Source organism: Kribbella sp. NPDC050820 (assembly GCF_040653975.1).
Lineage (GTDB): Bacteria > Actinomycetota > Actinomycetes > Propionibacteriales > Kribbellaceae > Kribbella.
The window spans coordinates 1-91,115 of sequence record NZ_JBFAHB010000037.1 but is presented as its reverse complement, the minus strand read 5'-3'; the positions used below and the strand labels follow the sequence as shown (position 1 = coordinate 91,115).

At 67.8% G+C, this 91,115-nt stretch carries 91 protein-coding genes; 53 read left to right on the top strand and 38 right to left on the bottom strand.

Annotation, left to right across the window (positions count from 1 at the left end):
• Nucleotides 1-60: 60 nt before the first annotated feature.
• Nucleotides 61-549, bottom strand: a complete 489-nt coding sequence (locus AB0H36_RS27940) for a hypothetical protein (protein WP_360529624.1) — start codon at nucleotides 547-549, stop codon at nucleotides 61-63.
• A 3-nt stretch (nucleotides 550-552) separates the two neighbouring features.
• Nucleotides 553-882, bottom strand: coding sequence for an Lsr2 family protein (locus tag AB0H36_RS27935; RefSeq protein WP_360529621.1), 330 nt, complete (start codon nucleotides 880-882; stop codon nucleotides 553-555).
• Nucleotides 883-1,227: 345 nt separating this feature from the next.
• Between AB0H36_RS27935 and AB0H36_RS27930 the strand changes: the two genes are divergently transcribed.
• The 3 genes from AB0H36_RS27930 to AB0H36_RS27920 are packed head-to-tail and all read left to right on the top strand — an operon-like array spanning nucleotide 1,228 to nucleotide 2,138.
• The gene (locus tag AB0H36_RS27930) at nucleotides 1,228-1,476 is read left to right on the top strand and encodes a hypothetical protein (protein WP_360529618.1); all 249 of its coding nucleotides are present in this window, start codon (nucleotides 1,228-1,230) and stop codon (nucleotides 1,474-1,476) included.
• Nucleotides 1,473-1,607, top strand: a complete 135-nt coding sequence (locus tag AB0H36_RS27925) for a hypothetical protein (RefSeq protein ID WP_360529615.1) — start codon at nucleotides 1,473-1,475, stop codon at nucleotides 1,605-1,607. Before AB0H36_RS27930 ends, AB0H36_RS27925 begins: the two co-directional genes overlap by 4 nt.
• Before the next feature lie 6 nt (nucleotides 1,608-1,613).
• Nucleotides 1,614-2,138 carry a hypothetical protein gene (locus tag AB0H36_RS27920; protein WP_360529612.1) on the top strand — a complete coding sequence of 175 codons (525 nt, stop codon included), beginning with the start codon at nucleotides 1,614-1,616 and terminating at the stop codon, nucleotides 2,136-2,138.
• Between the two features lie 165 nt (nucleotides 2,139-2,303).
• Here AB0H36_RS27920 and AB0H36_RS27915 read toward each other — a convergent pair whose 3' ends face one another.
• Nucleotides 2,304-2,732 (bottom strand): hypothetical protein, encoded by a 429-nt coding sequence (locus AB0H36_RS27915; RefSeq protein WP_360529609.1) that lies wholly within the window; start codon nucleotides 2,730-2,732, stop codon nucleotides 2,304-2,306.
• 541 nt (nucleotides 2,733-3,273) lie between these two features.
• Nucleotides 3,274-3,474 carry a hypothetical protein gene (locus AB0H36_RS27910; RefSeq protein WP_360529606.1) on the bottom strand — a complete coding sequence of 67 codons (201 nt, stop codon included), beginning with the start codon at nucleotides 3,472-3,474 and terminating at the stop codon, nucleotides 3,274-3,276.
• Between the two features lie 99 nt (nucleotides 3,475-3,573).
• Between AB0H36_RS27910 and AB0H36_RS27905 the strand changes: the two genes are divergently transcribed.
• From AB0H36_RS27905 to AB0H36_RS27885, 5 genes are all read left to right on the top strand, one after another.
• The gene (locus tag AB0H36_RS27905) at nucleotides 3,574-4,482 is read left to right on the top strand and encodes a PDDEXK nuclease domain-containing protein (RefSeq protein ID WP_360529603.1); all 909 of its coding nucleotides are present in this window, start codon (nucleotides 3,574-3,576) and stop codon (nucleotides 4,480-4,482) included.
• Nucleotides 4,483-4,750: 268 nt separating this feature from the next.
• Complete coding sequence (locus AB0H36_RS27900) at nucleotides 4,751-5,149, top strand: hypothetical protein (protein WP_360529600.1); 399 nt, start codon at nucleotides 4,751-4,753, stop codon at nucleotides 5,147-5,149.
• A 70-nt stretch (nucleotides 5,150-5,219) separates the two neighbouring features.
• Complete coding sequence (locus AB0H36_RS27895; RefSeq protein WP_360529597.1) at nucleotides 5,220-6,650, top strand: DnaB-like helicase C-terminal domain-containing protein; 1,431 nt, start codon at nucleotides 5,220-5,222, stop codon at nucleotides 6,648-6,650.
• Nucleotides 6,651-6,717: 67 nt separating this feature from the next.
• Nucleotides 6,718-6,933, top strand: coding sequence for a hypothetical protein (locus tag AB0H36_RS27890; RefSeq protein ID WP_360529594.1), 216 nt, complete (start codon nucleotides 6,718-6,720; stop codon nucleotides 6,931-6,933).
• On the top strand, nucleotides 6,930-7,679 hold the full coding sequence (locus tag AB0H36_RS27885; protein ID WP_360529591.1) for a hypothetical protein: 750 nt from the start codon (nucleotides 6,930-6,932) through the stop codon (nucleotides 7,677-7,679). Before AB0H36_RS27890 ends, AB0H36_RS27885 begins: the two co-directional genes overlap by 4 nt.
• 192 nt (nucleotides 7,680-7,871) lie before the next feature.
• Here the strand turns inward: AB0H36_RS27885 and AB0H36_RS27880 are convergent, their stop codons facing one another.
• Nucleotides 7,872-8,624: a nucleotidyl transferase AbiEii/AbiGii toxin family protein gene (locus AB0H36_RS27880; protein ID WP_360529588.1), complete on the bottom strand. Its 753-nt coding sequence runs from the start codon at nucleotides 8,622-8,624 to the stop codon at nucleotides 7,872-7,874.
• Entirely contained in the window at nucleotides 8,621-9,307 is a 687-nt protein-coding gene (locus AB0H36_RS27875) for a helix-turn-helix domain-containing protein (RefSeq protein ID WP_360529585.1), read from the bottom strand. Before AB0H36_RS27875 ends, AB0H36_RS27880 begins: the two co-directional genes overlap by 4 nt.
• A 435-nt stretch (nucleotides 9,308-9,742) precedes the next feature.
• On the opposite strand from AB0H36_RS27875, the gene AB0H36_RS27870 reads away from it, so the two are divergent.
• Complete coding sequence (locus tag AB0H36_RS27870) at nucleotides 9,743-10,585, top strand: hypothetical protein (RefSeq protein ID WP_360529582.1); 843 nt, start codon at nucleotides 9,743-9,745, stop codon at nucleotides 10,583-10,585.
• Nucleotides 10,582-11,760, top strand: a complete 1,179-nt coding sequence (locus tag AB0H36_RS27865) for an XRE family transcriptional regulator (protein WP_360529579.1) — start codon at nucleotides 10,582-10,584, stop codon at nucleotides 11,758-11,760. The genes AB0H36_RS27870 and AB0H36_RS27865 overlap by 4 nt, the downstream gene beginning before the upstream one ends.
• A gap of 37 nt (nucleotides 11,761-11,797) precedes the next feature.
• On the opposite strand, the gene AB0H36_RS27860 is transcribed toward AB0H36_RS27865, so the two are convergent.
• Nucleotides 11,798-12,550, bottom strand: coding sequence for an SOS response-associated peptidase (locus tag AB0H36_RS27860; protein ID WP_360529576.1), 753 nt, complete (start codon nucleotides 12,548-12,550; stop codon nucleotides 11,798-11,800).
• A 91-nt stretch (nucleotides 12,551-12,641) separates the two neighbouring features.
• Here AB0H36_RS27860 and AB0H36_RS27855 point away from each other — a divergent pair, with 91 nt between their 5' ends.
• The 4 genes from AB0H36_RS27855 to AB0H36_RS27840 all read left to right on the top strand — a co-directional run bounded on the left by AB0H36_RS27855 (nucleotide 12,642) and on the right by AB0H36_RS27840 (nucleotide 14,780).
• Entirely contained in the window at nucleotides 12,642-13,022 is a 381-nt protein-coding gene (locus AB0H36_RS27855; protein ID WP_360529573.1) for a hypothetical protein, read from the top strand.
• Nucleotides 13,022-13,309, top strand: coding sequence for a hypothetical protein (locus tag AB0H36_RS27850; protein ID WP_360529570.1), 288 nt, complete (start codon nucleotides 13,022-13,024; stop codon nucleotides 13,307-13,309). Before AB0H36_RS27855 ends, AB0H36_RS27850 begins: the two co-directional genes overlap by 1 nt.
• 62 nt (nucleotides 13,310-13,371) lie before the next feature.
• Entirely contained in the window at nucleotides 13,372-13,566 is a 195-nt protein-coding gene (locus AB0H36_RS27845) for a hypothetical protein (protein ID WP_360529567.1), read from the top strand.
• A gap of 179 nt (nucleotides 13,567-13,745) precedes the next feature.
• Nucleotides 13,746-14,780, top strand: a complete 1,035-nt coding sequence (locus AB0H36_RS27840; protein WP_360529564.1) for an ATP-dependent DNA ligase — start codon at nucleotides 13,746-13,748, stop codon at nucleotides 14,778-14,780.
• Between the two features lie 250 nt (nucleotides 14,781-15,030).
• Here the strand turns inward: AB0H36_RS27840 and AB0H36_RS27835 are convergent, their stop codons facing one another.
• Nucleotides 15,031-15,213: a hypothetical protein gene (locus tag AB0H36_RS27835; RefSeq protein ID WP_360529561.1), complete on the bottom strand. Its 183-nt coding sequence runs from the start codon at nucleotides 15,211-15,213 to the stop codon at nucleotides 15,031-15,033.
• A gap of 442 nt (nucleotides 15,214-15,655) precedes the next feature.
• Here AB0H36_RS27835 and AB0H36_RS27830 point away from each other — a divergent pair, with 442 nt between their 5' ends.
• Nucleotides 15,656-16,588: a hypothetical protein gene (locus AB0H36_RS27830; RefSeq protein ID WP_360529558.1), complete on the top strand. Its 933-nt coding sequence runs from the start codon at nucleotides 15,656-15,658 to the stop codon at nucleotides 16,586-16,588.
• A 3-nt stretch (nucleotides 16,589-16,591) separates the two neighbouring features.
• Here the strand turns inward: AB0H36_RS27830 and AB0H36_RS27825 are convergent, their stop codons facing one another.
• The 12 genes from AB0H36_RS27825 to AB0H36_RS27770 form a co-directional block, all read right to left on the bottom strand.
• Nucleotides 16,592-17,227: a hypothetical protein gene (locus tag AB0H36_RS27825; protein ID WP_360529555.1), complete on the bottom strand. Its 636-nt coding sequence runs from the start codon at nucleotides 17,225-17,227 to the stop codon at nucleotides 16,592-16,594.
• A gap of 236 nt (nucleotides 17,228-17,463) precedes the next feature.
• The gene (locus tag AB0H36_RS27820) at nucleotides 17,464-19,446 is read right to left on the bottom strand and encodes a TniQ family protein (RefSeq protein ID WP_360529552.1); all 1,983 of its coding nucleotides are present in this window, start codon (nucleotides 19,444-19,446) and stop codon (nucleotides 17,464-17,466) included.
• The gene (locus tag AB0H36_RS27815; RefSeq protein WP_360529549.1) at nucleotides 19,443-20,579 is read right to left on the bottom strand and encodes an ATP-binding protein; all 1,137 of its coding nucleotides are present in this window, start codon (nucleotides 20,577-20,579) and stop codon (nucleotides 19,443-19,445) included. Before AB0H36_RS27815 ends, AB0H36_RS27820 begins: the two co-directional genes overlap by 4 nt.
• Entirely contained in the window at nucleotides 20,576-22,756 is a 2,181-nt protein-coding gene (locus AB0H36_RS27810) for a helix-turn-helix domain-containing protein (protein WP_360529546.1), read from the bottom strand. Before AB0H36_RS27810 ends, AB0H36_RS27815 begins: the two co-directional genes overlap by 4 nt.
• Nucleotides 22,744-23,514 (bottom strand): TnsA-like heteromeric transposase endonuclease subunit, encoded by a 771-nt coding sequence (locus tag AB0H36_RS27805; protein ID WP_360529543.1) that lies wholly within the window; start codon nucleotides 23,512-23,514, stop codon nucleotides 22,744-22,746. The genes AB0H36_RS27810 and AB0H36_RS27805 overlap by 13 nt, the downstream gene beginning before the upstream one ends.
• Before the next feature lie 75 nt (nucleotides 23,515-23,589).
• The gene (locus AB0H36_RS27800) at nucleotides 23,590-24,636 is read right to left on the bottom strand and encodes an ABC transporter substrate-binding protein (RefSeq protein ID WP_360529540.1); all 1,047 of its coding nucleotides are present in this window, start codon (nucleotides 24,634-24,636) and stop codon (nucleotides 23,590-23,592) included.
• Between the two features lie 24 nt (nucleotides 24,637-24,660).
• Nucleotides 24,661-25,491, bottom strand: a complete 831-nt coding sequence (locus tag AB0H36_RS27795) for an ABC transporter permease (protein ID WP_360529537.1) — start codon at nucleotides 25,489-25,491, stop codon at nucleotides 24,661-24,663.
• 28 nt (nucleotides 25,492-25,519) lie between these two features.
• Nucleotides 25,520-26,353, bottom strand: coding sequence for an ABC transporter ATP-binding protein (locus AB0H36_RS27790; RefSeq protein ID WP_360529534.1), 834 nt, complete (start codon nucleotides 26,351-26,353; stop codon nucleotides 25,520-25,522).
• A gap of 52 nt (nucleotides 26,354-26,405) precedes the next feature.
• Complete coding sequence (locus tag AB0H36_RS27785; RefSeq protein WP_360529531.1) at nucleotides 26,406-27,722, bottom strand: MFS transporter; 1,317 nt, start codon at nucleotides 27,720-27,722, stop codon at nucleotides 26,406-26,408.
• Between the two features lie 127 nt (nucleotides 27,723-27,849).
• On the bottom strand, nucleotides 27,850-29,280 hold the full coding sequence (locus AB0H36_RS27780; protein WP_360529528.1) for an FAD-binding protein: 1,431 nt from the start codon (nucleotides 29,278-29,280) through the stop codon (nucleotides 27,850-27,852).
• 38 nt (nucleotides 29,281-29,318) lie between these two features.
• A complete protein-coding gene (locus tag AB0H36_RS27775) occupies nucleotides 29,319-30,794 on the bottom strand; it encodes an aldehyde dehydrogenase (RefSeq protein WP_360529525.1) in 1,476 nt (491 codons plus the stop codon).
• Nucleotides 30,791-31,807 (bottom strand): NAD(P)-dependent oxidoreductase, encoded by a 1,017-nt coding sequence (locus tag AB0H36_RS27770; protein WP_360529522.1) that lies wholly within the window; start codon nucleotides 31,805-31,807, stop codon nucleotides 30,791-30,793. The genes AB0H36_RS27775 and AB0H36_RS27770 overlap by 4 nt, the downstream gene beginning before the upstream one ends.
• 213 nt (nucleotides 31,808-32,020) lie before the next feature.
• On the opposite strand from AB0H36_RS27770, the gene AB0H36_RS27765 reads away from it, so the two are divergent.
• The 6 genes from AB0H36_RS27765 to AB0H36_RS27740 are packed head-to-tail and all read left to right on the top strand — an operon-like array spanning nucleotide 32,021 to nucleotide 37,025.
• On the top strand, nucleotides 32,021-33,247 hold the full coding sequence (locus tag AB0H36_RS27765) for a CoA transferase (protein ID WP_360529519.1): 1,227 nt from the start codon (nucleotides 32,021-32,023) through the stop codon (nucleotides 33,245-33,247).
• The gene (locus tag AB0H36_RS27760) at nucleotides 33,247-34,050 is read left to right on the top strand and encodes an enoyl-CoA hydratase-related protein (RefSeq protein ID WP_360529516.1); all 804 of its coding nucleotides are present in this window, start codon (nucleotides 33,247-33,249) and stop codon (nucleotides 34,048-34,050) included. Before AB0H36_RS27765 ends, AB0H36_RS27760 begins: the two co-directional genes overlap by 1 nt.
• 28 nt (nucleotides 34,051-34,078) lie before the next feature.
• Nucleotides 34,079-34,519: an OB-fold domain-containing protein gene (locus AB0H36_RS27755; protein WP_360529513.1), complete on the top strand. Its 441-nt coding sequence runs from the start codon at nucleotides 34,079-34,081 to the stop codon at nucleotides 34,517-34,519.
• Nucleotides 34,516-35,661 (top strand): thiolase family protein, encoded by a 1,146-nt coding sequence (locus AB0H36_RS27750; protein WP_360529510.1) that lies wholly within the window; start codon nucleotides 34,516-34,518, stop codon nucleotides 35,659-35,661. The genes AB0H36_RS27755 and AB0H36_RS27750 overlap by 4 nt, the downstream gene beginning before the upstream one ends.
• Nucleotides 35,658-36,248 (top strand): SDR family oxidoreductase, encoded by a 591-nt coding sequence (locus AB0H36_RS27745; protein WP_360529507.1) that lies wholly within the window; start codon nucleotides 35,658-35,660, stop codon nucleotides 36,246-36,248. Before AB0H36_RS27750 ends, AB0H36_RS27745 begins: the two co-directional genes overlap by 4 nt.
• An 18-nt stretch (nucleotides 36,249-36,266) precedes the next feature.
• Nucleotides 36,267-37,025 carry an SDR family NAD(P)-dependent oxidoreductase gene (locus AB0H36_RS27740; protein ID WP_360529504.1) on the top strand — a complete coding sequence of 253 codons (759 nt, stop codon included), beginning with the start codon at nucleotides 36,267-36,269 and terminating at the stop codon, nucleotides 37,023-37,025.
• Here AB0H36_RS27740 and AB0H36_RS27735 read toward each other — a convergent pair.
• Complete coding sequence (locus AB0H36_RS27735; protein WP_360529501.1) at nucleotides 37,004-38,179, bottom strand: CoA transferase; 1,176 nt, start codon at nucleotides 38,177-38,179, stop codon at nucleotides 37,004-37,006. The genes AB0H36_RS27740 and AB0H36_RS27735 overlap by 22 nt on opposite strands.
• A 102-nt stretch (nucleotides 38,180-38,281) precedes the next feature.
• Between AB0H36_RS27735 and AB0H36_RS27730 the strand changes: the two genes are divergently transcribed.
• A complete protein-coding gene (locus AB0H36_RS27730) occupies nucleotides 38,282-39,064 on the top strand; it encodes an IclR family transcriptional regulator (RefSeq protein ID WP_360529498.1) in 783 nt (260 codons plus the stop codon).
• 240 nt (nucleotides 39,065-39,304) lie between these two features.
• Here AB0H36_RS27730 and AB0H36_RS27725 read toward each other — a convergent pair whose 3' ends face one another.
• A complete protein-coding gene (locus AB0H36_RS27725) occupies nucleotides 39,305-40,507 on the bottom strand; it encodes an MFS transporter (protein ID WP_360529495.1) in 1,203 nt (400 codons plus the stop codon).
• An 81-nt stretch (nucleotides 40,508-40,588) separates the two neighbouring features.
• On the opposite strand from AB0H36_RS27725, the gene AB0H36_RS27720 reads away from it, so the two are divergent.
• Together AB0H36_RS27720 and AB0H36_RS27715 are read left to right on the top strand one after the other, a co-directional pair.
• Complete coding sequence (locus AB0H36_RS27720) at nucleotides 40,589-40,930, top strand: helix-turn-helix domain-containing protein (protein WP_360529492.1); 342 nt, start codon at nucleotides 40,589-40,591, stop codon at nucleotides 40,928-40,930.
• Between the two features lie 158 nt (nucleotides 40,931-41,088).
• A complete protein-coding gene (locus AB0H36_RS27715) occupies nucleotides 41,089-41,352 on the top strand; it encodes a GNAT family N-acetyltransferase (protein ID WP_360529489.1) in 264 nt (87 codons plus the stop codon).
• A 127-nt stretch (nucleotides 41,353-41,479) separates the two neighbouring features.
• Here the strand turns inward: AB0H36_RS27715 and AB0H36_RS27710 are convergent, their stop codons facing one another.
• The 3 genes from AB0H36_RS27710 to AB0H36_RS27700 form a co-directional block, all read right to left on the bottom strand.
• Nucleotides 41,480-41,689, bottom strand: a complete 210-nt coding sequence (locus tag AB0H36_RS27710) for a DUF397 domain-containing protein (protein WP_360529486.1) — start codon at nucleotides 41,687-41,689, stop codon at nucleotides 41,480-41,482.
• Nucleotides 41,690-42,037: 348 nt separating this feature from the next.
• Nucleotides 42,038-42,238, bottom strand: a complete 201-nt coding sequence (locus AB0H36_RS27705; RefSeq protein WP_360529483.1) for a hypothetical protein — start codon at nucleotides 42,236-42,238, stop codon at nucleotides 42,038-42,040.
• Between the two features lie 416 nt (nucleotides 42,239-42,654).
• Complete coding sequence (locus AB0H36_RS27700; RefSeq protein ID WP_360529480.1) at nucleotides 42,655-44,013, bottom strand: hypothetical protein; 1,359 nt, start codon at nucleotides 44,011-44,013, stop codon at nucleotides 42,655-42,657.
• Nucleotides 44,014-44,214: 201 nt separating this feature from the next.
• Between AB0H36_RS27700 and AB0H36_RS27695 the strand changes: the two genes are divergently transcribed.
• Nucleotides 44,215-45,417, top strand: coding sequence for a helix-turn-helix transcriptional regulator (locus AB0H36_RS27695; RefSeq protein WP_360529477.1), 1,203 nt, complete (start codon nucleotides 44,215-44,217; stop codon nucleotides 45,415-45,417).
• Between the two features lie 36 nt (nucleotides 45,418-45,453).
• On the opposite strand, the gene AB0H36_RS27690 is transcribed toward AB0H36_RS27695, so the two are convergent.
• A complete protein-coding gene (locus tag AB0H36_RS27690) occupies nucleotides 45,454-46,356 on the bottom strand; it encodes a helix-turn-helix transcriptional regulator (protein ID WP_360529474.1) in 903 nt (300 codons plus the stop codon).
• A gap of 326 nt (nucleotides 46,357-46,682) precedes the next feature.
• On the opposite strand from AB0H36_RS27690, the gene AB0H36_RS27685 reads away from it, so the two are divergent.
• From AB0H36_RS27685 to AB0H36_RS27660, 6 genes are all read left to right on the top strand, one after another.
• Nucleotides 46,683-47,801: an SAM-dependent methyltransferase gene (locus AB0H36_RS27685; RefSeq protein WP_360529471.1), complete on the top strand. Its 1,119-nt coding sequence runs from the start codon at nucleotides 46,683-46,685 to the stop codon at nucleotides 47,799-47,801.
• A complete protein-coding gene (locus AB0H36_RS27680) occupies nucleotides 47,798-47,998 on the top strand; it encodes a hypothetical protein (RefSeq protein ID WP_360529468.1) in 201 nt (66 codons plus the stop codon). Before AB0H36_RS27685 ends, AB0H36_RS27680 begins: the two co-directional genes overlap by 4 nt.
• 145 nt (nucleotides 47,999-48,143) lie before the next feature.
• Nucleotides 48,144-48,509, top strand: coding sequence for a hypothetical protein (locus AB0H36_RS27675; protein ID WP_360529465.1), 366 nt, complete (start codon nucleotides 48,144-48,146; stop codon nucleotides 48,507-48,509).
• Between the two features lie 90 nt (nucleotides 48,510-48,599).
• Nucleotides 48,600-48,803 carry an antitoxin VbhA family protein gene (locus AB0H36_RS27670; RefSeq protein ID WP_360529462.1) on the top strand — a complete coding sequence of 68 codons (204 nt, stop codon included), beginning with the start codon at nucleotides 48,600-48,602 and terminating at the stop codon, nucleotides 48,801-48,803.
• Nucleotides 48,796-49,680: a Fic family protein gene (locus tag AB0H36_RS27665; protein ID WP_360529459.1), complete on the top strand. Its 885-nt coding sequence runs from the start codon at nucleotides 48,796-48,798 to the stop codon at nucleotides 49,678-49,680. Before AB0H36_RS27670 ends, AB0H36_RS27665 begins: the two co-directional genes overlap by 8 nt.
• Nucleotides 49,681-49,765: 85 nt before the next feature.
• Complete coding sequence (locus AB0H36_RS27660; protein ID WP_360529456.1) at nucleotides 49,766-50,101, top strand: hypothetical protein; 336 nt, start codon at nucleotides 49,766-49,768, stop codon at nucleotides 50,099-50,101.
• A gap of 159 nt (nucleotides 50,102-50,260) precedes the next feature.
• Here the strand turns inward: AB0H36_RS27660 and AB0H36_RS27655 are convergent, their stop codons facing one another.
• Genes AB0H36_RS27655 through AB0H36_RS27615 form a run of 9 tightly spaced genes read right to left on the bottom strand, consistent with a single transcriptional unit; the run spans nucleotide 50,261 to nucleotide 59,830 of the window.
• Nucleotides 50,261-50,872: a hypothetical protein gene (locus tag AB0H36_RS27655; RefSeq protein ID WP_360529453.1), complete on the bottom strand. Its 612-nt coding sequence runs from the start codon at nucleotides 50,870-50,872 to the stop codon at nucleotides 50,261-50,263.
• A complete protein-coding gene (locus AB0H36_RS27650; RefSeq protein ID WP_360529450.1) occupies nucleotides 50,869-51,369 on the bottom strand; it encodes a hypothetical protein in 501 nt (166 codons plus the stop codon). The genes AB0H36_RS27655 and AB0H36_RS27650 overlap by 4 nt, the downstream gene beginning before the upstream one ends.
• Nucleotides 51,366-52,895, bottom strand: a complete 1,530-nt coding sequence (locus AB0H36_RS27645) for a TraM recognition domain-containing protein (RefSeq protein WP_360529630.1) — start codon at nucleotides 52,893-52,895, stop codon at nucleotides 51,366-51,368. Before AB0H36_RS27645 ends, AB0H36_RS27650 begins: the two co-directional genes overlap by 4 nt.
• Nucleotides 52,896-52,900: 5 nt before the next feature.
• Nucleotides 52,901-54,331 carry a hypothetical protein gene (locus AB0H36_RS27640; protein WP_360529447.1) on the bottom strand — a complete coding sequence of 477 codons (1,431 nt, stop codon included), beginning with the start codon at nucleotides 54,329-54,331 and terminating at the stop codon, nucleotides 52,901-52,903.
• 53 nt (nucleotides 54,332-54,384) lie between these two features.
• Entirely contained in the window at nucleotides 54,385-55,953 is a 1,569-nt protein-coding gene (locus tag AB0H36_RS27635; RefSeq protein WP_360529444.1) for an SCO6880 family protein, read from the bottom strand.
• Nucleotides 55,950-57,677: a hypothetical protein gene (locus tag AB0H36_RS27630; RefSeq protein ID WP_360529441.1), complete on the bottom strand. Its 1,728-nt coding sequence runs from the start codon at nucleotides 57,675-57,677 to the stop codon at nucleotides 55,950-55,952. The genes AB0H36_RS27635 and AB0H36_RS27630 overlap by 4 nt, the downstream gene beginning before the upstream one ends.
• Nucleotides 57,664-58,413 carry a hypothetical protein gene (locus AB0H36_RS27625; protein ID WP_360529438.1) on the bottom strand — a complete coding sequence of 250 codons (750 nt, stop codon included), beginning with the start codon at nucleotides 58,411-58,413 and terminating at the stop codon, nucleotides 57,664-57,666. The genes AB0H36_RS27630 and AB0H36_RS27625 overlap by 14 nt, the downstream gene beginning before the upstream one ends.
• A gap of 2 nt (nucleotides 58,414-58,415) precedes the next feature.
• The gene (locus AB0H36_RS27620) at nucleotides 58,416-58,757 is read right to left on the bottom strand and encodes a hypothetical protein (protein ID WP_360529435.1); all 342 of its coding nucleotides are present in this window, start codon (nucleotides 58,755-58,757) and stop codon (nucleotides 58,416-58,418) included.
• Nucleotides 58,754-59,830, bottom strand: coding sequence for a hypothetical protein (locus AB0H36_RS27615; protein ID WP_360529432.1), 1,077 nt, complete (start codon nucleotides 59,828-59,830; stop codon nucleotides 58,754-58,756). Before AB0H36_RS27615 ends, AB0H36_RS27620 begins: the two co-directional genes overlap by 4 nt.
• Before the next feature lie 118 nt (nucleotides 59,831-59,948).
• Between AB0H36_RS27615 and AB0H36_RS27610 the strand changes: the two genes are divergently transcribed.
• The 9 genes from AB0H36_RS27610 (at nucleotide 59,949) to AB0H36_RS27570 (ending at nucleotide 70,184) form a co-directional block, all read left to right on the top strand.
• Complete coding sequence (locus AB0H36_RS27610; protein ID WP_360529429.1) at nucleotides 59,949-60,131, top strand: helix-turn-helix domain-containing protein; 183 nt, start codon at nucleotides 59,949-59,951, stop codon at nucleotides 60,129-60,131.
• Nucleotides 60,132-60,950: 819 nt separating this feature from the next.
• Nucleotides 60,951-61,676: a GntR family transcriptional regulator gene (locus AB0H36_RS27605; protein ID WP_360529426.1), complete on the top strand. Its 726-nt coding sequence runs from the start codon at nucleotides 60,951-60,953 to the stop codon at nucleotides 61,674-61,676.
• 130 nt (nucleotides 61,677-61,806) lie between these two features.
• Nucleotides 61,807-63,207, top strand: coding sequence for a peptidoglycan DD-metalloendopeptidase family protein (locus tag AB0H36_RS27600; RefSeq protein WP_360529423.1), 1,401 nt, complete (start codon nucleotides 61,807-61,809; stop codon nucleotides 63,205-63,207).
• A gap of 787 nt (nucleotides 63,208-63,994) precedes the next feature.
• On the top strand, nucleotides 63,995-64,459 hold the full coding sequence (locus tag AB0H36_RS27595) for a hypothetical protein (protein ID WP_360529420.1): 465 nt from the start codon (nucleotides 63,995-63,997) through the stop codon (nucleotides 64,457-64,459).
• Between the two features lie 387 nt (nucleotides 64,460-64,846).
• Entirely contained in the window at nucleotides 64,847-66,550 is a 1,704-nt protein-coding gene (locus AB0H36_RS27590) for a hypothetical protein (RefSeq protein WP_360529417.1), read from the top strand.
• 145 nt (nucleotides 66,551-66,695) lie between these two features.
• A complete protein-coding gene (locus tag AB0H36_RS27585) occupies nucleotides 66,696-68,186 on the top strand; it encodes a ParB/RepB/Spo0J family partition protein (RefSeq protein WP_360529414.1) in 1,491 nt (496 codons plus the stop codon).
• A complete protein-coding gene (locus AB0H36_RS27580) occupies nucleotides 68,179-69,003 on the top strand; it encodes a ParA family protein (RefSeq protein WP_360529412.1) in 825 nt (274 codons plus the stop codon). Before AB0H36_RS27585 ends, AB0H36_RS27580 begins: the two co-directional genes overlap by 8 nt.
• 83 nt (nucleotides 69,004-69,086) lie before the next feature.
• Nucleotides 69,087-69,242 (top strand): hypothetical protein, encoded by a 156-nt coding sequence (locus AB0H36_RS27575; protein ID WP_360529409.1) that lies wholly within the window; start codon nucleotides 69,087-69,089, stop codon nucleotides 69,240-69,242.
• A gap of 285 nt (nucleotides 69,243-69,527) precedes the next feature.
• Nucleotides 69,528-70,184, top strand: coding sequence for a hypothetical protein (locus AB0H36_RS27570; RefSeq protein WP_360529406.1), 657 nt, complete (start codon nucleotides 69,528-69,530; stop codon nucleotides 70,182-70,184).
• A gap of 27 nt (nucleotides 70,185-70,211) precedes the next feature.
• Here the strand turns inward: AB0H36_RS27570 and AB0H36_RS27565 are convergent, their stop codons facing one another.
• The gene (locus AB0H36_RS27565; protein ID WP_360529403.1) at nucleotides 70,212-70,598 is read right to left on the bottom strand and encodes a transposase; all 387 of its coding nucleotides are present in this window, start codon (nucleotides 70,596-70,598) and stop codon (nucleotides 70,212-70,214) included.
• Nucleotides 70,599-70,779: 181 nt separating this feature from the next.
• On the opposite strand from AB0H36_RS27565, the gene AB0H36_RS27560 reads away from it, so the two are divergent.
• The 9 genes from AB0H36_RS27560 (at nucleotide 70,780) to AB0H36_RS27520 (ending at nucleotide 77,845) form a co-directional block, all read left to right on the top strand.
• Nucleotides 70,780-71,703: a DNA cytosine methyltransferase gene (locus AB0H36_RS27560; RefSeq protein ID WP_360529400.1), complete on the top strand. Its 924-nt coding sequence runs from the start codon at nucleotides 70,780-70,782 to the stop codon at nucleotides 71,701-71,703.
• Nucleotides 71,704-71,727: 24 nt separating this feature from the next.
• A complete protein-coding gene (locus tag AB0H36_RS27555) occupies nucleotides 71,728-72,402 on the top strand; it encodes a DNA cytosine methyltransferase (RefSeq protein WP_360529397.1) in 675 nt (224 codons plus the stop codon).
• A gap of 122 nt (nucleotides 72,403-72,524) precedes the next feature.
• Nucleotides 72,525-72,782 (top strand): hypothetical protein, encoded by a 258-nt coding sequence (locus AB0H36_RS27550; protein ID WP_360529394.1) that lies wholly within the window; start codon nucleotides 72,525-72,527, stop codon nucleotides 72,780-72,782.
• Between the two features lie 40 nt (nucleotides 72,783-72,822).
• Nucleotides 72,823-73,257, top strand: a complete 435-nt coding sequence (locus tag AB0H36_RS27545) for a hypothetical protein (RefSeq protein WP_360529391.1) — start codon at nucleotides 72,823-72,825, stop codon at nucleotides 73,255-73,257.
• Between the two features lie 151 nt (nucleotides 73,258-73,408).
• On the top strand, nucleotides 73,409-73,966 hold the full coding sequence (locus AB0H36_RS27540; RefSeq protein ID WP_360529388.1) for a hypothetical protein: 558 nt from the start codon (nucleotides 73,409-73,411) through the stop codon (nucleotides 73,964-73,966).
• Nucleotides 73,967-74,086: 120 nt separating this feature from the next.
• Nucleotides 74,087-74,431, top strand: a complete 345-nt coding sequence (locus AB0H36_RS27535; protein ID WP_360529385.1) for a hypothetical protein — start codon at nucleotides 74,087-74,089, stop codon at nucleotides 74,429-74,431.
• A 42-nt stretch (nucleotides 74,432-74,473) separates the two neighbouring features.
• Nucleotides 74,474-75,094, top strand: a complete 621-nt coding sequence (locus tag AB0H36_RS27530; protein WP_360529382.1) for a hypothetical protein — start codon at nucleotides 74,474-74,476, stop codon at nucleotides 75,092-75,094.
• A gap of 132 nt (nucleotides 75,095-75,226) precedes the next feature.
• Entirely contained in the window at nucleotides 75,227-75,805 is a 579-nt protein-coding gene (locus AB0H36_RS27525) for a hypothetical protein (protein WP_360529379.1), read from the top strand.
• Between the two features lie 225 nt (nucleotides 75,806-76,030).
• Nucleotides 76,031-77,845: a hypothetical protein gene (locus tag AB0H36_RS27520; protein ID WP_360529376.1), complete on the top strand. Its 1,815-nt coding sequence runs from the start codon at nucleotides 76,031-76,033 to the stop codon at nucleotides 77,843-77,845.
• A gap of 346 nt (nucleotides 77,846-78,191) precedes the next feature.
• Here AB0H36_RS27520 and AB0H36_RS27515 read toward each other — a convergent pair whose 3' ends face one another.
• Entirely contained in the window at nucleotides 78,192-78,380 is a 189-nt protein-coding gene (locus AB0H36_RS27515) for a hypothetical protein (RefSeq protein ID WP_360529373.1), read from the bottom strand.
• Nucleotides 78,381-78,652: 272 nt separating this feature from the next.
• On the opposite strand from AB0H36_RS27515, the gene mobF reads away from it, so the two are divergent.
• The 4 genes from mobF to AB0H36_RS27495 all read left to right on the top strand — a co-directional run bounded on the left by mobF (nucleotide 78,653) and on the right by AB0H36_RS27495 (nucleotide 89,632).
• On the top strand, nucleotides 78,653-83,536 hold the full coding sequence (mobF, locus tag AB0H36_RS27510; protein ID WP_360529627.1) for a MobF family relaxase: 4,884 nt from the start codon (nucleotides 78,653-78,655) through the stop codon (nucleotides 83,534-83,536).
• An 81-nt stretch (nucleotides 83,537-83,617) separates the two neighbouring features.
• Complete coding sequence (locus AB0H36_RS27505; protein ID WP_360529370.1) at nucleotides 83,618-84,031, top strand: hypothetical protein; 414 nt, start codon at nucleotides 83,618-83,620, stop codon at nucleotides 84,029-84,031.
• Nucleotides 84,032-84,200: 169 nt separating this feature from the next.
• On the top strand, nucleotides 84,201-84,620 hold the full coding sequence (locus AB0H36_RS27500) for a hypothetical protein (RefSeq protein ID WP_360529368.1): 420 nt from the start codon (nucleotides 84,201-84,203) through the stop codon (nucleotides 84,618-84,620).
• Between the two features lie 299 nt (nucleotides 84,621-84,919).
• Entirely contained in the window at nucleotides 84,920-89,632 is a 4,713-nt protein-coding gene (locus AB0H36_RS27495; RefSeq protein WP_360529365.1) for a helicase-related protein, read from the top strand.
• A gap of 878 nt (nucleotides 89,633-90,510) precedes the next feature.
• Here AB0H36_RS27495 and AB0H36_RS27490 read toward each other — a convergent pair.
• Nucleotides 90,511-90,756, bottom strand: coding sequence for a hypothetical protein (locus AB0H36_RS27490; protein ID WP_360529363.1), 246 nt, complete (start codon nucleotides 90,754-90,756; stop codon nucleotides 90,511-90,513).
• Between the last annotated feature and the right edge of the window lie 359 nt (nucleotides 90,757-91,115).

The following is a 91,115-nucleotide window of genomic DNA, read 5'->3' as shown; positions in this document are numbered from 1 at the left end:
CCGCTGGCGGTTCGACGATCCTGGCGTCGATCCCCCCGACCAGTGCCTGTGCAGACGACTTCAGTCATGTGTGCAGACGACTACGAACATTGACAGCTGCTCCTGGTCTTCATGTAAGGCGTCAGCTGCGGAGTTGTAGTCGTCTGCCGCGCGAACCTCGAGGCACGCGTTGTGGTGATAGAGAGCCCTCTCCACCAGGGCCAGCTCGTACGTGCCGTTCAGCAAGTGCTGTAGCTCCACGAACGCCGTGCGGCACTCACCCGAGGCGTACGCCTCGACGACCGGTCCGACCTCCTCCAGCTCGAGCACCACTCGGTGTACGACGCGCGCCAGCGCCGGGTCGTCGCTCTGGATCGAGTCGATCAGGAGTCGACCGGCAGCGATGACGCCGAACAGGGCCTCTGACTTCCGCTCCCATGCCCGGGCCTCGTAGGCGAGGCCGGACTCGTGCTTCCGCTGCTCGCGACCGGATCGGTATGTGACCAACAGCCCACCGAGGGCGACAGCCCCGGACGAGACGACCGACACAAGCGCGACGTGATCAGCCATGAGTCAGTGCGCTGCGTTGTATGCGTCGCGGATCCGGCTCGGGATGCGGCCGCGGTCGGCGACCTCGTATCCGTTCGCGCGTGCCCAGGCTTTGATCTGGCGAGCATCCGGCTCGGTTGCTCGGCGCCTGCGGGCACCACGGGATGGCTTCACCGGCCGTGCTGCTGCGACGTACGCGGCGAGCGTTTTGCGCAGTGCGGCCGCATTCCTGCCGTGTAGGTCGATCTCGTACGACGTCCCGTCGATCGCGAACAACACGGTTTCACCCTTGCCAGCGGGGATCTCCTTGCCATCCAGGTCATCGATGAGCTGGACCTCGGTGCGCTGGGCCATGGCAGATGCTCCTGACGGGGTTCGTGGATGTTGCACACAGCATCGGACAAGACGAGCCTCGAGGCGATCAGACGCGCGAGCGGGTGGTCCCCGGGCGGCTTCCTGACGTCAACCACGATGACCCGACTGAGCGGCAACCGACATCCGGCGTACCGCGCGAGCCTCGGCAGATCCACCTTCCGCCGTACGGCTGGGCGTGTCGCACGCGCGATCGGGCCGCCTGCGGGCGGGTTCTGCTTAGCTGGTCCGGCCCGGTTGTCGGTGGTGAGGGCTAGCCTCGCGATGCGGGTTGCTGGGGGCAGCTAGCTAGCGAGCGGAATGCCACACAACCCACGGAAGGTAGAAATGAGCGACGAAGTCATCTGGGGAGAGGCCAGGGTGACGCACCCCGACTGGTCTGGGACCGCGCAACTCGACCAACGCATGACCGGCCCGGACGCTCTGCTGGAAGAGGTCGTCGGCCTCGATCCGGCGAAGTGGCTAGTGATCGGCCTCGACTTCGGCGGCGGGGAGTCAGGCCACGACCTCAAGGTCATCGCAGTGGACCGTGATCAGGTCCCGGACGACAGCGACATCTTCCCGAAGATCGTTTGATTCACGACGTCGACCCGTACGACGTACTGCGAAGGATCACGCACTACTTCGAGCTGCGTCTTCGACACCGCGGTACCGATGACCTCCCAATCCGGATCGTCGCCCTGGCCGACGTTCCCGAACAGGCCTGACTGAGCATGGTCGAGATCATCGCCCTGGCGATCTCCGTGTTCGCGCTGATCGCATCCGGACTGTCCTGGCGCGCCACCCACCAGCAGGCCGTCGAAGCACGACGGTCCCGCGAACTGATGGAGGAACAGCACCACCACCAGTCGAAGCCGGACATGCGCCTGACGATCGGGGATCCCCCTGAGCAGGGCTGGATCCCCGTCGAGCTGTGGTGCCCGGTCGGGTTCGACTCAGCCACGCTCAGCTTGCCGCGGGAGTACGTCAACGAGATGTTCGCCGGCTTCGGTCCCGGGCCGGACGACCCGGATCGCCAGGAGTACAGCCCGACGTTCGAGTTCCCAGCCACCGTGGCCGGCACCACCGTCAGATGCGGCCTATGGGTTTACCAAGCCAGCGAAGTCGTCGGGCGCCCGATCCGGCTGCTGTGCGAGATCCGGTCCAACGGCCGACCGTGGAACTACACCATCGACCACACCTTTCCCAACCCAGGGGCGGAATTCGCGAGGGCGATCATGCACCGGCCGGGTCGCTAGCCGCCGGCAGATTCCGCAGAATCACCGCGGCCAGCCGTACGACGGACCTCATCAGCTTCCTCGCTCCGAATCGCTCACGGGAATAACCATTTCCGCAAGCTATCCGGCCGCACCGACAAGTTGGGGTTCACCAGCCGCCAGAGTCCGTCGGGGCTGGTTCGCTCCTCAGAATCCAGTGGTCCCGAGGTCGAGTTCGTCGGGGCCGCGGAGCAGGTCGGCCGCGCCCGCCGCGAGCCGCGGGAAGGTCACCGGTTTGACCACCGGCCAGCTCACGCCGTCGATGGTGACCGTGCAGCGGATCTGAACGGTGAGGCCGTTGGCACGGCGGGGGTCGCCGGTCCAGATCCCCTTGACGGCGGCGGTGCCGGCCTCGACGGCGCCCAGCGAGACCGACCTGCCGTAGGTGAAGACCTGTTCGTCCGGGCTCGCACCGAGGCCGGCGATGGCCTTCTCGTCGTACCCGGCGGCCAGCGTGAGCTCGCCTGCGTCGATGTCCCGGTCGCAGCTGAACCGGAGCGCGTAGCCCCCGAACTCGTCCCGTTCCTTACCCAGCTCCAAGACGACGTTCGGGGTCGGCGTTGTTGGACGAGACACCCATGAAGGTGGGACACGGCAGGCCACCGATCATCATGTCGCGAACCGTCGATGGTGCCTCTTAGGCTGGTGGGGCCGGGTTCCTGCGCCAACAGGACCCGGCCCGCGGTGAGGCGGCTACGTCAGCAGTCGTCGCGCCAGTGGTGCAGCAGAGAGCAGAGGGCCAGGATCACGCGCACAGCGGTCCACAAACCGCGCAGTGTCCTGGCCCTCTCGCCGTCAGGGGGATGATCGGTCCGTTCGGGCATGGTGTTGACCTCCGGTTGGGTCGGGCTCGACGGGATGCGAGCCGTGTAGACACCAGTCTGAGCAACGACAACGACAATCCCCGCCGACACACTCCCGTGCAGGCACCACGTGGCGGCGTGAAAGTGCAAGAACGTCACGCCACGTGCACAAATATCGGACGCCTGAGCCGGGGCTGGCGCTTGCGGTTCGAGAGGGCCCGGCGCCGAAGAAGAGCTCCAGTAGTTCTTATACAGGTCGTCGACGTCGGAGATCGTCGCCCGCGGCGGCGAGCGCAGGCTGTTGGTCGCGGGCGTCAATGGGTCGTGATCCCGTCCTGCTCGAGGCCGCGCAGCGACCGGGCAATGCTGAGCAGGGCGAAGGACTGCACGAGCGCGATGCGCTGGTTGAAGTCGATCTCGCCGTGCCCGATCCAGTTCAGTGTTTCGTTGATGTCACCCTGCCCATCCGGGAGCAGGGATTCGGCCAGGCCAAGGTACGGGTCGGGTTTCGTCATCGCACCAGGATCGGTTGCCGATGCCGGCGGAATCACGAAGGCTCGCCCGGCACCGCCGACCAGGCCGGTGGGCAGGACCACACTGGTCTCGTCGACCGCGTGCTGCACGGTCCCGTCGGCTGGCGGGTGAGCGGGCAGTTGTTACGCCTGGCGGCCGATCAGCGCGGCCAGCCAGGCTGGCAGCCGCACCGGCTCGCCGACGACCTGTGCGCGGAGTTCCCTGGCATGCGTGGGTTCTCCGGCCGCAACCTCCAGTACATGGCTTCGGCCGCACGAGCATGGCCAGGACCAATCGCGCAGCAGCCGGCTGCGCAATTGCCCTGGGGCCACATCATGGTCCTGCTCGACCGCCTGGACGACCAGGCCGAACGGGACTGGTACGCCGCCGCGGCCGCCGAGCACGGCTGGACCCGCAACGTCCTGCTCAACCAGATCAAGAACCAGCTCCACCAAGCGCGAGGGCGCCGCACCGTCCAACTTCCAGCTCGGCTCCCGCAGTCGGACTCAGAGCTCGCACAGGCGCTCACCCGTGACCCCTACGTCTTCGACTTCCTCGGCATCACCGCAGCCGCCACGGAACGCGACCTCGAGCAACGCCTCATCGACAGCCTGCAGCGGACCCTATCCGAGTTCGGATGCGGGTTCAGCTTCGTCGGCCGCCAGGTCCACTTCGACGTCGACGGCCAGGACGTCTACCTCGACCTGCTGTTCTTCCACACCGAGCAACTGCGGTACGTGTTCGTCGAACTCAAGATCGGACCCTTCGAGCCCCAGTACACCGGCCAGCTCGGCTTCTACGTGTCGGTGGTCGAGGACCAGCTGCGGCGGCCGCACCGGCATGCACCGACCGTCGGCATCCTGCTCTGCGCGGACGCAACGATCGCGTCGTGCGGTACGCCCTCGCCGGCACCGCACACCCGATCGCCGTCGCCGACTACACCTTCGCCAATCGACCCCGGGTTCAGCCCGGATCGCTGCCCACAGCCACCGAGCTCGCGGACGTCGTAGACACCGTCCTGCTCTCCGACACCGTCGACATCGCCTTGACCAAGGGAGACGACTAAGCAGCCGGGCACGGCTGCTGCCGTGAGCGCTCGTCGGCAGCCGGGTTCCAATGGAGGCAAAGAGCTAACGGAGCAGAAACCCTCCGCCGTTCAATTCGCGGGTGACGGGTGTGCCGAGGCCGCGAGGCGCAAGGCGACAGACCAGCCGTGGGCGGACGGGAGGAATCGGCGGGCTTGAGGGGAATGTCGCCGGCATCTGCCAGAGTGCAGCAGTGATTACAAACCCGCACCAGCACCTCTACGCTGAGTTCACGCCGAGCGGCGACCGGGGCAGCTTCCCGGCCGGTTCCACCCCGGTCATCGCTTGGAATGACGAGGGCGCCGCAATGGTGGCGCACCCCAAGACAGGATCGCTCTCCCTCGCCGCGGCGTATCCGAACTTCGACGGCCTCACTTGGGCCGCACTGGCGGTTCAAGCAGCCTTCCCGGCACCGCCGGGATACACCGTCACCGATATCGACGAAACACCCTTGCCGGTGGTCGGGTTCGCCGTGGTGACAGGCGACCGTGGCGTGCACCCCCTCTTCATCAACAAGGTCGGCGACGTTCTCCTCGAGCCCGACGTTGTGGTCACCCCACCAGCCACGGTGGAGCAGCCGGTACGGAACTGAGTCAGTCGAGCGGACCATCCTGCCCGCAGGGTCTTTTGAATATCCGCAGGCAGAAGGAAGGGATCGAGCGTTGAAGTTCGTCGACACAGGCCTTGATGGGCCTGACCATTCGCTGGAGCGTTGGCTGTTGCCCTTGCTGCCGGATGCCGAACTGTTCGCGGCGCAGAGCGGGTTCTTCTCGCTGGCCGGGTGGAATCTGATCGCCGCCGAGGTCGAGAAGCTCCTGGAACGCGGCGGCGAGGTTCATCTGGTTGTAGGCGGACGACCAGATCAGACAGATCCCCAAGGTCTGCGGGCAGCGCTCGACCTTCTCGTCCGATACCCCGACCGGACCAGCCTCATCGCGGTCGACGACCAGGTCGCGATGCACACCGCCAAGGCGTACTTCGTCCGCGTCGCCGGTGGAGACCAGTACGCCTGGGTCGGGTCGGCGAACCTGACCGGCCGAGGGATGAAGGTGAACTACCAGGCCGGGATCCAGCTCGGCCCCGGCGACGACAACGAGCACCTGCAACGCGTGCTGGAAAGCGTCCTGGCCTGGCGAACGTCCGGCCCTGCAGTGAAGGTCGATGGGCGCTACATCCGCGAGCTGTGGCCCGCGGCCCGGGCCGGTGTCTTCACCTCTGCTCCGCGGCCGCCGCGACGGATAGGCGACCTGATCGAGGGAACCCTGGACGTCGTCGAGGCGATGGATAGCAGTCCTGAGATGGAACGTGGCCACCGGCTCGGCCTGCCGACCGGCATCGCCGACCTCGACCTGCTGCTGTCTGGGCTTCAGCCTGGGCAGCTCACCATCGTGGGCGGGATCGAAGCGGTCGGTAAGACCGCGCTGCTGCTGGAGTTCGTCCGGGCGTCCTGCGCAATCGGTAGCCCGGCTGGCTATTTGACCCTGCAGGCCACGATTCACGAGATCAACACCAAGCTGCTGGCCGCGGCCGGCCGGATTCCGCTTCACCATGTCCGGGGCGGCTTTATGACCGACGACGACTGGCGATCGATCGCCCAGTCGATCCCCGACACGGCGCAGTGGCCGCTCTATCTCGCCTCGCACCCTGCACTCACCCTGGACCAGTTGCTGCTCCAGATCGAGGACCTCGCTGGCCGCGGCGTGAAGCTGGTCGCCGTCGATATGCCGACGCAGGTCACTGTGCCGGGGATGGAGAACCGCGAACGCGAACTGGCGCTGATCTCGGCCGCCTTGAAGACCATCGCGATGCAACTCGAGATCGCGGTGGTAGGTGCCTGGCCGCTCGGCCGTGGCCCGCATCAGCGCAGCGACAAGCGCCCGATGCTGCAGGACCTGCGGGGATCCGGCCAGGTCGAACACGACGCCGACGTCGTCATGCTCCTGCACCGCATGGAGATGTTCGAGTACGAACCACTGCACCCTGGCGAAGTCGACATCATCGTCGCGAAGCACCGCAACGGTCCGTTGGCCGACGTGTTCGCGCGATTCCTGCCCCACTACGGCAAGTTCCTCGACCATCCGCCGCCGTACTGATGCGCGTCGGCCCGACTCGGCGGCAGGGCCGCGGGATCTGTCGGCGTCGTGGATCACACTGCTGTTCATGAGCAACGACAGGCTTGCGTTCGACGCAGCAACAGAGAAGCGGGACACGTTCGGGGTCGCCGAGGCGGCGGTCTCCATCGGCACCGCCGTAGCGGCCGGCGGTGTGAAGATCGCCTCGGACATCATCAAGGATCGCGGTGAGACGCTGCGCGAGCGGATTCGCCAAGACGGCACGACGGACCGTGCCTGGCTCGGGAAGCCGGACCCCGAATGATCACCGGGGCCTCTCGCCGCCGCGACTACCCAGTCGCGCTCGCCGCCGGCCCGGAACACGGCGACCGTGGCATCGTCGACGCGGTCGCGTGGCTGATGACGCAGGCCAAGACGGTCGGCGGCCGCCCGCTGGTGTACGCGCCGCAGAAGAGCACCGTCTGGGACCACGCCATCCTGGGCGAGTTCGTGAACCAGCCCGGCATCGTGCTCGGGACATGGAAGGCGGGTACGACGTCCGGCTGGGGCGGCGGACCCGTGCTCGCGGCGTGGCCGGACCGAGTCAAGCTCGGCGAGATCGCCGACGACCCCCGGACGCGGGCGCTGGTAGTTGTTCCCTGGGCGAAGGGCGAGATCGACGCGTGGATCGCCGCCGTCGATCCGCAGCGACTGGGGCCCGCGCCAGCGGCTGCAGCCCGACCGGATCTTGACCCCGTGGTGGTTCAGGGGCTGACAGCATTGACGGGCATGGTCAACCACGCCAACAACCTGGCCGGATCACTCGACCGCCGCGACGCGGTCGCGGTCCTTCGTGCCCTGAAGCGCGCCGGCTACCGGCTCCCACCGGACGATGTTCTCGGCTGGGCGATGAGCCACGGCTGGCCGGCCCGCGGCGCCGAGCGCCTTCGTGAACTCGCGGCCGCGTTCGAGGCCGGCCGGCGGCCGCAGATGAAGGGCCCGAACCCGCTCCGGGCAGACATCATCGCCACCTGGCGAGCGAAGGCCGCCACGGACGGCACCGAGAACTAAAATCGAACCGTCACCACAAGGGTCCGGCCGACGTACGGCGTCGCTGCCAGTTGGCTGGCTCTGGGCGCGTCTAGGCGTCAAAGGGCGCACGGTCAGGCTCGGGTTAGACCTTCGACTTCGCGTTATGGTCGGAGGGAATCAGCCCGGACCAGTTAGTGTCGCGTCGAACGTGATCTGCCCGCGGGAACTCGCTCAAGCCAGCAGCAGCCGCCACCGGGTGATGGCGTCCTCGCGGGCTTCGCCTAGCAGCGCCCACACCTCGTGATCCGGGGCGGTAAGTACCTCGTCGAGCGCCCGCAGCCGCTTCCGGTCGCTGCCCTTGAGCGAGTCGCGGGTAGCGATCGGGTCGGTGATCAGGGAGGCCAGGAACGCTGCGTCGTAGGCGTGGCGGTCTCGATCGCGGCTGTCCGCCCGGTACGCCGCGCCCTTCAGGATCAGCGCGCCGAGTGGTGACGGGACCGGTACGTCGACCGTGCGGCCGGCCTTGGTGACCTCGATCAGTACGGCGCGTTCGAGGGCCTGGCGGCCGCCGTCGATTTTCATCGTGGTCTTGGGCGGGATGGTGGTCGGCCTCCATCTCGGTGGCGCGTGATCGGGCGCGAGCACGTCGACGACGGCCTGGTCGGCCGGTCGTATGAAGCGGTGGAGCAGACCGCGTTCGTTGGACTCGAGCGGCTCGAACCCGAGCCGGAGCACGGCGCGCACGCACTCCCCCACCGCGCCGCTGGAGGTGAGCAGGTCGGCCAGCATGTCGATGTCCTTGCTGGCGCGGGTCGCGACCCGGCGGGCGGCCAGCCCGTGCAGCATCACCATCTGGCCACCGACCAGCACCCAGCCGTTCGGGTCGAGGTCCTCGGCGAGGTCCAGTACGGCGTCCCACAGCGAGTCCAGGTCGGTGGTCAGGGCGGGCAGGACGCAGCTGCCGAGCCGCGGCGGGTTCGTCATCGGGTCGCCTTCAGTAGCTGGTCCAGCAGGTCCCGGCCGGCTCTCGCGGTCCGGGGTTCGGTCGCATCGAGCAGGTCGGCCGCCACGACCGCGGCGGGCATCGCGTCCCGGCCGTCGAGCAACTGCAGCCCGCCTTCTGGTGTGCGGAGTACGACGTTCGGGTTCTGGGTGGTGAGGCTGATGCCGTACCGCGCGATCAGCTCCGGGCGAAGTGCCGGGCCGCAGTACACGTCGACGAGCTCGCCAGTGGTGACCAGGTCGGCTCCTGCATCGGCGGCCGCGCTGACTCCTGTCCGTACGACGCCCTTGGTCTCGGTGAGGCGGTGCAGGTAATCCGGCAGGATGCGCCCGGTCTCTACCTGGGCCCGCTTGCGTGCGGCGATCGCCAACTGGTCGGCGTTGATGAGTTCCAACTTCGCGCGCAGGCGCCAGGTCTCGATCGCGGTGAGCCAGTCAACCTCGAGCCCGGACAGGTGCCACAGCGCCGCCCATGCCTTCGCTGGGGTCCACGGGCGTCCCCTGCTCGGGCGGTGCGAGGCACGTTGCCGCACCGAGTTTTCGTCGACAGCCAAGACCCGCTCCCCCACCCGCTCGGCGGCGAGCTCGCCGACGCTGACGAGGCGGCGGACCTCCTGCTCGGAGATCTTCAGCATCCGGGCGGCCTGCTGCACCGTGAGCGTCACGACCCCTCCAACAAAATACAGGCGGTAGCACAGTATTTATGTAGGGTATCATAAATGCTGCGCTACCGCGCTATTTATGCAATCGGGCCAGCTGCACCCGGTCCTAGCGGTGGTTCGCCCGGTGGCCGGTGAATGAGCCGCATCCTGAGGCGCCCGGGTGTGACGGTCGCGAACCGTGCCGTGTGGCCGCGCCGTTGCCAACTCGGAGAAGGGCCAGCGCGAGGTGACCCGCGATCACCGTACCGCCCCGAGCCCGGATAGAAGTCGCGATGCCGAGGTTGACAGCGTGCCGTCCGGCGCAGCACCTACCCAGTCCGAAGCGTCACAGTGGCGCCGTCTGGAGGGGGCGACGACCGAAAACATGCAAGTCGTGTTATAAAGTGAAGTGTCAAGCCGCCGCAGCGGCGTCTGACTGAAGCAGAATAGGCGTGATTGATGAGCGAACTGCAGCTGTCTCGGTGGAGTGTGGAACGCTTCGGCGCTGCTGCGGCTGACCTGACGCGCGCAGTCCCGGCGGCGATCCAGCGCGCCCATGAGCTCGCCCTGGACGCTCACGTCGCGAGCGAAGTCAGCACGAACGACGTCTACGGTTCCGCGCTATGGGTGAACCAGCATGAGCAGTTGGTCGAGTACACCCGGGAGATCCCGGGTATCGACGCCCGTCGCCCTGCCGGGATGCACAGTCGCTTCAGCTTGGTCGTGGTCAACGACACCAAGGTCGTCTTGTACATGTGGCGGTTCGCGACCGACCACAAGACGAGCTACCGGACCGCGAAGATGCGCCCGCCGATCTCCGACCTGCGCCGCAGCCTGCTCACGCTGACGCCGCACGTGTACGACGACGGTGCCGGTCAACTGCCGTTCGACGGGGTGGAGATCGATGCGGAAGCGGCCGAGGCCGCACGGGCTGAGGAAGAGGCCGTGCTCAGGGAGCTGGAGGCTCTCGGCCGGGTCGTTACGGTCGGCTTTGCAAGCAACCCGGCCGGGCTGATCGAACTCGGCTGGGGCGACTGCGAACTCCTCGATGACCACGGCTACGTCCGGTGGACGCACTGGGAGACGCTGCCGCGGGCCGGCCGGTTCGGTGAAGGTGAGGACGGCAACGGCCAGTGGGTGCCGCGCCGGCCGGGCGGCGGACCGGCACCGGCGCGGTTCGACGCGGACGCGACGTTGGACGACGACTTTGGCCTGAGGGCCCGGTCGCCGCTCGACGTGCCACCGATCAGCGAGCCGGAGCGCGACCGGCCTGACAGTGGAAGTGGTGACGAGTCGCTGTGACCGACACGTCGAACACTGGGACTGAGCAGCTGCAGCTGCTCAGCGCAGACGCGACGACGGCCACCGCGGTGGCCGGGGCCGGGTTCGACTCGGCCCGGTTGACGCAGGCGCGTCGTCTGGCGGGCCTGACGAAGAAGGCGGTCGCCGACCAGCTCGGCGTGTCGCCGGTGGCGGTCGGCCAGTGGGAGGCGGGCACGCATCCGCCGCGCCCCGATCACATCGTCGGGCTCGCCGAGGCGCTCGATGTCCCCGCCGCGTTCCTGGCGGCCGGAAGACCCTATGCGCGGCTGGAGGCGTCGTCGGCGCATTTCCGGAGCCTGCGGCGAACCCCGGCGATCCAACGCGCCAAGGCGATCGCGTTCACCGAACAGGTATGGGAGCTGACGTACGCGCTGGAGAAGAGGATCCAGCTGCCCCCGGTCGACCTGCCGGGCTTCAGCGCCGGTGAGATCGCCACAGATGCCATGCCCTCCGATCCGGCGCGTGCAGCGCAGGAGCTGCGACGGCGATGGGACCTCGGCACGGGACGGATTCCGCAGCTGGTCCGGACAATGGAGCACCACGGCCTGATCGTGACGCTCGCGCCGTTCGCCGGCGCCGCGACCGCCACGGTGGATGCCTTCTCTACTTCCCACCTCCCCCGGCCGATGGTCGCCCTGACGCCGGACCGAGCCGATGATGTCTACCGCCACCGATTCACCGCGGCCCATGAGCTCGGGCACCTGGTCCTGCACGGCGACACCGTTCCCGGGGACACCCAGCAAGAAAAGGAAGCCGACCAGTTCGCAGCCGAACTGCTGACCCCGGCGGCCGTGATCACCCCCCTGTTGCCGGCCCGCATGGACTTCAAGGCCCTCGATCGCCTCAGCAAAGAGTGGGGTGTCGCCGTCGAATCCCTCGTCTACCGCTGCCGTGAGGTTGGCAAGATCTCTGAACCGGCGTACCGCCGCGCTTTCCAGCGGCTGGCCCAGCTCCGCAAGCTCAACCTGTTCCAGCCCGAACCGGTGGCCAAGTATCCGGGCGAGAACCCGCTGTTGCTGCGACGTGCCTTCGAGCTCGCTGAAAAGAACGGGCTGACTCTCCCGCAGCTCGCCGATGAGCTGAAGGTCAAGCTGCCTCGCTTGCGGCTTCTCCTTGGTGTCGAAGACCCGAGGCCGCGTCTGAGGCTGGTGTAGTGGATGCGCCGCCTGTCCCTACTCCTCAGGATGCTGGTCAGTGCTCGGCGGGTAGTGGGTCCAGTAGTTCAGGTCCGTTGTTCTTGACGTTGTTCACGAGCTTCGACACCGCGTACATGTCGAGGCTCCCGTCGACCGGCGGCGCCATCAGGCCGCGGAGCTGTTCGATGTCGTGGTTGCGGGGGTCGAGCCAGTCGGCCCAGTTGTCGGGCGTGATGGCCATCGGCATCCGATCGTGGATCCGGCCGACGCTGTCGGTCGCCGTGGTTGTGATGATTGTGTACGTCGGGACGACCCGGTTCGGGTCGTCGTCGGGAAGCGACTTGTCGTACCAGACCTCGTACAACCCGGCCAACGCCAGCGTCGACGATCCGTCGCTCGGCCGGAGCGCGAAGGGCTGCTTGAGCTTCTTGCCTGACTTGCCGACCTCATCTGTCTCCAGCCATTCGTAGAACGCGTCGACCGGGATCAGCGCACGCTGGGACTTGAAGGCGCGGCGGTATGCCGGCTTCTGATGGACGGTCTCTGCGCGCGCGTTGATCATCCTCGCGCCGTCCTTGATGTCCTTGGCGAACACGGGGAGCAAGCCCCAGCGGAACGCCCGGAGCTCACGCACCGGATCCACGTCGTCGCTCGCGTCCTCTGTCAGGCGGGCGATCACCACGGGGTTGTCCTTTGTCGGGGTCACGTTGAAGTCCTGGCCGCGCAACTCGTCGGCGTTCTTCTCGTCCACGACGAACCGCTCAAGCAGCTCGGCCCGGCTCGCGACAGAGGCATAACGTCCACACATAGCGCCCAGCCTGCCACGTCCCACTGACACTCCCGAACAGTCAACCCAAGGGCGGCTAGCTTTCTTTTCGATCATGTGTTCGACTAGGAGTGTGGATCGGTTTTCTGCGCAGCGCACCCTCGACGGCTGGGTCGTTGTCGACCTGGCGAGTGCGGCGTGCACGCCGGACGACCTCGAGCAGACCGACGCGGAGAGCCTCGCCGGCGAGCTGAATGCCCGGGTCGCGGCTGGGCACCACATCGACGCCGTGCGCTGGGAACTCCCCCGCCCGGTCCAGGCCGCGACCTGGCGGCGAGCCGGGACGATCGATGTCTGGCTCTACGACAAGAACTCCACCCAGTGGGTCGCCCGGGTCACCGACGATACCGGCCGGGTCGAGTGGTGCCCCGGCAGCGACCTGCGACCCCTCCAACCAAGCACGGAGCGACCGGACGAGGCCGGTCAGGTACACACCGAACGGTTGGCCGGCTGATGACTGGCGCCCCAGAGGTCCGACTCAAGGGCGGCCCGAGGAGCGGGGAGGGATTTACCGCAGCCGACTTCCGGATGCAGATCCTCGCAGCCCTCCGAATGGGGCGGCGTACACCAGAAGGCCCGGGCTGGGCGCTGGGTTATCGACCGTCCGGGAACGGTTCGGAGTGGATCTGGGCCGACGGTGCTGTGTGCCACTCCCCCGCCCAGTTCGACCCCGAACTGCTCCGCCCCTACGGGGCACACCTTCGCGACGCCGCGGCCGCGGGGCTGGCCGAGGCCAGCTGAGCATCGTTTGGATGGATACCGGGTGCTGTAGGCAACCATCGGAACCCGCAGGGGAGCACGTAATGGCAGCGAAGTCGACCCGCAACACGGAGTGGACACCGGACGAGGTCCAGCAGCTGCGCGACCTCGCCGACACGAACACCCCGGTCGGCGTGATGAGCCTGAAACTCGGGCGGACTGAAGACTCCATCCGATCCAAGGCTTCGGCTGAAGGGATCTCGCTGTCGCCGCCGAACCGGCCGCCGTACGCGACATGAGCTGATCGGGGGCATCCTGGTGCGGTGGACCGTGAATGGCGGTGTGGGAAGTGCGTTGGGGCCGAGTGGGTCCCGGAGCACCACCGGCACTGCCCTCACCGCCGCCCCAGGTTGAAGGTCAAACGGATCGTGATTGTTGTCTGGCCACCGTTCGGCGGCTGGCGGCCCACGGAGCGGGGATGAGCTCCGCCGGTCGCCGCGCCAAGGGCGAACCGGTCAGAATCCCGGCCGGCCTGACCGGTCCGGTCGACGTCGCGCTCGCTCGGTCCGTCGAGACCATCCCTGGCCCGGACGCGCTCCCGGGCGGCACGCGATTCGAGCCAAAATTTGACGGTTACCGTCTGGTCATCGTCCGCAGTGGCGACAGTGCGAGGCTGTGGACTCGGAACCGCAACGACATCACCGACAGGTTCCCCGACATCGAGGCCGCCGCAACCCAGCAAATCCCCGACGGTGGCGTGGTCGACGGCGAGCTCGTGGTCCTCGGAGCCGATGGCCGGCTCAGCTTCGACGCCCTGCAGCAGCGTCTCGTCACCAGCCCTGCGAAGGCACGGGCACGGGCCGCGGAGCTTCCCGCGACGTACGTCGCGTTCGACTTGCTCGCAGCCAACGGCGTCGATCTGCGCACCCAGCGCTGGACCGTACGACGCCAGAGGCTCGAACAGCTCGCCGCCTGGGCGCCTCCGCTGCAGCTGACACCGGTCACCAGCGACCCGGCCGAGGCACGTGAGTGGTACGACGTATTGCCTGCGGCGATGGGCATCGAAGGCCTCGTGGCGAAGGGAGCCGCAACCCGCTACACCCCTGGCCGCAGGGACGCGTGGGCCAAGATCAAGCATCGGGAGACCCGTGAGGTCCTGGTCGGCGGCGTCCTCGGACCAATTACCCGGCCGGAGGTCGTGATCGCTGGCCTCTACCGCGACGGTGAGCTGGTGATCGTCGGCCGGACCGTTCCGCTCAGCTGGGCCCAGTCCGAGCAGCTGGCCGCCGTACTCTCCCCCGCCGGCCCGGATCACCCATGGCCTGACGAGATCTCGTCCCAGCGCTGGGGTGGTCGCGACTCCAAGAAGCCGCTGACCAAGGTCGACCCGACTGTCGTCGTAGAAGTCAGTGCCGACGCGGCTACCCAGGCGGGACAGGCCCGTCACTCCATGCGCTACGTGCGGATCCGCGCGGACCTGACCCCCGCTGACCTTGAGCCACTCGACACCTAGACGTTGCTGACACACCGCGGCCTGGTTGCCCGATACAACGAGCGGGGAGGGATGCGGGATGTGTGAGCGCTGCAGGCGTCTGCTGGCGTTGCTGCGGATGATTGAACGCCCGGCAGCACCGTTCGGTGCGCTTGGTGACGATGCCGCATTGGATGCGTGGTTCGGTCGACGTTCACCACTGTTAGGTGCAACAGCCGGACAGGACCAGACGTGCGCTGAGACCGCGGCGCTCGCCACCGGACTCCGGGCGTCAGCGGCGGCCGAACAGGTCGCGGAGCATCTGACGGAACTCCGCCAGCACTTTCAGCCCGGCCTCGCGTTGTGCCTTCGTCCTGTTCGGAAGAACGGTGGACACTGCGATATAGGCGATCGTGCCGGCAAAGATCAGAAGGAACAGGAACAGCCCTACACCGACCCAGCCGCCAGCGGTCACCACGGCTCTTCCCGTAGTGCAAGGCCCGAAATCCGGGCATGCGTCGTACGCTGCATGATGAAACCTCGCGCTCTGACAGTGATGGTTTCCTGGGCAGGTCCCTCGCTCCAACGGGGGACCTGCTCGTCCTATCGGGTAATCGACCCTTGGCGTCCTGCGATGAAGTTCCGTACCTACCGCCGTTCTACTGGGCATAGTTGGGAAGTCAATCCGGGCTAGCCGGTTAGTGTCGCGTCGACCGGCCCCCACCGCCCTCGTACTGCACTGTAAGGCTGAAGAACCCTTGTGTCCGCTCCATCACGCAACGTGAGGAATGCATCATGGATGCCGCACACCAGTTGCGTCTCGTTCATGATCTGGATCACCCCAGGCGCTTGAACCCGTTTCGGTGGACGTCCCGACTGCGTTGCCCACACCCGCGCGCTCCGCGCATCGTGGAGAGGTGGACACCGATGCCGCGGTGGTTGAGCTGTATGGGCTGGCGCCCGAGCAGTTCATTGCTGCCCGCAACGGGCTCGCGAAGGCGGTGCGCGCCAGCGGCGACGAGCAGACCGCCGCGGCGATCATGGCTCTGCGCAAGCCCACGGTTTCGGCGTGGCTGGCCAACCAGCTTGTCCGCACCGATCCAGACGGAATCCACGCCCTGACCGAGCTGGGCGAGCAGCTGCGCGAGACGTATCTGTCGGCCGACAGCACCCGCCGGCGCGAACTGACCCGGCAGCGCCACGACCTGGTCGCGCAGCTCGTGAAGATCGCCCGGGACCGGGCCGCCGACGGCCGTCGCATCACTGTGCAGACCGCAGAGCGGCTGACCGAGACCCTTGACGCCGCTCTGGTCGACCCCGGCGCCTCGCAGCTATTGCGGACCGGTCAGCTGACCAGTGCACTGCGCCATGTCGGGTTCGGCGTCGTGGACGAGAACGGCGACCCAGCGCAGCTCGCACCGGTCCGGCCCCGCGTCGTACGACGTTCCCAGCCGACGACGACTCGCAAAGCCACGACCAAGAAGACCACGAAGCCCACTGAGCGCCGTGCAGCTCCAGTCTCTCGCCGACCTGAGGTCGATCGAACCCTGGAACTACGGGTGGCCCAGCAGAAACGCCTCGACGCAGCCGAAGCCGACTACACCGCCGCGACGGAAGAACGCGACCAGGCCGAGCAGCTCCTCGACGCACAACAGCACCGCATCGCCGACCTCGAGGCCGACCTCATCCGACTCAACGACGAGCTCGAACAGACCCGGCAGACACTGCGCGAAGCCCGCAAACAACTCCCCCGTCTGCAGCGTGCATTCACCCAGGCCTCACGCAACACCGCCGCGGTCCAGAGCCGTCGAGACGGCGAGCACCGGCGGCTCCGCGCACTCGATGGCTGAGCCTCACAACGATGACCCGCCGCGTCGCCGCAGCGGCCTTGCCACCACTCGATCACGCCGCGCCTGTCGTGCACGGCGGACCATCTCGATGTGGTCAGGGTCGAACCACCACTGCCCGTCCTGGAAGAGCGCCGACAACTTCTCCTCGGCAGCCATCTGGGCCACGTAAATGGCGGTGAGCCCCAACCGCTCCGCGGCCTCCTTCGTGCTGAGGTAACCGGGCGGCCCCGCAGGGCGACGGATCGGCGGCGGAGCCGGCGCGGCCAAGATGGCCGCCACGTCAGCCGGGTAGACCATCGACTTAGTGCCCGGAACGAGCGGCAGGTGACCCCCAGCCATGAGTTCGAGAGTGGCCTTAACCGAGCGCTCCAGCATGAGGGCGGCCTCTTTCACCGGGATCGGCTCACCCTTGTCGCGAAGCGCCTCGACTTCCGACAGCAGCAGCGGCCGCCCGTTGTTCGGCGGGCCGTGCCTAGGCAGCCGTCCAAGAGTGATGAACCGGTGCACCTGCGCGGGCTTCTTGCCCAGGACAACAGCACCCTGTGCGATCGAGATCCGGGGGTCGTCGACCATGCGCGGTTGCCCGAGCAGCGGATCAACCGGCAGGTCGCCAGGATCCTCGTGCTGCTCGGTCGCCATGCCCCAAGCCTCGCATTCGGCCGGCCGTACCGGCGTGTGGCGAAACGCCGCAGGTTCTGCTAGACGTACCCCCACAACGACTCGAGACCCCGCGTATACGCGGGGCCTCGGGCCGACCTCGTGATCGCAGCCAGACCGGTCAGGTGTAGGTTCCCTCGCTGGTCTTCCGATTGGCAGTCGTCTGGCCTGGGAAGTTCCCTGGCGCTCTGCCGTGCGTGAGGTGCGGGGTTACCAGGTTAGGTTGCCAATTCTGTGCGTCGTGGGCTCCAGCGGTCCGCTTGGGGCGTGGGTGGCGGGTGTTGGTCGAGGACGTAGCGGACGGCGTCGATGGTGGTGTGCAAGCGTCGCGCCGCGTCGCGGGGTGTGAGCTGTTGTTCGCGGACGAGGTGGTGCAGCCGGGGGATGTCGATGAGCTTCGGGTCGGGGCCTGGGAGGTGAAGGCCGTCGAGTAGCTCAGTGGGTGGGTGCCAGGTGAGCGGTTCGTCGGTGATGCCGTGGCGGCGGAGGAAGTCGCGTCCGTGTGCGTCGAGGGCGCCGATGAGGCCGGGGGTCAGCTTGGTGGTGTTGTGGCTGGCCAATTGGGCACGCTGCTGGGGGGTGGTGATTGCGAAGTCGGGTGGTGCGTGGTCCGCGGGCGTTGCCGTGAGCCGCTCGAACAGCCACTGCTGTGCCCATCGCCGGCGTTGGCTGGTGTGTGGTCTGATGCCGAGCGGCCGGCGTACTTGGTCCCAGCAGGGTTCTGGGAGCAGTTCGCGGTAGTCGAGGTGTCGCCGGCGCGCGTAGTTGATGGGGGCCCGTGCTCGGAGGTGTCTGGCCAGGCGTGCCAGTGCGGTGGTGATGTCGGGCCAATCGGGGTGGCGTTCGAGGCTGTGGAGCAGGCGCACGACGTGCGGTGACGGCAGAATTCCGCCGTAGTGCGTGATGGCGGTGTCCGGCGTGCCGCCGCCGTGTTGAGTGATCAGCGCGAGGGTGAGCACGTGGGCGAGCTGCTGTGCCGTCTGCTGGTGGTGGCGCTTGGTGGGCGAGAGCCGAATGGCCCATTCGGGCCAGAGCAGCGCGGGGACTCGCGTGATGTCGATGATTGTGTTGCCGTGGCCGGTGGGAGCCGGTGGCGCGAGGCTGGCGTGCTGAACAGCGCGGAGAACGGGACTCGCGTCAGTGAGCGGTACCCGTTCGGCCGCAACTGTTCCGTTCGGTTGCCGCCGCGGACGGAACAGCCATCGCAGCGCTTGACCAGCTTGGTGATGGTCCGGCTCGCGCAGGGCGATAGTCGCTGCGGTGACCGCGACTGCAGCGAGCGCGGCGCGGCCAGGAGCGCCGAATCCGGGCCGGACGTTGGAGATGGTGGGATCGCCGCGGCGGTGTGGTCGGGCTCGAGTGTGCTGGAACTCGGCAATGATGTCGACCGGCAGCACAGAGCGGAGATCGTCGGGGGTCGTTTCGGTGAGGATCTTCTTGCCCAGGGTGCGCAGGTCGGTCAACGCGACCGCAGCGGGTTGCGGATCGGTCTGATAGACCCCGAAGCGCGCGGAAGCTGCCTGAATGAGGCTGTTGATCGTCTCCTGCGCGGATAGGACCGGGTGGTCGTGCGTCAGGGACAGGACAGGGACGTGGGTGAGGTCGGCTCCGCAACGGCGCGCGTTGCGACCGATCGCGCCTTGGCCGGTTTGAGCGCAGTGTCCGGGTTGGGGGATGAACCGGAACGGGTGTGCGGCGAGGCGTTGCGGCCGGTCGCAGGCGGAGCAGGTGTCGGCGAGCAGGCACTGATGAAGCGTGCAGGCGAACGCCCACCCCAGGCGCCAGAACAGCGGCCAGCGGCCGTCGTTCTCGCGCAAGCAGGACGGGCAGAACCGTGATCCTTTGGCCCGGCTCCACAGCCGGTGACGGACCACCCGCCGGCCGGTGCTGTCGAGCTGGATGGCGATACCGTCGTAGCGGGCGAGGGTCAAGGCATGAATCATCACGGGGTCAAGCTCGCATGCCGCGGCGAGAGCCGCGGCCTCGGCGTCGCCGACCGCGATCGTCCAGTTCGGAGGGCTGGCGCGCTGCGGACGAGTCGGGCGGTGCCGGGTGTGTCCGCTTCTGGTGGCCAGGCCGACGGTCTGGATCAGATCGCCGAACGGGGCGCGGTGACGTGCGGCCAGCGCTTCCAGCCACGAGTCCAGCGCTTCCCCAGGCTGGGGCGGGACACGCAGTGGCAGCGTCCGGTGGCCGGTCATGACCCGGCGTGGGCGGGTGCGCGCAAGGAACGAGCTTGCGGGGTCAGGCGGCCGGAGTCCAGAGCAGCCTGGAGCGGGGCTCGGGCGTTCTCGGCGCCTTCGTCGATCTTTACGGTGTCAAGCAGTTCGACGCTGAGGGTTTCCTCGCCCCGGCGGACCGCGCGTTGCGCGCCTCGGTTGATCAGGGTCATCAGCGAGCCGATGTGCCCGGTGGTTCGGGCGAACAGGTAGCCGGACAGCTCATCGGCCACCACGCCGGGTTGCAGCCGGGCCAGCACAAGGTTGCGTTCGATGCCCAGCAGCAGAGCGCGCCAAGCGGCCCGGCTGGTGTCGTCGGCGATGCGGAACGGGTGCAGGGTCAGCCGGGTCCAGCGGCGCGCGGTTTGGGCCATCGCCTGCTCGGAGCTGGTCATGCCTTCGGACATCAGGCCGCGTTCCCGCAGGGACACCCCGACGAACAGGAACGTCACGGGGAACTCGTTGGCCAGCCACTTGAGGTGGTTGCTGACCTCCAGGCCATCGCGGCTGCGGACGTCGAGGAAGTGCACGTCGTCGACCACGACCAGGCGGGTGCGGCAGGACACGATGCAGTCCAGTGCCTGGGCGGCGAGCTGGGCGGTGGTGGAGCTGGAGTAGCGGCCGGCCGAGGGGTGCCCGTAGAAGGTCAGGATGGCTTGGTTGAGCGCCTTGATGGTGGTGTTCGCGCCCAACCCGACGCGGCAGACCGGCAGATGTTCATGTCCGTCTGCGGTGTAGCGGCCGAACGCGGCGACTTCGCGGCGGTGGAACTCGCGGGCGAACGTCAACGCGATCGTGGTCTTGCCCAGTCCGGGAAAGGCGTCGATCGCGGCGGCGCCTTTGACCTTGTCCCCGTCGTGGGCGTTGCTGTCCAGGATGTCCCAGAGATCTTCGTGGATGTCGGCCATCTGCGGGGTGCGCAGCGGGCCGATGTTGGCGTGCCAGATTCGCCGCTGCCGGTCGTAATCGGCCCTGGCCTGCTCGGACAGCCGGCCCAGCGCGGTCATATCGAGTCGGTCGGGCGGAGTGCGGGCGATGGCATCGGCCAGCGCGATCCACCCTTCCTTGCGGGAGGGAACCGCATCGTCCAAAGTGGCCCCACTTGGCGCGGTCATTCCATCATCTCCAAGGCGTCGGCGTAGAAGTCGTCCAGCTCAATGACGTCGCCGTCGGTGTCGAGGTCATCATCAGAGTCGTCGTCGGAGTCGTCGTCTCCGCCGTCTTGTTCGGGCGGTGCGGCTTGGACAGGCGGGGTGTCCAGCTGCTGAGCGAGCAGGACGCTGCGTGCCGACACCAGGCCGTCGGCGCCGGTTTCCTCAGCGTCCTCTACAGGTTGGTGGCGGGCGGCTCGTTCGGCAGCCAGCCGCAGCGCGATGCGCCGTTCGGTGCGGTTGCCGACCAGACCGACGTTCCAGGCCGACAGCAGGTCGTGCAGCGCGGCGGTGACGTCGGGAACGCCGTCGCGGCTGGTGGCCACGGCTTTTGCATAGGCCAGCGCGTCAGCACTCAACGGCAGGGCGAGGTCGGCGGCGTGTTCCCAGACGAGAGTGTGCCAGCGACCGTCGTCGGGGTCGTGAAAGTAGATGCGAGACAGGTCGTCGGGGTCGACCGCGAACGGCCACTTGCCGCCTTTGCGGGAACCGTAGAAGTTGCCACGGGGCTTGTGGCCGCTGGTGCGGTCGGCGTACTTGCCCACGATCGGGCCGCTGTAGCGCAGCCCGTCGATCTCCACCCCGTAGTGCTGGATAGTGCGCCACCGCAGCGGCAGCAACTGCAGCGCCAGCCGGGCATCGCGGGGAACCTCGATCCGCCCAGCCCGGGCGACACCGTGCGCATACCGCTGCACCGGGCTCATCCGCAAACCAGGCAGCCTGGGGTCGACCAGCGACTCGTGCGGCCGACGGTGATACACGGCCCCGACCCATTCGCGGATGATCGCCTCCAGCTCGCCGAGGTAGAAGAACGCGTCGTCCTCGACATCAGCGCCGCGGCTGAACACGTCCGGGCCTTTGTAGCCGGGCAGCATCTCCAGCAGGCCCTCCCGCAGCGTGCGGAAGAACCGTTCGACCGCGGCCTTGTCCGTCGGCGTGTAAGGCCGCGCCGGCTGGATAGAGATCCCCAGCCGGGCGCAGGCGCTGGTGACGTGCTCGGAGACGTAGACCTTGCCGTGGTCGACCACGATGCTGTCCGGCAGCAGGCCCGGCCCCGAGAACAGCGGCCCCTCGGCGCGGTCGACGTCCACCACGACCGCGGCGGGCAGCCCGTGGTAGGGCCAGGCGGCCTGCGCCGGCCAGCCAGCGGGCAGGGCTCGGGGGTGCACGATCTCGAACAGCACCGACGCGACGTCCACGCTCTTCGTCGATACCGGCGACAGCCGCAACCCCAGGATGCACCGCGTGTACAGGTCCATCGCGATCGTCAGCTCGACCTGAACCCAGCGCAGGGTGACCGGCTCCAGCGCGAACACGTCCAGCCGCGTGGTGTCCAACAGCACGTACTCGCCAGGCCGACTGGCACGCAGCCGTCCGTAGGAGACGGTAGGCCGGTTGGCGATCGAGCGGCGGGACTTCGCACTCGCCCCGAAGCTGCCCCGGCCGCGGCTGAGCTCGTCCACCGCCCGATAGGCAGCCCCGCCGCGCGGAACCGGCACGGTCCCGGCCCCGAACTGCCGCTCCAGCAGCCCCTCAATGCGCCGCAACGTCAACCTTTTGGTCACATTCGACTCGCCGACCTGCTCGTTCAGCACCGCGTGGCAGGCATCCACCCACCGCGGATCAACGTTGGCCAGCGGCGGGCGGTGCCGGCTGGCCGTCAGGTTCACCAGGCCGGCCTCGCCGCACTGCTGGTAATCGCGGACCCAGGCGCGGATGGTGCGATCGGAGACGCCGAGCTCTGCGGCCTTGGCCCGATACCGCTGCATCAGCGGGAGACCGGGAGCGAACTCCGGCCGCGGCTCGCCTTCGACAGCCAGATCAGGGGTGCCGGACCGGTAGCCAGTCAGCACCTCACGCACATGGCCCGCTCGCCGCAGCGCCTCCTTGCGGTCGGCGTCGTCGACCGCGAGCAGCACCCCAACCGGATCTCCGCCGCCGGCTCCAGACCCGGCCTCGGCCGTGCCGTCATCGGCCAGCGCCGGGCCGCTGGCGGGGTTGAGGAGGTCGACCACCCGGACGCGGATCGCCCGCCCGGTAGGGTCGGTGACCACCACCTCGTCGGCATCCAACGCGATGACCTGGCAGAGCTGGCCGTCCCGGCCGACCAGGCTGCCGATGCGCACACTCACCCGCGCCATGCCGCACCCACCTTCCCGCCTGGTGTGATCACCGACGTCTCGGACAACGGCTCATCTAGGCCGACCTGCAACCGCCCGGACCACAGCAGGTGCAGCAGATGCGCCCGTCCCCGGTCCCGATCCCCGGCCAGGCCGGTCGCGGCGTGCGCGACCTGGCTCCAGGTGGCAGGCGCGGTCAGCGAGTTGGTGATCGCGTCCAGTACCGCAGACTGGAACTGCCAGGCCCGGCGGTAGCCGGCCAAGAACCGCACGTTGGCCAGCAGCGTCGCTTCCGGTTCACTGGCCACCTGGAACCGCCAGCCCTGTGCCTCGACAACCCGGCGTGCCCAACCGAACGTGAACGCCACCGCCGCGTCCGCCAGCCGACGGGCGGGTTTGACGTCCACCACTGTCACCGCGCCGTCGGCAGCGATCGTCAAGAAGTCCGGCACATGCCGGCGCTGCCGGCCCTCTACGATCGCGGTCAGCTGGAACGGCTGCGAAATGATCGCCCGAAGCCCCGGCTCGCGGTCAGCCAGCAGCAGCCAGGCCAGCTCCAGCCGCGACTCATACCCGACATGGCCGCCAGTGACCGCCGACCAGTACAACCCCGAGTAGTGGGCTTGCCCCTGCCGCCACCGAAACGTCCGCCACGGCTGGCAGCCCTCAAAGCTCACCGCCGCACCCGCGGACAGCAATACCTCGCTCGTGCTCTCCTCGCGGCGCAGGCGCAACACCGCCATCTCGCGCATCAGGTCACCGCCACTACTATCCGTCACGGAACACCACCGTATGCCCCGCCGCCGCTTTGGCCTGTCTGGCGACGTCAAGGCCGTGAATTCCGGGGCTGCTCGTTATGGGACCGATACGTAGTCGTTGGTGTAGGACTTCGCCACGACAATCTTCGCTGCTGCCACCTCGGGGTCGAACTGCTTCAGAACGTTGTACACCGCGTCGGCGCCGTCGGCCCGGATCTTCCCGTCGGTCGAGAACGCCGGCAGCGCCTTCTCGATTGACTGTTGGTAGACGGCCACGTCGCCGGAGGCGAACTCCTCTGGCATTTTCGCGGCGATCTCGGTGGCCGAGTGCTGCCGCATCCATTCCAGTGTGCGCAGGATGGCCCGGGCCAGCTTGCGTGCGGTCTCTGGGTTCTTCGTCACCCATTCCTCGGTGGAGTACAGGACTGAGGCGGGGTAGGTGGACACTCCGAAGTCCTGCTGGACGCCGGCGGCGGTGCGGGTGTCGGACAGGATCTGCACGGTTCCAGCACGTTTCTCGACAACGGAGAAGGCGGGGTCAATCATCACCGCGGCGTCGACCTTGCCGGTCTCCATCGCGGCGACGGCGGTGGAACCGCCGCCGATGCCCTGGACAACGGCGTCGTCTGCTTTCATCCCGTTCTTCACCAGCAGGAATTTGAGGAAGAAGTCGGTGGACGAGCCCGGCGCGGTGACACCGACGTTGGCGCCCTTGAGGTCCTTGATCGAGGTGATCTTGCGGCGGGCCTTGGGCGAGACCGCGAGAACGAGCGACGGGTATCGCAGGATGTTCACGAATGCCTTGACGTCGCGGCGCAGGGCTTGCATCTGGATGGTGTGGTCGTAGTAGCCGCTGACGACGTCGACGCTGCCTCCCTGCAGGGCTTTGAGTGCCTTGGAGCCGCCTTGGAGGTCCTCGATCTTGACCGTCAGGCCTTCGTCGGCGTAGTAGCCGAGTTGCTGGGCCAGGGTTGTGGGCAGGTAGACGAGCAGAGGTTGACCGCCGATCCCGATGGTGAGTTCGTCCTGTCCACCACTTTCGGTGTTGTCGTCGGTGCCGCAGGCAACGAGGCCGGTCACGACGATCGCGGCGATAGCGCCGACGAGAGCGCGGCGCAGCCGGGAGCGGAGTATTGCGCGCATAGGTCCTCCAGGTTGAGGGTCGAGTCAGCTGGTGGGTGTGCCGAGGGCGTCGGGTTTCCACCTCAGCAGGTGGCGCTCGAGTCGGTGGACGACGACGTCGATGATGAGGACAACGGCGGATAGCACCACCATGCCGGCAAACACGCCGGTGGTGTCGAATGTGCCCTCAGCCTGGGAAATCAGGTAGCCGACGCCGCGTGACGAGCCGAGGTACTCGCCGACCACGGCGCCGACGATGGCGAAGCCGACACTGACGTGCAGACTGGAGAAGATCCAGGTCAGCGCGCTGGGCAAGAAGACATGGCGAAGCAGTTGCCTTTCCTTCGCGCCGAGCATCCGGGTGTTGTCGACGATGACCCGGTCGACCTCGCGGACTCCCTGGTAGGTGTTGAAGAAGACGATGAAGAAGACGAGCGTGACGCCGAAGGCGACCTTGGACCAGATGCCGAGGCCGAACCAGAGGAGGAAGATCGGTGCAAGGACGACGCGGGGAAGTGAGTTCAGGACTTTGACGTAGGGGTCGAGGATGTCGGCGAGCAGCCGGACCCGTGCGAGCAGGAAACCGAGCACGAGGCCGAGCAGTGTTCCGACCATGAGCGCGAGGATCGCTTCGGTGAGGGTAACCCGGAGGTGGGCGAGGATCTCGCCGGTGCGGAACAGGTCGACGACGCGCAGTGCGACGTCGGAGGGTTGGCTGAAGAAGAACGGGTCGACGATCGCGGCGCGGGCAAGCCCCTCCCATACGACGATGAGGATGACGGCCAGGCCGATTTGGGCGCTGAGGACGAGGAGTCCTCTGTGCGTCTGCCTGCGGTGCCGGGTGCGGGTTGTCGAGCCTGCTCCCGGATCTGGCACGGAAGGTGTCTGGGGCTGGGCCACGAGGTCAGGCGTCGACGCGTGCGGTGCGTTCATAGGTCTTCATCACCTCTTCGCGAAGGTCGGACCAGATGCGGGCATAGATCTCGGTGAACTCCGGCCGGGTGCGGATGTCCATCAGGTCGCGCGGTCTCGGCAGGTCGATCTCGTATCGGCCGACGATCGTGCTGGCGGGCCCGGCTGACAGCAGGACGACCTCGTCGGACAGCGAGACGGCCTCGTCGAGGTCGTGGGTCACGAAGACGACGGTCTTGCCGGAACCGGTCCACAGCGCGAGCAGTTCGTTCTCCATGATCTGGCGGGTCTGGACATCGAGTGCCCCGAACGGCTCGTCCATCAGCAAGATGCCGGGGTCGACGATCCACGTCTGCGCTACCGCGGTCCGCTTGCGCATGCCGCCGGACAGCTGATGCGGGTAGGACTTCTCGAAGCCCGCCAGACCCACCCGTCGCAGCCAAGCCATCGCCTGGTTCCTGCGTTCGGCGGCTGCGACGCCCCGCAGTTGCAGGCCGAGGGCAACGTTGTCCACAACGGTCATCCACGGCAGCAGCGCATCCGACTGAAACATGTAGCCGGCGGCCTTGTTCAGGCCGCCCAGCATCCTGCCATCGATCTCGACGCTCCCGGCGCTCGGCGTCCGCAGCCCCGCGATCGCATTGAGAATGGTCGATTTCCCGCAGCCGGTCGGGCCTACCACGGACAGGAATCGGCCGCGCGGAATGGTCAGGTCGATGTTGCGGACCGCGGTGTATTCCCCGCCCTCGCGCGTCCGGTAAGCCATCGTGAGGCTGGACAGCGACACGGCAGGTGGTGCGGTTGACCTTTGGCTGGAGATGGTCATTGGGAATCCCTCTCTGTCCGATGGATCTGTCGCCCACGTTCTGGCCGACCAGTCATCGTCCGATGGCGGTGATCTCGTGCTGGTGTGACTCTTTGGAGAGCAGCAGGGCGACGCCGGCGATTGCCATCAGCACGGCGACGTAGCCGAAGTACGTCGCTTGCTGGCCTCGTCCGGCCAGCCAGGTCAGCAGGAATGGGGCGGTTCCGCCGAAGACCGCCGTGGCGAGGTTGTAGGGCGTTCCGATGCCGACCGCGCGCATCTCGGTGGGGAACTGCTCGGTCATCAAGGCGGCGAGTACGCCGTACATGCTGGCGAGGAGCAGCATCAAGACGATGTCGACCAGGAGGGCGGTGAGGAAGCTGGGCTCGAGCATCGACGTGAGCGGCACGATCGCGACGGCGCCACCGAAGGTGTAGGCGAATCCCACCGGCCGGCGACCGACGGTGTCAGAGAGACGACCCAGGAGCGGCAAGGCGATCATGAAGACGAACAGCGCGGTCGTGTGCACCGCGAACGTCTGGTCGGCGGGAAGCTTGATCGACTTGATCAGGAGCGTGGGGAGATAGCTGACAAACGTGTAGAACCCGACGGAGGCGCCGGCGGTGAGGGCGAAGACCCGGACCGTTTGACGCGGGTAGTCCCTGAAGAGGATGACCAACGGGTTCTTCGACGGGCGAAGTGCGTCGTCAGCTGCTTCGAAGACGCGTGACTCGTCGACGCTTCGGCGGATCCACAGGCCTATGAGGCCCGCGACGCCGCCGATGATGAACGGGATCCTCCAACCGAAGGTGCTCATCTGCGCCGGCGTCAGTGCACGCGAGAGTGCATAGCCGAGGACAGTTGCGATGATCATTCCGGCGGCGACCGTGGAGTACCACATGCTGGTGTACATGCCGCGTTTGCCGGGTGGGGCGATCTCGGAGAGGAAGGCCATGGAGCCGCCGCTCTCGCCTCCGGCTGCGAAGCCCTGAACGAGGCGCGCCATGGTGAGGACGAGGGGTGCCGCCAGGCCGATGGTGGCGTAAGTGGGGGCGAAGCTGATGACGAACGTCGGGATCGCCATCATGATGATGGTCAGACTCAGCGCGGCCTTTCTGCCCTTCCGGTCGGCATAGATGCCGAGCAGCCATCCCCCCAGGGGGCGGACGAAGAAGCCGACTGCGAAGATCCCGAAGGTCGACAGGAGCGCGACGGTGGGGTCGCTGGGGTCGAAGAACTGGACCGAGAAGTAGACAGCGAAGGTCGAGTAGATGGTCCAGTCGTACCACTCGACGGCGTTGCCGATCGCGGCGGCCGTGAATGACTTGCCGAGTCGGGGCTGCTGTGCGGCTACTTTCTCGGAATGCGGCGAGGCGGCGGAGGTGGTCATTGCTTCGCTTTCTGAGGGAGGCCCGTTCGGGTGAGGCGGCAGGGGCGATTTCGGGCATGCTGGAGCCCGTGTCCGATCGGCGTGGTCGGACACGAGCGCTTGTCAGCGGAGGGGGTGGGGTGCTTGTTCAGGCCGGCGAGAGCTGGGTTGCCGTCTTGAGGGCGTGCTCGGCCGCGACGCGACCGAAGGTGAGCGAGCGCAGGACCGAGGTCGCGACCGGGTACTCGTGGTAGAAGAGGCCGGTCAGTTCACCGGCGGCGTAGAGGCCGGGGATGGGTGTGCCGGAGGGCGTGACGACTCGGGCGTCGATGTCTGTGCGGACACCGCCGAAGGTGAAGCAGATGACGCCGGTGAGGGGGAACCCGATGTATGGGCCTTCGTCGAGCGGCACGGCCCAGTTCGACTTGGGAACGTCGAGGCCGATGGTGTGCTTACCGTCGCGGGTTCGCCAGTCGAAGTCGTCGTCGGAGACCGAGGCGTTGAACTCGGCGACAGTGGCGGCGAGCTGGGCGGGGTCGAGCCCGAACCGCTCGGCCAGTTCCTCGATGGTATCGGCCTGCTCGGGGGCCAGGTCGGAGAGCCAGCCCAGTTCGATGCCAGGGATCCGCTGGGTCTTGGCGTCGGCGATCCAGAACGCTTTCTGGTTCTGGTTCTTCCAGATCTCGTAGCCGACCTTCTCGAAGGTGTTGTCCCAGGTGTCGTTGCCTTCGTCGTAGAAGCGCTGGGCGTTCTCGTTGACGAAGATGCCGGTCGGGAAGGTGTAGAGCACGGCGTCGGCCGCGTGGCTGCGCAGGTCGAACGGCTCGGCGTGGATCATGTCGAACTGGCCGGCGGTGTCGCCGCCGACCTCGAGGGTCATGCGGATCCCGTCCCCGCGGTTGCCTGCGACACCGGGAGCGATGATGGGCAGATCGCAGGCACGCTCGCCGATGTATCGGGTGAGCATTTCCGGGTTGCCCTGGAATCCACCGCAGGCCAGGACGACCGCGGGGGCGGTCAGAGTCCGCTGCAGACCGGTGTTGTCCCTGACCACGACGCCGTTGACGCGGCCGGCGTCGTCGGTCGTGAGACGGATCGCCTCGGTTTCGTAGAGGAAGTCGACCCCTTCGAAGGACTCAAGGGTTGTGGAGAGTGCTTCGACGATAGCTAGGCCGCCACCATCGGGCCGGCCGGGAGGGGTCACCGAGGGGACGCCGTTGTCAAAGGTGTGGGCGAGCGGGAACTCGTCGAACAGCAGCTTCACGCCGTGTTCGCGCAGGAACGCCACGGTGGCCGGGGTCTGCTCCTCGAACCGTTCACAGTAGGCGCGGTCGGCCAGTCCGCCGGAGACCTTCTGCATGTAGTCGACCCAGTTGGGGTCGAGCTTGCCGTCCGGGTCGATACGCAGAAAGGCGCCGGTCCAGCGGGTCGCGCCGCCGCGCTGCTCCTTGGGGCCGCGGTCCAGGATCGCGACGCGTGCCTGGACCCCGCTCTTCGCCGAGTTCTCCGCGTAGGTGACTGCGGCGGCCAATCCGGCCGCACCGTGTCCGACGACGATCAGTTCGTACTGGTTGTGCATAGTGTCACTCCTTCTCCTCCACGATGGTCGACCACTCGTCAGCGCAGGCTGAACGGGTCGGTGATGGCGTCCTCGTCGGACTCAAACCAGATGGCTTTGGGCTGGGTGAACTCGGCGAACCCTTCCAAGCCGTTCTCGCGACCGTGGCCACTCTCCTTGATTCCGCCGAAGGGCGTTGCTGGATGCAACGAGCGGTAGGTGTTGACCCAGATCGTCCCGGCCTCGAGCTCACGGGCAACGCGGTGGGCACGCCGGAAGTCGTTGGTCCACACGCCGGCGGCGAGACCGAACGGCGTGTCGTTGGCGATGCCGATTGCCTCGTCCTCGTCGCTGAACCGGATCACTGACAAGACGGGCCCGAACAGTTCGTTCTGTGCGACATCCATGTCGTTGGTGATCCCGTCCAGCACGGTGGGCGGGAAGAACCAGCCGTCCTGGTCGGTGAGCTGGTCCAGCCCGCCGGCCTCGACGGCGGCGCCCTGCTTGACGGCCTTGGCGACCCGGGTGACGACTCCGTCGTAGATCTTGGCCTGCGACATCGGGCCCATCTCGGTCCGCGGGTCACGAGGGTCGCCGAGTCTGATCGTCTTGGCTCGCGCGGCGACCCGGCGGACCAGCTCGTCGGCGATGCTCTCGTGTGCGAGGAGTCTGGACCCGGCGATGCAGGTCTGGCCGGCGGCGGCGAAGATCCCCGTCACGACGCCGTCGACAGCACGGTCGAGGTCGACGTCTTCGAAGAAGATGTTGGCCGACTTGCCGCCGAGCTCGAAGACGCTCTGTTTGAGTCCCTGGGCGGCGCGGGCGGCGACCAGCCGCGCAGAGTCCACGCCTCCGGTGAAGAACACCTTTCTCACCAGCGGTTCTCCGACGAGCGCGTCGCCGGCGACCGCCCCATCGCCGTGGACGACGTTGAGGACACCGTCGGGAAGCCCCGCCTGCGTGGCGAGCTTGGCGAGCAAGTAGAGGGACTGGGAGTTCACTTCAGGTGGCTTGACCACGACCGTGTTCCCCGCTGCGATCGCGGGCGCGAGGCTCATCGAGCCGAGGAGCATCGGGGAGTTGAAGGCCGGGATCACCCCGATCACGCCGTACGGCTCCCTGACTGTCACCGTGAGCAGGGATGCCTTGTCGTGCGGGATCTGGCGGCCGTCGAGCTGGTAGGCCAAGGACGCGTAGTAGTGGTACCAGTTCGACAGCATGTTCTGTTGGGTGAGGACTTCGCGGATCACCTTGCCGGCGTCGCGCGACTCGAGGTCGGCCAGCTCCTGTGCGTGCTCTGCGATGAGGTCACCAAGCCTCCACAAGATGTTGGCGCGCTGGGTTGGCCCGACGCGGCGCCACGAGCGGAAAGCCTCGTCGGCGGCCGAGACGGCCGCTTTCACGTCGGCGTCGTCCCCGGCGGCGATCTCCCACCACGGTTGCCTGTTCATCGGGTCGAGGGTGGGCAGGTAGTTGCCGGACTCCGGGGCGGTGTCGCGGCCCCGGATCCAGTGGTTGGTATGCGACAGGCTCACGCGATCACCCCTCCCAGGTGCCCGGGCACCTGGCGCTTGCGAGGTGCGAAGGCGAGCTCGGACTCGGGCAGCTTGCCCTGGAGGTAGTCGGCCAGCTGGTCGGTGGCGCCCTGGGCGAATTCGGCGAATGCTTCCGCGACCACCCATCCGACGTGCGGGGTGAGGACGACGTTGGGCAGGGTCCGCAGCGGCGAGTCGGCCGGGAGCGGCTCGTGGGCGAACACGTCGAGGCCGGCGGCCCGCAACGGTCCGTTCGCGAGGACCTCGGCGAGCGCATCCTGGTCCACGATCGCGCCGCGGGCGGTGTTGACGAGCACCGATCCGGGCTTCATCGCCCGCAGCCGTTCCCGGCTGAGGTAGCCACGCGAGCGTTCCGACAGCCGCAGGTGAACGCTGACCACATCGGAGGTCGCCAGCAGCTCGTCCAGCGGGATCCGAGGGGTTCCGTCCACGCTGTGGGTGTTTCCGCTCTCGCTGACGGAGGCGACGACATCCATGTCGAAGGCCCTGCCCAGCCGGGCGACCGCGCGGCCCTGGAGGCCGAGCCCGAGGATGCCGAGCCGCCGCCCGCGCAGCGTGCCGCCCATGTTCTGGGTCCAGTTCCCGGCGTCGGCGTCACGGACCGCCTCAGGCACCCGGCGCAGCGCGGCGATCATCAACCCGATCGTCAGCTCGCGCACGGCGGCCTCACAGGCCGCGTTCTCCCTCCACAGAGGAACCACGATGTCGCGTCTGGCGGCCTGTTCCAGGTCGATGTGGTAGGCGTGCCCACCGGTCTGGAGGATCATCTCGAGCTGCGGCATCCGATCCAGCACCGCGACGTCGATACGGGTGCGTTCACGCACGGCCATGACGAACCGCGCGTCGCGGACAAGCTCGTCCGGAGTATCGCTGAGCGGCTGCCGGAGCACGTGGACGTCCGCCAGTGTGCGCATGGTGTCCAGCGCCGCCGACCGTCCGATCTCCCCCTCCCAGTCGTCGAGGATCAGCAGCTTGGGCTTCCCGGTGCTCATCCATCCACCTTCCGTGTTTCTGCGAAGTTAATTTCGAGTTATCGGAGTCTGTGTCGGCCGTCACTCGTCTGTCAAGAGCTCGCGATCTGGCGAGTCTCGGCCCGTTCGCGCTTCGCCCGACAGGAATCCAGCAGGACCCTTCAGTGATTGACAAGGCGTCACACGGGCGCCGAAGATGACAGAAGTTACGTAGATACGGATTGGACTTCGCGAATGGGAATCGGAGAGCGGTTGCCGCTGACCGGGATCAGGGTTGCGGACTTCTCCTGGGTGGGGGCCGGTCCGTTCATGACCAAGCCGCTGGCCGACCATGGCGCCGAGGTCGTCAAGGTCGAGTCCCGCGCCCGCACCGACGTCATCCGGAACATGCATCCATTCCGCGACGGGGTGCCCGGGGTCAACCGCAGCGGCTACTTCGCCAACCGGAACTCCAGCAAGCGGTCGATCTGCCTGAATCTTCAGACCGGCCGCGGGCGGGCGCTCGCCCTCGACCTGATCGCTCGAAGCGACGTTGTGGTCAACAACTTCACACCCGGGACGATGGACCGATTCGGGCTGGGCTACGACCATGCCCGCGAAGTGCGGCCGGACGTGGTCTACCTGGATATGCCGATGCAGGGCAACGTCGGCCCGCACTATCGCCACCGCGGTTACGGACTCTCGATCGGGGCCCTGTCCGGCTTCTACGGGCTCTGTGGCTACCCGAACAGGCCTCCGGTCGGCACTGGCACCAACTACCCAGACCACGTGCCGAACCCACTGCACGGCGCCATCGCAATCCTCGCCGCGCTGCACCGCCGAAACCGCACCGGTGAAGGTTGCAGAATCGAGCTCGCCCAGATCGAGTCGACGATCAACGCGGTCGGGCCCGCCATCGTGGCGGCCGGCGTCGGCCAGCACGTCAACCGGCGTGGCAACCGCGACGACCTCTATGCACCGAACGGGGTCTACCCCTGCCGGGGAACCGACGAGTGGTGTGCGATCTCCGTCGGTACCGACGAGCAGTGGCAGGTCCTGATCGAATGCATCGACCAGACGGGTGACCTGCGGCGGGAGAGCCTCCGGACAGCCCAAGGGCGAAGAGACAACGCCGACCAGCTCGACCAGCTCATCGCAGAGGCGACCCGCAGGCTCGACGCACACGAACTGACCGCCATGCTCGTCGAGCATGACATCGCAGCGGCCAGAGTCGCCTCAGCCCACGACGTCCTGTACGACGACCAGCAGCTTCGCGCGCGCCACCACTGGGTCGTGCTCGACCACCCAGAGATGGGGCCCAGTGTTTACGACAACCTCCCCTACACCCTGTCCCGCACCCCAGGTCGGCTGCGCGGGCCGGCTCCGCTGCTGGGAGCCGACACCCACGACGTGTGCACGCAACTGCTCGGGATGAGCCAGGACGACTACGACAAGGCACTCCAGGAAGGCGCGGTCGGCTGATGAGCATCGATATCGAGGACTCTGCACGGGTCCGACTGATCCGGATGAACCGCCCCGAGGTGCTCAACGCCCTCGACCCCGACTCGATGCAGCGGCTTGCGGCGGCTCTGATCGGGTTCCGCGACCACCCCGACCTGGATGTCGCGATCATCACCGGTGAGGGAACCAAGGCCTTCTGCACCGGTGCCGACCTGCGCCGTACCCTGCCCGACCAGACACCGTTCGCTGCCGCCCACCTCAACTCCTGGCAGAACGCGGTCGACGCCGGCACCTACATCCGGGCCATCACACTGCACGAGCTCGGGATCGCCAAGCCGCTCATCGCCGCCATCAACGGCCACGCCATCGGCGGCGGGCTCGAGATCGCCCTCGAATGCCACCTGCGCATCGCTTCGACGACCGCCACGTTCGGTCTTCCCGAAGCGCGCTGGGCGTCGGTGCCCGGCGCGGGTGGCGTGTCCAACCTGCTGCGCTGCATGCCACCCGCCGTCGCGATGAAGATGCTCCTGACCGGCGAACGCATCGACGCGGCCACCGCACTGGCCCACGGCCTCGTCAGCGACGTGACCGAGCCCGAGGCGCTCCTCGACCAGGCCATGTCGCTGGCACAGCGCGTCGTGGCCAACGGCCCTCTCGCCCTCAAAGCCATCACCACCATGGCCGCAAGGACCGCCGAGATGACGCTGTCGCAGTCGATCGCGACCGAACACCTGATGTGGGGACTGCTCAGAGACACCCACGACCGGATCGAGGGCCGCGCCGCCTTCGCCGAGAAGCGGTCCCCCATCTACTCATCCACCTGATCACCAACGCCCAAACCAAGGAGACAGCATGCATCCACCCTCGAAACGTCACGTGATCGGTCAACAGTGGTTCGCCACCGACGACCAGTCCCGCGTCAGGCTCCGCGTGAGCGAGAACCCCACCGACGGCTCACGCTGGTTCCCGCCCCTGGAATCGCTTGGCACCTTGACCGAGCTCCCGGCGATCGAGATCGGCCCCTCCGGCGTCGCGTACGCCTCAACCGTCGTAAGGGTCGGTCCCGCCAGGTTCGAGCCGCCCTATGTCCTCACCTACGTCGACGTCGACGGCGTCCGGATCCTGGCACACTCCCCCGGCGAGACCCCGTTGCGCCCCGGCACACCTGTCGAGCTCGTGCTGGACCGTGTCGGCGCCGAAGCGCCCACCGCTCACCCGGGCCATGAGCCAGGACCGTCCATCGAACTGTGGTCCTACACAGCCACACCGGTCACGGAAGGAACGACCCGATGAAGAACGTCGTCATCGCCGGAGCCTCCGTTGAGCCCTTCGGAAAGAAGGTCGGGGACAACGTCGCCGAGATCGGCGGCCGCAGCCTGCAAACCCTCTTGCGCAGCAGCGGAGTAGCCCCTGAGCAGGTCGACGCCGGCTTCGTCGGAAGCGTCTACGGCGGCTCGCTGATCGCCCAGCGCGTCATGCAGCGGGCGGCGATCTCGGGGCCGCCCGTCTTCACCGTCGAGAACGCCTGCGCCAGCGGCGGGACGGCCGTACACCTGGCATGGCAGGCAGTCGCGGCCGGCACCTATGACTGTGTGGCGGTGGTCGGCGTCGACCAGCTCTCGGTGTTCGGCGGCGGAGCATTGCCCCTGACCACAAACGACATCGAGACCTCCCAAGGTGTCGTCATGCCGGCGACCTATGCCATGCGCGCGCAGCGCTACCTGCACGACTTCGGTGCCGACGTTGCGAGTCTTGATGCGGTGTCGGTGAAGAACCGCGGCAACGGGGCGCTGAACCCCCGGGCGCACTTCCAGACAGCCGTAACCCCTGACGAGGTCGAGCAGTCCCGGCCCGTGGCCGACCCGCTCAGGTTGCTCCACTGCTGCCCGAACAGCGACGGCGCCGCCGCCGTACTGGTCTGCAGCCAGGACTTCGCACGGACCATCCAGCGCCCGACCGTCGCTATCCGTGCCAGCGTCGTCCTCTCGGGACAGTTCCACACCGGGTATCGGGACATGACCTGGCCCGACATCACCCACCGCGCCGCGTCACTGGCCTACCAGCGGGCCGACCTTGGGCCCAACGACCTGGACCTGGTCGAGCTGCACGATGCATTCAGCATCGCCGAGCTCCTGCATTCCGAGGCGCTCGGAATCTCCGAACGGGGCAAGGCGCACCGCGACGTCCTCGACGGGGACTTCGCTCGTGACGGCCGCGTCGCGGTGTCCCCGAGCGGCGGCCTGCTGTCGCGTGGTCACCCGGTCGGTGCTACCGGCGTCAGCCAGCTCGCCGAGTCCTACTGGCAGCTCACCGGCCAGGCAGGTGCCCTGCAGATCGACAACGCCCGAATCGCCCTCAACCACACCACCGGCGGAGGGATCTTCGGTGTCGACAACGGGGCCTGCTCGGTCCACATCCTGGAGGCCGCCGAGTGACTACGACAACGCCACTTGCCGTCCTCCACGGCGTCGACGACGACATCAGCGCGGCCTGCTTCAGTCAGCTGACGGCCACGGGTTTCGAGGTGCTGCGCGACCAGCCGGCCACAACGACGATCGACGCACTGGTCTTCAACCCGGGTCTGTACGAGGACACAACGGCCAGCACGGATCCACTGCCGCGCGCGTGCCAACTGGAGCCGCTCGTCGATGCCCATCGCCAACAGCTGATCTCGGCGGGAGGCGGGGCCGTCGTCGTCATCGCTGCGCGCGACTGGCTCGGCGCCGCCCCACGGATCCGGCTGGCGGCTGCCGCCGGAGCCTTGGTGGCCGCCGCACGCAGCCTGGCGCTGTCGATGGCTCCTGCCGGGGTGACGGTCAATGTCGTAGTCCCCAACTTCAGTGGACCACCGCCCGCTAACGAGGTGCCTACAGAGCCCCGGCGCCTCACACCCCACAAGATCACCTCGGTCGACATCGCCAACGCGGTCGCGTTCTTCGCCGACGCCCGCAGCCGCTACATCACCGGCCAGGTGTTCTACGTCGACGGCGGCTCCAGCTTGCTGTCGAGCCTCTCGGTTTGACTTCGAAGGATGATCACGATGCTCAGCAACAAGACCGCGCTGGTGACCGGCTCGGCCCAGGGAATCGGGTTCGCGATCGCGCGCGAACTGGCGTCCTTGGGCGCGAACGTGGTGGTTGCGGATCTCAACGAACCGGGAGCCGCACGGGCGGCCCAGCACATCATCGACGAGGGCGGCAACGCCGCCGGGCAACCGCTCGACGTCACGTCGCGGTCCTCGGTAGAGGACGCGTTCGGCCAGACCCGTGAACGATTCGGGCCCGTCGACATTCTCGTCAACAACGCCGGCATCAGCATCGACGCGGGCCTGCGCAAGCTCACCGACCAGCAGTGGAACGCCACCATCGCGGTCAGCCAGACCGGGGTCATGCTGTGCTCGCAGGCGGCCGCACGGCAGATGACCGCCGACGAATCCCGGGGCGGGACCATCGTCAACATCGCCTCCCGGGCCTGGCTGGGCTGGTGGGGCCAGACCGCCTACGCCTCGGCCAAGGGCGGAGTTGTGTCGGCCACCCGCTCGATGGCCATCGAACTGGCCAGGTACGACGTCAGGGTCAACTGCATCGCCCCCGGCCTCATCGACACGCCCCTGTTGCGTGCCGAGCCGGCGCACGTGATGGAACGCCTCCTGCAGGCACAACCACTGGGCACGATCGGATCCGACCGCGACGTCGCCTGGGCGACCGCATACCTGGCCGGGCCGACCAGCGCGGGTGTCACCGGCCAGGTTCTCTACGTGTGCGGGGGCAAGAGCCTCTACGCCCGCCCGGCACGGTGAACACGACGCGGTGAGACCGGGCCGACGTCGACACCTTCGACTCGGTAGGGAGCACCCGGCACGGTCACGGGCTCACCGTCGACGACGACATGACGGAAGAAGCCACGCGCGAGCAGCTGCTCATTTCGCAGCAAGTCCTCCGGGGTGGACACCGGCGAGATGCTCACCCCATGGCGCTGCCCCTGCTCGCACAGGTCGACTTTCGTTCGGCCGTCGGAGTGGCGCTCGAACAAGGTGCGGAACTCAAGCGCAGCCTCGGCCGAGCGGCGCCACCGCTGGTCCCGCCACCGCTCCCGGCTCAGCTCGTCGGCGATCGCGTCCGACCCCGAAGCACGCATCCAGTCGATAAGACCGTCCCAGGCCAACGGCAGACCGCCCAGCCCGGTGACGAGATACACGAGTCCGTCGACGCATCGGAACAGTCCGCTGCCCGCCTCGCTCGACCGTGCTCCCGTGCGAGTTCGCACGACCCCCTCCAGGTCGACGTACTGCACGGCGTTCTCCAGCGAGTGGGCGACCGCCTCCTGAGCAGACACATCCACGAGCTGGCCCGCGCCGTCCGTCCCCTCGGAGTCGCGCGCCAACAACGCGATCAAGGTAGCCACCACGCCGTGCAAGCTGGCGGCCACCGAGGACTGCTCGGCATATGGGCGGACTGGCGGATCGTCGGGATCACCAGCCAAAGCCAAGAGCCCGCCGGCAGCAAGGAGCGACAGGTCGGAGGCTGGACGGTCCTTGCCAGGCCCGGTCAACCCCCACGGTGAGACCGACAAGTGGATCAGACGCGGGTACCTGGTGCTCAGGTCGTCAAGGCCCTTGCGTCGCAGGTCCGCAGGACGCGAATCGGTGACGACGACGTCAGCCGAGGCCAGCATGCTGTCGAGCTCTGCTCGGCCCGCCGGCGATGCGTAGTCGAGCTCCATGATCGTCTTGGAGAGGTTGTTGAACACCGAACGCGCTGAGGATCCCGTGCCGGGTAGATGATCGGCGGCATCCTCGCCGGGTCGCGACGGCGACTCCACGCGTAACACCGCGGCCCCGAGGTCCGCCATGAGCCGGGCAGCGTAGGCGCCACGCGTCTCGCTGAGGTCCAGTACCGAAAGCCCCGAGAGTAGACCTGAATTTCGGGCCCCAGAAGCAATGACTTCGTACATGCGAATGATGCTACGCAGATGCGGAGTCGGGGTCTAGGTGTCGTCTCATCTTTGGGCGTAAAGTATCGACGACCGTCGGCCAACAGGCATGGGAACACGAACATGAATTCAGACAGGATCGACCGAGCGCTCAGCGTCCTGCTCAACCTCTCCCAGCACCCGGACGGCAGGACACTCAAGCATCTGAGCGAGGACCTCGGACTGCCGATGAGCAGCGCACACGATCTCCTACAGGCCATGGTAGAGATCGATGCCGTGCGCACGATCGGGCCCCGCAACTATGCACTGGGCACAAAGGCGATCGCGCTCTCGCTGACCATCGTCGACTCGATCTCACTGCGCAACATCGCCCGCCAGTACCTCGCCGCCCTCTCGTCGGCAATCAGCGAGAACGTCTACCTCGGCGTCCGCACCGGCGACACCGTCTCCTATGTCGACCGTTTCGAGGCTTCACAGGTGCTCTCGGTCGTGATGCAACTAGGCAGCGAACGACCCCTGCACGCCTCGAGCGTAGGCAAGCTGATGGCCGCCTACAACCCAGACCTAGAGCAGAAGGTGCTCTCAGCCTCCACACTGCACGCCTACACGCCGTTCACCAAGACCAACCGTGAGGAACTGCGCAGGGAGTACGCCCGCATCCGGGAGCAGGGCTTCAGCATGAGCGACGGAGAGAGCGTCGAAGGAATCGTCGGGCTCTCCACACCCATCTGGGACCACACCGGCACGGCCGTCGCCGCCGTCCATGTCTCGGCACCGCGCGGACGACTCGCGGAGGACCGCCGCCCCTTCGTCATCGACCAACTTCGGCAGGCCGGCAACGGGATCTCCACCCAACTGGGAGCCGATCTCCAGGACCGCGGCGCTCGCCTCTCGGCCGAGGCGTAGATCACCACGCGGCGACCTGTGCACGAGCGCGCCCCGGCGGCGTGCGGCGACAATCCGGCCATCCAGCAGCCTTAGGTCTCGAGTTCGCGGTAGCCGTTCACCCCCTTTCGAAGCTGTGGTTCGCGAGATTCCCATCTCGGGGCGGCGACATGCGCGATCGGTCGCGTGCGACATCACTCGAGAAGCCGTCGGCGTTCTTTCGGCGAGAGCGTGGCATTGCGGTGCATCATCGAGCTGGTCCTACTCTCCGCAGTTGAGCCGGTAGCTTGCGATCCCCAGGACGAGCGCAAGCGCACCGACGATTCCGGCGAGGATGGTGGCTGCCGATGGCATGCCCCACTGACCGACCGCGTAGCCGGTTGCGACCGTGAGGATGGCGGCGGGCAGGTAGGCACTGATGTTCAGTGCGGCGTTGGCTTCGGCCCGGCGATTGCTGTCGACGTGGTGGGCGATGAGTCGGAGTCCGCCGAGTTGGCCGAGGCCTTGTCCGGTACCCGCGAAGACCGCGGCGGCGACGAAGAGCCAAGGATTCTTCGTCGTAACGGTCAGGGCGACCGCGCTCACGGCGAGGACCGTGCTTGCGGCTCCGAGGGCGAAGAGCCGGTGGACCGGGAGCTTGGTGAGCGCAAGCTGTGATCCGGTTGCCGCTAGGAACATCACGCACGCCGCTCCGCCCGCCAGCAGGGGCGAGGTGTTGCCCACGGCAAGGATCAGCAGGGACGGACCGAGCGAGAGGACGAACGATGTCGCGGTGAGGCCGGGCGCGAAGACCGCCGCACCGGTTGAGACATGCCTGCGGTGCTGCTCGAGGACGCGGGGAAGACGCGGCCACGGGAACCCGGCGTTCGGGGTGGATCGCGCCAAAGGTAGGCCGACGTACCCGCCGAGCGCGAGGAGCAGCAGTACGACGTTGATGCTGAACACCGGGACAACTGGCGACCCCGTGACCTCATAGACAACCCCGCCGAGGAGTGGGCCGAGGCCGGCGCCGAAGACCATCGCGATCGAGGCGAGCATCGAGGTCAGGTTCCGTCGATACTCGCCGCCAAGGTCGACGACGGCGGCCATGCCGGCGGACACGACAACGCCGACCGCGATGCCCACCAGGAGTCGAGCGATCAGCAGAACCGCGACGTTCTGGGCGACCATGAACAGAACGGCTGAGGCCAGTGCCACCAGGATCCCCGGCACCACCACCGACTTGCGGCCATAGAAGTCTGCAGCTCGACCGGCGACCAGCAGGGCCGCAACAAGTCCGGCGATGTAGGCGGCAAAGATCACCGTCAGTGTCCCGGCGGAGAAGCCGACCCTGTGCTGCCAGTACACGTACAACGGAGTCGGTGAGTTCGACAACGCGAAGACGGCTGTCACCGCCCACGCCGCGCGCGAGAGCTGCCAGGCCGAAGCGGCCCGGGAGTGGACTGGGGTTGCCTTCGTCGTCACCACTGTCTCCTTGTACGAGTATTTTCGTACTGTGACGGTAGTAGTACGAAAATACTCGTACAAGTTGGTAGGCTGATCCGTATGGATGCTGTCGACGCTGTTGAGCTGCCGCCCCTCCTGCCGGAGCCTGCCGCGAACGACCTGCGCCTCGAGGCGGTGATGGCGGCGCTGGCCGAGCCCTTGCGCATGACAATCGCCCGCAAGCTGCTGCTCGACTCAGATGAGTTCGACCACCCGTGCGGATGGTTCGGTTTCGACCGTCCCAAGTCGAGCCTCACTCACCACTTCAAGGTGCTACGCGAAGCGGGGGTCATCCATCAGCGGCAGTACGGGCTCGAACGACGCAGCCGCCTCAGGGTCGACGACCTGAACGACCGCTTCCCCGGGCTGCTAGACCTGATCGCAGCAACAGAATCGCGGTAGCGCGCAACCGTACTCATCCCAGGACGCAAAAATGACCGGATGGTCAGGCGAAACCCCCAGGTTGATCTTGCGGCGCTGGCGCGCGGAGGACGTTTTGCGCATGGTTGCCGTCAACGGCGATCCCGAGATCACGTGTTGGATCCGTGACGGGAGAAAGCATGACGAGGAAGCAGACGCGTAGCGGAGTCCAGGCATGGGAGCGCGAGTGCGACTCGCGGGGCTTCGGCCTGTTCGCGGTGGAGATCCGGTCCACGGGCGAGCTGGCCGGATTCACCGGCCTTTCAGTGCCCAACTTCTTGCCTGAGGTACTACCGGCGGTTGAGGTCGGCTGGCGCCTGGGGCGTGATCACTGGGGTCGGGGCCTGGCCAACCGTTCGCCAAATGTGCGCGACCAACCCGCTTCCCCCTTTCCGCCGAGGTAGCTTCAGTCCCACTGAGCCGCGCAACGTGTCGGTAAGACTTGCCGACCCGAGTTCCCCGACTCATTTCCAAGTGGAATCGCGTTGGAAGTCAGTCGCGGGAATTGGAACTGTCGCCTGGGAAGCTACATCAGGCCGGATGATCGAACTCCCCTGCCTTCATCCCTGCCCTGAACGCGTCCCACTCTGGTGCGGTGAACCGCAGGACCGGGCCGTTGCCGTTCGCCTTGCTGTCGCGGACCGCCGCTCCCCCGTCCGGCATGAGGGCTACCTCGACGCAGTTGTTGTTGGCGTTGCTGCGGGTGGCTTTGCGCCAGGCAGCATGGGTGGGGTTGGTCATTTGCTTCCTTTCGATCACGCGCCTGGGACGCGGTGCACTTGGTGGCGACTCGGCCCCTACGCCGTCCCCCACTCCCTTGGCGGTGTGGGGGACGGCAGGGCCCTCGGCGGGATCCCGCCCGATCCCGGGGCTGGAACGGCGGACGACCGCACTCACTGGTTCAGCCCGGTCGCCCACCGGCTTCGGGGGTGCCCTGGCCGTGCAACCCACAGGGGTGGCGCGCGGACAGGGCACCGGGAAGCGGAACTCGGCCGGCGCAGGTCATTGAGGAGGAGTACCTGCGTTGAGGAGCGGCCGATTCCGCTGGATCAGGAACTGGCGCGGCGCCAGCCAGCCCGCACGCCGCGATCATGACGCTGAGTCCGGCGCCTGGGCGAGCGGCGGGTTGGTCGGCTGGTTGGTCACATTGAGGCTCGGGAACCGCCTTGCCATCGCGGCCGCGTACCGACCGGCAAGCCCGGCCTCGGCGCGGTACTCGGCGATGATGTGCGGCCCGAACCAGACCCTGACGATGCGCAGCGGCGCGACCGGCGCTGTCGCGGTCGTCATGGCAGATCCCGGATCTCGCGACGAATGTCGCGGAGGATGAAGAACCACAGGTAGCTGGCCGACCAAGCCAGCACCTCGAAGCCGCTCACCTCAAAGCCGTCCATCAGACTCTGCTCCCCAGATGCCGATTTGAGTGGAGCCACGGGCCGGGATCGGTGGGAGGAAACCCGGCCCGTGGTGTGTTGCTCAACCACCAAACCGGAACAGGTCAGCGGTCGCCAAGGGATCCGCTGTTGCGTCGCTGTTGCGTCATGGCGAGCTGTTGCGTCCTTGTTGCGTTCGGGCCAGATGCCCTGGACACAAAGGGTTTCCGTGCACTCAACTAGTCGTTGCTGACAGCAAGAAGAGCGGGAACAAGAGAGCCCGCCACCATGCCCAATGGGCACTGCAGCGGGCTCGCTGAACTGCCGACCGGACTACCCGGCGCGGGCCAGGAACTCGTGCGCTGATCGCGCCGAGCCGTACGGACGGAGTTGCAGGGTGAAGTCCGCGAGCGCGCCGCTCGGCCGGGCCGAGTCGACACCGTCGATCTGGTCCAGGGCCTCACCGGCGACCGCGCAGGCGGCGTCGACGTCGCCGAGCCGAAGGTGTGCCTCGGCCGACCGCACCAGGTACAGGGCGTTGTCCCGGGCGTAGCCATCGGAGGCGTACGCGCTCTCGCGCGCCGCGGCGAAGTACTCTAGCGCCTGGCGTGGGTCGTCCAGCTCGAGCGCGGACGAGGCCGCAATCATCTCGATCTCACCCGCCGACATCCAGTACGCCCACGGCGGATCCCCGTCGCCAGAGCCCGATTCGTAAGCCGATCTCGCCGCTTCGAGCTCGCGTGCACAGCCGATGCGGTCGCCGGTCTTGGACAGCGCGCGACCGGCGCGCATGTGCAGCATCGCCCGCACCGTAGGTGTCGCCCGGCGGGTTTGCTGCTGGGCCGTGCGCACGAGGTTCACCGCATCCTGCGGGTTGCCACCGGGGACGGAGTAGGCCTGGATCGCCATGAACGCCAGCACGTTGGCGCCGCAGGCCGCGTCGCCGGCCGAGGCCGATGCCCGAAGCGCGGAGATGTAGTACGACTGCGCGGCCGAGTGCCGCCCTGCATCGAAGTGGAGCCAGCCGCAGATCCGAGCCGACTCCGCAAGTGCTGAGAACAGCCGCTGCCCGATCGCGTCGCCGTACAGCGCGTCGTCGGCGAGCCGGCTGAGCAGGGTGAACTCTGCGGTCGCCAGCTGCCTCAGTTCGCCGCCGCCGAGACTGTCGTCCAGCCGGCGCAGATCGTCCAGGCGCTGTTCCAGCCGGTCGAGGGTTGCTGCTGTGAGCGGGCGCCGCCCGGTCGAGGCCTGAGTGGATGCGTCAGCATCCAGGGCTCCGGACCACTCGGTGCCGATCGAGGTGAGCAGCCCACCTGAAGCGATCAGAAATGCGCGACGATCCATCGAGCCTCCCTGCGCGGCAGCGGCGGTCGAAACCACCGTACCTGCAGGAGTCCACGGTGAATGAAGTACGGCGTGGTCATCGTGGAACGCATGCCTCAGCCAGTCAGGCCAGCGAACCTGTTTCACCGTGGCGATCGGGACGCCATGCAGCTCAGCGATCGCATGCTGCGCCGCCGCATCCGGCGCGTTGGCGCCGGATTCCCACCGGATCACTTTCTCCCGGCGGATCGCCATCGCGCCGTACCCGAGTCGTTGGTGCTCGCGGTCGACCAGGACCAGGTACTGCTCGGCCGTCACCCCCATCTCGGCACGCAGCGCCGCCAACGGATGCCGGTGCTCGGTTCTCACGGCCAGCTCCTCCCCGAACTGGGTGACTCCCACGGCGCGGGGCCAGAATCTTCCTCGCGCCTCTTGACGTAGCGGACTGCTCTCGCTATGTGACCGATTGTGGTCGCAGTCCAGAGATCCGAGTCGCAGAGTTTCTGCGAGTCCACGGCCAGTAACCGCCCAGATGGGAGAATGAAGGCGGACCTGACCACAGGGAGAGCGATGACCGCGACGACCACAGGGCAACGGATCGCCCGCGCCCGCAAACGCAGGGGCTGGACCCAAGCCCAGCTGGCGGACGCACTGGGCTACTCCGTGAGCTGGGTCAGCCAGGCCGAGCGCGGCGTGATCCCGCTCGACCGGTTCAGCGTCCTCGACAGGGTCGCCGACGTCCTCGGCGTCGAAATGGTGGAGCTCACCGGCCAGCCGTACCGGCACGCCAGCCCCGATCTCGACTCCGGCCACAACGGCATCCCGGCGCTGCGGCTCGCGCTGCAGCGTGCCCTGATGCCCCACTTCCGCGACACGGCTCGCGCCCCCCGGGTGCTGTCCGACCTTCGCGCCGAGATCGTCGCGGCCGAAAGTCTGCGTCAGGCTGCCGACTTCGGGACCTTGGGCGGGATCATGCCGTCCCTGGTCGACGACGTCTCAGCGGCCCTTCGCGCGACCGAAGGAGCCGCGCACGACGAACTCGCCACCCTCTTCGTCAGGGTCTGCCACATCGCCCGCGTCACCTCCGACCTCACCGGTCACCATGACCTCGCCTGGACCGCGGTCGAGCTCGAGGTGCGGACCGCCGAAGCTCTCGGAGCACCGGCACCGCTCGCGGCCGCTTCGTGGGACCTGTGCGGGGTGTGGCTGCACGCCGGCGGCGACGCCCTGCGCTCCGCGAAGGCCGCCGCCGTCGAGAGTATCGACCGGCTCGACCCGTACGTCGGCCGTGACGCCACCCTCACCGCGCTGTGGGGAGCGATGCACCTGCGCGCTGCGGTCGCCAGCTCCCGGCTGTGGGCCGAAGCCGACGTCCGCAGCCACCTCGCCGAAGCCGCCCGCGTCGCTCCGGCGACTGGCAACCCCTGGCAAACCCAGTTCAACGCGCCGAACGTCGCCCTCCATGCACTTGAAACTGCTGTCGAGCTCGGGCATCCGCAGGATGCGCTCGGCCTAGCAGACCGAGTGCCGGTCGAGGCCATGGGATCGACCGAACGCCGAACCCACTACTGGACCTGCCGAGCTAGAAGCCTCGGCATGGCGCACCGTGACGACGCAGCCCTCGAAGCGCTCCTGGAAGCCGAGCGCCTCGCCCCCGCGCACGTCCACAACCGGCCGATGGCTCGCGAGCTCGTCACCGATCTCCTCCATCGCGGCCGCCGGCCCTCGCCCAAGCTTCGCCATCTCGCCCGGCGAATGGCACTCAGCACCTGAGCCCGTGCCTGCCTCGACGTCGGTTTCGAGGACCGCTCAGCCGACCTGCTGCAGTTCCTTCAGCCTCTGCTTGATGCAGTCGATGGACTGTCGTGCGGTGAGTGCGGTGTCCCAAACATTGGTCCACACCGCCTGATATAGCTCCACCTGCTCCGGCTCTTGCAGGTACAGAAACCCTGCGTAGCCGTCGATGTAGACAGTGGACGGCTCGATCAGGCGCCCATTTCCGCGCGGCGGAAAGTCCAGCACGATGAACGGGCCCGTGGTGAGGCCCGCATGCTCCCGCTCAAGCGGCATCAGCCGGATCTCCACGTTGCCCAGCCGCGCCGTCTTCAACAGGTGAGCGAGCTGGCCGGCCATCGTCGTTGGCCCGCCAATGCGACGATGCAGCGCTGCCTCGCCCAGCACCACCCTGAGGACAGGTGCACCCGACTCCCGGGTCAGAATCTTCTGCCGGGTCAGCCGAACCTGGAGCCTGCGTTCCAGGTCGGCCGCGTCCAGCTCTGTCCCCGTGAAGCGTTCGATCGCCATGATGCCGCTCGCGTACTCACGGGTCTGCAGGAGACCGGGAACGAGGTCGGTCTCGTACCAGGTGAGCTGGCTTGCTGCTGCCTCCAGCTCGATATACATCGCGAAGTGCTCACTCACGACGTCGGCGTAGGAGTCGAGCCAGCTCTTGGCCTTGGTCTGCTTCGCCAGGTCCATCAGCGAGTGCACCAGCTCGTCGTCGGCGACGCCGAAGATCCTGCATGCGTGCGCGACATCGAGACTGCGAACTGATGTCTCGCCGTTCTCCACCCGCGACCACTTGGCCGCTGACACCTCGAGCTCCTCGGCAACCTTCCGCAGAGAGAGCTTGGCGCGCTCACGAAGTTCCTGGAGGTGCCGGCCGAGCTGGATCCGCGAGACCGTCGCACCGATGGTTGGCTGCGTCGTCATCTGACCTCGTTCCTGAAGCGACCAAACCTTAGCAACGGCTACCCGCTGATCAGGCTCCTGTCGTGGCCCGACCCATGACATGCTAAAGCGCAACACGCAAAAACGAAACGTTGCATTCGTGGTCGTTCACTGTTTCACTGTCTCCCGCACGTGAGTCCACGACCTTGCCCGGGCTGTCACAGACGGGGCATAGACCCCGAGAGGTCGAGGACTCTTCCCCTGCCGGCGTGGCGGGCACACGAGCGACCTGCTTCTGCGCTCGCCACGCCGTTAGCCCCAAGCCGCCACCCACGCCCGGGGCTCCGCACGAGAGGAGATGCTGCCCTGTGGAAGCGCCAGAAATCATCGACTGGGGTCAGGTGGCGAAGGACCAGGCCGTGCTGGCCCGGGGGTACTTCGCTCGCTTCCGCGATGCAGCCCTCGGTGGGAAAGACCACTACGCGGCCGAGCGGAATCTGCTTGCGGAGGTGGCCAAGTCCGTTCCCGACGTGGCGGATCTCTTCAAGGCCAGCGAGCGCCTCCAGGTCGACGCCATACGGCGGCTGTCAAGCCGCGCTCGCCTCAAACAGTGGATCCACTGCGGACCAGGCTTCCCAACAACCGCCGGCGTCCAGGACACCCACCGGGTCGTCCTGCCCTCGAAGCCGCTCCGCAAGGTCCTGTATGTCACTGACCACCTCGTCATCGACCGCCACAGCCGCGCCCTGCGGCGGCCTGATGACGCCGCGTTGGCCGACCAAGTACGAGTGATCTCCGCCGACATCTTCCGGCCCCACGAGATCCGCAAGCACCCAGACATCGACGGATGGCTCGACTGGTCTCAACCGATCGTCCTGATCCACGGCGACGCCTGGATCCACTACCCCGGTACGGCGAATCAGGCCGCAGGCATCATGCAGCGCTGGATCGACCAGCTCGTGAACGGCTCCTACACCATCTCCTCCCACCTGCTGCGACCCGACGACGAGGCCGCGGCCGCATGCGCCGAGCACCTCGAGCAGATGATCGCCAGCACGCCGGTCGACACTCTCCGGTTCCGCACCCGGGACGAGATCAAGAGCCTCTTCCCGAAGCAGAAGATGGCGGGCTTCGCCAAGGGGCTCGAGCATGACCCAGCCATCGACCCTCAGTCCGGCACCCTGTTGCATTCGTGGGTCGTCAGCGGCGTAGGGCGCGTCACAGGATCTGTGCCGCCCTCTCCTCCGCCAGGCTCTGTTGGCGTCGCCGAGGCCTCGGAGATCACCGGCTACAGCAGGTACCAGGTGATCGGACTGGCCGAGAACGGCCTCCTGCCGTCGACCACTGGCCCGAGGGGTCGGTGGCAATTCCAGCCCGACGAGATCCGCTCGATCGTCACCGGCTGGGAGAGCATGCCGGCGCGAGGGCTCACGCCTCCCACCGCGCTCCCCCGGCGTGAGCTGGCGCCTGCCGACAATAACGCGTGACCGATGGCGAAAAGGTCGCCGAAGTCGGCCGGATCCTCGACAACGCCATGTCGCCTGAGCAGAAGCTCGACGCCATCCGGCACGTGCTCGGCATGGCCACCAGCACACGCCACCGCTCGACCCTGCAGTCCACCTGGAACCCCGACGACGATCCAGACGCTCGCAGTCGCATCCAACACCCCCGTCCCCAGCTATGACCACTTCGCCGATGCGGCCTCAGGAGTCGGCTCGTTACCCAGCTCGGGCGCGTGCGACTGGGCTGTCTGGGACTTCGCATCTTGAGAATACGGCGCTAGCGCTGTAAACTGATAGTGTCTAGCTGGTGTCATAAAGGAGCGTTCGATGCCCGAGCAATATCCGGACTCGATGTTCGCCGGTGACTGGGATTGGGACCCACAGCGGGAGCGCTACGTCGTGGTTTATGGTGCGGTCCGCTTTGGGGAGCCGTGGAATGGTTCGGCGACGCCAGTGGTGGCCCGCGGGGTGATGGATGCGATCGCCGAGCGCCAGCGGCAGCTGATGCCGGGCGATGATGAGGTGGATCGGCTGAGTTGGGTCGATGATCGGGTTCGAGTGCAACGGGTCGATGAAGCTGTGTTCTGGATCGAGCCCGATGCCGAGGGCAACTACGACCTGGCGCCGCTTGGCTACGTGTGGGCGGTTGTGGAGCCTGACGTTGCGACTGATGTCGTTGTCACCGCGGGCTGAAATATGGCCTGGAGGGGCAGGCAGACGTGGAGCTGGGACTCATGGCAGGGTGAGCCGGTAGACTGGGGGAAGACGAGAGGAGCGACTGGCATGGCGATCCGGACCAGCGGCCGCGTGAGCGATGCCGAGGTTACTCGGCGGACCGGCGCTGTTACCTCCGTACGGCACAGCACGGCCCTTGAGGGCGGCCGGAGCACCGAGGCGGCCCGCGCGCTGCAGGACGCCTACGCCGCCGGCGAGATCACTCTCGAGGAGCTCGGCGAGCGCACCAAGGCCCTTCACGGACTTGCCTGACTCCGCCGACGAGATCCAGCGGCAACTCCAAGCCAACGACGATCCCTACCTGGACGAACGCTGGGGCGTGCTCGCGAACAAGGTCGCGGCACGCACCCAGGAGGACTTGGATGCGGCGGAGCACGACCTCGCGGAATTCCGCGCCCTTGAGCTAGCCGCCGAACCGATCCCGCCATCGTTCGACGAACGTCACTTGCGGGCGATTCACCGGCACCTCTTCCAGGACGTCTACGAGTGGGCGGGCGAGTGGCGAACGGTCAATACGAGCAAACCGGATGATCCCGCCGCGTTCTTTCCGTGCCAGCGGTTTGCGGTAGGTGTGCCGGCGACGTTCGAGCAGATCGCCGAGCGGGACTTCCGTCCGGGGATGCCTGTCGACGAGTTCGTCAACAAACTCACGCGTACATACGACGAGGTCAATCACCTGCACCTGTTCCGCGAGGGAAACGGCCGGGCCCAGCGGATCTTCCTCACCCAACTGGCCGAGCACTCAGGTTTCACGATCGACTGGAACGCGGTCACCGCCCAGCAGAACGACGCGGTCTGCCGGGCAGCCGGCCATGGCGATCGGGAACCGATGAAGGCCATGCTCGCGTCGGTGGTGCATCCGATGGCCGGTGCCGGTCCCGCGCCGCGGTTGGGAAGGGACCCCCAGTTGCAGCGGGATGCTCGGCGTACTCGCCAAGCCGATCCAGCCGGCCTGGAAAATGCGCAAACAGATGCTTCGCCCCGGCGTGCCCGGCCCCGGTTGGCGGATCAGGCACGCATTTACGTCGAGCGGCAGGAGCAGACGGCGCAGGAGCGCTCCCAGACGGCAAAGACCGACCCAGGGTCAATGGAGCGGTCCGTCGGCACCGAGGGGATGGAACGTTCGTAGAAGCAGGCTCACCCGGTGACCTCCGGCCTCGCCGTGGCTCGCCGTCGTCCCGTGCACTGTCGGTGCGTCGGGTGACAATGGTGAGATGAGCATCTTCGGGTTGATGAGAGGCGGATTCCTGCTCGCCATGGGTTTTGTGGCGTTCGGTGGGCTGCTGACCTCGACTCGCTATGCCCTGGTGTTCCAGATTGCTGTGGTCGCAGCGCTGGTCGTAGCGGCGGCCGCTTTGCTGGTTGTCCTGGCGCGGGCGGCAATCGTCAGGCGCCGCCCGCATGGTGTCGGGGTTGCCCTGTGGGCGGGCGTTGCTGGCGGCCTCGTGGCCGCCGGTCTCCTGACGCGGCCCGGCCTGACACTCGTCGTCGCGGGGATCTCAGCGGTGGTTGCGATGGGCACCTTTCTCGGTCAGAGGGCGTCTGCGTAAGTCCTACAGCAGCCCGGCGCGGTTGGGTGAGCTCGTCCTCGAGTCGCGCCCCGGTGGCCTCGTGAACGGCTTCGCGATCGGCATCGTTCGTCGTACCGGCCCGATCGGTGAGCCAGCCCAGTCTTTCGTAGCGGTCCAGGAGGGGATCGGGACCTTAAGTTATGGGTTCTCGGCGCGCTCCGGGCCGCTGTGTGGAGGTGGCTCCTGTGGGCCGGTCGCGACAAGACGTCGTAGCCAGGTCGGGGCGGGTACCAGTGCGAGCAGTGCACCGTCGTTGCTGCTCCAGTAGCTGATCCAGGTGGCGGGGTCGCGGTGGGCGATGCGCCTGGTGACGTCGGGCAGTCGTGTCACGGCCGCCTGATCGGCGCCCTGGGCGAGGTGTCCGATCAGGCTGGGGATCAGGTCTGGGTCCGTCTCCTGTAGCGCGGCGAGCTCACGTGCCGCGGGTTTGCAGGCGCCGGCGATCAGCGCTGCTTGCACGGCGTCGCCGCACAGTTCTGTCAGCTTCTCTGGAGCGAGGCGGGGTGAGACGGCCCGTAGTTGGAGTTCGCTGGCCCGGTCGAGGTCGATGCTATCCATGGCAGCGTCGGCAACCGCTCGGCCGAGATCGCCGGGGAGGATGACGGCTTCGGGGCGGCGATTCCGGCCGAACCACAGTGGCCCGGATGCCTGTCCTTCACGCCACTGGGTGAGGATCCGCGCGACGTGGCGGTTGATCGTCTGGACGCTGGTGACCCGCCCGATCGGACGGGTGTCGAGTCCGGCGATCATGCTGGGACTCGTGTGTCGTCGGCCGGTTCGGGGTACTTCTCGCCCGTCCGGTGACATGTCTGATCTGTCACGCATTCTGCGATCCCGTAGTCGGCGATGCGGGCGATGCAGTTCGGCAGCCAGCGGTCGTGCCAATTGATCGGATCGCTGGTTGGCTTGCTGTTGCGATGGTAGGCCTCGGTCCATGCGGCAACCAGGGCACAGACCTCCTCGACCACGGCGGGGTGGTGCATCCAGCAGCGGGCCTCGGCAACGGCCTGATAGGTGTGGGCTCCGGCGCCCTGGCTGCCGGTGGCCCGTGAGACCACGTAGGTCTCGACAATCCACGCCCACCGGCCCGCGACGTAGTCGAGGTATTTGCTTCGCTGGTCGGGGTCTTTGTGGAGCGCTGTCCATGCGGAAGGGTTCTCCGTCATGGTGTTGGGCTCCATCAGGATCCCCAGCGCCTCCTCGATGTCATCGAGACGGCTTTCGACTGTCGGGGCATCGGAAGTCATCGGCGTGCTCCCTGCGCGATCTGTTCGTCGTGGTGGAATCGGAGTTTGACGTGTGCGACGGGCAGGTTCCGGTAGATCATCCAGGCGGTGCCGACCGGGATCCGCGGGACCTCGCTGGCTGGCAGGACGGGCTCCCACACCTTCTGCGTCGAGGTCGAGGTTCCTTGCTGGCTGCGGCTTGTCGAGGTCTGCGTGACCTGTTTGCGCCCGGCCCGCGCTTCCAGGTAGTCCCAGATCTCTCGTTCGTCGATGCCGGGCAGATACAGCCGTGTCGTGGCCAGTGTCCGGATGGCCTCGGCGCCCTCGGGTCCCCAGCGCCTCTTCAACTGCGAGAACGCCTGGGCGATCACGCACAGCTGAATGCCGCGGCCACCGGAGTCGGACATGTGCTGTTCGAGCGTCGGCAGCGGGGCGACGTTGGCCACCTCGTCCAGGACACAGCGCAACGGTGGCCACAGGAAGCCGTTGCCGCTGCCCCCTAGTTCGCTGGATGGCATCTGCGAGCGGAGCTTGGCTGCGACCATGACCTCCTGCACCAGCATCGTGAACAACGGTGCCGCCGTTGCTTCGGCGCCTTCGGCCGCGATCAGGTAGAGGCTGTTGGCGTCGTTGAGGAACCGGCTGGGGTCGAAGCTTTCCTCCCCTGTGGCGCTCATCGCTTCCACGACGCGGGGCGAGTTCAGCGGTTCGAGCAGATCCTCGAGCGTGAGCTTGATCGAGTCGACCGACTCCCCTGCCCGGGACCTGCCGACGGATTTCAGTGCGGTGGCCCATTCTCGTCGGCCGTGCCGCTGCAGGATGGTGACAGGTTCGGTGCTGCCCAGCTCGTTGGCCCACAGCAGCAGATCGGTCACCGGGCGATTGTCGAGAGCGGCAGCGCACAGCAGCCGGCTCAGTACGCCGCCGGCCTTCCGGTTGAACCAGTCGCCGTTCTTGACGTTGCCCATCGGCTGGGCCGCTGCCCAGGCCGCCCCGCGCCGGGCCGCGACCTCGGGGTCTTCGCAGCCGACGACGGGGTTCCATCGCAGCGGCCGAGTGTCGCGCGCGGCCGCGCCGGCGATCTCGTCGAGGTCGAACAGCCACACCGCTCCGCGCGCGTGGCGGGACCGTACGGTGGCCTTGAGCACGTCGGGCTTCGTTGAGGTGACAACGACCGGGCCGATCGCCTCGGCAGTGAGCGGGTTGGCCACGAAGGTCGTCTTGCCAGACCGCGGCGGCCCGATCACGACGACCCCATCCTCGTGCTGAACATGGATGGCGACGTTGCCGTAGTCGGCCAGGCGGACGGTGGCAGCGGTGATGTCGGTGATGCCGGCCAGCTGCGGGACGCGCTGATGAGCGGCCTTCAAGGCGCTCTTAGCTGAGACGGCCGGTTTCAGATCCCGCCACGTCGCCAGCCCACCCTTGCCGTTCGTGGACGACCGCTCCTGGCGCCTCGCGAAGACGACGACGGCCGCGGCGAGGCCCACGCCGAGAATGATCAGCGGCAGCGGCGGCCCGGAGAGAAGATCCTGGGCGATCGCCATCGCTGTCACCGAGCAGCTCCGATGAGTTCCCCGGCGGCGCGCTCGGTCTCCGACGCCTGGAGGTCGGCCATCGTCGCCGTAGAGGTCATCACGGCATCGGTGTTGGTCAGCTCCCGTTCGATGCGCGAGCGCAGATGCTGGATCAGGCGCGGCGGCCTGCCGGTCTGGACGAAGATGAACGTCCCGTCCGGCAGGTTCATCAGGCGCTGTTTGGTTTCGCGCGGCAGGTTGAACGCCTCGACGCAGGCCTCCGCGTCGTCGGAGCGGGACTGCCGATAGAGCAGCACGTGCCCGGCCTCGCGGATCATCGCCATCGCCGGTGAGGACTTGTCGATGTCGGCCAGGTGGTGGATCGCGTACTCGGGTGCCAGGCCCTTGCCGCGGGCCAGTTTGGAGTTGCGCTGGGCCACCTCCGCGAAGGCCCCGGAGACCAGGTGCCAGCCTTCCTCGACCACGAAGTGGGTGGGCACCGGGGTTTCCTGCTCGACCAGGACGTTGCTGAGCCAGGTGTTGATGATCGCCATCGCGATCGGTACGGCGGGCCCGGAGTCCGGCAGGGCCGAGATGTCGAAGACGGTCAGGGAGTCGTTCAGCCGGATCCGGTCGTCGGTCGGCCCGTCGACCAGCCCGGTGAGGTGGTCGTCGACCATCATGTTCAACGCGTAGGCGACGTCGCGACCGAACTCACGCAGCGCTTCGATACTCGTGACAGCCTCGTCGGCCGATTCCTGGGTTGGGTTCAGCATGGCGGGGACCAGGTTTCGCACGTCGGCAATGTGGCCCTTGCTGCGGGCTTCCCGGACGGCCTGCCGCCGGGCGACCTCGAGCGCCTTGCCCTCGCGCTGATTGAGCTCTCGCCCGAGCGCCTGCGCCGCGACCGCGCGGAGCAGCTGGTTCTGTGTCGCCGCTCCCCCGGCTTTGACGGTCGTCCCGATCTGGGTGTCCAAGATGTTGATCTTGGTTCCGGTGCCGTCGAGCGCGAACCGGATCGGTTCCACTCCGAGCGCCCGGGCGAGCGGGGTGTACTCTCCTTCGCCGCCCTGGTCCTTCTTGTCGACGACGGCGACGCGCCGCCCGAGCAGCAGTGGCCGCATCACGCCGCAGGTTTTCTCGTTGGAGCTCTTTCCTGAGCCGACGTCGCCGATGACGCAGCGCGTGGGCGACTTGATCGCCAGGTAGTCGCTGAACGGGTCGGAGAAGCATGGCTCCCCGGTTTCGAGGTCCTCCCCGATCGCGAGGGCGAAGGTGTTCGTCCCGGTGGTGCCCACTGCGAGGCGTAGCGCGGCGGCTTGCCGGGTCGAGGACTCCACCGGCAGCGGAAGCGGCTCGTACCAGCCGGCGCGATCCAGCATCGGTCGACGACGCAGGGTCGCGGCGGCGATTTGCCGGACGCTGCGGGGCTGCGGCGGAGCCGGCTTGGTCTTTTTGCGCGGCATCGCTGATCACACTCCTCTCATCGGGTGGGCAACTTGCTGATGGTCGGCTCGCATCACTGACCTGCGATCTTGCGGGCGCGAGTCCGCAGGCCTCGGCCCAGGGGCAAGGTGGCCACCACGGCGGTGTCCTGGCTCGCGTCGGCCCAGGTCCACTTGGCCCCGAGCCCGTTCGTGGCCACGGAGTCGAGTCGCTGGCAGGCGATGCGCAACTGCTGGAGGGACTCAGCAGCCACCGTGACGTGCAGTGCCCAGCCGTCGCGGTGGTGACCGGACCCGGGACTCAGGTCGGCTAGCAGCTGCGCCGACGCGGATGCCTGAACCGCGGCTGAACCGTCGTTCACGGTCTTCTGGAGCTGAATCGCGGCCTGGTCCTCAGCGGCCGCCGATGTCGCGGCCGCCCGGGCGGCACCTGCCGGGGTGATCTCCTCAGTGACGGCGATGGTCCGGATCACCGCGGGGTACACCCCTGACAGCAGCGGCCTCAGCCAGGTGATCGCGACCGGGCGGCTCGGCAGGTCCGCTCCCCGCAGGGTTGCGGTCCTCAGGTACCAGTCGCCGGCGGCACCGTGCACGGTGAGATGGCGCCGGCTGGTCTCCCAGCTCGCCCAGCAGTCTTGCAACTGTGCCGGGCGAGGGTCGTCCCACGAGAAGTGCGCGTCAAGGCAGGAGCGGATCGCCTTGGCCACCTCTTGCTCACTCATCATGCGGCAGCGCCCGAGCCCTGAGGCCTCGGCCTGGAGCATTACCCGCTGGGCCTCGGCAACTACGGCGAGGGCGTGCGCGTTGCTGCCGTCATTCGGGTAGTGCTCCCGGACGAACAGGTCCCAGCGGGTGGTGTGCGGAATCCGGAGCACCAGTGCCGTGCGGTGCGACTCCGACCGGAAGTTCATCTCGTTGAGCAGATCCCGGTAGGAGTCGATCAGGATCTGCGGTGTGTTGGCGGGAACCCGCTCGGCGAGCCACGCCTCGTGCGCCGACAGCGACACCGGCTGGACCCGGGCGATCTGCTGGATCGACCGCACGTAGGAGGTGTCGTCGGCCAGACCGGCCTTGAACGTTCCCCAGTTGACGTACGCCGTGTCCTCAGTCATTGCCGACACCAGGCCATGGGTGGCCGGGGTGACCTCGAGGACGACGGTCGAGAAGGTGAGCTGGCCAGGGTTCTCGTGGCGCAGCACCAGCACCTCCTCGCCGGTCGCGACCCGCAGCCGGGTCGGATAGATCGTGCCGACCGCGTCCGGAACATCCCGCTTCGTCGACGTCGCTTTCGCCTTGCCGGCCCGGCTGGCCGGGCGCACTGCGGGCTGCCCGGGGACGAAGGTCGTCAGGCCCCGCCGTACCCGGCGCCGCCACTGCATCTCCGCAGCGATCCGCGCCGCCGGTGAACTGCCACGGAAGACCCGGAACGGGGTGAACAACAGCCAGGCGACGAATAACACGACCAGGGCGACGAGGATCGCATCGAGCGATCCCACCGACAACGACACGACGACGGCGACGAAGGCGCACGCCGCCAGTCCCGCGACCTCGAATGTGTTCCGGCCGCCGAACAGGCCGCGCTTGCGCGGCTGACCACCGACCTGCACCACCTCGCGCTGGTACGGCGCCTCCGCGGTCGTCATGACCTCTCACCTCCGTCCTGACGGTTGATGTCCGGCGCGACGCCGGCCGCGGTCTGGCGGGCCTTCTCGCCGGCCTGCTTGGCACCGGCCGCGATCGCCGCCGCCGCCATCGCGCCCGCTGGTCCGCCCACCGCGCCACCTGCCGCGACGGCGGCTCCGGTGGCGGCCTTGCCGCCGGCCTGCGTCGCCGGGCGGGTGACCTCTCCGGGATCGTTCGGCGGGTTCTGCCCACCTCCGCCTTGGCCCGGCCCGGCCTGGCCAGCCGTGCCTTGCCCACCCTGACCTGCAGCACCTGTCTGACCTTGCCCGGCAACTCCTGGGCGACCGGACTGGCCTGTGCCCTGGGTGCCGCTGGACGAGGTGGTGCTGGAGCTGTGGGTGCTGGTCTGCTTGGAGGTGGCTGTCGACTTCTCCCGCTGGGTGCCCCAACTCGCACGAGACATGGCCACCGAGGCGGCCGCCGATCCTGCGGCGCCGACGACACTCCCACCACCTGCCGGTCGCATCGACTCCGTAGCCGCCGGCAACAGCGGGATGAACTTCAGCAGCGCCAGTGGGGTGAGGCCGACCAGCAGGATCGTCAGCCCGACCAGTGCGATGTTGAGGATCTCCTGCAGGCTGCCGACACCTGCCTGGAGGTTCCCGGCGATCGCGAACGCCACGCCGAGCATGAAGATCAGCAGCGGTTTCGCGAACGCGGTCGATACCCAGAACGCCGCTACCCGGTTGACCTGTGGCCGCCAGCGGGGATTCACGTACATGCCCCACACGATGGCCATGGCCACACCCGTCAGGTAGAGCGCGAGGGTGTGCATCAGCAGAGCACAGATCGTCAACGCGACGCCGACGAAGAGCAGCCCGAACAGCAGGATCCCCATCAACGGCGACCCTGCGGCCGCAGTTGTCGAACTCACGTTGGTGATCCGGTCGAGGAACTTGTCCAGGTCCGCGCCGAACGTCGGGACGGCCGCCTGGGCCACCGCGTTCGAGGCGTTGGTGATTGCCAGTCCGATGGCCGGAGCGAAGCACATCGCGAGAACGGCGATCGGCAGCCGGATCAGAATCGAGGTCACCAGCTCTTCGTCGTTGCGCTTGAGAGCGGCGTCGCGGATCGTCCACAGCGTCATCGCGGCCAGCAGTACGAGGCCGAGGACCATCGCCTGGCGGTACTTCGCGCCCCACCAGCCCTGGTTGGCGTCGAACGAGGGGGTGGACTTCACCAGGTCGGTGGCCATCACCTGAGCCAGGGATACCCCTGCCTGCTTCGTCTGGTTCGCCAACGAGTCGACGCCGTCCTGCGGGTTGGCGACGAACTTCGCGATCTCAATCCCGGTCTTCACCGCCTTGGCTGCGTCATAGGTCTGTTGCCACAGCTTCACCATCGGCCGGACGACCGGCAGCAGCGCCACATTGCATTGGGCTCGGAGCACAACGAACTTCTTGCCTGGCATCAGGGTGCTGCAGATCCGCCCGGCCGTGACACCGTCGGGACCGTCGGCGTAGATCGCCCGCACCTTGTTCATGCAGTCGTCGTCGAGGTTCACGGTCTTGAGGATGGTGTCGAGCCGGCCGACCGCGCACACCTTGGTCGCGACGGCGTCAGCGGCCTTCTGCTTCGCGGGATCCGGCTCGTCGGCCGCGGCCACCGAGGTGCCCGCGACCGCGAAGACCAAGGCCACCAGGAACCCGAGGACCGCCCGGCGGATCACGTCACTTCGGTGCATTGGCCCACTCCGTCCAGCCGGCGCCTCCGGCCGCGAGTGCCGCCCGGCGGCTCGCGGCGGGTACAGGGTTCGGGGCCTTCACCGAGTCGGGGAAGACCGAGGTGGGATCGGGAGTGACCGTGGTCGCCGGGATGCGAGCGACATGCCAGTCATCGGCGTACCAGGTGAGTTCCCAAACGGTTGTGTCGCAGATCGACCCGCCGTCGGAGTCCGGATACCCCGTCAGGCAGGAGAAGAGATTGATGGTGGCTGAGAACTTCGGGACACAGTCGACCACCTTGTAACCGCCCCACTCCGGGTGCGCGGTGAGACCAGGAAGCGTCTCGTTCGGCGTCAGCAACACGGTCCGACGTTCCACGACAGATTCGTCCGGTGATCCGCCGGTGCTGAAGATGTAGTCGAGCGTGGCGTTCAGCCCCGCTCGCTTGGTGCCGGCCACCCCCGGTCGGGCATAGCCGATCTCGTCGGTCAAGCCGACGCTGTAGGCGGCGGCCGCCTGAGCCGCGCCGTCGCACGACGACGCAAACCGGATCGGCGTCTTGCCGTCGGCAGCCTTCCCTGAGCCACCGCCACCGGCCACGAGGCCACCCGAGCTCGGCTGGGCCGAGGCCGACGGCGTCGGCGTACTCGTCGGCGCCGGCTCGTCCCCGCCTCGCGCGGCGCCGATGGCCACACCAGCTCCAATTGCCGCAGCAACAACGACCACAGCGACGGCGACCCTCACGACCGGCTTCATCGTCACTGAACCACGTTGATGATCGCGGTGATCACCGAGCTCGCGAAGACCGCGCACCCAAACGCGACTCCGGAGCGCTTGAGGTGCTTCGTCCCGGCGGCCATCTCACTCTCGCTGTGCGAGACCTGCCGGGCCCACGCCCACTGCGCGAACGACAGCAGTACGGCCGCAACACAGGCGACGAGCACCAGCCACCAGATACCGCTCAGGAGGACCGAAACCTTGGAACTCAACTCGCTGCCCCAGGCACCCGCGTTCGGCGTGATGCCGCACAGCGGATTCCAGACCGCGGCGTTCTTGTCGCACTTCGCTGCGGCGTCCAGCGGGAGGGTCATGATGATCACGCGTAGGGTCCCTTCATTGCTTTGCTGATTTGCTCGGCGACCTTCGCCGCGAGTTCGAGAGCAGCCCGCCGGGTGGCCGGCTGCAAAGCCGCGTGGTCCAGCGGACCTTCCTCGGCGATGTGCATGTCGGTCGGAACATCAATGACCGCGGCCGCCCGCTTCGAGAAGTACGGGCGCAGCTCGCGCTCGATGTCCTTGTTGATGTCGCCGGGGCCGTTGCTGGCCGCAATCACCGTCCGCTGCACCAGGTCCCGGGCCTCCGGGCCTTGGCGTTGCAGGTCCTCAAGCATCTGGACGGCCGCCCCGCACGCGGAGGTCTTCCACTTGATCGGCACCACCAGGGCGTCGGCGGCCCGCATCGCCTCACGCCAGTTGCTCGAGGCCTCGTTGTTGCCGGTGTCGATCACCACCACCCGGTAGAAGCGGCTCAGCAGGCGGTGGATCTGGGCGAAGTGCGCGGCCTCGATCTGCGTGTAGGTCGTGGTAGCTGACGTCAGTGCGTCGTACTGCCCAGAGACCTGTGGTCGCAGGTAGCCGCCGACGTCGCCGACACGGGCATCGGGCAACGTCAGGTGCGGCATCGCACGCAACAGGTCAATGACCGTGTTCTGGTTGCCTCCAGCATTGGTACGCAGATGCAGGTTCCCCCGCAGCTCGTTGTTGTCCCAGGCAACCACTCCGCCGCCTCGCGCGTTACCCATCGCGCCAGCGAGCAGCAGCGTGGTCGGGGTCTTCCCAGAACCGCCCTTGGGGTTGGCCACCACGATCGTGACCGGGCGCGGGTACGGCGTCGCCGCCAAGTGGCGGGCCTGTCGTTCCGCCCGCTCGGCCTCACTGGGCGCCAGGCCGAGGGTACGGCGCACGCCATGCTGCGCGGGTGCCTCCCGCGGCGCCGGGAGCGTGCCCATCAATTCGTCGGTGCTGTACGGCACCCACCCGGGCGCCGCCCCGGCCTGCGTCGCTTCCGGATCGGCCTTGTCGGCATACGCCGCCGCCAACTCCTCCGCCGTCAACGCCGGCGCAGGGACGTCCACCCCGACGATCTCGATTCCTGTGTCTTCGACCGGTCGCACGGGCCGCTCCCCCGGTTCAGACGGCACCCATCCAGACATAGCTTCAGTATCCCATGAAATAATCGTTGGTTACAATGATTTTACGTTGCAAGTATCGATAGTTCGAGATGATCTGCGGATGACGAACTCGCCTGGCGAGCCTCCGGGCCGGCGCTACTCCCCTACGCAGGCAGCCGAACTGACCGGCTGGGATGTGCAGACCATTCGGCGGCTCCTGCGCGAGCAGAAGATCAGCGGCGAGCGCGAAGGCTCTCGCTGGTACCTCACCCCCGCCGGACTCGACGAGCTTCGCCGACGGTAGGCGACCATAGTCGCAGCGTGACCGGGTCACCCCGCGGCGTGCGGCGCCTGGCCGAGCCAATAGCCCGGCGGCCGAGGTCGTGCGTGGGGTGTCTTCAGTTGTCGGATGGCCTGCGCTGGCGGCGAGGTGGCCGTGTCGCGTAGCCAGCCTGCGACGGTATCCAGCCGTGTCGCCTGCGTCGAGGCTGTTGGGGGAAATTGCAGCAACGTGCAATTCCTGGCCATCTGGGTTGCGGCCGATCGGGAGCGCCACCCCCGCACTTCGTGTAAGGGCGGGTCGGTGAGCGCGGCGGTTGAATGTTGCCTCAGGCATCAGCGTCGCCGCCCAGGGTCGGCTCGTCCTCTGGCACGCATTCTGGGTGCCTGGGGCGATCGCCGTCTCCGTTGACCAGGTCGGCACGTCGTGCCGGCTGCATGCACCCGCGGCAGATGCGGAATGCCCGGCTGTAGGCCGCCGGGCGACGCTCGGGTACGTCGAGCGCCACAGGCGTCGGCTGGGGTTCGATGCTGCTCGGTGAGAGATCGGACGCCAGGTCGGCGCCCCCGTGACCGTCGCTCACGACAGTCACCAGGAACGCGACGGGCCGACGACTGCGCCGTCCAGGCTTCAACAGTCGCGGCCGGGCGCGCCGCACCACCCTCGACCTGCCGAGGCAGCTCTCCTGACTGCGGTCGACGTAGCGACGTGTCGCGATCAATGTCACACCTGGCTCCTCGGGTTCATCAACCGGTGCACCCTGTGCGCACAGGTTACGGAATGTACGCCCAGGGTGCACAATGCTGTCAAGTCGGATCGCGTTGACAGACAGAGAGGCAGTTCGTGAGTAGGCATGCAGAGGTCGCGGACGAGCTCCGCCGCCGAATCAGCTCCGGCGAGATCACCGATGAGCTGCCGAGCATCGACGAGATGGGCAGACAGTTCGGGGTCGGACGAGCGACGATTCGCGTGGCGTTACAGACACTGACCGCCGAAGGTCTGATCGAGGGAGGTGCCGGCCACCTCAAGCGGGTACGGCGGGAAAACCGGATGCAGTGGGCGATGTCGACCCTGGAACTTCGCCGCCTGGCCGACGATGACCTGTGGTCCGACAGCGTCCGGCAGGCGGGGCACAAACCCTCCGCCGAGATCTCAGTGCAGCTGGTGCAGGCCGACGAAGAGCTCTCAGCCGCGCTCGAGGTGCCGGCCGGTGACCAGGTCGTGCTGCAGACCGGCCTCCGCCGCATTGACGGGCGCCCGCACCATCTGACCGACACCTACTTTCCCCGCTGGCTCGTCGACGCCCACCCCGAGCTCGCCATTCCTCAGGACCTGTCGGCCCACGACAGGATCCTCACCGCTGCCGATCTCTCCCAGGCGTACTTCGACGACGGCATCACCGCCCGCATGCCCAACCCCGAGGAAGCCCACAAACTGGCCATGGACCGCGGGGTCCCGCTGCTGATCCACACCCGGATCGGCTACTCGGCCGACGATCGACCCCTCCGATACCTGCGCACTCGCGCACCCGCCGATCGCGTCACCTTCCGATACCAGGTCAAAGCGTGACGCCCATTCCAACCCGCCGCGCCCAGTCGTCGTTCGCGGTGTTGCAACTTCCTGCAATCCGCCGGAAATGGGTCGCCGAGAAGACACCCAGAGTGCCTAAGCTGTCGCTCCACGAGAACGGGGACTCGAGATGAAGGTGCTCGCCGGCGTCGTCGCGTTCTGCGCGCTCGCCATCGGTTTCGCTGCCGTCGTTCTCGGTGGCCCAGAGCAACAACCAGCTCTGGTCAACTACGGCCAGGGACTGCGACCAGGATCGGTTCCGGCCGAGTTCGTCGGTCCCATCCTGGCCGCCGCCCAGACCTGCCCAGAAGTCACCGCTCCCCTGCTGGCAGCGCAGATCGAAGCCGAATCGAACTTCAAGGTCGACGTCGTATCCAACCGCGGCGCAGTCGGCCCGGCGCAGTTCATGCCTGGAACGTGGGTGATGTACGGCGTCGACGCGAACGGCGACGGGAAGAAGGACCCCCGCGACCCGGCCGACGCCGTGGCCGCGCAAGCCCGGTACATGTGCCGCCTTGTCGATCTCGTCCGGCCGCTCGGCGGCGTGACCATCGACTTCGCTCTCGCGGCCTACAACGCCGGCGAAGGCCGGATCCTCGGATGCAAATGCATCCCCCGCAACGGGCAGACCGAGTTCTACGTGCCCAAGATCAAAGCCGCCATGGCCAAGTACACCAGCGCCGACGACGTCACTGCGGCCAGCGGAGGCTGGATCAAGCCCATCGCCAGCGCGTACGGCGTCGGCGCTGTCTTCCACCAGGCCGGCCGCCTGTGGTCACTCGGCTGGCACACCGGCTACGACTACGTCGTACCCATCGGCACCGACATCCTCGCCACCTACAACGGCACCGTCACCTCCGCCAGCTGGGGAGGCGCCTACGGCTGGCACATCGTCATCGACCACGGCTCAGGCATCCAGAGCACCTACAGCCATCTATCCGAGCTCGGCGTCCACACCGGCGACAAGGTCCAAACCGGACAGCGCATCGCCCGCTCCGGCAACACCGGGAACACCACCGGCCCGCACCTGCACTTCGAGATCAAAGTCAACGGATCCTTCGTCGACCCCGTCAGCTGGCTCGCCAGCCACGCGGGCACCGCCGACTCCCCCACCGATGCCGCCGCCGCAGTGATCGACGCCGCCCGCAAGCAGCTCGGCGTCCCCTACGTCTTCGGCGGAGGCAGCCTCACCGGCCCCAGCCCAGCCGTCGGCAGCGGCCTCGCCGGATTCGACTGCAGCTCCCTCACCCGCTACGCCTGGTACACCGCCACCGCAGGAGACATCGAACTCCCCCGGGTCGCCGACGACCAGTACGGAGCGACCCAGCCAATCACCGGCGCACCACTGCCCGGCGACCTGATCTTCTACAAGACCGGCCGACTCAGCGGCCGCTGGGACCACGTCGGCATCTACCTCGGAGCCGGACAAATGATCCATGCTCCGAGGCCAGGCAAGCACGTCGAGATCGTTGCCGTCGGCCACGGTTATTACCAGACCACACCCCACGAAGCCCGGCGGGTGACGAAATGACCAACAACACCATCCGCCGCCGCGCACTCCTGGCCGCGACATCCACGCTCCTGCTCCTCACAGCCACCGCGTGCGGCACAGGAAGCCCGAGCAGCGAGACAACCCCGACCACCACGGAATCCAGCCCACTGGACTACGACGGCCCCACCACTCCCCCGGCGCCCACCGCCACGCCGTACATCACCCCCACCGCACCGTTGCCGCCAGCAACCGCCCGGCCCAATGAACAGCCCGGAACTCCAGGACGAAGCGGGATGCCTCGAGGTCTCACACCCGCGGCCACGAAGCCCGATCGCGGCGATCCGACCGCAGTCGCCGCCGCGTTCTCCTTGCTGCTAACGACGTACGACGCTCGCATCGACAACCAACCGGCCGATGCCGGCCGCCGTGCTGCGGCGCTTGCCGCAGGAACCCTTGCCGCTGAACTGAAACAGCCACCTCCCGGCGGGAACCCGGGGCTGACCTGGACTGAGCTCGAGCAGCACAAGGGCTACATGCGATGTACTGCAAGCGACGCCACAGAAGCCGGAGCGCCAACGGATTCACCGAGCCGCGCGAGCCGCGCCGTCCGCGTCTCGTGCACACCATCAGGTGACAACTGGACCGGTACTCCACACGTGCTCATCGTCTTCATCGAGATGAGCCGAAGCCAGACTGGATGGTTGGTGCGCTCCTACACGGTGCAGTAGGCAACAACCAGCTCGCCAGAGTCGCGGTGCACTAGCGCTAGCGACACGCCGCACCAGATCCCCCGCCCGGCCTGTCAATAGCACTAGCGTTTCGGATCATGAGCCGCATCCGCAGACAGCGTGGGCAGTCCACCGCCCTGCCCGTGCTCTTCGCTCGGGTGAAGCCAGCGAACAAAGCAAAAGTCGATGTCACCGCAGACGCACTGAATCTCAGCGCGGCGCAGATCGCAGATGCTGTCTTGGATCGAGTCGAGGTAGACCGAACTGGGCTGATCGTCTGGGCGCACGAACTCACCGGCACACCCCGTCGGCCAAGGGGCGAGTCAAGCCAACTGCCGGTCCTGTTCGCCCGCGTTCAGGACGACAACAAGGCCAAGATCGATGTCACCGCGGACGCCCTAAACCTCAGCGCCGCCCAGGTCGCAGACGCAGTCCTGGAACGCGTCCCCACCGACGGCCAAGGCGTAATCGTCTGGGCATACGAGCTCGTCGACGCGACCGAGCATGACCTCCTGACAGAACTAGACCAGCTGGAGGAGAGCAACCTCTTAAGAGCCAGCTAAGAACCACATAACGCAAGGCGGGCCGCCCCGAGTGGGGCGGCCCGAAGTCCAGAACCATCGTGCCTTTGCTTCCCGGCGACCAGCACGAGGGTCGGATCACTACACCCCCGAAGGGGCCCTACTGCTGTGCCTACTGTAGCTGTTGCCAGCGCCAGTACCGCAACCACCCCCGGCGATTCTCGGCGTGTCGTACCCGTCGCGGCAGCAAGAGCCGCCGAGACCTGGTCCGCGCTGGTTCCACTGATGTCCGCTGAGGGGTGGATGCTCGTCTCACTCGACGGCGGCCGCACATACCGACGCCGTGGGCGCCGCCTTCTCGGATCGACCCCGCCGCCAGCACCCGCCGCCATACCGATCTACGACGGGAGCGGCCGCACCCGGCTCCTGGTGGTCGATCTAGACACCAGCCGCACCAGCCCTGACACCGTCCTCCGCGATCTCACGGGGATCCAGAACCTCATCGAGCGCGCCGGTGGTCGGTATATCACCGACCGCTCCCCCAGTGGAGGCCATCACCTCTACGTCCCTCTCGCCGAGGCCCTAACCCTCGGCGAAGCCCGGGCGATCGCCCGGGCCATCGCTCACCGGTGGCCATCCGTCGACGCCATACCGATGCTCAACCCTGTGACTGGGGTCATCCGCCCACCAGGCTCCCTCTACAAGGGCGGCCGTGGCTACCAGGAACTCATCACCCCCCTGGCAGTGGCCTACGACATCCTCCAGCGGCCGGCCAAGGCGACGGTCGTCGAGGCGATCCGCCGTGAGCTCCAGCCCGAGCTCACGGCGCTCGCGAGCCAGCCCAGCAGCGACGCCTCTCTCAGCGACGATCTCGCAGATGCGCCCTGGCAGCCGCTGCCCGGCGGTCCGCGGGAACTCACCGCCCGCTTCCGCGAGATCGCCACGACCGGCGTCTACGACTCTGCCCGGTACCGCACCCCCTCTCAGGCTCGCCAGGCCGTCCTCTGCTCCGCCGTCGCCGCAGGCATGCGCCTCATCGACGTCGCGAAGCGCCTCGATAGCGGCCTTTGGCCTGGCCTCAGCAGCTTCTACCAGCGCTACCACCGGGCCCATCGACGCAAAGCGCTTCTCCGCGACTGGCGCAACGCTCACCGGCACGTCCTCGAAAAACGACAAACCCAACCCTTAGGGCGGAATAGTGTTCGTTATTGCGACACAAGGGGGTCAGATACACACGCGGGGGCGGCAAGTGCGACCGCATACCAACAGATCCGGATATGGGTGGGCGCGGTCGATGCTCACGCACGAGACCACCTCACCCCCGACCAGCACATGCTGTTGAGATCCCTGGCAGAAGCAGCACAGAAGACTGGGAGCATCGAAGTGGAGTTCGGTGTTCGAAGTTTGTCCGTAGCGGCTGGCAAACGGACTCACCAAGCTGTCGCCAAGAACCTTGTTGCCTTGCGTAACCAGCCGGATCCATTCATTGAGCTGGTGGAAGAACACCAAGGGACCGTGGCCGATCGGTATCGTCTGCGTCTCCCTGACCGCTATGACCACCACAGGTGGCGGACCTGGCGCCGGAGCACAATCCACGGAATTCGCGCCCCCTTCCGCGAGTTGGGAGCCATCGCGGCCCTGACCTATGAAGCCTTGGAGACGGCGTCAGAACCGCTGACCGGCCGCGGGATAGCCGATTTGCTCGGCCGCTCCCCCAGTGCCGTCAGCTCGGCCTTGGCGAGTCTCGCGGCGTGGGATCTGGCCGAGTACGCCGACCGTAGGTGGCGACTGTCGCCCCGGGCCGATTTGAACCTTGTTGCGGAAGCCCTCGGAGTGCTGGACGAGATTCGGGAACAACTTCAGCGGATTCGAGGCGAACGCCAGCAGTGGTGGCATTGGCTCGGCGTACGGCGGCTGCCCAGCCGGCCAGGAACACACGCTCGCGGTGCCCGCGTCGATCAGGCCCTCGACGCCGACGAGCCCCCACCGGATCTAGACGACTGGCTTGGCGATGAGTGGCAACGGATACCGAGCGCTCCCCCGGAGGACGAGCAGCTGACGTTGCTGCGGATGCTCGAGCAGTTGCTTGGGGCCGAGCCCATCCGGACCGCGGGCAGGCGTCGCCCGGCGTAACAGCCAGCTTTGTGTATGACGACGTGGTGCCTGCTAGCGGTCTCCGCGTCCTGGCCGAGGTCTGATTCCAGTTGGAATGACGCGGCGCGCCTGACTCTCCCCGTTCACCACAGACCCTTAGGTTTACAGGTATTGGAGGTAATTGATGGCAACCAAACGGAACGGACTCGGTGCAGCGGCCCCGACCCTGCAACGGCCCAGTGGTAGATCGCTCGCCCAGGCGGCAGGAACCTCTTCGGTGCCGGGAGCGCCAACTATCGAGCTGGAGGACAAACCGCGCGTTGGCATCGTTAACGCGATGCGTATGTCGGGCGCTGGAGCATCGGTACCAGAGGTACCGACCGACACTGTCGCCCCGAACCCCGACAACCCCCGAGTCGACCTCGGCGATCTCAGCGAGATCGCGAAATCGATCGAGGAGAAGGGCATCCTGCAGCCGCTTGTCGTTACGACCGCGGCGGCCTTCCTCGCGAAGCAGCCTCATCACCGCGAGGCAATCGGTGCCGCCGACTACGTCATCGTCGCGGGACACCGGCGCCACGGTGGTGCCCAATTGGCGAGCCGACCGACTGTCCCGATCATCGTCCGCGATGACCTGGCCGGCAGCGACGACGTCGCACAGACAGCGCTGATCGAGAACATCCACCGACGTAACCTCGTACCCCTCGAAGAAGCTCGAGGATTCCAACTGCTCGTGGAGCTCGGGAAGAGCCAGCGCGAAATCTCCAAGAGCACAGGCATCTCGCAAGCCCAGATCTCCAAACGGCTCACGCTGCTAAAACTCCCCCAGGCGATCCAAGACGCCTTGGCTGATGACTTGCTGAGTGTGAACGAGGCGCTCACCCTCGCTCAGCTACCCGACGAAGAACGCGTGACAGCCTTCACCAGGATGAGGGAGAACGGCTGGAGCGCCGACCAAGCAGTGGCTGAACTGAGCCGCGAGCGCGCCACAGCCGAGGCTATCGCTGTAGCCGAGCAGCAAGCACGCGCCGAGAAGATTCCTCTGGTCGATCCGCAGGAGACCTTCGGGACCGCCGAACACAAGCACAGGCTCTACGAGCCAGCAGACATCGAAACAGCCCGCACCGAGGGGCGCCTAGCAGGCCACGCAACGCGCGATGGGCTCCAGTACTTCACGATGACGCCAGCAAAGAAGGCGCCGAAGTCTGGTAGACCCGTCGACAGCGACGACAAAGCGCATCGTGAAGCCCAGGCAGCGAGGACGGAAGCTGGCCGGCGCGCCGTGGCCACCCTCCCGGCTGCGCAGGAAGTCAGAACCGCACTCACCGACGCAGTGCTCGCCGGCAGGACGCCCTTCGCCGAATGCCTCAAGCTGGTCCATAGCTGGCTCGGCGACAAGCTGGGATCGAAGGCCGATGATCCGACCGCGTGGCACCGGACACTGACCGAGCCCACCGATCGAACCCACGCAGCCTGGGCGATGACCATCGCCGCGCGGGAACTCAACATCCGCTGGGCTCGCGGTCCATGGCCCCCCGAGGCCATCGACTACGTGGTCTATCTGCAGCGCCACGTCGGATACAGCCCAACGCCCTGGGAACAGCAGAAGATCGACCTCGCAACAGTGGCCCACCAGGACCACCGCAGCCAGGGCCAGGAGGCCACGGATGAGTGAGCAGATCGCCGCCGAAGCCGACGAAGCACAGGTCCTGCCATGCCTGAATCAGTCCGGCAGCGTCGGCAAGAGCACAACCGTGACAGCGGTTGCCGCGATCCTCGCCGAACAAGGCAAGTCCGTGCTGGTGCATGACGCCGACCCTCAGGCCGACGCGACCTTCCAACTCGGTATAGCCGAACCAAAGTGGACCTCCGGCGACGTACTTATGGGACGAGTCGCAGCCGGCGACGCGGCAGTCGAGACGAACATCGCCAACGTTTGGGTGATCCCATCTGCACCGTCGTTGGCCGACGACGTCGAGATGATCCGAACTAAGGTTGGCGCCGAGCAACGGATCCGGCTTGGCCTCGAACCGGTCCGATCACAGGTGGACGTCATTCTCATCGACTGCCCAGGGACGCTGGGCATCCTGAGCATCGGCGCCCTTGTCGCAGCCGCGCACAGACGCAGGGGCGGGCCAGCATGGGTGATGACCTGCACCATGCCGGGTCTCAAGGAGATCAAGGGTGCACCTCGCCTGGAGGAGACCATCCAAGACGTAGCCGCGGCGTACAACCCGACTCTCCAGTTGGGGGCGGTCGTCCCTTGCGTCGTCCCGGACAAGAACGCAGGACTTCTGTACGTCGAGGCGATGGACATGCTCAAAGGAACTTACGGAGACCTCGTGACGCCGGGAGTGAGGCGTAGCGTCAGAGTCCCCGAGGCCTATGCGCGACAGATCCCCCTGACAGTGCACGCCCCGCAGGATGCCGTGACCGACGACTACCGAACTGTCGTTGGGAACATGCAGCAGCGAGGCATCCTGCCGAAATGACAGGGGCTCATCGGGGGAGAAGAGATTACTCAACACAGGTTTCCGAGGAAGTGCAGGCGAGGGTGCGCGCTACCGTGCTCGGCATGCGCATGGCCGCTGACCCGACTTACAGCAAGGCGACCCTCACCGAGCAGGCACTCGACAGGCTGTGCGCCGAACTCGAAGAGCTCCACAACGGTGGCCGACGGTGGCCCACCGACAACAGCCGCCTCCCGCCCGGGAGGATCCTGCAGGGGTGATTCCAACTGGAATCGCCCCTGCAACGATTGTTCCCGTGGGTGGAAGTCCGTCGACGCCCAGCCTTGCGATTCCAGTTGGAATCACCCCCTGCCCGGTCGTCGCCAGACCCCGTGCGGGCCGGGTGTGTTACCCGTGGAAGGCGAGTCAGGAGACTGCATCTATCTGTCAGTGAAATACTGACGGGCATGGCGACGCGTCCTCGGGTACATCGGACGGAGGTCTCGCGGGCCATTTTGAGGATCGCTGAGCGTCGCTTGAAGGTGGACGATCGGCACCGTGAGTCGTTGCCTGATTCGCCTGATTCGGATCCGCTTGAGGTGCTGGACTACCTGCGCAGATACAGCGGTTCGGACATCCCATTGTGGGTACGCCGCGCCGACGTGTGCGATGCGCTGACGCTCAACACCTGGCTGTGGTGGGAGGACCGGCGCCGGGAGCTGCACTTCCTTCGGGCCGGGGTCGAGTGCGGGCTTCATCTGGCCGAGATCGGCAGCCAGATCGGCATCGGCAAGCAGGGGGTGCGTGACCGAATCGATCGTCTGGAGGCGCTGCTTCGTTACGACCGGCCGGACGAGAAGATCATGCGCCGTGAGCGACGCCTCGAGCAGGAGGCGGGGGAGGGGACGTCGCCGGAGCTCGCGTGGCTCGCGGCCCGACGCGATGTGATCGTCGCGGTGATCGTGGCCCTGATCGAGCAGGCCGAGCACTACGCGCTGGCTGAGGACGATCGGGAGTGGATCGACGAGCTCGCGGTGGACATCGGCGAGGAGCGGCTGACTCCGGCGACGATGGTGATGCTGGGCCTGGCAGCGGCCGAGCTGCGGACCGCCGAACCAGTTCTGGCGCTGTCGAGTCAGCGCCCGTTCACGGTCCATGAGGTACTCCGTCGAGCCGATGCCGTGCGCAGCGACTTCGCTGCGCTGGCCCAGGAGCGTCACTGACGGCTGGAGCACAGCCAGGCCGGGGGATCAGGATCCGGGCAGTTTCCCGGCCTCAGCGTCACGAATCCAGGTCGCAAGGGCGCTCTGAGTGAGGTCGTGTGCGAGAGCAAACTGCCGCATCGACTGCCCTGACGCGTGATACTCCTGCACGGTCTGAGCCTTGAACTCTGGCGTGAACACCCGCCGTGGCGCACGGGATGCCGAGCTGTCGACCTCAGCGCGCCGGCGACCGCGGCCTGGCCGGTGCTGCTTGAAGTCGTCGACGGTGCTCTCGAACCAGTACGGCGACCGTTCGTCGTAGCGGCCGTCCGGCTTGGGCGCTCGACCGTCGGCGACGTAGTCGCGCCAGGTCGACGGCTTTACTCCGGCGAGTTCCGCGGCCTCGTTGGTTCGCAGCCTGGGGCCTTCGGGCATCCGTTGTCTCCGATCAGCACAGGGGGCGTTGCTCGTTCCGGTTTGCGGCCTCGCCCGGCCACCGACACCTATCAGAATACAACGCTAGCGCCGTAAACTTTCCATCGCAATCCCTTGAGTTTACGGCGCTAGCGCCGTAAACTTATCTATGTCGGGAAGGAACGGCGAAGGGGATTGCTGGATGTTGGAACTGACGCTGACGGATCTGTTCTGTGGGGCCGGTGGGTCCAGCTGGGGCGCGATGCTCGTGCCGGGAGTGCTCGTGCGGATGGCGGCGAACCACTGGCGGCTGGCCGTGGAGACACACAACACCAATCACCCGTGGGCGAATCATGACTGCGCCGACCTGTCGCAGGTGAATCCGCGTCGGTACCCGCGCACGAACCTGCTGTGGATCAGCCCGGAGTGCACGAACCACTCCGGCGCGAAGGGAAAGAAGCGCGACAGCGACAGCCAGCCGGGGCTGTTCGGCGAGCCTCCGCTGGAGGACGAGGCGGCGCAGCGGAGCCGGGCGACGATGTGGGACGTGCTCCGGTTCACCGAGCACCACCTGTACGACGCGGTGATCGTGGAGAACGTGGTCGAGGCATCGAAGTGGAGCCTCTACCCGGCGTGGCGCGAAGGGTTCCGGGCGCTCGGGTACTGCGTCCACGTCGTCTACATGAACTCGATGCACTTCCAGGCGCTGGGTGACGCGGCGCCGCAGTCGCGGGACCGGGGCTACCACCTGGCGCACAAGGAGGGGACGCCGTGCCCGGACCTGAACAAGTGGACCCGGCCGAAGGCGTACTGCTCGAACTGCGACCAGGTCGTCAACGCCATGCAGGCGTGGAAGAAGCCGACCGCGATCTGGGGCCGCTACCGGCGCCAGTACGTCTGGCGCTGCCCAAGTGTCAAGTGCCGCAACGCAGTCGTCGAGCCGTGGATCCTGCCCGCTGGCACGGCGATCGACTGGGACCTGCCGGGCCAGCGCATCGGCGACCGCAAGAAGCCGCTCGCGGCGAAGACGCTGCACCGCATCGAGGAGTTCTTCCAGCGCTACCCCGACGCGTGGATCGCGCACCTGGACGGGACGCGGGACGCCTTCGACCCGACGGATCCGTAGAGCCGGCTGGCGCACACCGCCCTGGTGCCGTGCGAGGGACGTGACGGCAAGACGGCACAGTCGGCCGCTGACCCACTGCGGACCCAGACGGCGCGCAACGAGACCGGAGTGATGTTCCCGCCCTTCATGGTCGAACTGCGCGGCGGCGGATCGAAGTTCCGCTCGCTCGACGAGCCGATGGCCACGGTCACCGCCGGCGGCAACCATCACGGGCTCGTCGTACCGGCCGGAGGAACCTGGAACGAGGACGCACGATCGACAGCCGAGCCGTTCCGGACCCTCACGACCCGCGACTCCTACGGCCTGGTCGTCCCGTACAACCGCACCGGCGTCGTGCGTACGACGAACGAGCCGTTCGGCACCTTCACCACCAGGGACCGCTACGCGATGGTGATGCGCAACAACACCGGCGGCGCGGAGATGGTCACACCGGTGACCGAGGAGCTGCGCACGATCACCACCGCCGGACACCAGTCGCTGCTCCACGGTTCGGTCCCGTCGGTTGACGACTGCTACTTCCGGATGCTGGAGCCGCGCGAGATCCAGGCGGGCATGGCGTTCGCCCCGGACTACACGATCCTCGGCAACAAGCGCCAGCAGGTACGCCAGCTCGGCAACGCCGTGACGCCGCCTGCCGCCCGCGACTTGGTCGCGGCCGTCGCGGAGTCCCTGGGCAGCGAGATCGAATTCGCGGCCTGACGAACACCTGAACGAGCAGGGGAGTGGCCTCGCCCAAAAACCGAGGCCACTCCCACCACGTCAGCCTCCAACATTGCCACGCCCCGGCCGGGACGCACCGGCCTGATCCGAAGGAGACCCCGATGGCCCGGACCTACACCGCACGGGCTGGCTGGATCGAGATCGCCGCCGCCGGGATCTACGAACGCAGCAACCAGGGCTGGGGCGAGGCCCACGAGCCGGACCGCCAGCGCTGCCGAGACGACGCCCGCAGTGCCATCGAGGCCTTGCTGAAGGCAATGCCACTGCCGACGGCGCGGCCGCCGGCGAGCCCGGGCCGGAGTCGGCGACTCAAGATGGCCGACTTCAGCGGCTTCGAGTTCACGGCGCTACCGCAGTAGCCGTACGCCTCTGTGACCATCAACCGAGGAGGAACCCTGAATGAAGCACCTGGATGAAATCGAGGCCGGAACACTGGTCCGCCACGTCGACCAGGCCGAAGGCTCTCCCGAGATCCTGGGACGGGTGACAATCCGCCGGGTCGACCTGGAAGAGCCCGGCAGGGTGGCTGTCTGCATCGAGACCAGCCCGGGACACCTGCTCGCGCTCCCAGCCAGCACCCTGGTCGAGACCCTGAGCCTGTGGCGTCTGTCCCGTGTCGTCGACGTGATCGAGCCACGCGAGATGCTCGCCTGCGTCGTGGCCGCCTTCACCGAGGACGAGGCCTGCCTCGTGGCCGCAGCAGAGGCCCTGGGGGAGGGAGCCGTGAGCTGGCAAACCCGCTTCTCCTTCCTGACCGTCGAACTCATCGGCGACGCCGGAGGTGTTGTCCGGGAGCCGGGGATGGTGCTGGCCGACGTCGTCGTGGCGGACTGACCGACAACCCCTGGGTGGGGAAGCGAGGACGCTGTTCCCCATCCCAGGGGGCCTGCCAGGCGAGTGGAGCCCCTCCAGCGAGCCCAGATGAACACGAGAAGATGTAACCCACTCTCGTGAGTTTACGGCGGTAGTGCCGTAAACTTATCTCATGACAGCGAGCACCACAGCGACAGCCACCCCGATCGTGGACCTCCCGCCTGAAGACCGCGTTCTCGCGGGGAGGTGGCGCTACGACGGCGAGGAGTGCGCCGTGCGCTTGATCGACGGATCGCAGGTGACCGGCCGCACCTACGCCGCCCCCGGATGGGACGATCCCGAGCCCGGTACCAGTCCAGGCATCCGGGTCGTCGCCGGGTCGAACGAGCACTGGATCTCCGTCCGCCGGGTGAGCCGGATCGAGGAGAACCGCGACTACGTCACCGACGTCTTGAGGGTGGGGGAGCGGGTCCGGCTGGTCGCCGGCTTCCCCTGGTACGGGGGCGCCTACCGCGGTGCCCTGGTCGAGATCACCGAGATCGAGCACGGCCACTACGACCAGCCCTACAACGCGTCCTACCTGGTGACCCCACTCGCGCCGGGATCCGCACACATCAACATCGCGGTCACTCCGTGGGACCTAGCCGTCGAATGGTTCGACGAGACGCCCATCGGCTGCGAGTGCGAGCAGTGCGGCACGGGTTGGTACTACTCCTCCAGCTCTGCCTGAGGCGGCAGGCGCCCCGGGGCGCAGGAGGGAACGACTTGAGGTGTCGCGCTCGGCGGGAATCCGCCCCCGCCGAGCGCGGACGAGGAATCAAGCCATCGCCGAACTTCTCGGAGGATCGATATGCACCAGCACGCCGACATCGAGACCCAGCCGACGACCCGGATCAGGACCTTCGACGGGACGCCCCTGAGCGGCGTCTACATCGCCGACGACACCGACCCGTGGATCGAGGTCGACGGCGTACCCGTCACCTGGCCGAGGGATGGGCTGTTCGGAGCCGAGGGCAACGACTGTGCCCAATGCGTCGGCAAGCCCGTGCCCGGCGTACTCACGCGGATGAACTCCGAGATCGGCATCCAGCGCTGCGACACCTGCCTCCGCTTCGACGGCGACCTCGAGGCGGCCCAGGCCCTGGCCGAGCTCGTCGACGGAGTCGTCAAGTTCGAGCAACAGCCGCCGCGCTGACGCCAGCACACGGAATCTCCCTCCGACTGAAAGGGCGCGTGGATGCTCTACCTGGCTAATCCCTGCGGCAGCCCAGCGATCCGGGCCGCGATGGCCGCCGGCCAGCTCGGCTACATCGACTCGCCCCGCCAGGGCAACGTGCGCCCATCGGGCGTGCTGTGGTGCGCCGACAACGGCGCCTACGGCAAGGGCTGGCCCGGCTACGACCGCTGGTACCGGTGGCTTGCCACTAACGCCGCCGACTCGGCCAGGTGCCTGTTCGCCACCGCGCCCGACGTCGTCGCGAATCACGTCGCCACCGAAGCCCGCTCGCGGCGCTGGCTGCGGCGGATCCGCGCGCTCGGCTACCCGGTCGCGTTCGTGGCCCAGAACTTCATGGAGTACTCGACCTGGGACCTTTGGGACGAGATCGACTGCCTGTTCATCGGCGGCGACACCGCCTGGAAGCTCGGCGACGAAGCCGCGAACCTTGCCGCCGTGGCCGCATCCTTGGGCAAGTGGGTCCACATGGGCCGGGTCAACTCCGAGAAGAGGTACCGGTACGCCGAGGCGATCGGCTGCGACTCCGTCGACGGCACCTACCTGACCTACGCTCCAGACCTCAACCTGCCAGCGGTGCAGGCGTGGCGGCGCACGAGCGACCAACTCCTCCTCTTCACGTAAGAGGCACAAGCCCCGCGAGGTGGGCCCGCGGCAAAGCAAAGAACCATGCCCCAGGCAACCAATTCGACTTGAGTTTACGGCTCTAGCGCCGTAAACTGTAGACACGAACCGCACTCCGGAGGGAAGCGACAAATGCTGGAACTCGTGACGATCAAGCAGGCCGACCTAGTGACCGGCGACGTCCTCCACCGCTCGGGCGACCTGGTCATCGGCCCCCCGGATCTGATGCCCGACAACCGCGTCTGGCTCGATGTCCTTTCCCTGGAGCCGCCGGTACTCACGACCCGGGCAGCCGGTGGCCCGCGGGAGCTGACCGGGGTGGCGTCGATCACCGTCGAGGTCGACCGGCCCGAGGCCGACGACCTGCCGTACTCGGCACCGGCCCGGCACGTCGAACGGGGAGGGATCCCGGCGGCTCACACCGACGGCGAAGAGATCGCCGCTCAGATGCGGCTGTGGTACCGCGACGGCGCCCACTTCTCGACCCCGGAAAGCCTGCTGTACGACGTACCGACCGACGTCGCCGCAGGCGCGTTCCGTGCCGCCTGCCGCTGGATCAACGCCCAGGCTTGGGCCGACGACGACCCGGACCGGATCGCGGCAGAGCGGATGACCGTGCACGAGGTGATCGCGTGCATCTTCCTGCACTACGCCCCCGGCAACCGTCAGCCCTGGGACAAACTGATCCAGGCCACGGCCAGCTGGTCATGAGCCCGGGGAGGGGGTCCGTCGAGCTCCACACTCCAGGCCCCCTCCCCGTTCCAACCCCACGGTACGGGTCCGCCGGTCAGTCGACCGCCGGACCACTGCAAGAAGCGGCAATTTCCATCACAGAGAACCACCCGGTCGACTACGGTCGGCCCCTGACAGCAAGAGTGCCCCGGGCAACAGCCTCTCCGCCCGGCACCGATGCTCACCGAAAGGACGCAGCTTCCGATGGACCCAGCAGCGGGCACGATCGCCAGCAGCTCCCGGACCGCCGGCCTCGACACCCCCCGCCCGTCGGAACTGGTCGAGACGACCGGCGCCGACAAGGTCGCCTACGCCTTCTACGCAGTCGCGGCCTCGGCCGCGCTGGTCGGTCAGGTGTGGGCCGGGGTCAAACACATCCCCTGGCCCAGCGAAGGTTTCCCGATCCCGCTCCGGATCGCACTGGTCGCCCCGGCCGTCGGTGTGATCGAGCTCGGCGGCGTCGCCACCGCCGCCCTCGCCGACGTCCGCCGCCGCAAGGGGGAGAATGCCTACGCCTACCGAGCGATGTCCCTGGCGGCCGCCATCGTCGCCCTCACCTTCAATGTCGTCGGCCACTGGACCCCCGAAGAGCGGTTCCTCGCCTTCGGCTTCGGTGGCCTGTCCGCGTTCGCCTACGTGCTGTGGATCGTCCACTCCGGCGCCCGTCGCCGCGACGCGCTGCGCGCGACCGGACACATGGCCCAGACGGCACCGGTCTACGGCCTGGTTCGCTGGCTCCGGGATCCTCGGCTGACCTACCGCGCCCGGCAACTCGCTCTCGAGCACGGCTACGGCCTGTTCGACTCGGTCAGAATCGCGCGGGATGCGATGCGCACCGAGCGCCGCAACCACGCGATCAGCCAGGTCGTGGCCGAGACCATCGCGGCCCAGCACAAGGGCAAGCCCCTGCACGCGCAGATCGCGGTGACCGCCTACGACGTCCCGGCCGTTGCGGCCGAGATCAGCAAGGTCGTCGACAACCCGATGATGGCCCGGCACATCGCCCGGGTGCTCGAGCCCCCGGCGCACGAGCTGGAGCCTGCCCCGTCGGCCGAGAACGACCGACAAGCCGAGCTGTCCGGCGGGCCGTCGGCTCGCCCCGATGACACCGAGATCCTGTCCGGACAGGCAGATGCGGCACCGGACACCCCGGCGCCGGTCAACGAGGCAGCGGAGCTGCTCGCCGAGCTGCGCAGCGTCCTGGCCGCCTTCCAAGGAGGGCCCGGACAAGGATTCCCGGGCGTGCCGACTGACCAGCCGGACACGTCCGCGGACAGCGGTCTGCTGTCCGGTCGGACCGATGACCAGCCCAACGGCCCGGAAGACCCCGAGCCGCCGGAGACACCCGGGCCAGGCGCCCCGAAGGGCTCGCAAGGAGGCTCGGCCTCAGCGAGCGCCGCCGAACTGCCACGCCCTAGCGGCGAGCCAGTCAGCGTCGGACAGGGCGCCAGCGGTGGCCATGGTCATGCCGGACAGGCGCCGAGTGCCCCGGCTTCCTCCGGTCGGTCGCCACATCCCGACCCGGGACTTGCGGACACCGCGACCGCTTCGGACACAACCGTGCCTCGCCCCGACGTCGCCTCGCAGCCGCGCGCCGAGCACCAGGAAGAGCCGCAGGACTCCGCCACCGAGCCCCCGAGCCCGCCTCAAGGCCCCGAGATGCCCGCAGAGGCCCCGGCGGCGGCAGACGCCACGGCGACAGTGGACAGCACTGTGGCAGCACCTGGAGGTTCGGCCGCGGCACCGCCGGGGGAGGAGCCTGCCACCATGGCCGCGGCCGCCGGCGGGCAGAACTCCGGGGGAGGTGGACGCCCGGCGAACTACTGGGATCGCGCGTTTCCGGCCATGGAAGCCTGGGCCGACAACGGCGAGGAAGTGACCCCGCCGCGGCTGACCGCCGAGCTCGATATCCCTGACCGGACAGCCCGCCGCCTGGTCAAGAAGTGGGAAGAGATGCAAGCCAAGCAGCGGCGCCGAGAGAACCGCGACAACGTCTTCCCGCTGTCCGGTCAGCGGTAGCCGGGACATCCCGACAACGGTGGCCGGCCACCGTCATGTCCGGACACAATGACCGGACCCCGAAATCCTGGCCTACGCCTCCGTGTCCGGCCGTGTCCGGGCCACGACCGGACACGGGCACAGGCCCACCTGGCAGCTACACAAAGTGATCGGACAGGGGAAGCCTTGTCCGGTCAGCCCATCCCCAGGGCGGACACTTGCCGTGCCTCGAGGTTGGGTCGTCGCCGCGAGGCTGTCACCTACGACTGCGGGTCGCCGACACTCCAGAGTGGTCGCCAGTTCGGCGACCAAGGACATGCCCCGGAACCGCCGATCACAGAGCACGTCCCGACAGTCCTGCGCGGGCTCATGCTCCCGCCGTGGGCCTGCTTTCAGCCCGCGAGCCAGGCCTCGCCCCACCGGGCTTCTCGCCGCTCATCCGCGACCCCTGATCGACGTCGCGCGCCGTCCCCGCGTCGCCCGCCGCGGCCTTGGCCGCCGCGATCGCGCGTGCCAGCATCCCGCGCTCGCGCGCCGGGACCCGCCGGCTACTCACCCCGACCCATCCCTTCCATCCCTGCCGCACTGTCTTCCTGCTCTTCGTCTCTGACCAAGCGATCTTGCACCCGCCTGCATCGCCCACTCGCCACACCTCGCCCCGATCCCGCCTAGTGCCACCCTACCTTGCTTCTCATGTTCTACACACCTCTTGCACTAATAGTGAATGGGGTAGACTGGCGCTGCGCGCCGCCGACCGGCCCGGTGCCGCAGACGTCTCGAGCGTCCAGAGGCCGGTGTCCCGGTTGGAGGAGGTGGGCGGCGGTGAACATGACGGTTCACGTGCTGCACGCCGGCGACGGGTACACCTACATGACGCGGCATGTGGCCACGGGCGACAACGCGCTGCGGCGGCCGCAGACGGTCGCGGATTACTACACCGCGACGGGGAATCCGCCGGGCCGGTGGATGGGGTCGGGGCTGGCCGAGCTCGGCGTTTCGGGGGCGGTGTCGGAGCCGCAGATGAAGGCGCTGTTCGGGCTCGGGCTGCACCCGGACGCGGAGCGGCTGATCGAGGAGAAGACGGCGCGGCTGCTGGCCGAGGGTGCGACGCCGGAGGCCGCGGCGAAGGAGGCGATCCAGGCGGCGCGGCTGGGCCGGAAGTTCGCCGTGTTCGAGCCGCCGAAGGTCAACCTGCCGGAGATGCTGGACACGGCGTACCGGGAGGCTCGCCGGACACGTGGCCGGTCACTGTCCGTGGCGGAGCGGTCAGCGGTCAGGGCGGACACTGTCCGGTCGGCGTTCCGGATTGTCCATGACCGGACACCGGTTGACCGGTCAGAGGAGAAGGCCTTCGAGCGCAAGATGATGTCCGACCAGCGGCAGCCGGTCGCGGGCTACGACCTGGTTTTCACACCGGCCAAGTCGGTGTCCGTTTTGTGGGCGCTCGGTACGGCGGACACCCGCCGGGCGGTCGACGAGGCGCACCGGGCGGCGGTCATGAAGGCGCTGGCGTTCATGGAGAAGAACGCGGCGAAGACCCGGACAGGGCGGGCGGGCATCGCCCAGATCGACACCCAGGGCCTGGTCGTGGCGGCCTTCGATCACCGCGATTCCCGGGGCGGTGACCCGGGACTGCACACGCACTGCGCGGTGTCGACGAAGGTGCTCGGCGCGGACGGCAAATGGCGCTCGCTCGACGGCCGCGAGGTGTTCCGGTTCGGGGTGGCGGCGAGCGAGACCTACAACACCGCGATCGAGGACGAACTGCGCGCCCGGCTCGGGGTCGGGTTCGTCGACCGGGTCACGGCCCGGGGTGCCCGGCCGGTCCGGGAGGTCGACGGGATCGACCAGCGGCTGATCGAGGTGTTCTCGTCGCGGCGTTCGGAGATCGAGCGGCGGCTGACGGAGCTGATCAGCCAGTACCGTGCCAAGCACGGCAAGGAGCCGCCCAAGCCGATCCAGTTGCGGCTGGCGCAGCAGGCCACGCTCGAGACGCGCCGGGGCAAGGAAGCGCCCCGCGCGTTCGCGGATCAGCAGGCGGAGTGGATCCAGACCGCGGCGCGGACGCTCGGCATCATCGAGGAGCAGGTCACCTGGGAGATCGAGCGTGCGGTCGGGCGCGGCGTGGTCGAGCTCAGGTCCCGCGACGTCGACGTCGCGGCGTACGGGCAGGCCGTGGTCGCGGCCGTGACCGAGCACCGAGGGCAGTGGCGGGAGTCGCACCTGCGCGCCGAGGCCGAGCGGATGCTCCGGCCGGTGGCGGTGGATTCCGTCGGGGACCGTGAACGGCTGGTGAGCGCGGTCACCCAGGCGGCGGTCGCGGCGAGCGTGAAGATCGATCTGCCGGCACCGGAGCGGCTCCCGGCGCAGCTGGAGCGGGCGGATGGCCAGTCGGTGTTCGTGCCGCACGGCGCGCCGCACTACACGTCGATCGGCGTGATCGATGCCGAGTCGCGGCTGCTGGACGCCGCGCAGCAGGCGGTGCTGCCGGTGGTCGCGTCGGCGCTGTTCCAGGCGAGTCTGGCGGCGTTCCCCGGGCCGCTGGACTCCGGTCAGATCGCGTTGGCGCGCGAGTTCGTGTGCGGCGAGCGCGTCGTCGGCGCCGGTATCGGCCCGGCCGGGGCGGGCAAGACCACCACGCTGCGGCTGGCCGTGGCCGCGCTGCGGGACGCCGGCAGCGACATGGTTGCGCTGGCCCCGTCGGCGGCGGCCGCGCAGGTCCTGCGGGACGAGCTCGGGGTCGGCGCCGACACCGTTGACATGTTCTTGACCCGGGCCCGGTTCGGGAACATCGAGGTTCAGGCCGGTCAGGTGCTGGTGATCGATGAGGCCGGGATGACGTCGACCGCGAAGCTGGACGAGGTCGTGGCGATCGCGAAGTCGGTCGGTGCCCACGTCCGGCTGATCGGTGACCCGCGGCAGCTGAACGCGATCGGCGCCGGCGGCGCCCTGCGGCTGGTCGCCGAGGAGGCCGGTGCCGTCGAGCTGTACGAGGTTCATCGGTTCCTGGACCCGGGCGAGGCCGCGGCGACGCTGAAGCTGCGCGATCACAAGCCCCAGGCGCTGGACTGGTACGAGGACCACGACCGGATCTCGGCCGGTCCGCGCGACACCCAGCAGCTCGACATCGTGACCGCGTGGCGCCGTGACCTCGAGTCAGGTGCGGCGACGATCATGATCGCCTCTACCCGGGAGGCGGTCGCTGCGCTGTCCGAGCTCGCCCGTGACGGGCGCATCGCTGCCGGGCTGATCGACCTGTCCCGCACGGTGGCGCTGTCGAACGGCGCGACGGCGGGCGTCGGCGACGTGATCGTGACCCGGATGAACGACCGCTACAACCAGCGCGGTGACGGCGACTACGTCAAGAACGGCGACATCTGGATCGTCCAGGACATCACCCACAGCGGCACGATCATGGCCCGCCACGTCGCCAAGGGCGACGTCGTTGCGCTGCACCGCGACTACGTCACCGGGCACGTCGAACTCGGGTACGCCGCGACCATCACCCGCGCCCAGGGCATGACCGTCGACAGCGCCCACGTGCTCGTCGACGCCCGCATGCGGGCCCGGGAGCTGTACGTGGCCATGACCCGCGGCCGGCTCCGCAACCAGGCGTACGTCGTCACCGACGACCCCGCCGACATCGAGGTCGACCACAAGCACGAGCCGGTCTCGTGGTCGCGGCGGGTGCTCGAGCAGGTGCTCGGCAACGAGACCGACGACGACTCGGCGCTGCTGGCGATCCGCGACGAGCAGAACGCCGCCATGTCGCTGGCGCGGCTGGTGCCCGAGATGGAACACGGTCTCGAGCTGTACTTCAGCGACACCATGACGGCCGCCGTCGAAGAAGTATTCGGCCAGGCCACGACCGCCGACGCCGAAGAAGCCGCCGTCGGTGGCGCGGGCGCTGATGGAACAACGGGTGGCGATGAGGCCGGGCCTCTGGACCCGGAGACGGTGGCCCGGCGCGCCCGCCTTCTGCGCATCCACATCGACGCCTACGCGTTCTTCCGCGACCAGGTCGACGACAGCTGGGTCCCGAGCTACCTGGCCGGCCGCGGCCTCGGCACGATGGTGGCCAGCGGCGAGGCCGGGTACGCCCCGGCCGGCTGGACGGTGCTGCTCGATCACCTGCGCGGCCTCGGTCACAGCGACGAGGAGCTGCTCGCCTCCGGGCTGGCGACGACCAGCCGCGCCGGAACCCTGATCGACCGGTTCCGCGACCGGCTCATGCTGCCGATCCGTTCGGCCGACGGCGAGATCATCGCCTTCACCGGCCGCGCCGCCGAGGACGCGGGGGAGCAGATCCCGAAGTACCTGAACAGCCCGGGCACCGAGCTGTACGTCAAGGGCGACGTGCTGATGGGCCTGGCGGAGAACGTGGCAGCGCTGCGCGCCGGAGCGATCCCGGTCATCGTCGAAGGCCGGATGGACGCCGAGGCCGTGACCGCGTCCGGCGGCGGCCGCGTCGTTGGCCTGTCGCCGGGCGGTACCGCCCTCACCGCGGCGCAGGTCGCCGCGCTGGCCCAGGTTTACGACGTCACTACCGGTCCGGTCGTGGTCGCGACCGACCCGGATACCGCCGGTCAGAAGGCCGCTGAACGGGCCTGGGAGCTGCTGCGCGAAGCTGGCGCGAGCGACCTGCGCGCACCCCGGCTCCCGGCCGGTCAGGACCCCGCTGACCTGCTGAAAGACCAGGGACCCGGCGCCGTACTGGCTGCTGTCACGACTCACGCGCGGCCGCTGGTCGACCAGGTCGTGGAGCAGCGGCTGGCGAAGTGGAGCAGCCACCTCGACCAGGGCAACGTGCTGGCCGCCGTGGACGCGCTGCGCGACATTGCGCCGATCATCGCGGCCCTGCCCGCCGACCAGCGGGCCGCCGCCACCGCGAGCCTGTACCTGCAGCTGGACCTCGACGTCGAGGTCATCGGCGAGGAGATCTACAGCGCCGTCGACGCGCTCGCCGCGCAGCGCGCCCAGGACGAGCCGCCGCAGCCGGGCGAGGAAGCGCGGCCGGGCGAGCCGCTGGTTGCGCTCAGCCCGCAAGACATCCTCGAGGACGCGGCCTGGCCGGCGCTGTCGGATCGGCTCGCCCGGATCGCTGCCGCCGGCATCGACCCGGCGCAGGCGCTGCGCGAGGCTGTCGAGAGCCGCGAGCTCGACACCGCCGAGTCCGTGGTCGACGTCATCATCTGGCGCCTCGATCAGCAGCACGGCTACGACCTGGTGCCCACGGCACCCACCGGTACCGGCAGCACCGGCAGCGGCTACGAGCTGGCTGGCTGGCTGCAGGAACGCGCTGCCACCATCGAGGCGCGGCTGGCCGACCTGGTCGAGGTGGCCCGGGCCGAGCAGCCCGTCTGGCTGCGACAGGTCAGAGAAGGCCACCTGCGCGACGTCGTGGCCTACCGCGACCGGTACGGCATCGACGGCGCCGACGCCATCGGCCCCGAGCCGCGGCCCGGTCAGCAGCGGGCCCGGTGGAAGGCCGTGTCCCGATACGTGACTGAGCCTGGCGATGTCGGCGACATCGGCAACCAGTCGGATGCTCAGCGAACAGCCTCGCAGTCGCGTCCGCAGCGGCGCAGCCTCGTCGAGTTGGCCAGAGAACACGTGGAGCAGCAACAGAACGCCGCCCGTGCCGGGCAGGACTTCGAGCCGCCAGACCAGGGCCTTGGTCCCGAAGCCGGGCCACGTGGGCCACACCTGTGATGCGGAGCCGTGAAACCAGAAGCCGGCCGCCGGGGTTCTCGACGGAACGACGAACACGATGAAGAGAGAGGAGAGGACTCGATGATCGAACTGGCCGCCCCGGAGCCGTGCTGGATCATCCAGACGAGCAACCCGCACCTGGACGAGATCCACCACCGCACCCGGGCCGCGGCTGAAGCTGACGTGGCGCGCGATCCCCGTCGGTTCGTCGACCCGATCTACGTGCAGCTTCCGCGGTGCTGCTACCTGGCCCGCTGCGATGACTGCGGCGAGCCCGAGGGCTACGCCGAGTGCGACGGAGGATTCCACTTCCCCGACGTCAACCCGGAAACAGTGCTGACGAAGATGCACGACCTGAGCGTCGCCGCAGACGGCACGCTGCTCTGCGAGGACTGCAGAGACCGTGCCGCTCGATGGCGTCGGAACACGGCCGAGATCGATGTGCGAAGGGAGTTGCAGGTTCATGCAACGGCGCTGCGGCTACCAGGGTTGTGACACCTCCATCGATAAACTGCGGCTCAACAGTCACAGACGACGGGGGAGATGGGCATGGCGCGCGGGAGCAGTCGCCGACGTCGTGGCCCTGACCCCAACCAGCTCACGCTGGACTTCCTCTGGGGCAGCAACGAATCAGGCGACGAGCCAACCGTCGAGGAGCGCAGCGATGAACCGGTACGGAGCGACGGCCCGGAACTACTTCCGGGACTATCTCCCGACCCGGTACAGCCAGATCGAGGACCCGGAGGAGTTCTTCCAGGTCCTCGGGCAGCAGATCCAGGACCAGATCGTCGACCTGACGCCGCAGCTGGCGGGCGAGGACCCGGCGGGGGAGAGCTACCTGGAGAAGGTCGGCCGGCTCAACGCGGCGGGCAAGCAGGCCGAGGAGCTGGTGATGGCCGACCTGGTGTACTCCCAGACGCCGGAGAACGACTCGGAGGAACTGCCCGAGGAGACGGCGAACCACTACGGCGACCTGCACGAGACGATCCAGAGCATCCACGACCTGACCAGCTCGGCACTGACCGAGCCGCAGGAGCCGCAGGAGCCGGAGATCCCGGAGGATCCGCCGACGTCGAGCCGCTGACCTGGCGGCCCGACCCGTCCGGTCCCAGCGTCCCGTCTACTCCGAAGGCGCGCGCGGCCGCGAACCTCGCCGCGATCCGGCTGCTCGCCGAACTCGACCAGCGCGACGCCCCGGCCACTGCTGACGAGCTGCAGACCCTCGCCGCGTGGTCCGGGTGGGGCGCGGTCCCGCAGGTCTTCGACGATGCGAACACCGAGTTCGCCGGCGAACGTGAACAGCTCCGGGCCCTGCTGGACGAGCCGGCGTGGACAGCGGCCCGCCGGACCACGATCAACGCGCACTACACCGACCCGGCGTACGTGACCGCGATCTGGTCGGCGCTCGACGGCCTCGGGTTCACCGGCGGCCAGGTTCTCGAGCCCGGCTGCGGCAGCGGGACCTTCATCGGTCTCGCCCCCGACACCGCAGCGATGACCGGCGTCGAGCTCGATCCCACGACCGCGCGGATCGCGGCCCGGCTCTACCCCGGCAGCGACATCCGCAGCGAATCGTTCGCCGACACCCGGGTCACCGGCCGCTTCGATGCCGTGGTCGGCAACGTCCCGTTCGCCGAGGTGCGGCTCACCGACAGGGTCCACAACCCCAACGGCGTGCACTCGATGCACAACCACTTCCTCATCAAGGCGGCCGCACTGACCAAGCCCGGCGGCATGGTCGCGGTCCTGACCAGCCGCTACACCCTCGACGGCCAGAACCCCGCCGCCCGGCGCGAGCTGGCCGAGCTCGGCGACCTGGTCGGCGCCGTCCGGCTGCCCACCGGCGCGCACCGCCGGACCGCCGGCACCGACGTCGTCACCGACCTGGTCGTCCTGCGCCGCCGCGAACCCGGCCGGCCGGCCGATCCGGACACGCTGCGCTGGCTCGACACCACCGCCACCGTCCAGGTCGACGGCAGCGGCTACCGGATCAGCCAGTACTTCGTGGACCATCCAGAACACGTGCTCGGCACCTTCGGCCTCGGACGTGGCCTGTACGGCGAAGAACTCGTTGTCAATGGCAACGGCGACACCGCCCAGGGGCTCGCCTGGGCGCTCGACGACGTGGTCGCTGCGGCGGCCGCCAAGGATCTGCGATGGTCGCCCGCCGGCGACGACGCCGCGGTCGTCCAGCAGGCCGCCCAGATCGGCGGAGCGCCGGAGCTGTTCGTCGGGCACATCACCCAGATCAGCGAAACCGAGTTCACCGAGCTGGGCGTCGAAGGGGCCCACGAGCCCCTGACGGTGCCCGCGACCCAGGTGCGCGAGCTCAGCCACCTGCTGCGGTTGCGCGACACCGTGACCGGGCTGCTGCGCGCCGAAGCCGCCACCCTCGAAGACACCCCGGCGATCGACCAGCTGCGCGCCGAACTGAACCAGCTGTACGACGGCTACCACGCCACCTTCGGCGGACCCATGAACAGGTTCACCGAGCGGCAATGGACCGACAAGAACGGCAACCCGCGGACCAGCAAGACCCGGCCGCCGGTGATGCGGATCTTCGGCGGCGACCCGTTCGCGGCAACCGTGTTCGCACTGGAGGAGTTCGACGCCGCCAGCCAGACCGCGACGAAGGCCGACATCCTTCGCCAGCGCGTCGTCGCGCCCCGCCGCCCGGCACTGGGCGCGGACACCCCCGCCGACGCGGTCGCGATCAGCCTGGACACCCACGGCGAGCCCCGGCTCGACACCATCGCCGACCTTCTCGGTCTCGAGCAGACCGCCGCCCGCGACGCCATCCGCGGGCTCGTGTTCGACGAACCTGCCAGCGACCGGCTCGTCCCGGCCGCTGAGTACCTGTCCGGCAACGTCCGCAAGAAGCTCGCTGCCGCACTCGAAGCCGCCGCCGGCGACGAGCGGTACGCGGAGAACGTCACCGCACTGCGCGACGTCGTACCGGCCGACCTGTCGCCGGCCGACATAACCGCGCGACTCGGCGCGGCCTGGATCGGCCCGGACGACGTGCAGGCCTTCCTGCGCGAAATCCTCGAGGACCCGCGCCTGACAGTCGAGCGAGTCGTCGGCGCGCAGTGGAAGGTCGAGGGCGGCAACTACGGCATCAACGCCACCAGCAACTGGGGCACCACCCGCTACCCTGCCGGGCGCCTCGCCCAGCAGGTGCTGCGGCAGGCGACGGTCCGGGTCGTCGACGTCATCGACGACCACGGCGACAAACGAGAGGTGTTCAACCCGGTCGAGACCGAGGCCGCCCAGGAGAAGGCCAACCAGCTCAACGAACGATTCGGTGAGTGGGTGTGGGAAGACCCCGCCCGCGCCGATCGGCTCGCCCGTGTCTACAACGACACCTTCAACGCGATCGTCCTGCGCTCGTACGACACCGACCACCTGAGCCTGCCCGGTCTCGTCGAATCCTTTGAACCCCGGCCGCACCAACTGGCCGCGGTCGCGCGCATGATCGCCGAGCCCACGGTCGGGCTCTTCCACGAGGTCGGCGCGGGAAAAACGGCGGAGATGGTCATCGGCGTGACTGAACTGCGCCGGCTCGGGCTGGTCCGCAAGCCCGCCATCGTGGTCCCGAACCACATGCTCGAACAGTTCCAGCGCGAGTTCCTGCAGCTATACCCGCAGGCCAGGATCCTTGCCGCAGGCACCGAAGACCTTGCCTCCGACAAGCGGCGCCGCTTCGTGGCCCGGGTCGCGACCGGCAACTGGGATGCCGTCATCCTGACACGGACCGCGTTCGAGAACCTGCCCGTGTCCAAGGACACCCTGCAGACGTACCTCGACAACGAGATCACGCCGCTGCGCCTCGCCTTGGCCACAATGCAGAACGGCGGCGACCGGCGCACCGTGAAGCAGGTCGAGAAGGCGATCCTGGCCGCCGAGGAGAAGGTCAAGGACAAGCTGGACAAGGTGAAGGATCCCGGCGTCTCCTTCGAGGAGACCGGCATCGACTACCTGTGCGTCGACGAACTCCACGACTACAAGAACCTGCTCACGCCCAGCAGCATCCAAGACGCCGCCATCACCCCCGGCTCGAACCGCGCCACCGACCTGCACATGAAGGTCGAGTACCTGCGGAACCGCTACAAAGGGCGCGCCTTCACCGGGGCCACGGCAACGCCGATCGCCAACAGCATCAGCGAGGCCTACGTCATGCAGCGCTACCTGCGGCCCGACCTGCTCCGCGACGCACAGATCCCCGACTTCGACACCTGGGCCGCGACCTTCGGCGAGCTCGTGACCGCCGTCGAGATCGCCCCCGACGCCAGCAGCTGGAGACAGAAGACCAGGTTCGCGCGATTCCGCAACGTCCCCGAACTGCTGCGCATGTGGCACATCGCCGGCGACGTGAAGCTGGCCAAGGATCTCAACCTCGCCGTTCCCGACCTGGTCGAACGCGCCGACGGCCAGCGGATCCCGCAGACCGTCGTCGTCGAACCCAGCGACGAGGTGCTCGCCTATGTGCGCGACCTGGGAGAGCGCGCCGAGGCGATCCAAAACAAGCTCGTCGAGCCACACGAAGACAACATGCTCAAGGTTTCCGGCGACGGCCGCGCGGTCGCTCTCGACCTCCGGCTGCGCGAGACCCCCGGCAGCGACACCCGAGCCCTCCCGCTCGATGGGCTCGCCGCGCCGACCAAGGTCGACGTTGCCGCCGACGAGATCGCCCGCCGCTGGATCGCGAACAGGGACCGCCGCTACGAGACACACAACGGCGAACCACACCCGACCCCCGGCGCGCTGCAGCTGGTGTTCTGCGACCTCGGCACACCATCCGACGGCTGGAACGTCTACGGCGAACTCAAAGACCAGCTCATGAACCGCGGCGTGCCGGCCGACCAGATCGCCTTCATCCACGACGCCAAGAACGACCGCGCCAAAGCCCGACTCTTCGAGGCCGCCCGCACCGGCCGCGTCCAGGTCCTGATCGGCAGCACCAGCAAGATGGGCGTCGGCACCAACGTGCAGGACCGCGTCATCGCCCTGCACCACCTGGACTGCCCCTGGAGGCCGGCCGACATCATCCAGCGCGACGGCCGCGGCGTACGCCAAGGCAACCAGAACCCAGAGATCGAGATCCTGCGCTACGTCACCGAAGGCACCTTCGACGCCTACTCCTGGCAGACGATCGAACGCAAAGCGAACTTCATCGCCCAGTTCATGACCGGTAGCCTCGACTCCCGCGAGATCGAAGACATCGGTGAGCTCACCCTGTCCGCGACCGAAGTCAAAGCGCTCTCCAGCGGCAACCCGCTCCTGATGGAGAAGGCCGCCGCCGACGCCGAAGTCGGCCGCCTCGTCCGCCTCGAACGAGCCCACGCCCGCACCCAATCGATGCTCGAGCACCGCATCGGCGAGCACACCCGATCGATTGCCGCCAGCAACACCACCATCGCCGCCCTCGAAAAGGCGATCGCCCAGCGCGTCGACACCTCCGCCGACAAGTTCCGCATGGAGATCAACGGACTCCGATACAACGAGCGCGCCGACGCCGCGAAAGCCCTGACGAGCACCCTGGCCGGCGTGCTTGAGACCCGGCCCGGCCGCGAGTCACTGCGGCGTGTCGGTGCGCTCGGCGGCTTCGAGCTCACCGCCGAACGCTTCTATCTCGCCGACTCGCCATACGCCCAGGTCCGCTTCACCGGGGCACCCATCGACGGCGTACGCATCACCCTGGCCGAGAACCAGAACCCCGCGCCAGGGCTCGTCGTACGCCTCGAAAACGCCCTCCGCGCACTCGACAGGAAGCTCACCGGAGAACACGACTACATCGACGAGCTCACCACCGAGATCTCGCGCGCCCGCGAACAACTCGGCCAACCGTTCAAGTACCGCGCCGACCTCGACGCCGCCTACACCTACCGCAAGAACATCAACGACCAGCTCGACGCCGCCGCGAACCCGACCACCACCGCGCCCGCGGCCGGCCGCGGCGACGACAGCCCGGAGCAGGCACCAAGCCTGACAGACCGTGCCCGAGAGCACGTCCGTACCGAGCCTGCGACTCAGACCCACAACCACGAACCGCCACCCGCCCAGATCCAGCACCAACCGCAGCGCGACCTCCAGTAGAGAACTGAACATCACCGCCAACCAGGTCTGCGCCCTCGTTCGACGCGTCGACCTGCAAGCGATCAAGATCGGCGGCTGCGGGCAACGGCGAGTCGAACGGGACAAGATCGAGGAGTACGTCGAGCGCGTCTACACCCGAGACCCGGGCGTTCATCGATGCGCACCCCATCCGGAGAGGACACGGACCCCGAACTCGGAATAGATGATGCCCGCGAACCGCACATCACCAGCGGCACGTCGAGGCCCGCCGCCGAGCAAAGCCGCCACCAAGCGACCCGTTGCTTCCAGCCACGCCTCGCCGCCGACCCCCGCCGGCGAGGCCCGATCACGCACGGCGTCCCTAGGCCGAACGAGCTCGCTCGCATGTTGACAACGACAGCGCGCCCAGCCGTCCCGGAGCAGAACGATGACGATCAAGAAACCCCCGCCGACAGATGCCTGGTGCAAAGGGCTCTGGTATCGCGGCTAGGGGGATTTGCTCAGCTCCAGGCCGGCAGTGTGCGTGCCGCGCGCGTCGTCGCCTGGGCTGGTTGCCGGAGCCGCCGGTGCTGGTGCCGTGGGCGAGGTGATGGTGAACGCGACATCGGGACCAGTTGCCGTCAGCATCGAGGATCGCCGACTCGGTGGCGTGCCCGTCCATGATCGCCTCGACGAGTTGCCGGACGTAGGTCGGCTCGTCCGGGCGGCGCTGGTCGCGTTCCGCTACCCGCCGGATCGCCTATCCGGCCTCGAGGGATCACGCAGTCCTCGCCGGCATCGCGGACCTGGATCGAGATCTTCACCGCCGGACAGCACAACCAGGCCATCGCGGACGTACGCGTCACCGCCGCGCGCCGCGGCAGCGGCCTGCAGCAGCGCGACGACGTCGGTCCATTGCATCAGACGGGTTCTTCACCGCCTCCGAGTAGGTCCAGGTCGCCGAGCCCGAACGTTCCGTCGAGAAGGCCTTCGGTGGACGACGAGCGTGACCCGAACACCGGAGCCACGGATCTCGTGGGCGAGCGCGACCGCCGCTTCCAGTTCGGGTCCTCTGGTGGCGCGGGACGGGCGTACCCGATCCGGATATCTGTGCCTGCGGCCGGTTCGGCCGTGAGCAGCTCCGAGGGCTTTAGCTCATTGGTCATGCCCGCGAATCTTCTCAGGGAACGACGTTCGAGGGCTCGTTGGACGAGCGGGTTTCTGAACGAGTTTTGAAGGCGAATCGGGCCCGCTTCCGATCCGCCGAGTGGATCTTCAGTAAACGGTTTCTTGAAGATCGCGACCCATACGGAGGGCCTTGCCTTGGCGCGGCGCTTTGTCTCGGACCGCTTGACGGCTGTCGATCTCCGGCCCTAGGGTCACACCTCCAAGCTAAAATGATAATCGTTATCGTTATCGTTGACTGGCAGGGGTGAGGACGTTCTGATGGGGCACCTGTTGATGGTTGAGAGCTGGGTGGGGTCGATGAGCACGTTGCTCCCTCGCGGAATCCGGGAGGGAGGGC

Bases quoted from the DNA above. Each gene is read 5' to 3' on its own strand.
- AB0H36_RS27940 (WP_360529624.1), bottom strand. From the start codon at position 549: ATGGCTGATCACGTCGCGCTTGTGTCGGTCGTCTCGTCCGGGGCTGTC.
- AB0H36_RS27935 (WP_360529621.1), bottom strand. From the start codon at position 882: ATGGCCCAGCGCACCGAGGTCCAGCTCATCGATGACCTGGATGGCAAG.
- AB0H36_RS27930 (WP_360529618.1), top strand. From the start codon at position 1,228: ATGAGCGACGAAGTCATCTGGGGAGAGGCCAGGGTGACGCACCCCGAC.
- AB0H36_RS27920 (WP_360529612.1), top strand. From the start codon at position 1,614: ATGGTCGAGATCATCGCCCTGGCGATCTCCGTGTTCGCGCTGATCGCA.
- AB0H36_RS27910 (WP_360529606.1), bottom strand. From the start codon at position 3,474: ATGACGAAACCCGACCCGTACCTTGGCCTGGCCGAATCCCTGCTCCCG.
- AB0H36_RS27890 (WP_360529594.1), top strand. From the start codon at position 6,718: ATGAGCAACGACAGGCTTGCGTTCGACGCAGCAACAGAGAAGCGGGAC.
- AB0H36_RS27885 (WP_360529591.1), top strand. From the start codon at position 6,930: ATGATCACCGGGGCCTCTCGCCGCCGCGACTACCCAGTCGCGCTCGCC.
- AB0H36_RS27880 (WP_360529588.1), bottom strand. From the start codon at position 8,624: ATGACGAACCCGCCGCGGCTCGGCAGCTGCGTCCTGCCCGCCCTGACC.
- AB0H36_RS27870 (WP_360529582.1), top strand. From the start codon at position 9,743: ATGAGCGAACTGCAGCTGTCTCGGTGGAGTGTGGAACGCTTCGGCGCT.
- AB0H36_RS27860 (WP_360529576.1), bottom strand. From the start codon at position 12,550: ATGTGTGGACGTTATGCCTCTGTCGCGAGCCGGGCCGAGCTGCTTGAG.
- AB0H36_RS27850 (WP_360529570.1), top strand. From the start codon at position 13,022: ATGACTGGCGCCCCAGAGGTCCGACTCAAGGGCGGCCCGAGGAGCGGG.
- AB0H36_RS27845 (WP_360529567.1), top strand. From the start codon at position 13,372: ATGGCAGCGAAGTCGACCCGCAACACGGAGTGGACACCGGACGAGGTC.
- AB0H36_RS27840 (WP_360529564.1), top strand. From the start codon at position 13,746: ATGAGCTCCGCCGGTCGCCGCGCCAAGGGCGAACCGGTCAGAATCCCG.
- AB0H36_RS27825 (WP_360529555.1), bottom strand. From the start codon at position 17,227: ATGGCGACCGAGCAGCACGAGGATCCTGGCGACCTGCCGGTTGATCCG.
- AB0H36_RS27820 (WP_360529552.1), bottom strand. From the start codon at position 19,446: ATGACCGGCCACCGGACGCTGCCACTGCGTGTCCCGCCCCAGCCTGGG.
- AB0H36_RS27815 (WP_360529549.1), bottom strand. From the start codon at position 20,579: ATGACCGCGCCAAGTGGGGCCACTTTGGACGATGCGGTTCCCTCCCGC.
- AB0H36_RS27810 (WP_360529546.1), bottom strand. From the start codon at position 22,756: ATGGCGCGGGTGAGTGTGCGCATCGGCAGCCTGGTCGGCCGGGACGGC.
- AB0H36_RS27800 (WP_360529540.1), bottom strand. From the start codon at position 24,636: ATGCGCGCAATACTCCGCTCCCGGCTGCGCCGCGCTCTCGTCGGCGCT.
- AB0H36_RS27790 (WP_360529534.1), bottom strand. From the start codon at position 26,353: ATGACCATCTCCAGCCAAAGGTCAACCGCACCACCTGCCGTGTCGCTG.
- AB0H36_RS27785 (WP_360529531.1), bottom strand. From the start codon at position 27,722: ATGACCACCTCCGCCGCCTCGCCGCATTCCGAGAAAGTAGCCGCACAG.
- AB0H36_RS27780 (WP_360529528.1), bottom strand. From the start codon at position 29,280: ATGCACAACCAGTACGAACTGATCGTCGTCGGACACGGTGCGGCCGGA.
- AB0H36_RS27770 (WP_360529522.1), bottom strand. From the start codon at position 31,807: ATGAGCACCGGGAAGCCCAAGCTGCTGATCCTCGACGACTGGGAGGGG.
- AB0H36_RS27765 (WP_360529519.1), top strand. From the start codon at position 32,021: ATGGGAATCGGAGAGCGGTTGCCGCTGACCGGGATCAGGGTTGCGGAC.
- AB0H36_RS27760 (WP_360529516.1), top strand. From the start codon at position 33,247: ATGAGCATCGATATCGAGGACTCTGCACGGGTCCGACTGATCCGGATG.
- AB0H36_RS27755 (WP_360529513.1), top strand. From the start codon at position 34,079: ATGCATCCACCCTCGAAACGTCACGTGATCGGTCAACAGTGGTTCGCC.
- AB0H36_RS27750 (WP_360529510.1), top strand. From the start codon at position 34,516: ATGAAGAACGTCGTCATCGCCGGAGCCTCCGTTGAGCCCTTCGGAAAG.
- AB0H36_RS27740 (WP_360529504.1), top strand. From the start codon at position 36,267: ATGCTCAGCAACAAGACCGCGCTGGTGACCGGCTCGGCCCAGGGAATC.
- AB0H36_RS27735 (WP_360529501.1), bottom strand. From the start codon at position 38,179: ATGTACGAAGTCATTGCTTCTGGGGCCCGAAATTCAGGTCTACTCTCG.
- AB0H36_RS27730 (WP_360529498.1), top strand. From the start codon at position 38,282: ATGAATTCAGACAGGATCGACCGAGCGCTCAGCGTCCTGCTCAACCTC.
- AB0H36_RS27720 (WP_360529492.1), top strand. From the start codon at position 40,589: ATGGATGCTGTCGACGCTGTTGAGCTGCCGCCCCTCCTGCCGGAGCCT.
- AB0H36_RS27715 (WP_360529489.1), top strand. From the start codon at position 41,089: ATGACGAGGAAGCAGACGCGTAGCGGAGTCCAGGCATGGGAGCGCGAG.
- AB0H36_RS27710 (WP_360529486.1), bottom strand. From the start codon at position 41,689: ATGACCAACCCCACCCATGCTGCCTGGCGCAAAGCCACCCGCAGCAAC.
- AB0H36_RS27705 (WP_360529483.1), bottom strand. From the start codon at position 42,238: ATGACGACCGCGACAGCGCCGGTCGCGCCGCTGCGCATCGTCAGGGTC.
- AB0H36_RS27695 (WP_360529477.1), top strand. From the start codon at position 44,215: ATGACCGCGACGACCACAGGGCAACGGATCGCCCGCGCCCGCAAACGC.
- AB0H36_RS27690 (WP_360529474.1), bottom strand. From the start codon at position 46,356: ATGACGACGCAGCCAACCATCGGTGCGACGGTCTCGCGGATCCAGCTC.
- AB0H36_RS27675 (WP_360529465.1), top strand. From the start codon at position 48,144: ATGCCCGAGCAATATCCGGACTCGATGTTCGCCGGTGACTGGGATTGG.
- AB0H36_RS27670 (WP_360529462.1), top strand. From the start codon at position 48,600: ATGGCGATCCGGACCAGCGGCCGCGTGAGCGATGCCGAGGTTACTCGG.
- AB0H36_RS27660 (WP_360529456.1), top strand. From the start codon at position 49,766: ATGAGCATCTTCGGGTTGATGAGAGGCGGATTCCTGCTCGCCATGGGT.
- AB0H36_RS27655 (WP_360529453.1), bottom strand. From the start codon at position 50,872: ATGATCGCCGGACTCGACACCCGTCCGATCGGGCGGGTCACCAGCGTC.
- AB0H36_RS27650 (WP_360529450.1), bottom strand. From the start codon at position 51,369: ATGACTTCCGATGCCCCGACAGTCGAAAGCCGTCTCGATGACATCGAG.
- AB0H36_RS27645 (WP_360529630.1), bottom strand. From the start codon at position 52,895: ATGGCGATCGCCCAGGATCTTCTCTCCGGGCCGCCGCTGCCGCTGATC.
- AB0H36_RS27640 (WP_360529447.1), bottom strand. From the start codon at position 54,331: ATGCCGCGCAAAAAGACCAAGCCGGCTCCGCCGCAGCCCCGCAGCGTC.
- AB0H36_RS27635 (WP_360529444.1), bottom strand. From the start codon at position 55,953: ATGACGACCGCGGAGGCGCCGTACCAGCGCGAGGTGGTGCAGGTCGGT.
- AB0H36_RS27630 (WP_360529441.1), bottom strand. From the start codon at position 57,677: ATGCACCGAAGTGACGTGATCCGCCGGGCGGTCCTCGGGTTCCTGGTG.
- AB0H36_RS27625 (WP_360529438.1), bottom strand. From the start codon at position 58,413: ATGAAGCCGGTCGTGAGGGTCGCCGTCGCTGTGGTCGTTGTTGCTGCG.
- AB0H36_RS27610 (WP_360529429.1), top strand. From the start codon at position 59,949: ATGACGAACTCGCCTGGCGAGCCTCCGGGCCGGCGCTACTCCCCTACG.
- AB0H36_RS27600 (WP_360529423.1), top strand. From the start codon at position 61,807: ATGAAGGTGCTCGCCGGCGTCGTCGCGTTCTGCGCGCTCGCCATCGGT.
- AB0H36_RS27595 (WP_360529420.1), top strand. From the start codon at position 63,995: ATGAGCCGCATCCGCAGACAGCGTGGGCAGTCCACCGCCCTGCCCGTG.
- AB0H36_RS27585 (WP_360529414.1), top strand. From the start codon at position 66,696: ATGGCAACCAAACGGAACGGACTCGGTGCAGCGGCCCCGACCCTGCAA.
- AB0H36_RS27580 (WP_360529412.1), top strand. From the start codon at position 68,179: ATGAGTGAGCAGATCGCCGCCGAAGCCGACGAAGCACAGGTCCTGCCA.
- AB0H36_RS27575 (WP_360529409.1), top strand. From the start codon at position 69,087: ATGCGCATGGCCGCTGACCCGACTTACAGCAAGGCGACCCTCACCGAG.
- AB0H36_RS27565 (WP_360529403.1), bottom strand. From the start codon at position 70,598: ATGCCCGAAGGCCCCAGGCTGCGAACCAACGAGGCCGCGGAACTCGCC.
- AB0H36_RS27560 (WP_360529400.1), top strand. From the start codon at position 70,780: ATGTTGGAACTGACGCTGACGGATCTGTTCTGTGGGGCCGGTGGGTCC.
- AB0H36_RS27550 (WP_360529394.1), top strand. From the start codon at position 72,525: ATGGCCCGGACCTACACCGCACGGGCTGGCTGGATCGAGATCGCCGCC.
- AB0H36_RS27545 (WP_360529391.1), top strand. From the start codon at position 72,823: ATGAAGCACCTGGATGAAATCGAGGCCGGAACACTGGTCCGCCACGTC.
- AB0H36_RS27540 (WP_360529388.1), top strand. From the start codon at position 73,409: ATGACAGCGAGCACCACAGCGACAGCCACCCCGATCGTGGACCTCCCG.
- AB0H36_RS27535 (WP_360529385.1), top strand. From the start codon at position 74,087: ATGCACCAGCACGCCGACATCGAGACCCAGCCGACGACCCGGATCAGG.
- AB0H36_RS27530 (WP_360529382.1), top strand. From the start codon at position 74,474: ATGCTCTACCTGGCTAATCCCTGCGGCAGCCCAGCGATCCGGGCCGCG.
- AB0H36_RS27525 (WP_360529379.1), top strand. From the start codon at position 75,227: ATGCTGGAACTCGTGACGATCAAGCAGGCCGACCTAGTGACCGGCGAC.
- AB0H36_RS27520 (WP_360529376.1), top strand. From the start codon at position 76,031: ATGGACCCAGCAGCGGGCACGATCGCCAGCAGCTCCCGGACCGCCGGC.
- mobF (WP_360529627.1), top strand. From the start codon at position 78,653: ATGACGGTTCACGTGCTGCACGCCGGCGACGGGTACACCTACATGACG.
- AB0H36_RS27505 (WP_360529370.1), top strand. From the start codon at position 83,618: ATGATCGAACTGGCCGCCCCGGAGCCGTGCTGGATCATCCAGACGAGC.
- AB0H36_RS27500 (WP_360529368.1), top strand. From the start codon at position 84,201: ATGAACCGGTACGGAGCGACGGCCCGGAACTACTTCCGGGACTATCTC.
- AB0H36_RS27490 (WP_360529363.1), bottom strand. From the start codon at position 90,756: ATGACCAATGAGCTAAAGCCCTCGGAGCTGCTCACGGCCGAACCGGCC.